The sequence below is a fragment of the Chitinivibrionales bacterium genome (genome assembly GCA_035516255.1).
Lineage (GTDB): Bacteria > Fibrobacterota > Chitinivibrionia > Chitinivibrionales > FEN-1185 > FEN-1185.
This window is the reverse complement of the sequence record DATJAL010000019.1, coordinates 1-107,064: the sequence shown is the minus strand read 5'-3', so window position 1 is coordinate 107,064 and position 107,064 is coordinate 1. Positions and strand designations below refer to the sequence as shown.

The following is a 107,064-nucleotide window of genomic DNA, read 5'->3' as shown; positions in this document are numbered from 1 at the left end:
TCCATACAGAACTGAATCCATTTTCTCTCAAAGATGCAATAGAACGAAAACTCAAAGCCATTTTCAAACAAGTCTTGGTTACCTCATTTGTGAGACGACGACTTTGAGCCTTCGGTTACCTTTTTAAATGAGCCGATACGTTGGGCATTGGTTTTTCTATACCCGAAGTATATCTTGTAATTTGTCGTTTAAAAGGTTTTAAATAAATCTGCTCCCGCTGGCGAATATCCATGATGGAAGAAAGGGGAATATGATGAATAAAACTGCATCAATAATAATTGCCGATGGATTTGAAGAGGTGGAGGCCATAACGCCCATAGACCTTCTCAGGCGGGCTGGTATTGCCGTAACGATCTACGGGCTTGCTAGCCAGGAGGTACGCGGATCCCATAACATTTTCATAAAAACGGACATGTTGTTCCCTTCAAATCCAGCTATAGCGGATGCGGTGATACTTCCTGGAGGGCCGGGCCATAAAAATTTATTAAATTCAGGGGCGATAATCGATTATATCCGGAAATCTTTCAAAGCAGGAATATTGTGCGCCGCCATATGCGCGGCTCCGGTCGTATTCGGAAAGGCCGGAATTCTTGCAAGGAAAATGTTCACGTGTTTTCCTGGATGTGAAGACAAATTGGCGGGCGGGACGTTCCTTGACAAGCCGGTGGTCGTTGACGGCAATATCATCACCAGCAGGGGCGCGGGCACCGCCGTGCCGTTTGCCCTTGAAATAATTGCCTACCTTGCCGGCAGGGACGCGGCCGAAAAAGTCGCTGCGGCCATCGTTTACCGTTGACAAGGCAGCGGCCATGGACTCGTCGGCCTATCGGTATTTCATCAGGGAACTTCAAGCGCAGCCTGTCACGAATTTCTCTTTTCTGCCCCTGCGTTTTATGCAATCATCGCCGATTCTGGATCAAAGTTCCTTTTCTTGCCTGACGCAGTTTTTGAAATCAGTAATATTTTTATCCGGAACGGATGATACAAAAACGCTTCCGGAAATTCTTGCAACGCCGCATAATTTTTTCGGCAAACTTTTTATCGACGCGCATCGGGCATTGCTGGAGGTGTTGAACGGTGTTAATCCCAAATCGCATTCATTCCTTCCCAACGGGATAAATCTCGAAAAATTCTTTTCATTGTATGGAAATAGTAACCGGAAAGGAATTACATCGTCCCTCGATATGACAAGCGAGGCTATGATTTGTTTTTTAACGGAAGGCCTTCTTCATGCTGGGTGGTGTCCCGATGCAATGAAAGGAAATGCAAAGCGTGCGGCGCACGCCTGTTTTAATGTGCTTAAAAAAAATCTTCATCACGCAAAGACCGGACACAGTGGAATGCTCCTCGGTTACCTGTGGGGTGCCTGGCTCATGGCCCAGCAAACCGAAAATATTCATGACGACTTCACCGCCGGTTTTTCACCAACAGAAACGTTTGAATGGAATTACGGCGGTGAAAAGCATGCTTATCTTGGCAGGATTTTCGGTAAACCGTACCAGATTTCCCTGATACCTCAAATCCAATATGAAATTCCCCACCCTATATTCAAAGTCTGGCGCAAGAACAAAACTGGTCTTTTGCTTTACGCTTCCGGCGAATTGATCAGGCCGGAAGCACTACTTGAACATTCTGAAATTGTTCGCCCAAAAATAACAGGCAATAAATTTGTTTATCAATGCAGGACAGTTGACATCCCCGGAATCCGTTGGACAGTTGTTTTTCTTTTTTACGAAAAAACAATATTCCGGATTGACATGCTGAAACTTCCGCTGAAAAATGGACCGGTCACCGTCCATGCGGAACTACGTTTGGATAACGAGGCGAAGCTGGAAGAAATAAAGCAGGGATATTTTACGGGATATGGTCCTGAAAACAGTATTATCCGGTTTCTGCGGGACCCGTTCGGATTCCGACTCGTGCCTGAAAAAGAAAACGGCGTAAGCATGTTCAAGTCAATTGAGAGCGAATTTACCGGCGTTGAAACCATTCAATCGGTTTGCGCCTGGGCCAAAGGAAAAGGCATCACGGAGCTCAACGAGACCAAACTGCTCGGAATTTACGAATAAAAACGCGGGTGAGCGCCCTGATTGTTACCGTTCCGATAGGGTTTGAAAAGAACGGCGCCGTCGGGGTGGCCAGTAACCCCTGCGGCATATTCAATGAAGCGCCCACCCGCTTCGTAAAAAACAATTTCCTCGCCTTATTAAATATGGTGTCTTTTACGCAACGAAGCAAGCGCGCGGATAATTAAGTGTTTTCTGCCAGAAAACCATGGTATAGAGGGTACGTTTAATTTATTTTTTTAATACCCGCGGCGCCCCATTCATTGCTGAAGCTGCGCAAGACCTCATGAAAAAAACCTTTCTTTACAATGCCCACCTTTCCCTCAACGCGAAAATTGCGCCTTTTGGTGGCTATGAAATGCCGATCCAGTACGATGGCATTCTTGCGGAACATTTTGCCACCAGGAACAGGGCGACCGTTTTTGACACGTGCCACATGGGCGAATTCATGATTACCGGCGCAAACGCGGCCGTGGATCTGGAAAGAATTCTGTCCTGTCCCATTGCCTCAATGAAAATCGGACAATGCAGATATGGTTTTATCTGCAACCGTAACGGCGGCGTGATTGATGATCAAATTGTGTACAGGCTCAATGAAAAAGAATTTTTCATTGTTGTTAATGCATCAACACAAGATACTGATTTTGAATGGATCAAATCTAACATATCACCTAACACATCAATAGAAAATCTTTCACCAAAAACGGGAAAGATTGATTTTCAAGGACCTTTGTCTCCAAAAATAATCAAACGACTTCTCGACAAACCGATAGATGAATTGAAATATTACCACTGGATGCATAATTCTTACCATGGCCAAAAAGCCATAGTGAGCCGGACCGGATATACCGGCGAAATAGGATTTGAAATCTACCTTGATGAAAACCATACCAAGAAATTCTGGGACGATTGCCTGTCGCTGGGTGCATCGCCCGCCGGACTCGGCGCCCGCGATACTTTGCGGCTTGAAATGGGCTATCCCCTTTACGGCCATGAATTGTGTGACAGCCGCAATGCAGCCGAATCCGGTTTCACCCGTGCCATCGCTATGGACAAAGAGTTCATCGGTTCGCAGGTTGTGCTTGATCCAAATTGTCTTCATGATGTGCTTTGTGGTATTAAAATTGAAGGAAGGCGTTCCACCCGAAACGGTGATTCGATAAGCGATATGAAAGGTGATTTGGTCGGCACAGTGACAAGCGGCAGCTTCTCTCCTTCGCTCGGTTGCGCAGTTGCCATCGGATATGTAAAAAAAGAGCTTGGCGCCGTCGGGACCAAGCTCGTCATCAGCGCCGGAAAAACCATGTTAACGGGCACAGTCACCGAGATGCCGTTTTACAAACAAGGAACCGCAAGAGGGAAATTGGCGGATTTCTTGTCGTAATATCGAACCATTATTTTCCAAGGAGTGGCATATATGCCTAAATCTTCATCACCCAATGACAGAAAATTCACCAAAACCCACGAATGGGTGAAAATCGAAGGCGAAAAAGCCCTGGTCGGCATTTCGGGCCATGCGCAGGAATCGCTCGGCGACATTACCTTTGTCGAGCTGCCGGCCATAGGAAAAAAAGTCTTCAAAGCCCAAAGCTGCTCGGTGATCGAGTCGGTGAAGGCCGCAAGCGACATTTATGCCCCGGTTTCAGGCGAAATCGCGGAAGTAAACACTTCCCTGGAAACGGCTCCCGAGGCGATCAACAAAGACCCGTATCAGGCAGGATGGCTTTTCTCGATCAAAAACTTTAACGCGGCCGATACCGCCGATCTCATGGATGCCGCGGCCTATGACGCCTTTGCGGAGTCGGAAAAATGAGTTATGTCGCGGCCACCAGCGCGCAGCAGGCTGAAATGCTCAAAGCATGCGGCATTTCTTCAATTGAAGAGCTTTTCAGCGATATTCCGAAAAGCCTTGCGCCCACGTCGTTTTCTCTTCCCGCGGGAAAATCGGAACTGGAGGTTTATAACCTGCTCAGCGGGCTTGCCGGCCAGAACTATTCTCACCTCATCAATTTCATGGGCGGCGGGTTTTATGAGCATTTTATTCCCGCCGCCGTGGACGCCCTGGCCGGCCGCAGCGAATTTTACACCGCTTACACCCCCTATCAACCCGAACTTTCGCAGGGCACGCTCCAGGGGATTTACGAATACCAGACCGATGTCTGCCGGCTTACCGGCATGGAAGTCTCGAATGCCTCCCTCTACGACGGCGGCACAGCGCTTTACGAGGCCTGCCAGATGGCCATCCACGCCACGCAACGGCCCAAGGTGATTGTTGACGGCGGGGTCAACCCCATCTACCGTAAAATGCTGTACTGCTACACCGCCAACCTGTCAATTGACTTCAACGAAATCCCGGTGTCCCACGGCCAGAGCGACCGAGAAAAGGTATGCGCCGCCCTCGACGACAAAACCGCCGCGGTCATCCTTCAGAACCCTAATTTTTTCGGCGTGATCGACGACCATGGCGACATTGTTGCCACCTGTCACGCCAAGGGCATCCTCGTCATCCAATCGGTGTATCCGATCGCCATGGCGCTTCTCAAGCCGCCCGGCGAGATCGGCGCCGACATCGCCACCGGTGAGGGGCAATCGCTGGGCCTTCCCCTGTCGTTCGGCGGGCCGTATCTCGGCTTCATGGCGACCTCTAAAAAGCTCGTGCGCAAAATGCCCGGCAGGCTCGTCGGAAGAACCACCGACGCCAAAGGCAGGCAGGGGTTTGTGCTCACGCTGCAGGCGCGCGAGCAGCATATTCGGCGCGAGAAGGCCACTTCTAACATTTGCACCAATGAAGCGCTTTGCGCACTTCGCGCCCATGCGTACCTGAGCCTGCTCGGCAAGGAAGGTCTCAAACAAGTGGCGAGACTCTGCCTCGACAAAGCGCATTATGCAAAAGAACGTGTCAAGGCAATTCCCAGGGTAAAAGTGATGGAGTCGAGCCCCACGTTCAACGAATTCACGGTACTGCTCCCTGTTGACGCAGCGGAAGTGGCGGGAAAAATGATCGAGCAGGGTTTCGCGCCGGGATTTCCGCTGGGAAGGTATTATCCGGGAATGGAAAATTACTTGCTCGTTGCGGTAACGGAAAAACGCACGAAATACGAAATCGGTTCGTTTGCCGAAACACTGGAGCATGTTCTGAAATCAATGTGACAACCGACCATGATGAACCTCAATGCCGTTTTTCACGACTATAAAGGTGAGGCTTCAAGGAACAATGGATGTAATCTTCAAGAAATCCGTTAAGGAAAGAAAAGGCGTTTCCCTTCCCTGCCTCGATGTTCCCGGTTCAATGGAAATCGGGTCAAAATACCGCAGGGAAAAAGACGCTGAATTATGCGAGCTTTCCGAACTTGACGTGGTGCGCCATTTTACCGCGCTATCACGCATGAATTTCGGGGTTGACACGAATTTTTACCCGCTCGGCTCCTGCACCATGAAATACAATCCGAAAATCTGCGAAAAAATAAGCCAGCTTGAAGGATTTGCCGGGCTCCATCCGCTGCTCCCCCAGCTGCGGCGCGGCGGCATGCTCACCCAGGGCGCGCTTGCCGTGCTCTATGAACTTGAACGGCTCCTGTGCGAAATTACCGGCATGGACGCCTTTACCCTGCAGCCCATGGCAGGGGCGCACGGCGAACTGACCGGCATGATGCTTGTCGCGGCGTATCACAAAAACAAGGGGAATAAAAAGAACGAAGTACTGATCCCCGATGAGGCGCACGGCACCAATCCCTCGAGCGCCGCAATCGCGGGTTATGAGGTGAAACCAGTGCCCACGAATCCTGAAACGGGGATGATCGACGTTGCCACTCTCGAGGCGATGATCGGCCCGAACACCGCGGCCGTCATGATGACCAACCCGAACACGCTCGGCATTTTCAATTCCCAGATCGACAAGATCGCGCAATGCGCGCACAAACACGACGCGCTGCTTTATTACGACGGCGCGAATCTCAATGCCATTCTCGGCAAATGCAGGCCCGGCGACGCGCAGTTCGACGTCGTCCACCTCAACCTGCACAAGACCTTCGCCACCCCGCACGGCGGCGGAGGCCCCGGCGCAGGTCCGGTAGGAGTCAAAAAACACCTTGAGGATTTTTTACCAATTTCTCGCATTGTCAAGCGTCCGGACAACACCTATTCGCTCAGTTACAATTACCCGAAATCAATCGGGTATATCGCGCCGTTTTACGGCAACTTCGGCGTTTGTCTCAAGGCATACGCCTATATCCTCCTGCTCGGCGGCGAGGGGCTGGTTGAAGTGAGCAATAATGCCGTTCTTAACGCGAATTACCTACTGTGCTCGTTGAAAGATTCGTATGACGTTCCCTATGCAAAGAAATGCATGCACGAATGCGTGCTTTCGGCAGGCAGGCAAAAAGCGCTGGGAGTCGCCGCGATCGACATAGCTAAGCGGCTCATCGACATGGGCTTTCACCCGCCAACCGTATATTTCCCGCTCATTGTCAAGGAGAGCATGATGATCGAGCCGACCGAAACGGAAAGCAAGGAAACCATTGATTCGTTTATTGCGGCCATGAAGACGATTGCGCAGGAGGTAAAGACAAATCCCTCCCTGCTTCACGACGCTCCGGTCACCACACCGGTGGGCCGGCTTGACGAGGTGAAGGCAGCACGCGATATGGATTTCTCGTATCGCGGCTCATGACAAGAAGGAGGTGAATGAAGCTTGTTTACTGTTTTCCCGCTTGCTTTTGCGGCCTGAATCATTTATAATTACGGATGACAGCAAGTCTCCAATCGTATTAAAAAAGGAGTGTGGCTTATGCGGTTAAAAATATTGACATTCTTCATGGTGACAGTAATGGCAAGCCTTGCGTTTTCCCAAAAAGGCGGCAATGAGAAGTATGTTACCCCTACCGGCAACGATGTGGGCGTTTTCAAGAATGAGACTCGCGAACTTTATGAGAAGCCCCTTTTTACCGTGGGCACGAACGACCGCCTTCTTATTGTCTCGACCGGAAGGAATCATTATAAAATCCAGAAGGCGGACGGTGAGACCGGATGGGTGGAAAAGCGCCTCGTGGTGACCACCGGCAAGAGCAAGACCTTCGTGTTTGACGACGCGGAAGTTATCGGGTATCTCGACAACCCGACTCCGGTGTACATCATCGACGCCGACAACCCCAACGCGGACCCGATCAAGCTCGACCGGTCCTTTGCCGACGCGCTCCGGGAAAACGTCGACCGGGAAACCGTGGAACGCCAGACAAAGTAACGGATCATTTCCTGGAATAAATAAAAAAGGAATGGGAGCCTCCATTCCTTTTTTATTTACAAAGCGCAACCTCAGTCCTGTTTGAAGTTCTGCAACTCCTTTTTCTTCATGAGCAGTCTCCAGATCTTTTCAACGAGCTCTTTTCCCGAAAACGGTTTCACGATGAAATCATCGCCGCCGGAGGCAAAGCATTTCTGTATTTCATTGCTTTGCGATCCCGCCGAGAAAAAAGCCAGCGGAATGTTTTTCGTTTCCTCCTGGCTGCGCAGGATCCTGCAGATACGGTAGCCGTCGAGGCCCGGCAGGTATGAATCGACCAGGATGAGGGACGGATGGTGCTCAAAGGCCATGGTGAGGCCGATTTCCCCTGTCTCGGCGACCAGGATCTCAAACGCGTTTTCAAGGACCATCTTGGCTATCTCGATCGCCTCCCGGTCGCTGTCGATGAACAGGATGACGGGCTTTTCCTCAACGTTTTCCGCCGCGGCGTCACGCTCCTTGGTCTGCTCCTCGCGGAGCTCGGCAAGCTTGATGGTGCGCGTTTCGTCGTCGTCCCATTCTATTTTCGCCTCCACGGGAACGACGATGTGGAATTCGCTGCCGGGAAACTTGTTCTCCTCCGACGGGCCTTCGCTTTCGACCCATATCCTGCCGCCGTGGCGTTCCACGATGCCCTTGACAATAGACAAGCCTAGCCCGGTGCCGCCGCCCATGAACTTTGAATAGTCGGTGCTGTGCCGGGTGGCGCTGGCGACCTCGTAAAACGGGTCGAAGATCTTCTTCTGCTCGGCCCGGTCGACCCCGATACCCTGGTCCTTGACCACAATATGGAATTCGGACGGCGTGAGCAGGCCGATGCTCACCCGCACCGCGGAATTGTCAGGCGAGAACTTGAGCGCGTTGGTGAAAAGGTTGGTGAACACCTGCTGCATCCGCATGGTGTCGCCAAGGAACTTCGGCATGTTTTCCTGGGCGCTGCATTCGAACCTGACGTTCCGCTTCACGGAAAACTGTGAGAGCTCCTCGATGCAGTCGCGCGCCAGCGTGGCCAGGTCGAACCGTTCTGGTTTGAGGCGCAGCCGCTTCTGCTCGATGCGGGTGACGTCGAGGATGTTGTTGACCACCCGGTGAAGGCGGTCGGCGGCCCGGTTGATGCTCTCGATCATCCGGTACACGCCCGAATCGAGCTTCCCCTTCATGGTGTCGATCATGATGTCGGAATACCCCTTGATCGACGTGAGCGGCGTCTTGAGCTCGTGTGAGGCGATGCTCAGGAAATTCGATTTGAGCTCGCTCACCCGTTTGAGCTCGGCGTTGGAGCGGATGAGCTCGGTGTTGATTTTGGCCATTTCGAGGTTCTTGCGCTCGATCTGGTCGATGCCCTTCATCTCGCCGGTCACGTCCTTGAACTGCAGCACGAAGAGGTTCCCGTTCCGGGAGGTTTCGGCGATGGAGAACGCGTACAGCGCGCAGAGGATCTCGCTGCCGCCCTTGCCAATGAGCGTGGCCTTGCCCTCGCACGAGCGGTCATGCTCGAGCCGCCGGCGCAGTTCATTCCATGAAATGCCGTCGCCCGTGTCGGAAATGATGGTCTCGACCGAAACGCCGCCCAGCGTGTCGCGCGGAAATTTCAGCTCTCGCTCGGCGCAGCCGTTGACATACAGGATGCCGCCGTCGGGCCGGGTGACGACGATGTTGGTGGGCGTGTGCTCCACGATGCGCGCCATCAGGAACAGATCGTCCTGCACTTCGCCGGATTTTTTCCATTTTCCGAAAAACATGGTCCCAGTCCTGTTTTCCGCTGAACCGTGCATTTTATTTCAGAGCGTTTCCGCAGGGCCGTAGCCATCCCCGGCCGCCCGCTCACTCGCGCTTGAGCGCCGTGATGTCGTTCTGGAGTTTTTCCGCCTCGCCGAAATTTTCCTCCATGACCCGCGCTATTTTTTTTGCGTAGAGCTCGAGGAGCTTGAAATGCTTCGAGGTGAGCTCGTGATCGTCGGCGATGATGGAGACGATCGCGTCGACGTCCTCGGCGTTGCGGTACGACTTGAGAAATCCCCTGAACTGTTTCTCCGCCGCGCCGAACACCTTTTTCTCCTTGCGGCAGTAGAGCATGTTGGGAATGAACTCCTTCATGATCTTCTCCTCCACCTTCACGTCGGAGGACATCGCCTGCTCCCGCAGCGGCGCGTTTTTTTCTATCTGCGCGATGAGCTGCTCGATTTCGTTGCGCACCTTGTGGATCTCCTGTTCCCTGAACCGCGCCTGGTACATGATGGGAAGGGAATTCACGCTCAAGATGGCGTTGCCGATGTTCTTGAAGGTGCCGGCGAAAAACACGTCTCCTTCCTGGGCTAACACGTCCGCTTCGGACGGAAACGGGACTATTTTCGCGGGTGTGGGAATGAAATCCTCCATCTCGTCGATGTTCTCGATCCGCTCGCGCAGTTTGTCCGGGTCCAGCGCCGATTCGAGGCCGCCGAGCTTGTCGAGAAAATCCTCAAGTCCCTCTTCAAGCGACAGCCCCATTTCAGACTTGAGAAAATCCCTCAGATTATTCTGCTCCCGGTAATTTCCCTGCGCGACAAGCAGGCCGTTGTGCGCCATCGACGCGACGGGGTGTTTCATGGAAACGAGGTCGGCCGGATCAATGTCGAGCACGGCATACACCGTGAGCCTGCCGTCAAGCCTTCCGGGGTCGCCTTTTTTCTGCTGTACGCCGAGGAGCATGAAGCGCTGTCTCAATCGTTGTTGATGGGCCGGTCCGTGTCCCTGCGTGATGCCATCACGCCGCGGAACATGACGAACGTGGCGAAGAGGATCATCACGTGCCACGTCCAGAAAAACGTCGTTCCCGAAAGCGCGACGAGGTTGGTGCCCACATAGACCGGCGAGGCGGCAAAGCACGCCAACGCAAGAAATTCGCCGAACTTTCTTTCTCGTTCGAGTCTAAAAATATATGCCGCAAAAGTGAGAAACGCAATACTCAGGAGAAAAACAAGCGTGTTGACGAGCCCGGTTTCCACGATGAAATTTATCGCCACCTCCGTGATGTGCCCCATCAGCCAGGATCGTACCGACTCCTCGGTCACGACAAGCGTCCCCTCTTTTGCGACGAAGGAATACGGGATGGTGAAACTCACCGGCGTGCCGGGATTGACATAGAGGGAACGCTTTCCAAGCAGGATCTGGGTGCGGGGGCTTTTCCGCGACAGCGCGCTTGCCGCCGTGTCGATGATGAAAATCGAATCGGGCAGGTCGGAAAAAAAACGGGGCACGCCAAGCAGCGTGTTCAGCAGTTTTTCCACGGATTCCACGGCGGGGAAACGCGGCACGACGGCATGCGGATCAAGGGAGCCGTCTTTGAATTCCATGCCGCCGATCAGACCCGCCACCTGGGCGGCAATGCCTGTTTTTCGGTCAAAAGAATAATACGTGTGTGCGGCGCCGGAAACCAGCGCGGTAAGCAGGCAGACAAGCGCCACGAAACGCAGGATTTCCCCGGCAGACCGCTCCAAAACCGTGGTGTAGAATCTGCCGGAGATGATGCTGTAATGCAGATCGCTGAAAATGCTCAACGAGGCCTTTCCGCCAGATAAAGATACCGGTGCATCATGCCAGCAGTTTGCTCACCTGCGGCGCCGAGATCCGTTCGTATTCGGGCATGGGCCCGATGAGCGGCCGTGCGTAATCCTTGAACGCCTCGGTGACCGTGCTGTTCGCCGCGTCGATGTATTCGTCGGGCATGTGCTTGGTGTCTTTTGCCACGGTCTCGAGCGGGGTGAGGAAATATTCCACCGAGTAATCGCCGGTCCTGCGGATGGCTACGCTGCCGTCGATGTCGGCCCACACCGAGAACTGCACCGCCTTCTCGCCCACCTCGCGCGCTTCCTGCGCGTCAACGCCGGAAACCACGCTGAGAAAACTTCGTTGGAGATAGCCGAAGGTATCGCAGCGCACGCGCTTGATTTTAAGCTTGTCCTTCACGAGCCCTGCCAGGGCATCGCCGAGCGCGCCGGTTCCGGAGAGCTGGACATTGCCATGCGCGTCTTTCTCGCTCGAATTATTGAGGGAGGCGATGATCGGTGTGCCGTCCTTGTCGCCGATGCCTTCCGATACCGCAATGATGCACCTGCCATATTTCTTGTAGTACCTGTCAACGTCGGCAAGAAACTTATCCTTGTCGAACGCTTTTTCCGGCAGATAGATGCAATGCGGGCCGTCGTCGGGATATTTTTTCGCGAAGACCGACGCCGCGGTCAGGAATCCCGCATGGCGCCCCATGATCACCGCGATATAGACGCCGGGAAGACTGCGGTTGTCGAGGTTGAGCCCGGCAAAGGCCAGGCTCACGAACCTGCCGGCCGACCCGAAGCCGGGGCAGTGGTCGGTGACGCGGAGGTCGTTGTCGATGGTTTTCGGAATATGCACCACGCGCAGCTCATAGCCGGCCTTTCGCGCGTTTTCGTTCACGATCCTGCAGGTGTCGGCCGAATCGTTCCCGCCGATGTAGTAGAAATACCGCACGTCGTGCGCCTTGAGCACCTTGAAGATCTTGGCACAGTATTCGGCGTCGGGCTTATCGCGCGTGGAGCACATGGCCGACGATGGCGAGCAGGCGACCTTTTCGAGGTTGTGCGTCGTGGCCTGGGTGAGGTCGAGAAAATCCTCCTTGACAATGCCGGAAACGCCGTGGAGCGCGCCGTAGATGTTGTCGATGCATGCGTATTTTCTCGCCTGTAAAACGGCGCCCACGAGACTCTGGTTGATGACAGCGGTGGGTCCGCCGCCCTGTGCGATGACTGCTTTTCCTGATAATTTGGCCACGGTGCGTGCTCCTTTAATGATGGAATGGTTAGAAAAATTTCATGTCAGGGAGAAAGAAAAATAGCAGATTGATGGGAAAATTACAAGTGCCGCCAACTTCAGACGACAGACACGCGGCAAGAAGCTCTAGGGTGGCCGAAATTCAGTATTTGCCGAAGGTTTGATTCTTTAAAAATCTTATGCTGATGGGCGGCGATCCGTTTAACTTCAATATGGCGGAATGAATAAAGGATAAACAGGCCGGAATGGCGGTTGAGACTTCGTGGTCAAATACATTTGGTACCCTTATCGAGCAAGGATACCCAACGTGGAGATCCGGCAACCATCAATCCTAATACGATAAACGTATGGACCTGATGGAACCAACCGGCCAGAAACATCCTTTCCATCCCATACGAACGCTATAGTGCCTCCCCCATGGTTCCCACAGGAAATGCTTCGAATTGCTTTGCCAGAGCAATTATATATGTCAAGGAAAACGGGGCCGTTTGTTTCAATTTTGGGGACATACAGTATCTGTGAACCTTTTACCACAATAAGCCCTCGTGCAGCCGATTCTGATTTTGGATTTTTTATATTAGTTGGAACATCCCCATATCTGGCAATATCAGAGATACGAACCTCGTCAATCAGGCCATTGAAAAAATATCCGGTGGCACCCTGCCGTAGTGAAAGCAAGTTGCCCGCGCCTATCACCAGATCGCTTAGCGGATACCCATCCAGATGCGCTATTGTTCCTGTAGCGGCGATTCTTGCCACAAGGGAATCATCAACATAGATATGGCGTTCGCATCCGTCAAACTGGACGGCGACATGGATCCATTTTTCAATTGGTGCCATGAAGTTTCCTGGCATCCACCAACATTCGGTACCTACCCCGCACGCTGCGAAGGCTGGAGTGCCGTTGTTAAAGCTCATGGCGTAGGTATGAGGTTTGTCAAGCACATGAGACCATTCACTCAACTGATTGAATCCGAATATTTTCACAAAAGCCTCTAGTGTTATAGCCTTTGTCGCCGACACGAGGGAGGCGGAATGCGGAACGGAAACATAGGTGTTTACACCGTTAAAGGAAAGCGCTTTGCAGAAACGTCCGTCTACCCATTGCGCACCAATGATGGTTCCGTCATTTGAATTGCCGGAAGCATCGTGAACAATGCTTCCCTCCCCCTCATCAAAATGATATAACGCTATGGTGTGCGCATCGGGAGTGAAATATCCGCACCTTTTGCCGTAGCGCGCTATGTTGGATATGCGCACTTCGTCGATCTTGCCATGGAAGAAATATCCTGTTGCCCCAACGCGCAACGAAAGCAGGTTGCCCGCGCCGATCACAAGGTCGCTCACCGGATAATCCGAGAGGTGTTCAATACTCCCGGTCGCGAGGCTTTCGGCAACAAGGGAATCATTTACGAAAATCTGCCTTTTTTGGCCGTCAAACTGGGCAGCCACATGCAGCCATTTTCCGGTGGGAGCGCTATACGATTCGGGGGTCCACCAGCATTCATTGCCGACTCCGCACGCAGCAAATGCAGGCGTCCCATCATCAAAGCTCAAGGCATAGGTATGAGGCTTGTCCAGTACATGGGACCAAGAGCTTAACGCATTGTAGGAATCCACGAATACAAAGGCCTCAAGCGTGATCGCTCCGGAAGGTGACACGAGCGAAGCCGAGTGAGGAACCGAAACGTAATTGTCAATCCCGTTAAAAGCCAAAGCGATTCCGTACAGGCCGTCGCACCATTGGGCGCCGTAAATAATGCCGTCATTGTGGTTGGCGGAACAGTCATGGACGATAGTGCCTTGCCCTTCATCAAACCTCCATAATGCGACTGTATTGCCGTCCGCTTCAAGAAACCCGGCTGATGCGGTATAAAGCATCCCCGACAACAGGAATAATGCCGCCAGCTTTCTTCTCAGCATAAGCACTCCTTGCAAAATGAGGTTTTTGCCGATTAAAACTGACCCGGAAGATCTGGTCTTTCATCTCCACCCACTGACAACCTGATTATACATAATTACCAGTGAGTTGGCAATCAAATTCCGGAGTAATGCAGAAAAACTGTTTTCTGCAGGGAAACACTCCCCTCTGCGCATTTTTACTTGCTTGCGCAGACGCCAATCCTTCTTCTGGCGAGCCCGCCAACCAGGGGAATTCTCATAACGGCCGATTCAAGAGTATTGAATACGGGGATATCGGTGGAAAAAAACATGGATTTGACAATAACGAAGCCGCACTTTAAAAGCAGTTGACGGTATTCTTCCATGGTACGAAGACCTATGTGAGACTCGTCCTTCTTCAGGATGATATTATGACGTTTGAGGCGCTCAAAAACATGCGTTTTACTTGGGGTGTATAGGACAAAACGGCCGTCTTTTTTCAGGACGCGGAAAACCTCTTCAAGCGTGGCCAGCAGGGTCGTGTCATTAAGGTGCTCGGTAAAATCCACGGCGGCGACGGCGTCAAGCGATCCGTCCCTAAGGGAAAAAAACCTTCCGTCGCAGCATACCCCCATAAAATTAGAATCGGGCCTGCTTTTTTTATAATTCTCCTGAGCCAGCTGCAGCGACCTGAATGAATAATCAAGGCCGACAGGCGTTGCGCCCGCGTCGGAAATCGCTATCATGATGGTGCCCACGCCCGAACCCAGGTCAAGAATCAGTTCGCTGGGCCGCGGTTTAAGAAGCTGGAATACGCGCCGTACTTTGACCCTGGTGAATCGGTCGTTCTGAGCAAGCCTAAGCATGTGGCTTCGGTAATACGATGCATCGTAATACTCACGGGTGATCGCAGATGAATCGCCGTCGTTTTTGGTCAATCCTGTTTGGCCTCTGTAAAATTAATTGGTTTCTGGAAAACCACGTATACCGCCCTGGCAAACATGTATTCCAATTTGAAAATGCCCTTATATTCGAACATGGTATTTTCCTTGAATGGCCGCAGAATATAAAAAAAGAGTTTCACCAGCAAATTGCAAATAATACCCGGGAAAACGGGCAATGCACCGTACAGAAACCTTTTTTTTATAACAATAAGGCTGGCGTCCTTTGCAAGCTGGACAAGCCTATTCGGTGTGGTGGCAAAGGAATGAGAATAATCAACATCAAAAAAAAGCTTCCCCATGTCGTTGAAATCCGGCGACACTATGATGAGCACCCCTCCGGGGACAAGAACGCGCGCGGCTTCCGTGAAAAGCAGCCGCGCTTCGAAGTGGCCCGCCATGTGTTCGAGAACATGGGTGGCCAGTACCACGTTTTGCGTGGCGGTCTCTTCGGTAAAGGGCGGCGCAAAGGCCTCGCGCACCTCGATTCCTTTTTCGCGGAGACCGGAGGCAAGAACCGGGCTTGCCTCGTAAACGCAATACCTAAGCGATGGAACAAGCCGGTCCGCGATGCCACCCTCGCCAGGTCCCACCTCAAGTACAGCATCGCCGTCTCTTGAGTTGCGTTTAACTTCGGCAGCAACGGCAGCCGCGAATACCTCGTTCAGCCTCCTGCCGATTCCGCTTACTTTCCTGGTCTTATAGTAACTCGAAAATGCCATGAAACTTCCTTGAAGGATGGATTTATTAACCCGCCTACTGAATAGCTTGCCCCGGATGCATGGGCGGGTTGGCGTTGGTTTTGTCAATGGTGTATATTGATAACGAACATAATCGGACATTCATCATTCAAAAAATACATATTTTGAGCGCCCAAAGCTTTTTTAAAAATTTCCTTCTGCTGCCGCTCCGCTTTCTAGTGGCGATTGTGCCCATTGCATGGATTTTTTTAAGTATCAAATGGAACCAAATGGCACATACGGTGGCAAGCATTGCATGGTGGACCGTTCCGCTCCTTTTCGTCGTCATCGTCTCGAGTATGTTTCTCCAGGGCATCCGATGGTGGATACTGCTCCGCACATTTGATCGCGGCCTGACCATTGCCAAAACGCTCAGGGCGCACTTTGTCGGCCTCTACTTCTCAATTGTGCTGCCATCTTCAGGGGCGCAGAATGTCGTACGCGCAATGCTCCTTTCTAAAGAAGCTGGGTACTCACTCAGCTGGGGATCTTCATGGGTGGCGAGCATTATCGGCCTGTTTGCATTGGCCTTTATGTCGGTATTCGGACTGGTTTGCATTGACCGATCAACGCTTCCGAAAGGTTTCTTCGAATCAATCGTATCCGCATTCTGCGTCCTGATTGTCCTCTTCTACCTTTCGTTCTCAAAACGCGCCACCGGACCGATGCGCAAGCTGCTTTACAAAATTATACCGCTGCGCTTTCTCAAAGCGCTGGAGAATATACGTGAAGCGATTTACAGGTACCGAGCGGCCCGGGGTTATCTTCTTGTGGTAGTACTCGTCACACTTTTCATGCAAGTTACTATAACCGCTGGAGCATGTTTTGTCATCTACGGCATTTCAAGAAAATTCATCCTTTTTGAATGCCTGTTGTATCTCCCAATTATCGAAATCCTCTGTATCTCCATTCCACTCACGCCGAATGGCCTCGGCATAAGGGAAGGACTGCTTGCCCTGATGTTTTCACAAGTGGGTCTGACAAAAGAGCAGCTCGGTATCTACATTGTCCTTGGTTTTTTTTCCATATCCTTGAAACTGCTCGGCGGAATCCCGCTGCTGTTGGGCGGCGGTAAAGAAGTAAAAGATATAAAAAACAGGCTCCTTTTTCAGGCGGAATTGCCGAAAACAGGAAATACGAAGTGCTAATTGACGTGTATTGCTACGACGATATTGACAACCCGCGCTGCGGCGGCGGCGGCGCCATGCGCGAAATAAAAGTCCATCAGCTTATTTCGGCGCGCCATTACGTGAGATTTTTCACCGGAAATTTCCCTGGAGCGAAGAACAGCGGCGAGCCTCATTTTGCCCTTCGCCATCTTGGACTCCCGGCGAGTTATTTATTAAGCAGAATTTCTTTTTCTCTGATCGCAACGTTAAAAAGCTTATTTTCAGACGCAGACATAATCGCCATTCCTTATTCAATTTATTCACCCGTACTCACTTTTCTGTTAAAGCCCAAAAAAACCGTGGTCTTATTCTTCCATATCACCGGAAATGAAGTCTTCAAAAAATATAACGTCTTGGGAATATTCCCCTGGATTGCCGAGAAGGCCGCGCTTGCATTCGGAAAGAACTACATCACCCTTACGGACAGCATGGCCAGCCATCTTTTATCCAAGAGAAAAAACATACGGGCAAAGGCCGGGTATGTCAGTTTTGAAAGCTCCCTCTTTTCAGCCTCCGCCGCATTTGATGAATTTGTTCTTTGCTTCGGCCGCATCGACGTTCACATGAAGGGGCTTGACATTCTGATCCCTGCATTTGAAAAAATCGCAAGCAGGTTTCCAAAATACAAACTCATCATTGCGGGCCGCGGCCAGGAAACCAATGTCAACTGGGTATTGAAAAGGATTAAGGATTCGCCCTATCGGGATCGAATCCAATGTCTTGTCAACATCAATGACGACAAAAGAAAGGAACTGCTGCAGTCCGCAGCATTTGTCTGCATGCCTTCTCGCTTCGAGGGTTGGAACATAGCGGCCGTTGAGGCGGCGGCGTGTTCCCGGGCAACGCTCGGCACCAGGGTCCAAGGCTTGACTGATGCAATAAAGGAAAATGTGACAGGGCTTCTCGTACCGCCGGAAGACGTTGACGCGCTTGCGGAAAAGATGGCGTTGCTGCTCGCCGATCCCGGTTTACGGGAAAGGCTGGGAAAAAACGGCTATAAATGGGCGCAGAATTTTACGTGGGAAGAAGTGGCGAAAATCCAAGAAGATTTTTATCGGGAAGTATTCCAATCCAATAAGTAATTTGTCTGATCACATTCGATTGAAAGACATTGAAGCAAAGTGCGCGGTAAAATTCATTTTTTTCTCTTTGCAAACCTCACCACGCCCAATCCAATCCAATACATCCCCAGCAATATCATCATCGGATACGACACCATCTCCGCTTTCCCAAGATACAGCGATTGCGGGATCATTTCCACGGTGTGACTTCCCTTCGGGAAATTCACCGCCATCCACGCCAGGTCGGACCGGTAAATTTTCACCGGCGTTCCGTCTATGCGGATCTTCCAGCCCGGATAATACACCTCAGAAATGCGGAGGAACCCGTCAACGCCGGCGGCGACCTCCGCCTTGCGATAATTCGGGGTGTAGGCAACCCATTTTACCGACGCGGGAGTTGACGCAAGGGAATCAGCGGAAGGCGCCGGTTTTACCTCGGGTTCCTGAAGCAGGCATACCTTGTGCCGGTAGTCGTAGGCGCCGGTCTTGAGAGCACCCACAACGGCCGCGCTGTCCATAACAACATATCCCGGCGCAAACGAAATACGGGGCAGCGCACCCTCGTTCGGAATCTTGAACAATTCATCGTTCTGCCGGACCAGATAATACTTTGCATTTGCGATGTTGAGGAACGCGTTGCCGTCTTTCAAGTTATCGGGCTTCAAATAGGGCCTTCCGTCCTGCATGACGCCGATCAGGTTGGTGAAGTAGTTCCGGTCCTGCTGGTCGCCGCGAAATTGCCGGTACCAACACAGCTCGTTGTCGTGGAACCCGCCAACGCCTTCCAACCCGTGAATCCCCTCGCCGCCCTGCGGCAGCGCGCCGGGCAGAGTAAAACACCTGAAAGGTTCACGCGCCATCTCCGCCTGCAGATCGGTGATGGCCTGCTCCGCGTAAAAATACGGCTTGGGATTTATCGTTTTAATGAATTTCGCGTCAACGCGCGTGATGTCAATGAGGCCGAATGCCAGCACCGCGGTGAGAAAGGCGTACTTGCCGACCTTATTGCTTACGACGCCCATGAGCAGCAGCAGGGACGCGCCGGCGAAAAACCACCACAGCCATAAAAACGGGACAAAATTCTTTGAAAAATTCGCGTCAAACACGCGGATCTTTTGCGTGTCGGCAAGCGCCGTGGTAAGCGGCTGCATGACCGCGGTAACGAATCCTTTAATGGAAAACAACAGAGTGAGCACGGTGATCGAGCCGAGTGCGATGAGCAATCCCTTCACCCACTTTTTTTTCCGCTCCTCGGAAAATCCGTTGAACCATCCCGCGGCAACGTCCTTGAAAAACAGGCTCGCGAGCAGGATCGCGGAGAACGAAAACCAGAACATGAACATGCTGCTGGCGCGGAATTTCTTTACGCCGGGGACAAGGTAGTACATGAGATAAAACACCGGCGTGTGCACGCCCATCGCGTACAGCAGGGCGAACAGTGCAAACGCTGCCCAGAAAATCCTCCACAGGTTTTTTGGCTTCTGGACGACGGCGATGACGCCAAACAACAGCGCCATTGCGCCTGCGTATTCACTGTTCAGCTTGAACGCGTTTTCGCTCCAGTAGAAATCGAGGGTGTTTCCGAAATCAGGCACCCACATCGAAAACGCCTCGGGCCAGTGCAGCGACCATGACGCGGCATATTCGAACCCCCGGTCGACGCCGCGCACGGAAAAAGCCTCACGAACGTACATGAACGGCGGGAGGAGTTGTATGAACGCGAGGCCCATCCCTATCGCGACGGCCATCCAGAAATAGCAGCCGATTTTTACAAGGGGCAACACCTTCTTTTCCCTGCGCCATGCGACAATCATCGCTATCACCCAGTAAAAGAAACAACCCCACAGCATGAGGTAGGACATCTGGAGATGCGAGGTGAACAAACACGCGGCAATGCCGAGGGCCATGAGGGTCGAGTTTAAAAACGACGGCCTGTCCATGAGCGCCTTCATGCGCCAGATGAGAAACGGCAGCCACGCGATCACGAACATCTTTCCGTCGTGCCCCGGATACACGTGGGAGAAAAATTCCGGGTTGAGCATGTAAAACGCGGCGCCGATGCCCGCGATGTACGCGGGCATGTTGAAGCCTTTCCGTAAGAGTAAAAAGAAAAACAACCCGGCGAGAAACACGTGAAACACGAGGCGCAGGCCCAGCGCCCTCGGAATCGGCTGCACGGCGTTGATCGCCAGCGTAGGCGGATACATGGCGTCGCCGAACATGGCGTCGATTGAAGGCATGCCGCCGAGCCTCGAGTTGAACCACATCGGAAACTGGTGGTATTTACCCAGCGAATTCTTGAGAAACACGTGCGAGTCAAGCCCGTTCATGGTGTCGGAGCCGAACAGCATCTTGTCGGAAAACAGAAACGGCGTGAACACGATGACGACCAAAAGGGCAATTCCGCAGATGATGACATAGCTGTTTGAGAATACCGGACTCCATTTGAACTTCTGCGGCGCAGTGACCGCAGCGGCGCTGTTTTTCTTGTCCACAATCACTCCTCGATGTTTTGGCGTGTTGACATCAGGTAATCCGGATTCATTTTATTTTACAGAACATCTTTCACCTTGTCGATATCGCCAAAGTCGTAATTATCGCCTGAATACCGGCTTTTAATGACAAAACATTTCAATTCAGGAAGCTCGATGCGGTCCGACTGCTTGTCACCCACCATGATTGACTTTGACAAATCGATATCAAGGTCCTCCGCGGCCTTTAAAAACATTCCCGGCTTGGGTTTGCGGCAGTCGGAGTCTTTTTTATATTCTTCGATGGTCCCGTTTTTATGAAAAGGGCAATAGTAGAACCCCGCGATGGTGATCCCCTTTTCAAGGAAACGCTGCGCCATCCATCGGTGAAGCGCCTGAACATCGGCCTCGGTGAAACGGCCCTTTGCGACGCCCGCCTGATTCGTGACAACGACGATGCTATAGCCTTTTTCCTGCGCCTGGAGGCACAGGTCAAACACGCCCGGATTGAACACGATTTGCCCGGGTTTGTGGGGATAGTCGCTGTCTTCGTTGATGACGCCGTCCCGGTCAAGGAAAAGGGCTTTTTTCTTTTGGCTCATGAAGACTTTAGTTTGTCACTGCGATTATTGATGATAATTATTTTCTAGTATGTATCTTTATCATGCACAAATCAGCAAGGATTAAAATACCATGAAACATTTCACCGCCGCAATCACCGCATTCCTGTTTTTTTATTTGTCCATTGCCTCGTGCAAGCTGCAGCCGTCGGAGTACCAGGGAACATCGCCATCATCCGCGGTCCCCGCCCGCCCGCCGTCAAACGCCGTGCCGTTTGACTCTGCAAAATACGATTCCCTTTTATCGCTTCTGATAAAGCTTGAAAATGCGGTGTATGCCAATACCCGCTCGCAGAGCAATGCTTCCCTCGGTGATTTGAAAAAGGTTTCTTTTGATTCGGCGGACGGCTGCTTCCTGGTTGCGGGAAAAGGCGCTTACAACAAATCGCAGCCCGAGGCGGTGCAGGCGCAGGGCCGGGCAATGGCGGCGTCGGCGGACGGAAAGCGCTGGGCATTATACCTGAAGGCATGGCATGACGGCGGTTCGCTTGCTTTTGGACAAAAGATTTCAGGGGAAGTGACGTACAGCAAAATTCTTCTTGAACAACCGCGCGGCGACACGCTGTACCAGCTCATCCAAATACCTTTTGGAAGCCTTGTACTGAAGTAATGCGGGTTTTTTCCACTGCCAGGGCGTGGAAAAAAGTCTTCGTTCACCCTTCGACAGGCTCAGGGCGAACGGAAAAGTGCCGGAATCCGCGCACAAACACCGTTCGTGGTGAGCTTTTCGAACCAGGAAAAGCGACTTTTTCAACAGCCTGCTAAATCCGTCATCGCAGAAAGACGATTATATCGGCGGGTTTCAGCATGATATGGTGCGAAACCGGCGTTTCTTTGAATGCATCTGCGGTAAGCCGAACCATTTTTTTATAATGCCTGATTTCCTCGGGCAGGTCCGCGGCGGCGATCTCAAGCTCCCCTTCGGAATTTTTATTGACACACACAAGCACGGGTTTCTGTTCGTTGTCCGATTGCTTTTCGAGAAACATAAATTCAGCATCATATTCGGTAAGGGGCCTCCACGTGCCTTCCTCGCACAGCACCGGCTGGCTTAACTTGAACTCATTCATCTGCTTTATCCAGCCGGCCAATTCCCACTGGGGCTGCTCAACGTCCTTGGGCGAACCCTTTACCACGTCCATCCTGTTTTTAGCGCCGTATTCATATCCTGCGGGCATGAGCAGTCCCGAGGAAAATATCGCGGCAAAGGCATACCGCATCTTTTGGACCTGTATGGTGCCCGGTTTTTCGGCGGCAAGCCGCGGTGTATCGTGCGATTCGGGAAAGCTGATCGACGGCGCGATCTTTTTGTTTTCCTCATGCTGTTCGAGGCACCAGGGCTTATCGAACTCCCAGTATTTCGACGAATTGTACAGGAAATCAAAACCCGTGCCTTTCATTTCGGCCATCTGCTCCAGCGTGCATCCGAGCGTTTCCGCGAGAAAAACGGAGCGCGGGTAGCGTTTCTTTGCCGCGTTGATCAGATATGACCACAGCTCCGCGGGCACCTGATACGCCGCGTCGCAGCGGAAACCCGCGATGCCCATTTCCTGAAAATACTGTACCAGCTTGTTCCAGTAGTCCCACAGCCCTTTCTTGTCCTTGCTTTCGTAATTGTCAATCTCCGCAAGGTCGCCCCACACCGTCACGTTGTCGGCGTTTGCCGGGTCAATGGCATGCGGGCTCACCAGCTTCCCCCCGGCGTCCCGCTTGTACCACACCGGGTTGGACTTGACGAGAAACGAATCAAACGCGGTATGGTTGATCACGAGGTCCATCATGACGTCCATCGAGGCGCCTTTGCAGGCCGCGACGAATTTCTTGAGCGGCCGCCAGTCCGCGGTGTCGCCGTCCTTTTTCAGGAACAGCGGATTGAGCTCGTAATAATTTTTGATCGCATACAGGCTGCCCGAAAACCCGGTGGCATGGAAAGGATTGACAAATATCCAATTGAAACCCATTGACGCGACATGCGGGATCGCCTTGATCCAATCGTCCATCGTGGCATAATGGCGCGGAAAAAGATTAAAGATGATGGGAACCTTTTGCCCCTGGGCGTTCATCAAAGCGATCCTCCTACGACGATGTTGTCAATCAGCCGCGTCTTGCTTTCACGAGTCCTCACCGCAACGGCCAGAAGCGCCGGTCCGGAAACGGCGGAAACCGGATGCGCGGTCACGGCGTCGACCAACTCGATGTATTCAACCGAAAAAGTCGCCGAATCCTTGCAGGCGTCCCTGACCGCCGAACAAAGGACGGCGGCTGTGCGTTCTCCTGATTCGTAAAGTGCAAGCGCGTCGGCAAGGCCTTTATGAATCTGCGCCGCTTCGCTCCGTTCATCCTGAGTAAGATAGGTGTTTCTCGAGCTCATGGCAAGGCCGTCGGTTTCCCGCACCGTTGGCGCGATCACGAGTTTTACCGGCACGTTGAGGTCTGCGACCATTCTCCTTATGACAATGCACTGCTGGCCGTCTTTCTGGCCGAACACCGCGACCTGCGGCATGACGATGTTGATGAGCTTCAGCACCACGGTCGCGACGCCCCTGAAATGCCCGGGCCTGTTTGCGCCGCACAGCCGGTCGGTCACTTTTTCCACATTCACGTGCGTTGAATAGCCGGCGGGATACATGCCCGCTTCGGAAGGAGCGAACACGACGTCGCACCAGTTTTCTTCCGCCTTTCTGCAGTCTTCGGCAAACGGCCGCGGGTATTTTGCCAGGTCTTCCGAAGGGCCGAACTGCGCGGGATTGACAAAAATGCTCATGACGGAAACGTCGCAGAGTTGCTGGGCGGTCTTGAGCAGCGACAGGTGGCCGGCGTGGAGCGCACCCATGGTGGGGACGAGCCCCACTCGCTTCCCCGCCTTCTGAAAGGTCAGGGAAAGGGTCTTCATCTCCGAAGGGCTGGTGACGATCTTCATGGCGCGCTACAGTCCTTTCGGGATTTTTCTTTCCTTCAGCCGGTCCTTGGTCGCGGTATCGGGCGGCTGGAAAAAATTGGTGCCCGGAAGCGCCTTGCAGATTTCGCGCAACATCTCGTCGAGATCGGCGTCGTTCTCCACAAAGTCAATGTCGTTGGTGTTGATGATGAGCAGCGGCGAGTCGGTGTAATGGAAGAAATAATGGTTGTACGCCTGGTTGAGCTGTTCGACGTAGTCGGCGTCGATGTCCGTTTCAAAGGGCCTGCCGCGCTTTTCGATGCGCCGGCACAGCACCTCGGTGGACGCCTGCAGGTACACCACGTAATCGGGCATGGGCACCCGCTCCTCGAGCGCCGAAACGATGCTGTTGTACAGGGCGAGTTCATTTTCGTCAAGATTGACCGCCGCGAATATCCGGTCCTTCGCGAACATGTAGTCGAGCACCGTGACGTCGTGAAACAGGTCGAGCTGCACAAAGGTCTCGGAAAGCTGGCGGTACCGCGACAGGAGGAACCAGAGCTGGGTCTGGAACGCGAATGATTTCCGGTTCCTGTAGAATTTCTGGAGAAAGGGATTTTCCTCGCCCTCTTCGAGTACGAGACGCGCGTCGCACCGCGCGGCCAGAATGCGGCACAGGGCGGTTTTTCCCACGCCGAGCACCCCCTCGACGCTGACGTGTTTTATATGCCGCGGAAGACGGAGGCTGCGGGAGCTCATTTCGCGCCCCTCGCCGAATGCGCCTGCGTAGTCATAAAAGCAACCTTCTGTCTGCGCACAGCACTTGTCATGTTGCTGTACAGCTGCGAAACCGTGAGGCGCATGCCCGGCACTTTGTAATTCGGCGCAAGTTCTGCCAGGCCTTCCAAGCAAAATCGCCTTTTACGGATGCGTGGGTGCGGCACGACAAGATCTTTTTCGGTTATTATTGAATTCCCAAAAAAAAGAATATCAACATCCGCAGTCCTGGACGCCAACTTTTTCTTGTGCGTGCGTCCCAGCGCGGTTTCAATTTCCTTGCATTGGGAAAGCAGCCCGCGCACCGAATTCCGGTATCCTCCGCATATAACCCGATTATAAAACCAGCGCTGCTTTCCCTCAACCCCCACTGGTTCCGTTTTCATAAGTCGCGACCGTTTAACCGGAGGAAGCAAAACGGACTTAAGCCGTCTTTCCATTGCCGCAATATAATGCGCCCTGTCGCCCTTGTTGCTCCCCAGACTTAAGAAAACCTTGGCCATTTTGTGCCATGCCTTAAACAACAGCACTTTCATTTTGAAAACAAAGACTGATAAGTTCAAATCAAGGTCATCATTTCATTATTTCATTGAAGAATCCCGCCCTAAGTGTCGGGGATTTTTCCTTGGCCATGGAAATAGAATATTTTATCGTCGCCCGCTAACCCCGCGCCAAGTCACGGGGAAAGCGCGGGCTGCGCCTTTCAACATAATCAGAGTTACTAATCAGTTCATAAGTAAGTATGCATAATATATATTACTACCATGGAGACAAAGAAGCTCGATGGTAGGAAGTTGGATCATAAGACGCTTGAAGCGATCCGTATTCGTGCAGTTCAGTCGGTTCAAGGCGGACAAAGCCCCGAGCAAGTGATAGCTGCCCTGGGGATGACACGTGCTATCATTTACCGGTGGCTTGCAGCATACAATGCGGGAGGATGGCAAGCTCTTCAAGCAAAGAAGCTGTTTGGCCGTCCACCGAAATTGGCAACGACACAGATACGATGGATTTATCGTACCGTTGTTGGGAAGAACCCTTTGCAATTGAAATTCGAGTTTGCTCTGTGGACACGGGAAATGATCCGTGATTTGATTAGGCGAAAACATGGTGTTTCCATGAGTGTGGTTTCTGTAGGTCGGCTGTTGGCGAAGTTGGGATTGACTTGTCAGAGGCCGTTGTTTAGAGCCTACCAGCAGGACCCGAATGCGGTCGATCAATGGATGAATCATGAGTTTCCACGAATCGCGGCGCGTGCAAAGGCAGAGCATGCATCGGTATTTTTTGCTGACGAAGCGGGAATTCGTTCTGACTACCATGCGGGAACCACGTGGGCGCCTCGCGGGAAGACGCCAAAAGTCCCGGCCACTGGTGCTCGATTTGGTTTGAATATGGTTTCGGCGATAACCCGAAAAGGAGAGATGCGCTTCATGGTGACGGAGAAAACGGTGAGCGCCGACATTTTTTGCGAATTTGTAGATCGTTTGATTCACAATCGACGTAATAGGGTTTACCTGATAGTTGACGGTCATCCGGTTCATAGAAGCACCAAGGTTAGAAAGCATATCGAATCGTATAATGGCAGAATCCGTCTCATCCGTTTCCCGTCGTATTCACCTGAAACAAACCCGGATGAATTGGTTTGGAACACTGTGAAACCGAAAGTCGGACGCTCCTTCATTCCCGGGCCAGAAATGCTAAAAAGTAAAGTCGTTGGTACATTGCGTTGGCTGCAGAACTCGCCCGACATCATCAAGTCATTCTTTGATCATCCAGAATTATCATACGTAGCGTGTTAATGTCAACATACTAATGAACTGCTTAGTAAAAATAGGTTTAAATGAAAAATCCCGCAACGGATATATCATCTCATGGTTCGGTTGCCAACCGTCAGGGATTCTTCCGGAAATCCACGGTCTCGACGGCACCGTACGCGGCAAGAATGTTCTGGATTTCCTCCTTCTTCCCCACCGCCGTGATTGCATAATGGGAGGACGACAGGTATTTGCGAATCGCATCGTTGACGCCTTGCAGCGTGATTCCCTCAATCCGTTCGTTAAACCGTTCGATGTATGAAACGTCCCTTCCGAATTCCCTGAGCCACAGGAGTTTTTCAGCGACATTAACGATTCCCTCGAGCTGGAACGCCATGCTTCCGAGCGCGAATTTTTTGGCCTTGTCAAGTTCCTCACCGGTAACGCCGTTTTCCGCAAAGGTGCGGCAGACGTCCATTATAGACGTGAGCATCTCTGCGGCCTTTGCGGTCTGCGTCGACGTTGCAATGGAAAAAATGCCGAAGCCTCGGTTGCAGGAGAACTGCGACGAAATGCCGTAGGTTTTTCCCTCCTGCGAGCGGATGTGCGCCATGAGACGCGATGAAAAATTCCCCCCGCCGAGGATGTAATTCGCCAGGGCCAGCTCGTTGCGCATCGGGTCGAGCTCGCCGCACACGGGATACCCGATGATGAAGGACACCTGGGATAAATCCTTCTTGTCAATAAGGCGTATCCTGTTTGAAGAAAGCGGCGGCAGCGTGCCGGCCGCTTCAACCGGTATTTTCCGCTTTTTTTTCCATGATTCAATGAACGGCCGGAATTTCTGCATGACTTCGCGTGAGTCAAAATCGCCGGCGATCACAAGGGAGCCGTTTTCCGGCGACACAAGGGAATCGTAATATTCCCTGATCTGTCGCATGGTTATCTTCTTGACCGATTGTATCGTCTGCACTCTTCCCACCGGATGCGCCGCGCCGCAGAGCACGCTGCCGAAATGGCGGTTTGCAATGGACATGGGGTCCGCAAGTTCGGCTTGCAGGCCGGTGATCATTTCCCGCTTCAGCCGTGCGAGCTCTTTGGGGCTGAGTCCGGGGTTGCCTAGCATGTTCCAGAACAGCGGCATGATAAGATCAAACGGGCGTGCAAGCATTTTGCAGCCGATGATGGTGTGCTCGTCCCCGACGTCGGTGAACAGGCCGGCGCCGGCGTGCTCCAGTTGATCGGAGAATTCCTCGGGCGTGAGCGACGACGGCCCCTTCAGCAGCAGGCCGATCACCAGCTCGGTGGCGCCTTCAAAGGAAACGGGATCGCAGAATTCGCCGGCGGGCATCTGGAAGGCCAGCGTGATGCCTTCCTGCTCGTGGTCTTCAACGAGCATCAGATGAAGGCCGTTTGCCAGCGTTTCCTGGATTATGGGGGGAAAGGTGTAAATGTTTTTTTCCGACATATCGGAATCCTGTTAGATTCGAGCCGGCGTAAATTAATTCTGCCACAGGGGCACGGAGACACTGAGAAAACAATTAGAGTTGTATGCAAGTATTCTTTTTAATTATCATTTTCTTCTCTGTGTCTCCGTGGCTCTGTGGCTATTTTTTCCTATTGCGGAATAAGCTTCCTGAATATCCCCGCCGCATAGAGAAGCGGGTTGATTTTTTTCGGCTTAAGATACAGCGTGTGCCGGCCAGCCTCGACCCAGTAGCGCCGGGCGGCCTGCATGAGCGTTTCCACGCTCATGGCCTCGAGCGCTGAAAGCCGCTCCACCCACAACCGGTAATTTCCCTCAATGGCCTCGGAATATGCCAGTTTCTGACAAACATGGTCGCAGGAATACAGTTCATAGACCCGGTTCGTGAGCACCGAGTTTTTCACTTTTTCCATTTCATGTTCCGATATTCCCTGCGTTCGCACCGCGTCAATCTGCTTAAGGATCGCCTCTTCAACGCGGCGCTGCGAAACGTTGGGCGTGAACACGGCGAAAAACAGGGACATTCCCGAGCGCTTGAGGCTCTGGTTCATGCCGCCCGCCATCACGGCGAGCGAGCGTTTCCGCACGATCTCCCGGTGCATCCTGCTTGATTCGCCCTGCGAAAGGATGAGCTGCAGAATCTCGAGCGGCAGCGCGTCCCTGTCCGACGCGGGCGGCGCAGGATACCCTATCACGCACACGGGCACGTCAAAATCAACGGCGCGTTTCATCCACAGGTTCCGGTAGGCTGGCTGGCCGACGGCATTGCTCGCCCTGACGGCGGTCTGCTTCCCGTGCCGCTTGAAATTTGTTTCCACCTTGTCAAACACCACTTCGCTGCTGTCGAAATCCCCCACGACGACAAGAAGGGCGTTGTTCGGAGCGTACCATTCCCGGTAGTAGGACATGCAGTCCGCCACCGACACGGTGCGGATGTCCTCGATCCGGCCGAGCGCGCTGTATTCGTAGGGATGGCCCTTGAAAAATTCCTTCCGGAACTCGAGAAACGCCTTGGTGAGCGGATTGTTCATGTACGTCTGGAATTCCTCGACAATAACGTTGCGCTCGGTCTCGAGCACCTTTTCATTGATGATGAGATCGTTCATCCGGTCGGACTCGAGCGAAAGCACCATGTCGAGGCATTCCTTGGGAACGCTGTTGTGGTACGCGGTGACATCCTCGGCCGTGAAAGCGTTGTAGTGTCCACCCACGTCGTTGATGCGGCGCGCGTGCTCCTCGGGCCCCACGTTTTTCGAGCCTCGGAACATCATGTGCTCGAAAAAATGAGAGATCCCGCGTATGCCGTCGCGCTCGTTGGCGCTGCCCGTTCGGTACCACAGCTGGACCGACACGACCGGCGCGCCGGTTTTCTTGAGACAGATCACCTTGAGCCCGTTGTCGAGGGTCCTGTCGCAGATGTCCTTGAAGAAACGTTGTTTTTCCATTATCGCTACTTAAAAATGAATTTGCCACAAGAGACACAGAGTACACAAAGTAAAGAAACAGTTAAAAGTTGAAAGTTAAATGCGTTTTGGTTTGAATTATCACTTTCAACTTTCAACCTTCAACTCTATCCTATTTTTTTCTGCGCGCTCAGCGTCTCTGCGGTGAATTTCTTGTCAAGCATGAAACAACCGGGCGGCAGTACCCGGCACCGCACCTGCCGCATCATTGCGCCCATGCTCTTTAGCGGGGAAAGGACCGGGGGAAAAAAGAAAATCGGAGTGAGAGGATTTGAACCTCCGACGACTTGGTCCCGAACCAAGTGCCCTAACCAGGCTGGGCCACACTCCGGTTTTAAGTGATATAAAATATCTTAAGCCTGTGGCGGGGGGCAAGGAGTAATAAGGGTAAGAAAAAAAGTTGGGCGTTCCCCTCCCCTTTGCTAACGCAAAGGCTCGGGTCGGTCTCCCTACGGGCTCGGCCTTTCGGCCTCGTTGCCGGACCGCCCAAAGTCGCCTTCGGCGAAGGGTCGGCCGGCAATTCGCTCTTGCTCACCCTCCGGTCCACCTAACGCGGCGGCGGATTTCCGTTTAGTCAATGATCATTAGTGGCGCCGATCGGGCAGATTGGTTGGGAAAGAAATGTTACTTGATGAGGATTTGTTTGATTCCGCTGCCGTAGTTCAGGAAGTAGGTTCCTTTTGAGAGTCCAGTTATTTTGCATTTGATTAGATAACATGCCAAATGTTGCATCTCAGAACCTTTGATACAACCGCAGCGAATATTTAATGTATCGCCATTATTATCAAGCCTGCAATTATAATTACAGCCGCTACCCCCTTTTACAAATTGGATCCTTAAAGTTTTATTTATTATTGAGGAGGTATCTTTATGATGCTTTACCTTTGGACCGCCACAATCGATACCAACTACATGAAAATCAAATTTTAAGCTGTCATTGCTGGAAGTATTGACGGCTTGCTTCTGAATTTTGACTGTATCTTTAATTTGAGATGAGGCATTCCCGGCCAAACAAGACATCACAAAAAGCATCAGTGCGATTGTTATGGAATGACATTTCATCCAACATCCCATCAATCAAGCATATATTTAATTCCAGGATCACTTACCCCTTTTTCCCCGTCCGCATATTCGATCACCTCGCTCATCTTCATCTCCCTCGTCCCCCTCAAATACCCGTACCACTTGTAAAGCATATCCCCAAGAGAAATCACCGCAAGCGCCGCCATGACCGCCACCAGGGTCGCGTCGAGGCTGAAGTTGAACTTGTCGGCCGCGACGGTTGCGGCCGCAGCTTTCACGCGGAACATGGAGAAAAGCTGCCAGGCCGCGGTCAGCGTGGTCACGAACATGAACGCCATGGGAACGATGGTGATCCACGAATATTTGGCCTTGCCGTACTTGATGATCACCGTGGTCCCCACGCCGAGCGCGATGGCGGCCAGGAGCTGGTTCGAGACGCCGAACATGGGCCAGATGGTGGAGATGCTCCCGTTGTAAATGAGGTATCCCCACGCGCCCACCACGAGCAGGCTCGTGCCGATCATGCCCGGCGCCCAGCGCAGCTTCGCCATGGGTTTGTAAACGTACCCTCCCATTTCCTGGAGCAAAAAGCGCGCGACGCGCGTTCCCGCGTCGACCGTGGTGAGAATGAAAAGCGCCTCGAACATGAGGGCGAACGTGAACCAGTACGGCATCACGCCTTTCATGCCGGGAATGTGCGAGAGAATCGTGGTCATGCCCACGGCCAGCGACACGGCGCCGCCCGGCCTGCCCACCACATTGAGCCCTACCATGGCCGAGAGGTCGTTGATCTGCGAGACGGGAAACCCGAGCGCAGCTATCTTGTCAAACGCCAGTTTCGTGTTGATGGCGAAATAATCGCCGGGGATGAGGATGGTGGCCGCGATGAGCGCCATGATCGAGACAAATCCCTCGGTGACCATGGCGCCGTAGCCGATCATGCGGATGTCCTTTTCGGTCATGATCATCTTGGGCGTGGTGCCCGACGCGATGAGCGCGTGAAACCCCGAAATGGCGCCGCACGCGATGGTGATGAACATGAACGGAAACAGCTTTCCGGGGATGACGGGCCCGCCGCCCGCAATGAACCTGGTCACCGGCGGCATCTGGAGCACCGGCGCCATGAACACCACCCCGATCGCGAGCATGGAGATGGTACCGATTTTCATATAGGTTGACAAATAATCACGCGGGCACAAAAGCATCCACACGGGGAGCACCGACGCCACGAACCCGTACACGACCAGAGCGACCACCAGCTGTTTGTCGGTGAGCATGAAGAAATGCGCGATTGACGAATGCGGAATCCTGCCGCCGACGATGACGGCGAAGATAAGAAGGCTCACGCCGATGAGGCTCACCTCGCCCACCTTGCCGGGCCGCAGGTACCGCAGATAGAATCCCATGACCAGGGCTATCGGGATGGTAAGGCCGATCGTGAACGTCCCCCACGAATTCTGCTTGAGCGCATTGACAACGGCGAGCCCGAGCCCTGCGAGCGCCACGACGATGATGAACAGGATCGCCAGCGAGGCGGCAAAGCCGCCCACCGGTCCGATTTCGTTCTTCGCGATCTGCGCGAGCGATTGGCCGTTGCGCCGCACCGACGCCGTGAGAAGAACGAAGTCATGCACGCCACCCGCAAGGGCCGAGCCGATGAGTATCCATAGAAAGCCGGGAAGATACCCGAATTGCGCGGCCAGCATGGGGCCGATGAGCGGCCCGGCGCCGGCGATCGCCGCAAAATGGTGGCCGAACAGCACCCACCGGTTGGTGGGATCGTAATCGAGTCCGTCGTTGAGGCGGATGGCGGGTGTTTTTCTGCGTTCGTCAATCGACAGCACCTTTGCGGCGATAAAACTGGAATAAAACCGGTAGGTGACCGCGAAGAAACACGCCGCGGCGGTCACGATCCACAGGGCATTCACCTTTTCGGCCGGGTTCACCAGGCCGACCACCACGGCAAAAGAAACCGCGGCAATCAGCGAAACCACGGTCCAAAGAACGATTTTCACACTACGCATGACAGCGCTCCTGGTCACTTTTTTTTTCATCCTTGGTTGAAGAAGCGGCAATCGTCTTTTGTATTACGCTGAGGAACTCATCAATGTTGAACGGTTTGGCAATGACGCCGCAAAATCCATAGTCCCTGAAATTCGCCATGATCGGATCGTTTGAATACCCGCTGGAAACAATTACCTTGGCCTTGGGATCCAGCTCCAGGATTTTTTGCACCGTCTCTTTGCCGCCCATGCCGCCGGGAACGGTCAGGTCCATGACCACGACGTCAAACGGGTCGCCGGACCGCATTGCCTCACCGTATGCCGTTATGCTCTCCTCGCCGGAAGAAGTGCAAACAACTTTGTACCCGGAGTTTTTCAACAGCTGGGTGACGACGACCCGCACCGCGCTGTCGTCGTCCATGACGAGCACCCGCATGGTCCCGGGCGGTCCCGCTGCGTGCGCACCCGGACCCCAAGGAGCGGGCGCTGGCTGCGCGACGGGGAGAAAAAATGAAAAAACGGTCCCTTTTCCCACCTGTGAATCGACGGCGATGAACCCCTTGTGGCTTTTGATGATTGAATAGGCGATGGTGAGTCCCAAGCCGTTTCCGTTGGGCTTGGTGGTGAAATACGGATCGAATATCTTCTCCAGATCCTCCTTGGGGATCCCGACGCCCTGGTCCGCCACCGTGACCTTTACATATGCGCCTGAGGGCAGCGCGGGTTCCGGGGACTCCGCGCCCTGGCCCGCCGCGGGAAGCGTTATGTTTTCGGCCTTGACGGTGATGTGACCGCCGCTGGGCATCGCCTGGTCCGCGTTGATGATGAGGTTGTTCAGCACCTGGTCGATCTGCCCGCGGTCGGCCTCCACCAGGGAAAGATCGGGCGCGATCTCGAGCTTGTAACTGACGTTTGAGCCCGAAAGGCAGAACCCGACGCTGTCCTCGATGATGTCCTTGACGGAAACCGCTTCCTTGACAGGTGCGCCACCTTTTGAAAAGGTGAGCAATTGTTTCACGAGCTTGCTCGCCCTGAACGACGCTTTTTCCGCTTCGGCAATGAGCTGTTGCGTTTCTTTATCGGATTTAATCCTTACCTTGGCCATGAAAAGGTTGGTGATCACGCCGGTGAGAATGTTGTTGAAATCGTGGGCGATCCCGCCCGCAAGCACGCCCAAGGACTCGAGCTTTCTGGCCTTGAAAAGCTCCTCCTCGAGTTTTTGCCGCTCGGTGACGTCCCTGAACACCAGCACCATGCCTATGGTCGCACCCTTGTCGGTGGTGATGGGCGCGACCGAAAGATCGACCAGGCGCTCCGCACCTTTCGCGTTTCGCAGCATGACGCGCCGTTCGTGCCGCTGGATTCCATAGCGCTTTACCATCGTGCAGATGATATTCGGAAAAGGCTCCTTTGTCTTTTCGTCAATAAAGCACATCACCTCATCGATATGCCTGCCCGCCGGCCCGCCGGAAAGGTCGCCCGCGATTTCCATCGCGTTTTTATTGATGGTGAGAACGACGCCGTTGTTGTCGGTGGACACGACGCCGTCGCCGATGCTCGCCATGGTGACCGAAAGCAGTTCCTTTTCTTCGGCGAGCGCCTGTTCGGCCTTTTTGCGTTCGGTGGTGATAAACAGGGTCCCGATGACCGCGGGCCCGCCCTCATATTCGATCAATCCGACAAAATGGCTGACCCATCCATCGGTGCCGTCTTTTCTTAAAAATTTAAATTCATATTCCGGATTTAACTGTTCCCCGCGCATTCGGGCCGCATAGCGTTGCTTGATTTCTTCTCTGAAATCCGGGTGGACAATGTCCCAGAAATTCATTCCAAGCAATTCTTCTTTTGTATAACCGGTCGCAATCGTCAAACGTGTGTTGACATAGCATATCTTCATGTTTTTAACGATGAAAATTCCCGCGCCCGCGGTTTCGGCGAGCGTGCGGAACAACGCCTCGCTCTGTTTGAGTTTTTCCTCCGCCTGGCGCCGGACCGTGATGTCACGCACCTGCTCGATGACGCCTTTTACCTTGCCGCTTCCTTCATCGAACATGGGGAATGCGTAGAGGTCCTGCCAGCCGAGCACCTGGCCATTTTCCCCGTGAAGAGGAACTACCTCATAGGCCGCTTTTTTCGTGCGGATGGCAGCGATGCTGGGACACGCGTGGCAAGGCTCGGTACGTGAATGATATACCGCGTAGCACTTTTTTCCCACTATCGGCATAGCATGGGCATACCATTGCTCCATTTTGGCGTTGACGCGCAGGATGGTGAGATCGCTGTCGAGCACGCTGATGCCGTCCTGGAAACTGGAAAAAATATCAGCCAGGAATTTTTCCCGTTCAGCAAGGGCATCGGCGGCTTGCTTCTGCTGGGTGATGTCACGCGATATTCCCATCATAGAGGTGACGTCGCCTTTTGGGTCGGCTATCGGCACGAGCACCGTATCAATCCAAATTTCTCCCGAGGGAAAACGCATCTTCATCTGCCGCGACAAGGATACCTTGTCATTAACTGCCTTCAACAGCTCGTCCATGGAACGAAGTCTGATCCCGGGGACTGGGAGCAGGTCTTGCACATTTCTTCCTACGATCTCCTCTTTAGGCCTGCCAACCAGCCGGGTCACGGCATTATTCGCATAGGTAATGTTCATGCCTCTGTCAAAGATGTAGATGAAATCATCGGCCGATTCCGCGAGCAGCCGGTAATGTTCTTCGCTTTCACGGAGGCTGGCCTCTATCTTTTTCCGTTCTTCTATTTCGCAATTGAGCTGTTTGTTGGCAGCGGTAAGCTGGGAGGTCCGCTCAGAAACCTGCTGTTCGAGTTTCTGATGTATCTCCGCAAGCTCCTTCTGCGCATCGATGAGGTCGTCCATCATCATGTCGAGGCCGCAGAGCGTCGTGGTAAAATCGTCGTCCGGCGGAAGTTGAGAAAGGTCGATGCGTTTAGAAAAATCTCCGACCGCGACGCGCGCAAACGCCTCGAGTATGAGGTCGAGATTCTTCTTAACCGACTTTTTATATTCTTCGGACGATGAGGACATTGTTGTGGTTCCCCGATTGAAGAACACCGCTCCAATTGGCGGGAATTTTTCTATGGTGCCGTGCTATTCAAACAGCCAGCGTACCGCTTCCCGTTCATTGCTGAACATTTTCATCTTGTTAAGGCCGGTGGCCAAGGAAAGAAAAAAAAGTATCGCCTTTATACCGGGACTCTGTCCCACGACGGCAATTCTGTAAAGATTGCTTCGCTTCAGATCGTTCATGAATATTTTCCGCGCCTTCGACGGCGTCCTGATGAAATTTGCATGTTTGATGAGAATCCGCACCTTGCCCGGATCTTTCGAGGCGTCGACAAGCGCCGAACTCGCCGCCGATAGGGCACGGGCGTCTTCCTCGGTCAGTTCACCTTCGATTTCCTGCCGAATGATCTGGAGCTTTTCGTCGAACTGCACGGTGTAACGGGCTTTCCCCGGTGCATCTTTTTCCTTCGGCATCTCACTCATGGAGCCACTGCAATGCTTCCTGTTCGGCGGTAAACAATCTCACCTTTTTCGAGTTGCTGATGATGAGTACAAACGTAATGAACGCTTTTACAAGTGCGCTGGTCCCGATGACTGCGACCTTTTGCAATGCCGGTCTTTTTACGTTTTCATAAAAAATTCTTCTGGCCTTCGGCGTTGTTTTTCCCAGGGTCGTAGTGAAAATAAGCAACTTGACCTGATCGGGATTTTTGAGCAACGGGATCGCCTCCCCGGTTTTGGTCTGTATATCCATGGCCTCGGCTTCGTCAACCGCGCCCTCGATATATTGCCGGATGACTTGCTCTTTTTCATCGAGAAGCACCCTGTAATTGTTAGTACCGGACAAGAAGCCCCCCCGTCACTCATTCAGCCATTGTATTGCATCCCTCTCGTTTGAAAAAAGCTTCAGCTTGTTTATTCCCATGGCAACAAGAATAAAGGCACCCAATGCCCTCATATAAGGGTTGCTGCCGACAATTGCCATTCTGTAAAAGCGCGGACGTTTTATGTTTTCCACGAGTATCTTACGGCCACTGGACGTCCCCTTGCCGCCTATATTCAAGAAAACAAGGATCCTCACCTTGTCCGGATTTTTAAGCCTGGGCTCTATTTTAGCTACCGCATCGGTAAGCATCCGCGCAAGGTTTTCGTCAAGCTCGCCAAAAACATGATTCCGGATTATTTGGAGCTTTTCGTCCAATTCCATGGTGAATTTCTGTTGGCCTGCCATACGGGTTCCTTAAAGGCCGCTTTACTTCCGCTCAGACTGTTTCAGCGCCTCGTTCATCGCGCCTGTCCTGTATCCTTTTGTGTCAATCGCCACATAGGTAAAACCGTTCTGCTTCAGTTTTTCCTCAATCTGCGCACGCATGGACCAGCCACGGTCCATTTCGTTTTGGATGAATTCGATGCGGGCAAGGTCGCCATGGCTGCGGACCCTGAATTGCGTGAACCCCATTTCCCGCAAAATACACTCGGACTCCCCGACTCTGGAAAGTTTCTGTTCCGTTATTTTTTCGCCGTAGGGAAATCGCGAGGCGAAACAGGCAAACGATGGCTTGGCGGCGGTGGGGAGGCCTGCGCTTTTCGAATATGAACGGATTACATCCTTGGTGAGGCCGGCCTCGACCATGGGCGAAATGATGCCGAGCTCACTGAGTGCTTTTCTGCCGGGCCGGTAGTCCTTCAAATCATCGCTGTTGCTGCCATCGAACACGGCGTCATAGCCCTCCTTTGCCGCGATCGCTTTAATTTTGGAAAACAGCTCGCTTTTGCAATAATAGCACCGGTTCGGCGGATTGTCCGAAAATCCCGGAATGTCTATTTCCTCCGATACGATGACGCGGTGATTCAAACCCAGCAGTTTTGCCGTTTTTTTTGTACCCTCGAGTTCGGATTCGGGATAGGTCTTTGAATGTGCGGTAACGAGCATTACCTTGTCGCCGAGCACTGTTTTGCACGCCCATGCGAGAAACGTGCTGTCGGCGCCGCCCGAAAATGCGACCACGGCCGATTTATATTTGCCGATGATCCGTTTAAGATGTTCGAGTTTATCCATAATTGCCTTTTACGCGCGACGGAGAGCGCATTAAAATAAGTCCAATGACGCCCGTTACCATTGAACCCCGTCAATAGGCAAATGAAAACGTCACCTTTACCGGCTTATTCTGGCTTTTGCATACCGGAAACACCCAGGTGAGCAACTCCTTTTTAAGCGCGGCGTTGAGCTTCATGTTCAAGGGCTTAGACTTGGTGATGTTGGGTTCAATCACCTTGCCCTCCGGCGTCACGGCAAGGGATAGGTCAACGGTGCCTTTGCTGAAAAAGGTCACCTGCCGCGCCAGGTTCTGCGCAAACAACACCTTGTAGTATTTGTCAATGATCGCAAGAATATCCTGCGGCGAGCGTTCCGCCGCCGATACTTTCGCGAGATCCGACGCAAGCGCGCGCTTTATTATCGTTTCGGGTGACAGGTCACCGCGGCATTCTCTCAGCGAAATTTTATTCACCATTTCGGTGCTGCCCTTGGGAAAAAAGGAGAAGAGCGCGGGCCCGGCCGTATCATACGGTGAATATTTTTTATTGTCAATCTCGAAACGCCTGCCGTTCGCCGCCAGGTACCAGATCGTGTCCACCACCACCCCCTCGCCCGGCTTGGGCATTCCGCCCTGCAGTTGCGGAACGATTGAATGCGAAAGATCAGGCCGGGAATATTGGGTGTAACAACTGTCGCCGCCGAACGCGACCGCCTGTCCAATATAATGCACTTGGCACGATATGCTGTCCGGGGATGTTGCGGAATGGCAATACGGGCTCATGAACCCGGTGGAAGCCACGAGGTACGAAGCGCTGTCGCCCGACGGCAGCAGGAGCACGGTGTATTTCACGCGCCAGTAGATGCCGTTCGGCTTGACCTCGAATTTGTCGGTCACCCGCAAAAACGGCACGGCCGAATCAACGGCCGCAACGCTCTGCCAGAACCCGGCTATTTTTTTCTTCACCGAATCTTTTTCCGCCTCGCCAAACGGCACGCCGTCCGGCACTTCCTGGCCGAAAAGCGCCCGCATCGGCCGCGACGACATTTGCGAGATTTTGAGAAGGTTGTTGCCGATGATTAGGACAATAATAAGGATGGCCAGAAGCAAGAGCGCTTTCCGGTACGATTTATATGAATCACCAGAGGCCATTCTTTCTCCGGGCCCGTTCGGCCGAATTGAGGATTAATCGAGGGTGTCTTCAAAATATATATTATGAAATAACAATATTTGATATTCACCGCCATACTTTTCGAGGGAAATCAATGGAAGATGCCATTAAAAAAATCATCGTCGCCATCGGAGAAGATCCGAGGCGCGAAGGGCTCCGCAACACGCCCCGTCGTGTAAGATTATCTCTGGAATACCTGATGCAGGGATACCGGGAAAACCCCTGCGACATCCTCAAAAAAGCGATATTCACGGAATCATGCGACCACATGATCATCGTGCGCGACATTGAAGTGTACAGTATGTGCGAACACCACATGCTCCCCTTTTTCGGAAAATGTCACATCGGCTACATCGCAAGGAACAAGGTGTACGGCGTGAGCAAGCTCGCGCGGTTGGTCGACTGTTATGCTCGAAGGCTGCAAGTGCAGGAGCGGCTCACCCAGCAGATCGCGTCGTGCCTCATGAAGCCCATCAAAGCCGAAGGCGTGGGCGTGGTGATAGAAGCACAGCACCTTTGCATGATGATGCGGGGGGTCACCAAGCAGAATTCAAAGATGATCACCTCGGCCATGCTCGGCAGCTTCAGGAGCCAGAACGCGACGAGAAATGAGTTTTTGAAGCTGATCGGAATGGAAAGAAGTTGACCGTTGACGGTCAACAGATGACATTTGATGCTTTTTTTGCTGGCCGTTGAATTCTAGCCGCTGGCCGCAGTTTTCTCAGGAGGCATTTTGTTCCGCTTCGTCGTCCCAATAATTTTTTTCTGCTTTCTTCTCTCTTTTTCTGCGGACAAAGCCGTCGTTTCCATTCCCAGCGCAAGCATGAATAAAAGCTTCAAGGCAGTCATCGTAACTCCCGGAGAATACAGGGCCGGCGTCAATAAGTTTTCGGTGATCTACCTTCTTCATGGATACAGCAACGATTATTCATCGTGGTCAAAAATCTCCCCGCTTGAGGAATATGCGGATAGTTTTCATTTGATTTTTGTCTGTCCAGACGGCAATTACAATTCCTGGTATATTGACAGCCGGGTAAAAACAGGGTCGAAATTCGACACTTACATATCAAAAGAGGTCATTGCGTTTATTGACAGCGCTTATCGCACTTGGTCACTTGAAAAAGGACGGGTCATTATCGGCTCGAGCATGGGCGGCCACGGCGCGACAACACTGCTTGCAAAACACCCTGATCTCTATTGCGGCGCGGGAAGCATCAGCGGAATCATGGACCTCTCGGAATTTCCAGGCGAGTGGGATTTGGCTGAAGTTTTGGGCGGTTATGCCGCTAACGCCTCTTCATGGACGAGCAATTCCTTCTTTTCGCTCTGCGAAAAATTGGCGGGCAAAAACAAAACGCTCATCCTTGACTGCGGGACATCCGATTTTGCGCTGCCGTGCAATCGCAAGACGCATCAAAAGATGCTCGCGCTCAACATCGCCCACGAATATTTTGAACGGCCCGGAGGCCATACGCCGTTTTATGCGCGAAAGGCACTCGGCATCCATGTCAAATATTTCAGCGGGATATTGTTGAAGCCGGGGAAATAATAATTCTTGGTTACACTTCCGCGGTCACGGGCAGTCGCTCCATCACATCGCCCAGCAGCCGCTTGTTCAGATTCTTGAGCCACTTCGCGACATCTTCCGTTGAATCAAACGAATCGACGTGGGACACGCTTTCCGCCGCCTCGGCAAAACTGATGCGGGAAATAAGTTCTTTCAAAATGGGAATCGTCCTTGGAATCACGCTGAATCTTTTTAATCCGAGTCCGACCAGCAGGGTCGTGTGAAACGCGTTTCCCGCCATCTCGCCGCAAATCGAAAGCGGTTTGCCGTTGTCTTTTGACACGTTGATGGCGTTTTTAATGATGCGCAGAAACGCAGGCTCGATGGGATTATACAGATAGTTCACTTTGGAATTGTTACGGTCGGCGGCGCTCAGATACTGGATGAGGTCGTTGGTGCCAATCGATGCAAAATCAATCTCTTTCATGAACATATTCATCTCGAGTATTGCCAATGGGACCTCGAACAGAACTCCGCATTGCGGCATCTTCACGTTGAGTTTTTCCGCCATCTGGACGATGATGCTTTTTGCTTCAAGCCATTCCTGCAGCGTGGTGACCATGGGGATCATGATGGAATAATTCCGCTTCTTTCCCGCCTTCATGATCGCGGCCAATTGCGATTCGAAAAGCTCCCTGCGTTCGAGCAGGATACGGATGGCACGCCACCCCATGAACGGATTGAACTCCGGCGGCATGTCGAAAAATTCCGGCACCTTGTCCCCGCCGATGTCCATCACCCGCACGACGCAGTGTTTGCTTCCCGCCTTCGAGAAAATTTTTTCATAATATTCAAGCTGCGACTGCTCGTCCGGAAAGCTTTTCCGGTTCGAGAGCAGGTATTCGGTGCGTACCAGCCCGATGCCGTCGGCGCCGTAGCGGGCCGCCTCGTCCGCGTCTTCGGGAAGGGAGACGTTGGCCAGCACCTCGATGTGTATGCCGTCCCTCGTGTACACCGGCCGCTGCCACTTTGCTTGCAGTTTGTCAAGCTCCTCCTGGTGCTCCCGCTGCTTGGGCGCCCTGCTCACCACGGTCGGGCTCGGCCGGACGTAAACGACGCCCTTGTCCGCGTCAACATAGAGCTGGTCACCGGGATAGACGCAATTCTGCAGGTCCCTGATGCCCGAAACGACCGGGATCGAATAGGCGCGCGCGATGATCGCCGCGTGCGAGGTTTTACCGCCGCTGGCGCTTATCACCGCCCGGATCTTGCTCTTGTCATATGACAGGATGTCCGACGGGGTGAAGGTCCGCAACACCACGAGCACCACGGGCTCCATGAACCCCTTTGTCCTGCCATCGTCCTCGTAGAGGTATGAAATGAGCTTTTCGCACACCTCGACAATGTCCCCGCTCCGTTCCTTCAGATACGGGGTATCCGCCGCGTTGAACCGTTTGACAAGGTCGTTCAGCACCACCTGTATCGAAGTCTCGAGATCATACAGCTTGGTGGAAATGGTTTCGACCACCTGGCCTATGAAAGAGGGATCGTCAATGATCTGGCCGTAAATGGGCAGAATTGATGGCGGGACTGACGAATCAGCCCTTGATGCGAGCTTGGTGTAATCTTTTTTTGCCTTTTCGCGGACCTCGTTGAACCGCATGATCTGGTCGCCGATTTCCTGGCGGGAGATGGAAACCTTTGACGGCTGCTCAACGCCCCGTCCAACAAAATAGGCGATGCCCAACCCTTTTCCCGGAACGATGGTGATGCCGGTGAGCTTTTCTTCTTTTTTGACCATTACGGATTTACTCTCCAGATATCGCGCGCATATTCCTTGGTTGTCCTGTCGATTGAAAAATAACCACAGCGCGCGATATTGACAAGCCCTCTCTTGGTCCATTCTTTTTTATTGGTGTAGAGGGTGTCGGCATCGTTCTGCCTCCTGACATAATCGTCGAAGTCCAGAAGCACGAAATACCGGTCGGAGTCCATGAGGGTGGACAGCAGGGGCCGGATGGAGAGCGTGTTCTGGGGCAGGTGCTCCAACAGTGACTGCAGCAGCCTGAAAACGCCGGAAAGGACGGGGCTGGCGGACAGAATGTCGTACGGCTGGTAACGGTTGACAGAAGGGAGTTCCTGGGCGCTCCTGCCGAACACGAAGACATTCTCGGCGCCCGTTCGTTCGATGATCTCGATATTGGAGCCGCTCTTGCTGGCCATGAGCAGCCCGCCGTTGATCGCGAACTTCGTATTGCCGGTGCCGCTCGCCTCCTGCCCCGGCGTGGCGATCTGCTCGGACAGGTCCGCGGCAGGGACTATTCTTTCGGCGAGTGAAACGCCGTAATCGGGCAGGAACACGACCTTGATCGCGTTGCCGATCTGCGCGTCGCCGTTGATGACATCGGCCGCGATGGTGATGAGGCGTATCACCTGCTTCGCGAGCTGGTCGGCCGGCGCCGCCTTGCCGGAAAAAACGTGGACCCTGCGCACCGGCAGGGCCTCCCCGCCCTTGATCCTGAGGTACCGCGACAGGATGTTGAGCACGTGCAGCACTTGGCGTTTGTAAAGATGGATTTTCTTGCATTGGACATCGAACATCGCCTCGGGATCGACTTCGACGCCCGTTTCCGCCAGAATGTACGCGGCAAGGATCTTTTTCGCCTTGAGCCTGATGGTCGCCGCCGCTTCCAGCAACGGCGCATCGCCGGCATGCGGTTCGAGGTTCGAGAGCTCTTCCGGATTCTTTATCCATCCGTCGCCGATGGTTTTTGAAATAAGATCGCCGAGGGGCCGGTTGGAACACAGGAGCCAGCGGCGGTGCGAAACACCGTTGGTTTTCGCGAGGAACTTGTCCGGCGCAATGGCCATGAATTCCGGAAACACGGCCGTTTTGAGAATTCCCGTCTGCGCGACCGACACGCCGTTGACAACATACGACGTCAGGGCGGCAAGGTGCCCCAGCTTCACCCGTTTCACCTCGCCTTCCGCGATGAGCGACAGGTCGCGGATCAAATCGTTATTAAAGGGGATCTTTTCCCGAACCTTGTCAAGGTGCAGCTGGTTTATCTCGTAAATGATCTGCATGTGCCGCGGGAACACCTGGTTCATGAGGTACACCGGCCATGCCTCAAGGTGGTCACGCGACACCGCGTTGCTGGTATAGGCGAACACCTTGGTCGTAATGTCCCAGGCCCGCCGGAACGGGATATTTTCGAGATCCACGAGGCATCGCATCAGTTCCGGCACGGCAAGCGCGCAGTTACTCCCATTCAGTTGGATTGCGACCTTTTCGCCGAGCTGGGCAAGGCTCTCGTTGGTCTGTTTGAACCGCCGCAGGATGTCGTGCAGAGACGCGCTCACCAGGAAGAACTGCTGCTTGAGACGGAGCTCGGTGGCACGCAGCACGTCCTCATCGGGAAACAGCACCTTGGTGATGGTGCCGGTGCGCGATTTGTCCTCGCAGGCGCGCAGGTAGTCCTGATGGTTGGCGTAATCAGGAAGAAATTCCTCGGCCGCCTCGGCCGACCACAGCCGCAGCGTGTTGACCGTGCAGTTCTTGAAGCCGGCAACGGGAAAATCGAACGGCACGGCCACCACCCGCTCCGCGTCCTTCCATTCCCCGGCCAGGGGATTATCGGGACGACGGGCGTTTTCGGCGCGGCCGTAGTAGTTGACAACGCAGGAATACTGAGGCCGCACTATCTCCCACGGGTGCCCTTTGTGGAGCCAGTCGTAGGGCCGTTCCACCTGCGCGCCGTTTTCGATGCACTGGCGGAACTGGCCGTAATCGTACCGCAGGCCGTACGCCATTGCCGGAAGTCCCGCGGCAGCCATGGCGTCCTGCAGGCAGGCCGCGAGCCGCGCCTTGCCGCCGTTTCCGAGGTCGAACGAATCCTCCTCCTCGTACAGCTCATCGGTGCTGAATCCGAACTCCTTTGCCATGGCGGCGACGTCTTCCTCTATGTCAAGACTCAGCACGTTCTGCCTGAGGCTCCGGCCGAAGATGTATTCCATGGAAAAAAAGTAAATGCGCCGGAGTTCACTGCCGTGGTAACGGCGCTGGGTCTCGATCCACCGGTCCACCAACTCGCTCCGCACCGCATAGGACAATGCCAAAAATTTGTCGTAGGGCGTGGCTGTGGTATCGTCCTTTGCCAGGAAATACCTGAGGTAGCGGTGGTATGAAAGTTTCAGCGATTCCATTGTGCGTTCATTCCGGCGTTATTCATGGCTAAAATATAAAAATCAATCAGCCAGTCATAAACGAAAAGAAACAAGGAAATGCCCCCCTGTTTTTTAAACGATCATATAAAAAACTTGAATAAATAAGCACGTATCTCATTATAAATAGTACCGTTAAAGAAGGATTAATTCAAGAATTTTCTAAAGATGCTTTGTGCTTTGCAGATGAGAATTATAAACGGACAAGCCGCATTCCATTGACGGACCGCCTCACGGGCAGTTACTTTATCATAAATGAATATCGATCAAATCAATTGCCGTCGGCTACGATATCCGCCTGAGCCTTATTTCACGGACACCAATTTCGCGACCATGCATTTGCCGTTTATCGTAACATTGACAAAATATAAAGCGCCGCTTACATTCCCCGGATTCCATTCAGCGTCTCCTATATTTTTCAACGTCGCCACACGTGATCCGTTTAGCTTTACTATTTCAACGTCTCCCCTCGCCGCCAGTTTTATGTTCATCGTTTCGGTGCGCCGGTTCAACTTCACGGACATGAGCGGTGACGCCGACGATGCCGGAACGTGAGCAGGCCTTACCACCCCGGAACCTGATCCGTACTCATAGGCGCCTATGTCAATTCCCGCTCCCGCGGGCCGCGCATTTCCGTCAAAGTCGACGGAAGGCGCATTTGCGGAAGTGCCTGAATCTATGGCAGGGCTTCCGGCCTGCAGGTGAAAATTCGCGGTCACCGGATCAAGAGAAGGGTTTGCAAACCGCGGATCAGCTTTCTTGTCATGCGATCCGGTTTTTCCTATCAGTGAAGACGAGGGGGTTCCGGACGCGCTCCAGAAAATATTGTAATCAACCGTCAGATTGGCGTTCGGGCAGCAGTCCTGCATTACGTTTCTTCCCGGGGGCGCGACCATGATGTTGTTGATGATCCTGGTGTTCCTGCCCTGGTTCGGGAAGATCTGGCCGCGGTTTATCGCGGCGGTCTGATCGTTCATGTAGGCCGTGTTGTTGATAACGTCCACGTGATTCGTCTTGAAAAGCGTTATGCCGTCTCCGCCGTTGTTGAACACGACATTGTTCTCAAGCAGCATCCGGCCGTTGTACGCGGGCACATTGCCCGCGGTCCCGTCCTGTATGTCAATGATGATGCCTTCCCCGTCGGTGGGAACGCTCCCGCCCTGAATCGCGGGCATGCAGTTCTTGTTCGCATAGCAGCGGTTGCGGCGGACGAATACCTTGTAGTCCGTCGTGTCATCGTCAAAGCTGTAATTCCAGCCGAGCGATATGCCGCTGCAATCGTACGGAGAATACCATGCGTTGTTGTATACGGTGTTTTCCTCGATGGTGATGTAATCGGTGGTCTGCGTGGAGATCCCGCCGCCGCCGCAGTCGTGGACGACGCATTTACGGATGGCAATGTGGTGCGGATACGGAGACGAACCGGTCTGATACGACATGATGCCGTTGCCTGATGTCAAACAATTGTTGCCATCGGCACGCACCGCGTAGGCGGTGGCGGAATCCATGCTGGCGTTGTTCCCGGCTATTTCGAGCCCGTTTATTTCGATGTAGCTCGCACCGGTGATGTAAATCCCGCCCCAGCCGTTGAATTGCAGTTTCGGCTTATGGCCCGGATACGCCGCATACACGATCCACGCCGCAGCCGAGCCCGAACGCGTAATGTTGACCACTTCGCCGGTGGGCCAGCTGTTGGTATAGGTGCCGTTCATGATGTAAACGGTGTCGCCGGGAACCGTGCTATCGGCCGCGGCCTGTATGGTCGAAAACGGGTGCGCGTATGAGCCGTCCTGGGCGCCGCTTGCGGAAGAGGAAACGTAGCGTGCCGAGGCGTTTGAAAAGGAAAAAAGCGAGAGAAGAACCAGCAGGCAACGGCCCGTAAGGTTTTTTTGGATCTGCATACCTCAACGCCCTCTTTTTAAAAAGCCTCCTGATTTTTGACAAAAAGGAATTCAACGCGGGATTGACTCTCAGCGATGCGCGATCACTTTGCAACACTGTTTGGCCGCGGGCACGAGCAAAGCGCTTATCCGCCATTCATCAGCCCGAATGATCTTTTCTGCCATCACCTCGCCTCATCGCGAGGCGGCTTTGAATCAGTCCTGTTGTCGGGATGCTTCTGCTTGTTCTTGCGGGGTGGCTTTGGTTTTGCAATCTTGGCTTTTGCAGGGACCGGGGCCAGCCTTTTGGCAAGCAGGTCTGGGCGAGGCTGTCCCTGGTTTTTTGAAGCCAAAAGCTCCGGTGTCCTGCCGGCGGCCCGGACATGCTGCCTCTGCAGGGGGGTCGCGGCAATGTGCTGTTCCCGTGCGGCAGCGAATTCCTCGTTTGTCGGCGATGAGACGACGCCGCCCTTTCCGCCGTTATAACTCACAACGGCGACAGGAGCCCTGTTCTCCACAACGGAAGTAGAATACGTGTTGCTTACCACGGTCACGTTTACCCTTGTTACCGCGCTGTTATAGTAGAATTCATTGTCTCTCCAGTATCCGCCAACGTATCCCACCCCCGAATAACCATAGCCATAATTTATTCCGCCGTAATATCCGATATGTCTTCCCCAATACCCGGAATGCCAGATATATACGCCGTCAGACCACCCCCAGTAGCCCGGTGTCCATAACCAACCGACCCTGGGGGAAATTTCCCACATGCCGGGAACCCAGTAATAACCGTCCGGGCCATATGCCCAATATCCCGGAACCCAAAGATACCCCGGGCCAGGACAATACGGCTGTTCATAATAAGGAATCGGCGGCGGCGGCGTTCGGATGTAAACCGTTTCAACGCACCCGCAAAAGATCGCGCAGGTTGCGGCAAACAGCGCCCATGAAAGTACAACAGAACAAACAGGTTTTTTAAAGCCCATTTTCCACGCCTTTTATTGAATAATTTTGCCCACCGGAGCCGAGCCTGTTCTTGAATAGGTTCACAATAGAAAAAAATACATTGATTCGGCAGCAAACAATTAGACAATTGAATAAAAAAAAGGTTTCTGCAAGTTTACAAAAACAGATTTATATTTATCTTCTCCGAAAATAATTTTCAATTCTCACAGGAGGGAAAACAATGGACGTTCTGAAAGGATCATGTCTGTGCGGCTCTATAAGATATTCCTGCACCTCGTCGCCGGTGTTTGTTGCAGCCTGTCATTGCGCCGCCTGCCAAAAAGCAACGGGTTCCGCCTTTGCAGTGGTGGCAGGGCTTAACAAGGCTGATTTCACCGTTTCGGGCGGCAAAATGTCAACCTACGAGCATGTCGGCGACTCCAGCACCACATCGCGCCGATATTTTTGCCCCAAATGCGGGTCGGGCGTCTATTCCGAGAATCCCTTGAGGCCGGGCATGGTCACCATCAGGGCCGGAACGTTGGAAGATGCGGCCGGCCTAAAACCCTCGGTGAATGTTTACTGGCGCGACCACCAGAAATGGGTTGAAGAGATCGCCGCCATGCCAAGACATGATACCTCGATGAAACGATGATGCGGACGGATTTAGCGACCAATTAAATCAGTAAATAAACGACATTAGGGCCCATGCCGGTATGGTCGGCTTGATGATCTGCGTCCCCTGTTTGATTTTGAACGCTACCGGGTTTGCCGTCCTGTTCAGAACGGTGACGGCTATAAACCCATCGGTGTTCTTGAAAGCGCACGGCTCCAGGCTCGATCCGCCGGTGAGCGCGCACCCGATGCGCACCGCCCCCGGCCGCAGGTAGCGGCTGAACTGGGTCATGTAGTATTGCTGGCGCAGGTATTTGACGCCGTCGGTGGCGGAGTCGACCACGATTGGACCCGGTGAGCCTCCGGTGCGGTGCTGATAGGGGCCGCCGTCGTAGTTGGTGCACAGGTTCCAGACGAGGTATCCAACCGACCAGTGGTTCAGGTTTCCTATCACCTCATGCGCCATGCGCTCAGCATCGGTGCCGGTGTCCCGTATGCTGTTTTCGGTCCCCAGCATCCAGGCGTTGGGGAAATTGGTGTGCACCACGTCCATGCTGTCGAAATAATCCCCCGCGTATTTATGATAGGCCACGCCCCAAACGTATTTCGCGGCATTGGGGTCGCTCATCACGCCGGTCACCCGCTCGACGATGATGTCTTTGTTATGGTCCCAGATCATCAAGTTTACATTTGCATTGTTTTGCGCGAGCGTGGGGCCAAGGTAATTCTTGACAAAATCACGCTCCTGGTCCGTGGAATAAATGCAGCTTTCCCACGTCTGGACCGCCTGCGGCTCGTTCTGGACGGTGAGCCCCCACATCGGCACGCCGTTGTCCCGCATACTCTGGATATACTTGACATAGTAGAGCGCCCACGCGGAAAAACAGGTTGACAAAAGCTCGCCGCCGTTGAACATGGAGTTATTGGTCTTCATCCATGCGGGCGGCGACCAGGGCGATCCGAAGATCTTGATGCCGGCGCCCGGGATGCGGAGGGCCTGCCTGATCACCGGCACGGTCCACTTCAGATCGTGGCTGAAATCGAAATTGTTCAAGTTGTAATCACCCGGCGTGACATCGTACGCGTAATTGGCCACGCTGAAATCGCAGCTGTTGATCGGCGTCCGGCATACGGTGTAACCGGCGCCCGTGAACGGGTTGAAAAATGCGTTGAGCACCTCGGCGCGCCTGGCGGCCGAGATATTGGACAGGTTGTAGGTTGCGGTCTCGGTGAAAGCGCCGCCGAATCCGGTGATGCTCTGATAGGTGGATGCCGGCGTGATGGTGATCGTCGGCAGCGCCGAGCCGTCGTCGGCGCCGAAAGTCATTGCCGGGTCGGTCACCAGATTGTCACCCGCCATCGAGGAGTGGATAACCTGGACCTGGCCGGCCGGCACACTGCTCTGCAGGTCGATATCATACGTTCCCGGGGAAGTCCCGGCAGTCACCCGGCTCACTTCGTAGCCCACCGCCCAGGCAAGGAGTGTATCGGGAAACGTACCGGTTTTGGAAAGCCCTGCCGTTGCCGCGGCGCCGCCCGAGCGAGGCTTTAAATCAGCAACAATCGCTCGGCCTGCAACGATTGAGGCCTTAAGGATGGTGACCCCTGAGCCGATTTTTACTTTCACGAGATACGGCTGCGCCGCTTCCTGCGTCCCGAACGGATCAAGCCGGTGAATGCCTTTTGTCAATTGCCGGTCAAGGATGCGGGTAACATGCCTGCCGGAAAGGGTATAGAGGTCCACCTGCACCTGCGCGGGCTCATTCCCGACCTCGAGCACGAGCCGGTTACCGGTAAAGTACGGCCGCACTGCGGAAAGCCCTGCCGAAACAGCCGGCAAAACCGCCAAGGCATCGCCGAATGCGTATTTGCCGTTCTGGTCGGTAAGACAGGTGAGGCCGGTATCGGCAAGGCTCACGATTGCGCCCTGGACGGGCAGCTGGGTGGTCTTGTCGCGCACCGTGCCGCTTATCGAGATTGCGGATTCGATTGGATACAGAAGGCCGGCAAATAAAACGGCGGAAAAAATAGAGCGGGAAAGGATCATACGATTTCTCCTTTTGCCCCTCCCTCGTCAAATAATATAGCACGTTGGGGTAATTATGTCAAAAAAAAACATCATAAAAAATCATCGATCTTTCCGTAAATCATCTTCGTGGAGCACCGAGTGGCATTACAAGGAATTTTACGAGAATGTAAGCGACGCAATTGTCAATGGCCCACCCCATGCGTGCGACTTGAACCGGCGCAGAATGTCATACGGATTATCGAGCCTGCAATTAAAAGTGGCCGCGAGGGGGAAACCATGGAAACGCAAATCAATCCCCGCGGCCTTCAGCCAGATTATCCAGCAACAGAATAGAGTTCGGTGCGGATTAGCGCTTGTCGTCGGATCAGCGCATTACAACAATCCGCTTCTCCCCTTGGCTCATCCCGTCTACTTCACAACGAACGAAATATACGCCCTTGCCCAGGAAGGCGGCCGACCCGAACAAGGTAAAATCGTGCCAGCCTGCCGAATTTTGCATCGCCGGAACATGTTTCATTACCCTTCCGGTCGCGGTAATGACGTCAAATGCAACTCTTCCTGGTCTGCTGATGTAATACCGGAGGTTCTTTCCAAGAATCTCCATTTTGAAAGCGAGGACGGCAGACGAATACGCTGAGGCCGGCTTCCTGTATTCAACCGGATCGTTTACATCGCTCACCATGAATGTGGTCGTGCCCGTTCCCAGCCCGGGGGAAGTCGCCGATACCGTTACCTGGCCCGCAGTCCACCGTGATCTCACGGCTATCTTACACATGCCGGCTTCGGCCTGAAGCTGGGAGTCAAGCGGCGCGTGATAACCATAACCCTGTCCGGTGGTGACCAGCTGATCGGTGCCGCCGCGATACTCACAGGGACCGGAGGTGTGGAAATTGATATTCATGTTTGCCGTGGGAACCCAATTGCCCTGCGCGTCAACCACCGTTGCCACGATGAACGCCGCATCGGATCCGTTGGCCCTGATTTTGAAAACTTCACCATCGGGTTTTACAACGGCCGGATCCACGGTGAGCGTGATGTGGTCGGCCGCTCCAGCGGTGACTTGCTTGTCGGTACACACCACGTTTCCGTTTGCGTCAAGCCCCTGCGCGATAAGCGTTCCCGCAGCCCATGCGACGTTGTCCCACCAGCATTGAAACGGCATCTGCGTGGTGGTTTGATTAGTTGTCTCATTCCCTGTCCCGGTCCAGGGATTCGGCGTTTTGTTGCCCAGGTCGGTGCCATTAAGGAGAAGTTTCACCTGCGGGCAGTTGCTGAACGCATTGACCCGCACGGTGCCGGAACGGTTCCAGTGATACGCCAGGAAAACCACAGGCTTGGTGGCGTAGGGCACCCAGCAGGTGTTGTATATTTTGTAAAGCAACTTGGGAATGCGGTTAAAATCCATCATTGAAGACCCGAACGAGCGGACTCCCGGCCCCGTGGGGCCTCCCTCAAAATCCCCGGCCTCGCCGGGCGTCTCCGCCAGATACCACTGGCACAGTCCGAAACAGTTGGCTTGTATGTTCTTTCTCCAGTTTTGCACGAACTCTTCCGCAAACAGGAGCTCATAATCAAAGGCAAACCTTGCGGCCTGATGGCCCCAGGCTTCGGCGCCCCAGCTCGGGCACAGCGGGTGCTGCTGATGGAGTCCTATTTCGCAACCGGTCACCGTACATGCAATAAGGTCACCTGCCTGGAATTGCGGTCCACCGCGAACGGATATCACGCGCGGTGTAACGGGATCCCATGTTTGACAGACGGTCCTAAATGCGTTGGCAAGGTTTGGATCGATATCTCCGTTGCTTACTTCCCATGCGAGGATCGAGGGGTGGTTCCTGTCTCGAACGCACACGTCCCGTTGGATTTCCTCCTTGAGCGTGACGCGGTCGGCCGGCGGATTTGCTCCGGTGGAAAATGCCCCCTCGCCTTCGCCGCTGGGCTGCATAAGCATGATTCCCTCGTCGTCGCACGCCTGAACGAACCCGGGACTGCACGACGAATGTCCGGGTCTCCACAGGCTGCCGCCGATTTTTGCAAGAATCTGTGCGTCCCGGTACTCCTGTTCCGGAGGCATTGCCGTGCCTAGGGCGGGATAGTCGTAGCGCGCAGAAGCGCCGTATAAACAATGTTTATGCCCATTGATATATGGGAAATTTGCGTCCCAGGTGATGGTGCGTATGCCCAAAGGACTTTCAAAAACGTCCACGGTGGTCCCGCCTATTTTTACAATATGGTACACCTTGTGCATATACGGCGTGCCGTAGGCGCTGTTGTTCGGATACCACAGGTGAGGATTGGCTATCGTGGCGGTCTGATCGAACATGTATGTTTGGCCCGCCGCCACGGTCTGGGAGTTGTCGATGCTTGATACCACGGTGTTCGTCATATCCACGATCTTGGTCGTAAGGGTCACACTCTGGTCAGTCGCGCCTTCGTTCTGAACGTTGGTCTGGATCCGTACCGTGGCGGAAGCGTCCGACGCGGCGGTGGTCGCCACGCAGGTTCCCCACTTGTTAAGCACCGAATACACATTCAACGGCACATGGACCGGATCGGTGATATGCAGCCAAACCGGCCGGAAAACACCGACGTCGGCCTGCCCGAATCTGAAGACTTCCGAAAAACCGGGATCTGCGTAAAAACCCTGTGAAAAACCGGTTCGTATTGCAAGCAGATTGTCCGCACCGCCGAACGTAACGTTACTCGTAATGTCCACAACAAAACCGATGAAACCTATAACGTGGGTCGCGTTCGCATCCGCGGTAACCGCGCTGTTGCCCTTTATAAGGGTGCCGTTGATATACAACTGGCAGCCCATATGGGCTCCTTCAACTTCAATGAATATCTTCCTGCCCGCATATGCATTGTCAAGGGTAAAATGCTTTCTGTACCAGCAGTTGCCCCCGAACATCGGCCCGCCACCGCTTTCGCCGTTTACATATGTGTCGTCGTCATTCGGGGTATACGGGACTCCCACGTCTTTCCATGCGGCATCGCTTACCGTCGCGCTCTGGGCATTGACGGGGTCCGATTTGATGAACTTCCAAGGGGTGTCGCCCAAGTTGATCTTTATTCTGTGGCTTGGTTCCGGCGTATAGGTTTCAGCGTAACTAACGAAAGCCGAAACCAGAAAGCCACATGCGGCCAACGCCAACAATTTTTTAATCATTATTTCTCCTCCTTTTAAAGTTTATTTCGGAAATCAGGTTTTTTAATGGGTGTCGGCGGCTGTAAACAAAACTGAATGGCACATCGCCAGCGCAGCTTAAGCGCTACAATAGACACCCGATATTCACTATGGTAATATAGCCCTTCGCGGTATTATTTCCATGAATAATTGTTAATCCGTTTTTTTTCTGTTCACTCTGGTGAACATCATTATTTAAACACGACAAAACGCCGCAGTTATAGGTTTTTTTTCTTAATAATCTATATGATTGGCTTCTGCAACTCGGCGGTCGCTAACTTTGCATATTCCAGAGAGTCAACCTTGAAGGCAACGGTTCACTAAACGTCCACTAATTATGAAATTCTCCAAATTTCAAGGGTGATAGCCGGATATCGTCAGTAATTTCTGATGGTGTTCCTACCCCTTCCCTAACACCTTTTCCGCGATTTGCTGTCAGAGTACTGTTAAGATTGACATGTGAGAGCAACCCCGCTGGCTTCGCCTCTTCTGCGCTTCGCTCCGAGGTTACGGGATTGAAGAATCCCCGCCCCAAGTGGCGGGGATTCTTCCTTGGCTATGGAATCAGAATATTTGTAGTCGCCCGCTAACCCCGCGCCAAGTCGCGGGGAATGCGCGGGCTGTGCCATTCAATTAAATCGTCAAATAGACAAATAAATCATGGATTCCTGACGCATCGCACGCTGAAACCGACACACAATGCACCATACTTATTTCTTTTGTAATTGAATTGCAGAAAGAAATCTCGTTGCCCTATTTATACGTTGTCCACGTGGTGCCGTCGAACTTGGATACGCAACCCGCCCCGATAATGTTCGTTCCAAACCATTTGTTCCCCTGCTTGTCAATGGCGATTGCCGAAACACTATTGCTTGCCAAACCATTTGTCGTTGTATAGGTCGACCATGTGGTGCCGTCGAATCTTGACACGCCACCGCTTGTTGCAAACCATACTATTCCCTGCCCTTCAACGGCTATGGCAAAAACATCGTTGCTTACAAGGCCGTTTGCCGTTGTGTAGGTCGCCCAGGCGGTGCCGTCAAATTTTTGCACTCCGAAGCCGTATGTCCCAAACCCAAACCATTTGTTGCCCTGCCCATCCACGGCCATGTTGTTGACGTGATTGTTTGCCAGACCATCATCGGTTGAGTACGTTGTCCAGGCGGTGCCGTCATACATTGAAACGCCGGAGCCGTCGGTACCAAACCATTTATTGCCCAGGCTGTCAATAGCTACGGCCAAAACAGAATTGGAAGCCAGGCCGTTCGCGGTCGTATAGGTTGTCCAGGCGGTGCCGTCGAACATTGATACTCCGCCGCCTGGTGTTCCAAACCATTTATTACCCTGTCTATCAACGGCCACGGCCTGGACATAATCCCGCGCCAGGCCATTTGCCGTTCTGTACGTTGTCCAAGTGGAACCATCATATTTTGTCACGCCGCCTGCAATGGGATCTCCTGTTGCAAACCATTTGTTGTCCTGCTTATCAACGGCAATGCCCCAAATATTATTAGATGCCAGGCCGTTCGCCGTTGTGTACGCCGACCAGGTGGAGCCGTTGAATTTCGATACCCCGGCTGGACTTGTTCCAAACCATTCATTGCCCTCCGCATCAATGGCAATGGCATTAATGCCATCATTAGGAGGGATTACATTTTTAAGGAAAAAAGACCTCTCGCCTGACCAGGCGCTGCTGTCCCCGCCGTCGTCATAGGCAATCACTTTGAACTTATACCCCAGCCCGTCGTATCCCTCTAGGAAAGCGAACGTGTCCGACACATCGGTGGCGAATTGAACATATCCGGAATTGTTGTGGTTGATAAGGAACATGTATTTCACGCCCTGGCCGTTGGGGTCCGCGCATTTCGTCCATCGCATCGGGGAGGAAGCCGCTATACTGTCGCCGTCATGGACGGGGAATTTTATCACCGGCGCCGGCGGCGGACTGTTGATAATATTGCCATATACAACGTTGCTCCCTGCACTCCAGACGCCTTCGCTGTCCTTCTGATAAACCCTATAATACCGCGGCTGCCAGACATATCCCGGCGAAGGCGTTGAGCAGCTCACCGTGCCTGCGGTGGTAACAGTGGCCCATAGTTCGCTGGCGGTATCAACGGAATTTGTCGCGTTTCTGAATATCCCGTATTCCGCAAAATCCGTCTCCTGTGTTTGGCTGTAGTGGACGGTTATGGTATTTACCGTGCTGTCAATTGAAGTAATTGCTAACGGCCTAGGCCTGACACGGACCCTTAGTCCCTTTACCACCACATTTCCGTCATCATCAGTAACCCGGAACTTGACGCTGTCCCATGAGCAGGCGTTGCCGGTTGTGAAAGAATATGCTTCACTTCCGGACAAACCGAGGCTTCCGAGGCTTTTATAATTGCCGCTGTTTGCAGTATCTATTCCAACTGTCATTGTCCCGAACTGTTGCTGAACATAAACCGAGCACCGTACGGTGCCGCCATTATCAACCACAGTGTCCGCCGAAAGAAAGGTGATTGCCGGCACATCCTGCACTACCGCCACAACCGCCCTTGCCATCCCCTGTTTTCCAAAGCTGTCCGCCACGGCCACGCTTACCGAGCACGCCTTTGCATTGGAGGGGAACTTATGCCCAATCGTATTCACCTTTGTCGTGTCATACTGTTTGCCGCTCCCATCCCCGAAATTCCAGTAATATTTCTGGAGTATCCCGTTGCTGTCGGTGGCATTTATGGTAAATGCGACGCTGTCGTTTATGCTGATGATCGTGTCCTTTAGCCCGGTGATCAACGGTTTGTCGTTTGTGATTGTAATTGTTTTTGTCGCCGCGGTTGTATTGCTGTCATCATCCATTACCTCCACTTTAACGGTAAATGTTCCTTCTGCCTGGTATTTGAAAGTATACGTAGAGCCGGTTGAATCATCATAGCCTGGTGCTATGCCATTGTCCCAACGGTACCTTATGATACGGCCGAATTTCTGGGATGTCTGGGCTGTAAAGGTAACGGGAGTATTAATGGCCGCCGTGTCTTTGCCCGAAATGCCGGCTGTCGGGACATCTTGAATGATGCTTATGTCCACGCCGTCGGTCCAAACAGTACCCGCCCCGTCAGTCACTTTTACGAATATCCTCTTGTTTCCAGCCTGTTTCCACGAATAGGCCAATGTGTCCTTTCCTGCCAGCGAAGAATCCGATTTTTGCCTGACAGCAGGCGAATTCAGGCTGTCAGCATACCAGACTATTTTTTCTATTTCTCTAGTTGGATTCGAATAAGTAAGGCAAACTTTTATGGTATCGTTGATGCTGGCCGTATCACCGATGGTGTTATTCAAATTCCAGGTGAATGTGGTTGTCACAAGGGATGAAGAAACCACTTTTGCCGTGTCTCCCGGAACAGCCACTTTCGGGCTTTCTTGTCCGGCCCTCCACGAAACGACCGTGTATGCGTAGGTGTTCCCGACCGAAACGGTTGAATCGCTATACGTCGTCACCGTGCCCGGCAGCGGCGATTGCGTAATGAGGCTGAAATTCTGTCCCTTGATTGCCCGGTACACGTTGTATCCCGAAATCAACGACGTATCTGCGCCGGTCCAGGCCAGGATCACCATCTGCCTCAGCGTGTCATACGAAACTTTTAAACCCGCGGGTCCCGGAATCCCCGTGTATTGCAGAACGATATCATGCGGCAGGGAATCAACTATTCCCGCAGCAACGCTCAACACCGTATCTTTCGGTACATAGGCATCCAGCGTCGTCAACACCCTCACCCTGTACGTTCCTTGCGCCATGTTCGCAACGATGAACTTTCCAGAGGTGTCATCCGGCGTACCCCAGGTGTTTGTTCCCATGAATAGAATAAACACGGTCCTCGCATCATCTCCGGGCTGCAAACGCACTCTTCCCCGCAGCCCTCCCGGAGTCTTGAGCGTATCCGCGGGCGGATGAATGGCAGAGTCCTTAGTAACAGTCAGCGAGTCCTGGTACATCATGCCGCTGTCGCCCGAGGCGAGCACGTTGTAGGTTCCGGTGTCGAGATTTACAGAATAATTGCCGGTGGAGTCAGTGGTGGCGGAGTCCATAGCTGCCAGCTTTTTTGCCAGGCCACCGGTACGTGGATTGTAGTTGATAGGAAAGAACCGGACCTTGGCATTCACGGCCGGCGACCCGCCGGGATTACGAAGCATTGCGGAGGCTGTGGGGTTTCCTTTTTTAATGCTGTTGCCTGCAACGTTGTTGGTACATGTGACAAACAGGAACAGGCAGACGGCCAGGGATGCGAGCGAAGCGTACTTCATATTTTTCTCCAATGGTGGGATGAACCGATGTCATGACTTAAGAACGTTTTTCTCTGGAGCCAAGATGTAGGATTAGAATAGAATATCATTATACCACTATTATTGACTCAAGAACAAGGTATTATATCCTTATAAATTAAGAGCGCACGGCAGTTGCGTAAGTTGCCTTGGACAATATTTTCAGATTTTTAATAATTTTTAAGGGGGAGTTTTCACCTATTGAGAAACTACTCTAATAAACTACCCAAAAAGTGGAACACTTTTTCTTCCCATAGCCATCCCCTTTATATATTTTTTACGAATGAAAAATATCGTCTGTATTTACCGACGATATCTATAGAAAAAGCATTTAAAAAGCCTGACAAATAAGCTTAATAAAAATTTGCAACTGAATTAACTCCAATAAGTTAACAAGATTGTTGGAGGGGTAGCCGAGTGGCTGAAGGCAACGGTTTGCTAAACATTGTCAAATGCGTTATTTGAATAACAAGCAAAACCTTTTTCACTCATATCGTCAAAATATCGTCACGCATTTTTCCGCCTTGTTACCTCATTCCGTCATGCGAAATCGAAATTCACGTGAAGACGTTTTCAGTAGATAAACGCCCGTTTTGTCATATATGTGCCTCTTTTCTCCAAATAGCAACCACAAGGAACATGCCCGTGCGTTCCGTCACAGATGAACGAAACGGCGCGTCCCTGCAAGTCAAAGAGTTGAAAGGAAGAATAGGTTTTAGCCATGAGATATTTTGTTCCCCTTTCCCGATTGGAAGGAAACAGTGTTGAGGTTATCTGTGCGCCGCTGAAATCAGTGGAACCATTAGGTTGCACATAGATGTCGACGACAAGCATGTTCTTGCATGTCTCCACAGGATATCCGAGCTGCCCGCCGAAGGTTTGAGTCGGTTTCGCGGGGTCTAGATAAAGAGTATCTACTCGAACGAGCACGTAGGTGGTAAAGACAAATATCGAGGTAGTGCCGAAAATAAAAATATTGTCAGCGTCAGAATTCGGTATCGCTTCAGGCAAAGTGCAATAGCGGCTGTTGGGGCTGGAAGTGTCGCATATCCTGAATTGCAAAGAATCGGTAAGACTAAGCGGCGACGACCAATTGATCTGTTTCGAGGCCGAGCGAAAAAACGGCCGGGCTGAACCGATCGACCAGGTCGGGCAACATGGGCATGCATACATGCCACCAAGAACCGCAAAAAATATTTCCTTGTACGAGAGGGAACAGGGCATAGCGCCCATATTGGAAGCGACACTGTCAACCATGAGTTGCCCACCCATGGTGTTGGAGAAGTACACTCCCCGGCCGTAGGCGTTAAGGATATGCAATGTGTCTCGTTGGTGTACAAGCGCGGACTGGGAAAATGAAATGAGGCCTACAACGAATAACAAAGCGTATATCAATTTACTATCACGCATAATGGACCTTCCTCCTTTTTTTTCGGTTTTTTGCCGCGTCCTTAATGATAATTATATTAGGAATTGTCTAATAAATCAAGTGAAATAACCTGCACGACCTCGGGAGCTTTTCCTCTTCTCCCTCTCTTCCCCGCATTATTTCTCATTTAAACAATCCGCGTTTGAATTATATCCGCGAAATACCCCGCGTCACCAGTCCTTTACAATTGGAAATCTTCTACTACTACCCTTCCAGTGATGCTGGGCAATGAAGCTCAGGTACAATACACAGGGGGCAATTGCATGGAAACGGCACTGGCGACGGTAAAGCTTTCGTTGGGGCTCGATATCATGGGGCGTGAAATCGGCGGGTGTTGTGGAAAATTATCAGGCGCAGGCGCGGTCAAAAAATATGAAATCAAGATACACGCAGGATGAAAGCCTTTTCAACCCCCAACATTAACAATTATATTTATCTGACTTTTCATCGAGGCATCGTCTACCTATGGAGGGGTGGCCGAGTGGCTGAAGGCAACGGTTTGCTAAACCGTCGTAGTGGGTAAAACTGCTACCGGAGGTTCAAATCCTCTCCCCTCCGTTCTTTTTCATCCTTATTTTTCCACACTTATCATTGGAGACAGGACTAAGTCTAACAGCATTGTCATGTCTTCGCCGTTGCTCGAACCTGTTCTTCCTTTTTCTTATGCCCCGCAAGCGCGAGCTCGAGAAAGGAGCGGTAGCCGGTCATTGTCTTCTTGTCAAACGACGCGAACGTGACGGCGAATGCGGCGCGCAGGCGCTCGGTCCCGCAGTCGAACATCATGGCATTAAGACCTTTTTCCATACGGAGCGTGACCGTATTTGCGCCGGGGCCTTCGGTCATGGGAAGCACCACGAAGGGCACGTCGCGCGAAACGAGTCCAAGCGATCCCACCATGTCGAGGTCGCGCAGCGCCTTGCGCAGGAAAGCGAGAATGTGCGGCATGAGTGCCTTTTGATCCGCATCGTTTGCGGTACGGGAAGGGCCGCTTTCCGGCCGCACTACCTCAGGCGTGACGATGAGGCACGAAAACGGCGTGTTGTACCGCTGATGACGCTTGATTTCCAGTTCCAGGAAGTACATGGTCGCATTGACATTCAAAACACCCTTGGGGAGCTCCGGCTGCGCCTTGGCGGGGGTCGCTTTCGCCTTTTCGAAGAACTCGGCGATGCGCGTGTCGCTGAAGCCCTTTGCCTTGAGCATCTCGGTGAACGGCTTCTGCAAAAACTGCGCGTCGTTTTCGTTGCGCACCATGTCCTTGAGGGTCTGCACGAGGTGCGTTTCGCCGCTGTCCTTGAGCGTACCCACGAACTTCGACGCCCACTCCTGCTTGAAATCCGATGCTGTCTTGTCAAGCCTTTCCGCGAGCTGCTGCGAAGCCTCGTCGAGCACCGGCTCCGGGATCCCGTGGCGCTTGAGCTTCTCCACGAGGTCTTTTTCAATCCTGCCGATGGTGGCCTTTACAAGATGGATTCCTTCCCTGCTTGCCATTTCCTTTGATTCGAGGGCGAGCGAGCGGCTCACCTGCTCCACGTAGTCGGTGAGCATGGCCGAGAGCTGCGCCGAGTCCTGGCGCGTGGTCTTGCGGATCTCCGAGGCGAGGATGATGAGGCGCGCGGCGTCGGCCGGGTCCTCCTTGATCGAATCCACGAGCTCGTTCATGGTAATGCCGATGTCCTGCACCGCGTTTTCAAAAACGCCGGCGATACCTTCCGAATCGATGTCCTTGAGGATCTCGGTCACGAGCTGGAGGTATTCGGCCTGCGGCATGCCCTCCGAAAGCAGCGTTTCTTTGAGCCGGGGCAGCATGCGCTTGAGCTCCTTGATGTCGGGCATCATGCGTCGGATGATCTGCGCGAGCCTGCGCAACGAAACGCCGCCGGCCTTGTATTCCTCCTTGATGAGGCGCAGCATCACCTCGTGGCTCATGGCGTCCACCTCGCTCGCCACCAGGTTTTCCGATTCGTTAAGGTCGTGCGTTTTGCGGATCAGGTCGAGGTTTTCCGCCACCTGGTTCCTGAGCTTGGCCACAGCGTCCACCATCTGCTGGCCGGTCATGGCGCCCGCCTGGCCCGGTGCGCTCATCTGCGTATTCACGGCCCTGAGGTGTGCCAGCATGGTTTCAAGGCCCGCGCCCTGCGAAATGCCCGTGTCCTGCCCCGCCGCTGCGGCGCCCGCCCTGGCGCCCCCCATCAGCTGTTGCGCTGAAATAAGGCCGGTGAGGCCGTCGAGCACCTGTTTCGTGACGGAGGTGTCCTGCGGCGAAGCGGACGACGCCTGCAGCCCCGCCGACGCGGCGTCCTTGTTGACGATCGCCTCGTCGGCGGTCATCTTACGGTACACAACGTAGTTGAGGCGTATTCCCTTGACATTCTGCAAGGCAAGGCCCTGCTTCATCAGGTCGGCCGTGGGGTAGGCCAGCATGTCGCTGAGCACATGGAACAGCACCTTGACGCCTTCGATGGTGGCCTCCGACGAGAACGTGACCGATTGTAAACCGGCCTTTTTAAAATGCGCTACAAGCCGGCGGGCGTTGATGATTTTATCGATGCAGTGGTTTTCAATATACACCGAGTCACGTTCCGCCAGCAGGGACACGAGCGTGTTCCCCTTGGCGACCCTGCCAAGGAAATTGGCAAACGGGATTGCGGCATCCGTGGTTTTCTGGTGGTTGCCGCCGTACAGCATCGCGCTGTTATACACGAGGTTGAAAAGCCTGGCGAGGGTCTCGGCATGCTTCTGGTCAACGGGCCCCTGGCCGCCTGGCGCGTTCACAGGGACGCTCCGGCGCGGCCCGGCAAGGGCCTGCCGCTCTGCAGATCGCGGACCTTTTTAAGGTCATCGATGAAGGCGCGGCAGTCGCGGTAACGCCACTCCAGATTAGGCGCGACCGCCTTGAGGATCACCCGCTCGAGTTCGGCGCTGATCGCAGGAGACATCTCGCGCGGTTTTGCCGTGAAAAAGGTGTCGGGCGCGTTTTTCTTTCGCAGCAGGATCTGCGTTGTCTTTTCCTCAGGCCTCACCGGAAGGCTGCCGACCACCATCTCGAACAGGATGACGCCCGCCGAATATATGTCTGTCCTTCCGTCGGTCACCTTGCCGTTGACCTGCTCGGGAGACATGTACAGCGGCGTGCCCACCACGAGTCCTTCCGATTTATATTCACCCGATAGCGCGCGTGCAATGCCGAAGTCCGCCACCAGCGGCCGCTTGCTCCGGTTTTCGATGAGAATGTTCGCGGGCTTTATATCCTGGTGGATAACGCCCTCCTCATGCGCGTATCCGAGGGCATCGAGCACCTGCATCATGAAGTCAATGGTTTCGGAAAGCGGAATGAGACGTTTTGAGGGGATGGGGTGTTTGGAGAGCCGCCGCATGGTGCTCCGCAAATCTATGCCGTCCACCAGCTGCATAACTTGGTAAAAGCAGTCGTCTGCCTCGCCCATCTCGAAAATCGGGATGATGTTTGGATGGGAAAGCACGGCCACCATTTCGCCCTCGTCACGAAACAGGTCGCTGGCAAGCTCGCCTGACGCCTGGGCCTTGGCCTTTACCAGCACCTTGACCGCCACCTGCCGCCGCAGGGTCTTTTGGTAGCCGACGAACACCACGCCCATCACGCCGCGGCCGAGCTCGCTTATCAGGGTCACATTTCCCAGGTCCCTGCCGATAAAACCAGCCCACTCGACGCCCGAGCTTCTAACGATTGAGGCCATGCGCACTCCGTTTTTATTGTAATAAACAGGAGTTTGATTTGCCGGGATTCGTCCCATTTACCCTGCAAAGCAGAAAATAATTCATTGCTTGCTTGATTTTGAATAAATAGAAGGCCGGGTACGTCGGCGCGGCGCGATGAGAAGTGCCGAAGGAGAGAGTCGAACTCTCATGGGGTTGCCCCCGGTGGATTTTGAGTCCACTGCGTCTACCAGTTCCGCCACCTCGGCATTGCAACGGGATAATAAATTAATTAATGTGAGGGGAAAATAGTAACAATGTGACAGAGATACTCGGTAACAAAGTGAAAAATGAGAGCATGCCCTTTTATGTACGTGTCTTTTTGTAACTCTTTGACTTTGCAACTTGCTTTAAAGGGAAAGATTTTCGTCGTCTGCCTGCCCGTCTTCGGGCGCCCGCGGGCCATCGGGATGATCGTGGTTCATATCTTCTATGGTGTTTTCGATGATATTGTCGGCGTTCTGTTCAATGAAGTCGCAGATGTCAATCGCATCCGCGCTTTTGCACTGTTTGATGTATTCGATGATGGAGAGCCCGGTGGAAATCATGATGTTGCGTACGAGGTTCTCATCATAGAGCTTGCAGTATTTTCCTTTCATGGCCGCTTCCCCCGCTTTCGGCATTCCAAAATGCACCGAGGCCTCTTTCCCTCTGATTATACCGTTAAATTGGGCCAGGGTCAACATCAAACAGGGTGCCTCAGCGGCGTTTTTCCCTGTTTTTCACGAATGACGTTTCACCAGTTTCGTTGATTTCACGTTTCCCTGATGTTAATTTTACACCATGCTGAGCATGCCTTCTATCCGATTTTCAATGCCCTATCAAAGCGGGCATCTTGAATTCGTGCGTCCTGCCGACCCCGACGCAATCCTCGATTCGATGACCGATGAAGAATATGACAAGGACAAGATGCTCCCCTACTGGCCGGAGCAGTGGCCCGCCTCGTTCGCCATGTTCAATTTCATGGCAGGCCGGGGAGCAGACGCAATTCCGGTAGACGCCTGGGTGGTGGAGCTCGGCAGCGGCCTTGGCATTGTCGCATCGGTGTGTGCCAGAAAAGGCATCCGATGCGTTGCAACGGACATATCCATCGACGCATGCAGGTTTTCCCGGCATAATATTCTGCTGCACGAGCAAAAGGCGTTTGTCATATGCGCGGACTGGCGCCATGCCTGCCTCAGACCCGCAATCGAGTGTGTAATCGCGTCGGACATCATTTACGAGCGGCGCTGGATCGCTCCCGTGCTTCGGTTCCTTAACAGCACGTTATCACCCGGTGGAACCGCCTTTATCGCCGACCCCTGCCGTCAGTGGTGGGAGGAATTCAAAACATGTGCCTACCAGGCCGGTTTCGCGTCGTCGCTTGCGTGGGAGGAATACGTCAATGAGGGAAAAACACGGGTAGAGATCCTGCGCTTTGCGCGCCGCAGGGACTAACCGGAAGATGCATTAATTCGCGAATCGCACAAAAGTGCTGCCCGGCCTCTGGTTTTCGTAATTAAGCTTGATCCAATCAGCGCTTGCCGCCAGTTTCATGATGCGCACTTCGTCAATTTTACCGTGGAGCTTTTGGGAAATCTTGTCGAAATACGCGATAGTAGTGTTGCTGCCGCTGGTGTCTATGGCGCCCGAAACGTTTTTACTGGCGACCAGCGCGCCGTTGATGTACACATCGATTGCGTTGCCGTCATAGATGCCGGCGATAAAATACCAATTGTTAAGCGTCAGCGAACCGCCACCCACCGAATCCGGTTTGCCGTTGGTAGTGACGGTCATGTCTAGCTGCCGGTTTTCGTTGATCATGAGTGAATACAGCGGCGGTTTCCCCGTTGCAGAACCTGCCTTGGCAATGCAGAATTCGCGGTTCGAGGAAGGGTTCCATTCGTAGGAATTCACCCACATTGAAAGCGTAAGCGCCGATGCCGCGTTGATGCTGGGCGCCATGAGATGGTCGTCGTTGTCGTCAACACTGTCGCATCCGCCGATGAGGCCGTAGGTCCATTCGTCCCCTTCATAGCCCTCGGGCTGCGCATTGTACCCGTTATCGGTGGCATCCAGGCGCTCGTTGAGCGCCCGCTGATTAAGGTGCCAGACCGCCTGATAACCCAACGCGGTGTCGAAGACGACGGAGGCCAGCGACTGCGCGGCCGCATTCAGGTTTCCCCAGTAAACGGTGATGGCGGTGGAATCGTTGCCCTTCACGGTGTCGACGAGCACCCACACGTCCGCGATGCCCGCATACGGGTCGAAACGTTCGATTTCATAGGGCAGGTGCCGGCCCTTGCTGTTTGCAAAGCGGATATCGTGCCCGTCGGAAAGGAATTGATTGAAGGTAAACGTGGGCGCGGTCATATGCACCATCACGGGAAAGTTCGTTACCGTGCCCGCGACATTGGCGCCCGCCGCGGTCGTGTTGAGCGTGATAACTTTTGCGTTGGGCCACAAGCCGTAATTTTCAGACGAGAACGGAGCGATCGCAATGGTGTCGACCAGCGTGTTTTGACCCTGCTGGCAGTTTACATCCGGGACAACGAGGGGTACAAAATCGCTCGACGAGGCCACCACCTGCAGCCGGTAATCGCCGGCGGGAACAAGCGGAATCTGGTACGCGCCGCTCGCGCTGTCGACCTTGGCGATCCTGTCGAGTCCCACCACCTGCACGTAGATCGGCACGCTCAGCGCGGATTGGTTGACAACGATGCCGCTGATTTGTGCCGCCCTGCCTAGCACGAGAGTATCCCTGAACGTGTCGGCGGGCGGAACGCCGAACCGCGCCATTACCGCCAGCGACTCGCCTTTCGTCGCCGAAAGGCAGTAATCGCCGGCCTCTATTGAATCGATGCGGAAACGGCCGTTGCTTTCCGTCACGACGTCCACGGCGACGCTGCGTTGTAAAACAGCGATGCCCGTGTCCTTGACATAATTGCGAGGACGCACCGACACGAGCGCCCCGGCCGCGGGGTTTCCCAGGGAATCCACGATCAGACCCGCAATTTCAACATTGCCGCCCTCGGTGACGCTGCCGGCCAAGTTTACCGCGCAATGCAAAAAAAAGCATGCGCCCGCGCCCGTGAGCAGGGCGAGCACGGAAGAAAACGCTTTGCAGAGTGCCCTATCCATTGCCAGCTTGCCCTTCCGGCTTTTTTGTCACCGGGAAAAATTGAATGTTGAGCTGATACACCCTGTCGGGTTTGTCTTCGTCAACCGCGATTTTGGCGATTCGCTTCCTGATGTGCTGTAATTCCGATTTCACCATTTGAAAAGTGTCGGGCGACAAGGTCATGGTGAGCACCGAAACGTCGCGCTCCGCAGCCGGGATCTTCTGGATCGCCCTTTTCGCAAGCTCCATGGTGGCAAGTTGGAAATTCGTGAGGTGCAGTGATTTCACCTCGTCGCCCGAAGTAACGGCGTTTTCCACCTGCCGGAAATTCCCGTCCTTGTCCTTTTGGATGAGCCCCAGCTCCTCCAAATATTTGATCGCTTGGTTCGCCTCGGTGTGCCGTATGGTCGGTTCCACCTTGTGGCCGAGCGCCGAAGGATTGCCTCCTGAATAGTTGTAAAAATACAGCAGTTCCCTGATTACCACATAATACCATTTGGAGAAAACGGACATTTTCTTCTTGTCGAGGACCTTGAGGTTTACTTTCTGCAACGTGACGAGGCGGTTGAAATATTCGTTCTTCTCGTCGATGACCTTCGCCTGCGTGAAATATACCATGGCCTCGAAATAGGCCGCCTCGGCCTTGTTCATCTTGAGGATCTTGGCGAGCTTGATGATCTGGATCGGCGTGAGGTTCTTCCGGCCGGCCATGACGTTGGAGAGGAATCCGGTCGAGGAGATTCCCATTTTCGCAAGGATCACCTTGTGGGAGAAATCGGGCCCGGTGTCTTTCTTGTGCTCGGCGAGAAAGTCCTGGAGATACAGCCGGTAGTTGACATATTCGTAGAGATTGGGCATAATAAAACCTTGTTTGACGGTGAAAAAACAATTGGGCGCCTCACGTCAACACGCTGGATTCCACCCAAGTTCTCACGCCAAATCTTTCTATAATATTACGATATTTCAAGTAATTTACCAATGATTTTTTCTTACTGGCGGTAAGAGAAACTTTGAATAGTAAACTGGCATAACATCTTGAAGTTTGATTAATTGGAATATTTAACGGTGTGATCGAAAGCAGGCTTTTTTATTTCTTAGCGGTAATAAATTAAACCCGTTTTATGCATTAGAAACTGAACAAGGTGGCGAAGAAGAGCGAGCGATATCGAACAATCCATCCAGCCAAGCTCGTTTTTCCCTTGCCAAAGAAATTTTCAGCGCCCTTTGATGTGCATGTTTGCTTATCCACGCTCCTAATGCAAAGCATTTGAAACGTAATGCGCTCAATGTTGTCTGGTTTTTCTGACGCAGGACAAATTGCCTGAACAGACTTATCAGATTATACGCCACCATGATCGACCGAAAAGCCGCTTCCGTTGCAAAAAATTTGCTGAGACAAAAACTAGCTATTCCAAAGTCGTACTTCAATTCACGAATCCGGTTCTCGGCATCCGCCCGGTCTCGGTACATGCTCCATACTTGGAGCATCGGTAAATCGAGATTCGTGACAAACACACTGCAGCGATAGGTACGGCATTCTGCGTCATCGAACAATAACTGTTTCCCGCTGGCTTTCGGACGTCTCTCGATAGGCAACGAAACTCACCGCAGCTGTTCGCGAATCCCCGTGCGGTCAAGAAAATCCTTCATCAACTTCATCCCGCCCCACGCACTTACATCCCGGTCACTGTATTCGATTATCATCTCATTGGTATCCATTTTTCACGCAACCCGTTGGGTGTTTATTCCGTTAATGATTATATCATCAAAATACAATGATATCTCTCTCAATAAAACGGGCTATTTCATTATTTGGGTTTAATTGTTTGGAAGGCGGCTGTCTGACCATTGCAAAATGTCTGATCAGCAGACAAAGGTCCGGCATATATTTCACTTATCAGTTTGTCCAAGAGGAATTTTAAAATCGTTAAAGCTGATCATTGCGTCGTAATTTCCAGTCCCCCGAACACCACCGTGGCGTCAATCTTGAGCGCCGGGGACTTTTCTGAATATGCCTTGGTCTTGTAGGTATATTCGCCGAACGAAACAATGTTCCCATCGGGCATCCTGGCCCCGGAAAAAGCCGAATTGACGCGCACAATTGCCGGCAGTTCCGGGTTGATCCTGATCTCCCCTGCTCCGAAAATGGCATTCACTCTGACCCTGCGATTCTGCGCGGCCAGCGCGCTGTCGGTGAAGCTCACGCTCCCCTTTCCGAAAATGATGTTGTAGTCGTTAGAGTCCTTTGACATTTCGGTTTTCACTTCGGAAAACACAACGGTGTTCGTTCCGCAGCACGGCCTGAACCATGAGCCTCCTACAAGAACGCGTACGCCGAAATAGATGAGAATCAATGCAACAATGATCCTGAACAAGGGAACGTGGATATTGAACATAATCCTGATGATGAGGGAAACGCCGAGGAGAATAAGGATGCTGCCCCAGAAAATGCCGCTGAATAAAAAGCCCATTTTCACATTCGCCTCCTGTTAAGTGAACTGCCGATGCATTTTTAAAATACTACTTTTCGGAAGTTATCGCATCCACGGATGCGAATTTGTCACGCCAACCGGGAACGTCGGGGAGCAACTGCCGCGTGAGCCTGTTCATTCCCTCGACGGTCATGAGGAAAAACACCACTTTTTCGGGCGTCACGCGGCGCTTCCGTATGAGCCTGAAAAGCGAAAGGAAAACGCGGCGCTTGGCGGGACCGCCCGCTATCAAGAACAGCCAGACGATCTTAAAGGTCATGAGTATCTTGTCAAGCAGGGAAATATCGGGATTATGTTCCGGCCTGTTGAACCATCCGGTGGAAAACAGCGCCGTGATCCGGTCATGCAGGTCGTCCCACGAATAGAGCCGCCGCATGGTGTGCATGAACCCGTCGAAAAGTTCAACCTGCGTCATTTGTTTGTATCTGATTGTGGGAAACATGCCGCCGGTCAGGTTGTTGGGCCGGTTGACCCAGCGGCCCTCGGCCGCGATGCGGCGGTGCAGCGACGTTCCCGGGATCGCGTCGAGGAGGTTGAGGTTGACATACCATAAATTTTCCGCGTGTATGAAATCGTAGATCTTCTTGAACTCATCAGGCGTGTCGTTGTCGAACCCCACGATCATGGAGGCGTTGACGTGGATGCCGTGTTCGTTGATGGCGCGAACTGCGCCAGCGTACGCGCGGATGTCGTTATGGCGCTTGTGAGCCTCGCCGAGGCTTGCTTCGTTCATTGATTCAAAGCCGACAAGAATGTGCATGCAACCGGCCCTGGCCATGTCCTCGAGCAGATCCGGGTGTTTGGCGATCTCCATGCTCGCCTGGGACATCCATTTCACCCCGAGCGGCATGATGCGCTTCATGAGCCGTGCGGCGTATTCCTTGTTTGCGGTAAGGTTGTCATCCACGAAAAATATTGTCTTCATGGGAAGCGATTTTATTTCATCGACGACGTCGTCAACATCGCGGTAGCGCATGGCAATGCCGAAGAGCTCGGACACAAGGCAGAAATCGCAGTGGTGCGGGCACCCGCGCGACACCTGCACCGGCATTGCGGCCAGGTTCTTGGTGTCAATCAGGTCCCAGCGCGGACGCGGCGATGTTTTATACGGCGCCGGTTTATCCGCCTTGTAGGTCTTTGCAAGCCGCCCTGCTTCGCAATCGTCAAGACAGGACTTCCACACCTCCTCGGCCTCGCCGATCACCACGCCGTCCGCGTGCAAAAGCGCCTCGTGCACGTTGCAGCTCGCGCTGGGCCCGCCCATCACCACCTTCATCCCCCTTTTGCGCAGGGAGTCGGCAATGACGTAGGCCCGGTCAACGGTGTTTGAAAGCGCGGTGATGCCGACAAGGTCGGCGGTGATATCCTGCGGCAGCGGCTCGAGCTCCTCATCGATGATCCTCACCTCCCAGCGGGAAGGTGTGAGTGCGGCGAGCAGAGGCAATGCAAGCGGGGTCGTTGTGACTTTTTTTCCTATCAACCTTGCAAATCCAACGTTGGAAACATACTGCTTTATTTCCGCGTACGGATTGATGAGGAGAAGCCGGGGGCGTTGCGCTTTGGAAGTTGCCGGTGAGCTATTGGATTCCATGAATTTGATAAAATATACTTCCTGAATTACATTTGCAGGAACCGTAAAATCCGTTCACTAAAAAGAATTATCCACAAATTTTCTTTTATCAAAATTCCCTCCTGTCCAAACACCTCAAGTCGCTTGTCAATTCTTTAACCATGTAGTATAATCAATAGCTGAAACTAAGACAACGTAATGTCCTGTTCCTCAGTCAGTTATACTCAACGCAGGTATCCCCTATGCAAAAAACTATCGCCATGATTTTCGCAGCCGGCAGGGTTGAGGAACTTGCGGTCCTCACCGAACGCCGCGCAAAGGCCGCGGTTATCTTTGCCGGCTCCTACCGCACCATCGATTTCGCGCTCACCAACCTTGCCAACGCGGGCATCGGCCGCGTGGGCATCCTCGCCCAGTACCGGCCCGCCTCGCTTGTCAACCACGTGGGCATCGGCATGGCGTGGGACCTTGTGGGCACCGACAGGGCGGTGCGGTTCCTTTCCCCCTACATCGGCCCCGATCGCGGCGAATTCTACCGCGGTCCTGCCGATGCGCTGTACCAGAACATCGATTTCATAGAGAAAAACCAGCCCGAGGACGTGCTCATCGTGTCCGGCGACCACGTTTGCAACATGGACTACACCACGTTTCTCAGCTTCCACAAGGAGCGCGCAGCGGACGTTTCCATGGCGTTCAAACCCGTCAGCGAGCAGCCCTCACGCTTCGGGATCGGCGAGCTCAATTCAGTCGGGCAGATCGTGAATTTCACGGAAAAACCGGAGTATCCGCGCACCAACCTTGCTTCCATCGGCGTGTATCTGTTCAAGCGCCAGGTGCTTGTTGACGAACTGCTGCGCGCCGCTTCGGGGAAAGACGAAGTGAGCACGGTTCAATTCCACGAGATAATCAGGCGTCTCATCCCGCGGCGCTCCGCCTACGGATACACCTTCAACGGTGAATGGTATTACACCCGCACGCTTGACGAATACTACGAGTTTCACCAGAACCTTCTGGGCCCTTCGCCGAAAGTCAATCTGAACGAATGGAAGATCCGCTCCAACACCCTGCTCAAGCTTCCCGCGCCCACGCGCTGCCTGCCGCAGGCGTCGGTAAAAAACTCGCTCGTATCCGAAGGCTGCGAGATCGCCGGCACCGTGCGCAACAGCGTGCTTTCTCCCGGCGTCAAGGTCGAGAAGGGCGCGGTGGTTTCCAACTCCGTTCTTTGGGACGATGTGATCGTCAAGGAAGGCGCGGTCCTTGACAAAGTAATCTCAGACAAACGCGCCGTGTTCGGAGCGGCGTCGGTGGTCGGTGACGGAAAAACGTCGCCGTGCAAGGAAATGCCGCGGTCGCTCACCTGCGGCGCAACGGTCGTGGGCATGGAAGTGCGCATACCGGCAAAGGCAACCATCGGCCGCAACTGCATCATCCATCCCGAGGCGGGTGAAGAATGCTTTAAAAAACCCGTTGGACCGGGAGAAAGCATCTTTCCGCGCAAGGCGGGAAAGTAAAGGCGCATCGTGAAGGTCGTTTACTTTACAAGAGAATATCCTCCCTACGTTTACGGCGGGGCCGGCGTACACATCAAGAACCTCGCCGCGTCCGTGGCCAAGTACATTGACGTGGAAGTGCGCTGCGTGGGCGACCAGGCCGCAGAAAACGGCAGGCTCAGGGTGAAGGGTTATCAGGCGTGGCCCCGCATGTGGGAGGGCGACAATCCGCTGTTCAACAGCGCGCTCGGCACGTTTTCAACCAACCTTTCCATGGTACGTGACCCCATCGACGCTGACATCGTGCATTCACACACGTGGTACGGCGCGCTGGCTGGCTTCATGGCAAAGGTGCTGTACAACGTTCCCTACGTTGCAACGGTGCACAGCCTGGAGCCGCTGCGTCCGTGGAAGGAGGAGCAGCTCGGCAGATCCTACCATCTCACCACCTGGGTCGAGAAGGTCGCGCTCGAAAATGCCAACCGCATCGTCGCCGTGTCGAAACACGCGCGGCGCGAGATCCTCGAGCATTTCAACGTTGACGAAAAGAACATCGCGGTGATCCACAACGGCATCGACCTTGACACATGGCGACCCGCAACGGGCACGGACACGCTGCGCGCCTACGAAATCGCCGGGGACTATATCCTGTTCCTCGGGCGCACGAGCCGCCAGAAAGGCATGATGCACCTTCTTGACGCAATGGAATACGTCGATCCCGGCGTGCGCCTCGTGTGCTGCACCTCGGCGCCCGACACGCCAGAGGTTGAGAAGGAAATCGCCGCAAAAGTCGCCAGGCAGAAACGCGTGACATGGATCAACACCATGCTGCGCGAGGACCAGGCCATGGAGCTCTACACCAACGCCTGCCTCTTCGTATGTCCTTCGGTGTACGAGCCGTTTGGCATCATCAACCTCGAGGCCATGGCCTGCGAAACACCCGTGGTGGCAAGCGCCGTGGGCGGCATCCAGGAAGTGGTGGTGCCGGACGAAACAGGGCTCCTCGTGCCGCCTGCCGACCCGAAGGCGCTCGCTGACGCCATCAACAGGCTCCTGCGCGACCGCAAGCTCGCGAAAAAAATGGGGAAAGCTGGAAGGCTCCGTGTGGAGAAGATATTTTCCTGGGCCTCAATTGCGAAAAAGACAAAAGACATGTATGCCGAAGTCATCAAAGAACACTCGTGAGGTAAAACCATCCATGGCCATTGACCAGTGCCGCATCATCATCGAAGGAGTGAGCCCGGCGGTTGACAACGGGCGTTTTGCCGCAAAGGCGGTTGTCAACGAAGCGATCGGTGTCTCCGCCGACATTTTCAAGGACGGCCATGATAAACTGCGCGCCGCCGTCCTGTATAAACCGGTAAAGAGGATGCAGCCGGTTTCCAAAACCTATTGCCGCGAAGCGCCAATGCTTGACGATACGGAATGGCGCGAGTCCCCCCTTTCCGAAGAGGTGAATGACCGGTGGCTGGGGACAATCACCTGCGACAGCATTGGCGACTGGGTGTTTACCATCTGCGCATGGACCGATGTGTTCGGGTCATGGCGCGACGGGTTGAAGAAAAAAGCCGAGGCCATGGATGACGTTTCCAGCGAGCTGCTCGAGGGAGCGCGGATCATCGAGCATGTTCTTGGCACACTAAAATCAGGGGCTGCCGATGCCGGCACGCTGCGGAAGTCCTGCAACCTCATCAAAGACAATGGCGAAGTATCCGAGAAAGTCGCCGCAGCGCTTGACGAAAAACTCGCTGACCTCATGCTGCGCAGCGACCCGCGCCGGGACGCCGTGCTGTACCATTTGCAAATGCCTCTGTGGGTCGACCGCGACAAGGCCCGGTTCGGTTCATGGTATGAAATTTTCGTGCGGTCCCAGGGAACCGATCCAAACAGAAGCGCAACATTCAAGGAGGCGGAGAAACGTCTCCCCTACATTGCATCCCTTGGATTCGACGTTCTGTACCTGACGCCGATCCACCCTATCGGCAAGGCGTTCCGGAGAGGACCCAACAACACGGGTGATGCAAAGCCGAATGATCCGGGAAGCTGCTGGGCAATCGGCAGCAGTGCGGGCGGCCACACCGCGATCAATCCCGAATTGGGCACGCTCGCCGATTTCGACCATTATCTCGCTGCAGCAAAACGCCTGGGGATTGAGCTCGCGCTAGACTTCGCCATCCAATGCTCGCCCGATCACCCGTGGGCAAAGGAGCATCCCGAATGGTTCTGGCAGCGGCCGGACGGCACCATTAAATATGCCGAGAATCCGCCGAAAAAATACAAGGACATCTACCCCATCGATTTTGACACCAAGAACCGCGACGGACTTTATTGGGAGCTGTTCGGCGTTGTGCAGTTCTGGATCAAACGAGGGGTGAAGATTTTCCGGGTTGACAATCCGCACACCAAGCCCGCAAGCTTCTGGGAATGGCTTATCTTCACCATCCACAAGGACTACCCGGACGTGCTGTTCCTCGCCGAGGCGTTCACGCGGCCCAAGCGCATGGCAAGGCTTGCGAAAATCGGATTCACGCAATCGTACACATACTTTACATGGAGGAATTCCAAGGAAGAATTGGAATCCTACGGCCGCGAGCTGTTCTGCACCGATGTCCGCAATTATTTAAGGCCGAATTTCTTTGCCAATACGCCCGACATCCTGCATGCTTTCCTGCAGGACGGCGGCAGGCCCGCGTTCGTTATCCGGCTCGTGCTCGCCGCAACCATGTCGCCGTCCTACGGCATCTACAGCGGGTTTGAGTTCTGCGAAAACAAGGCTTTAAAACCCGGCAGCGAGGAATACATTGACTCCGAGAAATATCAAATCAAAGTGCGCGACTTGGACGCGCCGGGAAACATCAAGAATGTCATTTCAAGGATCAACACCGTAAGAAAAGAAAATCCCGCGCTACAGTCATCAGTGAATTTTTCCGTGCTGGAATCCACCTGTCCATATATCATCGCCTATGCAAAAATCTGTCCGGAAAAGAACAACCGCATCATCGTTGTTGTCAATCTTGATCCGCACAACACCCATGAAGGAACCGTCGGCGTTCCGGAGTCAATGCTGGGGAATGTCAATTATTCGGCTTATACGGTGAAGGACCTGCTCAATGACGAGCAATATCTGTGGCATGGGTATTGGAATTACGTGAGGCTGGAGCCCGGGGTGAAGCCGGCGCATGTTTTGAGGGTTGAAGGTTGAGCGTTGAAAGTTGGAAGTCAATCGTTAAAGCGTAATATACCATGCCTTGCCTGTCGTTCCCGCGAAACCGGGATTCCATGCAGTTTTATTATTCGTCTTTAACAATCCGGAATATTTTTTCCTTAGGAATTACTCCTTCCCTCACTATTTCAACTTCACCATCTTCATTGACTTTGACTACACTTGACGGCTTTGACTCCGGCAATTTCCCTGCGTCAACCATGAAATCAATCTTCCCGTCAAACAACTTGTAAATAGTATCCGGATCATTTACGTACGGCTGATCGCTGAGATTCACGCTCGTGGAGAATATCGGCACATCTATGTGGGTGTACAGCGTGGTGATGAAAGGATAATCCGAGATCCTGACTCCTATCCCATCCGGTCTGTTTTTTGCAGGGAGAACGAGTGTGATATTGCCCGGCCAGAATTTATCGGCAAGGAGTTTTGCGTTCGGGGGAAAATTGAGATGAAAGGATTTGAATTGCTTGATGTCATCCGCTATCAAAATTAATGGCGAGACTTTCTGCCGTTCTTTGATTGACCTGATGCGATTCTCAACTTCCTTGCTGTCCGCACGGCCGCCAATGCCGTAGATTGTCTCTGTAGGATAAATAAAAACCGCGCCATTCATCACGCGGTTTGCGAGCGCCGTCATCCTTGTTCCGGCATCGGCACCGGACAGAAGCGCATCAAGAGGTATCCGCTCAGTCAAGATCGTCCCCGAACTGCTTCCGGTATTCCTTCATTTTATCGCGGAGCTTCATGTTGTGGACCGACAGCACCTGCGCGGCAAGAAGCGCGGCGTTCTTTGCGTTGCCGATGCCCACCGACGCCACCGGGATTCCCGGCGGCATCTGCACGATCGAGAACAGCGCGTCTTCTCCATGGAGCGGGCCCGCGTCGATGGGCACGCCGATGACGGGCAAGACCGTGAGGCTCGCCACAACACCCGGCAGGTGCGCGGCAAGGCCGGCCATGGCGATGATCACCCCAAACCCGTTTTCCTCCGCGCTTTTCGCGAATTTCTTTATCTTGTTCGGGTTGCGGTGCGCTGAAATGACAAAGGTCTCAAAGTCGATGCCGAATTCCTTGAGAACCGCCTCGGCCTTTTCGGCATGCTCCTTATCCGATTTCGACCCCATGACGATTGCGACTTTTATCCCGGCCATGGAAACTCCTTAAAAAGATGCAATGCGACAGAGATACACGGCTACAAAGTCAAAAACAATAAACGACGCCTGATTGAAAGCTTTTTCACCTTGTCACCTTGTTTCTTTGCGTCTTTGTCGCCCTTTATCTGGCAGCCACCGCTTGCATCGCCTTATTCTTCAGCCTCGCCATTCCTTTTGCCGCGATGTCCTTCCGGAAGGTCTTTCCCTCGAAATTGATTTTTCCCACCGCCTCGTACGCTTCCGCGATCGCATCCGAAAAGCTTTCGGCCCACGCGCTCACCGAGAGCACACGGCCGCCGTTGGTTTCAAACTTTCCCTCTTTGTTAAGAGCGGTGCCGGCGTGGTACACGTCAACGTTGCTCTTATGGTTTTCGGCCTTTTCGATGCCTTCGATCACTTTCCCTTTCTCGTACTTGCCGGGATAGCCCTTTGACGCCAGTACCACCGACACGCAGTATTCGGGCCTCACCGCCAACTCAACCGACGCGAGGCTGCCGGTCGCGCACGCGTAGAACACCTCGAACCAGTCGCAATTGACAAGAGGCAGCACCGCCTGCGTTTCCGGGTCGCCGAAGCGGCAGTTGTACTCCACGACCTTGGGGCCGTCCAGGGTCGCCATGATGCCCACGTACAGCAGGCCCTGGTACGGCGCGCCCTCTTTTTTCATGCCGTCGAGCGTGGGCGCGACGATCTCTTCCTCGATCCGGGCGAGCATCTTTTTGTCGACCAGCGGGCACGGCGCGTAGGCGCCCATGCCGCCGGTGTTGGGACCCGTGTCGTTGTCGCCGATGCGCTTGTGGTCCTGCGACACGGGCAGGATTTTGTACGTTTTCCCGTCTGACAAGACGAACACCGAGGCCTCTTCGCCGGTCATTTTCTCCTCGACCACCACGGTCTCGCCCGCCTCGCCGAATGCCTTGTCGTCGAACATGGAGGCAAGGGCGTCGTTTGCCTCCTTGAGGGTCTCGCACACGATGGCGCCCTTGCCCGCGGCAAGGCCGCTCGCCTTTATCACGATGGGCGCGCCCTGCTTTTTGACGTATGCGGCGGCGTCATGCTTATTGGTGAACACCGAGAATGCGGCCGTGGGAATATCATATTTTTTCATGAACTTCTTGGCGAACGACTTGTTTCCTTCGATCTGCGCGGCCTTCTTGGTGGGGCCGAATATCGCGCGGCCTTTTTTCCTGAACACATCCACGATGCCTTCAACGAGGGGTGCCTCGGGCCCGACCACGGTGAGGTCAATTCCATTCTTGTCAACCCACTCGGCAAGATCGCCCCAGTTGCCGATCTTCTGGTCGACGATGGTGCAGCCGTCGTTTTCCATGCCGGGGTTGCCCGGATAGGCGTGGATGAACAGCGGACGGTCAGACCGAAGCAGCGCCTTCAACATCGCGTGCTCCCGGCCGCCGCCGCCGATGATGAGAACGGAATCCATGAAGTCCATTGTCCCCTCCTCCAATCCCCAGGGCACAGGGTTCAATGAGGCAGTATCAGGTAAAAATTTATATCAGGACAGGACGGGATTTCCAGTAGAGGAAAAATAATTGAAACAACCACCGGCCTATGATTTCCCCTTTTTCTTTTTACCGAAGCCGAAGGCCTGCTTGCCGAGCTGGGCGTTCTTGTCGGTTCGGATTTTCTTTCTGGTCCAATTGTCAAGCGCATAGCGGATTCTGGGGGGACGGTAACGGTTGTCGGTTGATTTCATGTTAACTATTCTTTCTAGATGTTTTTACATTGAATCTGGGCCTTCCCCCGCTTCGCGGGGAGCACCCCAGGGGGAGACCTCCCCGGTCAAAAGGCACAACTATTTATTTGTCTATTTTTTCTTTTTCGCCAACTCCTTCACCTTCACCTCAAGATCCTTGAGGATCTGGCTGTCGGGATTGTGGCCCCTGCCCTTGACGATCCACCTTTGCGCTTCCTTGAAATTCTCCATTGCCACGTAGACATTCACCAGGTTGGCGTACGCCTCGGGAATGTCGTGCTGCTTCTCGATTGACTTGAGGTAACAATCCACGGCCTGCTGCAGCTCCCCCCTTCCCGAATAGATCGCGCCCAGGTTGTTCCAGGCATGATAATACGCCGGATTCTTATCTAGAATTTTTTTATACGCGGCCTCTGCGGCGGTGTCCTTTCCGCTGTCCTGCAGCGTTATCGCGGCGTTGTACCAGAGGTCTGTTGAATCCATCACCTGCGCGGCGGCGCCGCTTTCCGGATGGATGCTCTGGTACCGCTTTTCGATGTCCTTGTTCTCGAGTTTCGGGTCGAGTTGCCGCGCCTTCTGGTAATACGTCCACGATTCCTCCATGCTGCCGAGATTGTAGCTGATGACGGCAAGGTTGTATTCGACAAGAGGATCTCCCCGCTTGACGTCTTCAAGCTGCTGGTACCACTGCAGTGCCTTTTTCCACTGCTTGAGGCCCATGGCAGCGTTGCCCACGAGCCTGCACACGTCGGCCCGGTCGTCGCCGCGCGCCTTTGCCACGATTTTTTCCCCTATGACAATTGCCTCGTTGTATTCCTTTGCGTTGAACGCCGCGACCGCCATGTTGTACTGCACGGGGAAGCCCGAATCGCCGAGGCTTTTCCAGCCCAGGAGCGCGCCCGCGTAATTGCCGGAAAAGAAATCCATCTGCGCCTTGACGCCGGTGCGCGCCTTTTCCCAGTACGGGTCCTGCGGCAGCTTGTCAAGGCATTGCGACGCCTTTGCGAAGTTTTTTCTGGCGGTGTACACCTTGGCGAGCGTGATCCAGTCGCCCGGATCTTTCGACGGCAGCGCCTCCAATTTGGCAAGCGCCTGCACCGTGTCCTTTTTCCATAACAGCATCTCTGCCTGGGCGCGTTTTGTGTAATCCGAGCCTGAGAATTCGTTATTAAGGATGGCCAGCATTTCCTGCATCTGTGTCTCGCTCGCCGTCTTCTGCGCAAGAAGAAAAAGATCGTACGCGGCCAGGTTGCGCTTGGACGAATTCAACGCAATGGCATACGCCTGTGACGCTTCGTGGTTTTTCTCCATGCCGCTGTACACGTTGCCAATATTGATCTGCAGCGCATTATCGCCGGTTTTAAGCATCTGTGCCTTCTGATAATATTGAAGCGCTTCGTCATACTTCCCGTCTTTTTCCAAAGAAAGGCCCATGTTGATCATCAAGGTAAAATTATTCGGGTCTTCTTTTAAGGTTTTCTCCCATAAACTCCTTGCCTGCGCTACGTCGCCTTCGGCATTAAGAATGTAAGCCATAAGTCCCTGTGCGGCAAGGTTGTCCGGTTTCTTCTTTAAGCTTTGCTGCAGGTAATTTTTTGCCTTCTCGAATTCCTTTAATTCCATGTATGCATAGCCCAATTGGTAAAAGATGCGCCAGGGGTTCTGGTCCCATTTTGCAATAAGGTTGGTAAGCGCCTCAATCGCTTTCTGGTTGTTGCCTGAAAAAAGATAATCCTCGGCGAGTTCGTATTCGGTCTGCGCGTCGAGTACGAAAAACGTTTTCGCCTTTTCAAGCGTTTTTATCGCCTTGTCCCATTCATGAAGGTCCCGGTAAAACAGGGCGAGATGACGGAAGATGCGCTCGCTCTTCTCGCCGTCGGGCAAGGTTTCGAGCAGGTTGGCGGCCTTGTCGAGCAGTCCCTGATGATAATACAGGATCGCAAGCTCGAGCGAGATGTCCTGGCATTTGCTGCGGCACTCGGCGCGTTTTTTCTCGGTTTCGATCGCCGCCTTTTCGAGCTCGTCCTTGCTCTGGGTGATGAGCGCGAGGTTGAGCTGCGCCGACCGCAGTTCGGGATCAAGCCTGAGCGCCTTCTTGAAGCTCTCGGCAGCCTCGTCCTTCTTCCCCTTTGTGTAAAGGATAATGCCGAGCAGATCAAGGTATTCGGCGCGCTCGTCGCGCCGCAGCGCGTTGCGCACGTATGTCTCGGCAAGGTCGAGGTTGCCCCTGCGCCGCGCGTTGAGGGCGCGCAAGTAATACAGCGACGGGTCGTTGAGTGAATCGCTCACCGCGTTCCACATCGCTTCCGCCTGGTCGAACTGCTTCAGGTGGAAATAGATCTGGCCGAGGTTATAGCGTAAAATCGCGTCGTTCGGATACTGGGCGATCCCCTTTTCGAAATAGGCCTTTGCGCCGGTGATGTCGCCGCAGTCTTTTGCCGCGATCCCCGAAAACAGGTACGCATCGGCCGCTTGGACCGACACCTTTGAGGCGTACAGCTTAAGCGTGGCGAGCGCCTCCTTGCAGTTGCCGCCGTCAATCTGCGACGAGGCAAGGTCAAGGAGCTGGTCCGCGTTCCCGCCCTTGGAAACAGCATCTGAAAAATAACCGGAAGCCGCTTTGTAATTCTTGCGTGACGCCTCTATTTCGCCCAGCATCTTGAGCGCGGCCGCGTTGTCCTGGTGCTTGGTGAGAAATGAAAGCGCCGCCGCCGTGTCGCCCGCGTGAACATAGGCGTACGATAGAAACTGCCACGTCTCGGACCTCTCGGGTGCGGCGCGGTTCGCTGCCTTGAAATGCTCCAGCGCGTCCTTGGGTTTGTCAAGCATGAGCTCGGCCCGGCCGAGCATGAGAAAAGCCTCGACGAATTTTTTGTTGAGCGAAACCGCCTTCTGCATCTCCAGACAACAGGCCTGGTAGTTCTTTTTATGGAACTCAATGACGCCGAGGTTGTAATAGGCTATCGAATACGTCGGATCGCTTTCGGTGATCGCCTTCCACAGCATGCCCGCCTGGGTGATGTTGCCCCTTCTGAAATGAACCACGCCCATGTTGTTCCGCGCGTCGGTGTAGTTGGGGAGCAGCGACATTGCCTTGGAGAAACACAGGGCGGCGCTGTCGAGATTGTCCCGTTCAAGCGCGTCAAGGCCTTTCATGTTGACCGTATAGGCCTCCTGCGCGCCCCGCAGCAGCGCTGCCGGAAGCGCGTCAATCGCGCCGAGGGAATCGGTAAAGGAGAATATCTCCGGCTGTCCGCCGGCCGCCGCAACAGCCATGCACCACAATGCCGCAACCGCCATCCGTGCCTTTGCCATTATGCCAGTCCTTTCGTTGCCCCGTTTTCGGCTTTTGAATAAAACGTGACCCGACGGCTCACATCGTTCCATGAAGTAAACGAAATATCAGGGATAATTGTCCAATCGCTCCCGTGCGTAAACACGCACCTGTTGTCTCCGGTGAAAAACGCGGTTTTCATGCCCGCCTCCTGCGCCGGCTTGATATCAGACACCAAATCATTGCCTACCAGCAGCGCCTGGGACGGCAGGATCTGATGTTGGTACAGGGCGTCGAACAGTTTTCGAAAAAGCAGGCTGTTGGGCTTTGAAACACCATACTCGAATGAGAAAAAGACAAAATCATGTTCAAACAGCCGCGAATAGTCGTCGATATCGCCGTTGCTCTGATCACGAAGAAAAAGCGAAAGATCAATGGGCGTGTAAAACTGTGCGTTTGACAAGATGCCAAGAAGGATGTTCTCTTCCTTCAGCCGCTGCAGCGCGTCCGCGACCCCGGGATACAACCCGCGGTTGAACGCGAAGAAATTATAGCAGTAGGCCATGCACCGTAGAAAATCAGACCCTTTGCCGAGCGCCAGGCCCGACGGATCATAGCCGTGGCGCTCGAGCATGAGGAGAATGGCCTCCCAAATATCCTCGATCCTGACTTCAGGAAACTCGATGTTCTTTTCCGCGGCAAGGCCGTGCTTGAGCGAGATGAGTCCGTGGTACAGGTCGCTCAGCGTCTTTTCCGGCGGTTCGTCCGGGTTCATCTCGACAAGATATTTTTTGATCCCGAAACGGTCTATCACCTTGTCAAATGCGGCGAGCACGGCATGCTGCCTGCCTGCCTCGGTTGCGAAGACCCTTTTCCAGTAATTGACCAGCGTGCCGTACACGTCAAACAGCGCCACCCTGATGTCCGCGAGGCTCCCGCCTTTTGAAGGATAGTCAAGCGGCGTGAGCTCCATGCCTTTTTCGCACGGAAACGATTCATGCAGCTGGCGGGCGAATTCAGCGACGATACTCAAGAAAGCGCTCCTCTTATCTTTTCCGCGTCCTCTTTTATTTTTTCCAGCTGTTCCTTGGTCACGCACTGTTCGCCGTCGCATAGGGCATGGGCCGGATCATTATGTGTCTCGATGATGAGCCCGTCCGCGCCGGCCGCAATTGCCGCCATGCTCAGCGCGTAGACATTTGCCTTGAAGCCGGTTGCGTGCGACGGATCGAACATGACCGGCAGGTTCGATTCCTTCTTGAGCACCGGTATCGCGCCGATGTCCGCGGTGTAGCGCTGGAATTTCTCCTCTTCAAACGTCCGGATGCCGCGCAGGCACATGATCACGTTCGGGTTACCATTGGCCACGAGATACTCGGCGGCGAGAAGGAAGTCCTTGAGCGTGGACGATTCGCCGCGCTTGAGCAGGATGGGCTTCTTGTTGTCTTTTGTCAATATCGCGAGCTCCTGCAAAAAGCCGTACGCCTTCATGTTGCGCGCGCCCACCTGTATGATGTCCGCGTATTCTATCACGTTCTCAAGCACGTTCTTTTCTTCCCTGCTGCCGTCGGGCCGCAGGTGGCGGTGCAGGCCGGTCGCCTCGGTCACGATCTTAAGCCCGTATTTTTTCCGCATCTGCGCAAGCAGCTTGAGCCCCCCCACGCCCATTCCCTGAAAGGCGTACGGAGACGTGCGCGGCTTGTACGCGCCACCGCGCATGATCGGAATTTTTTGGTCAGCAATGTACTTCGCAATCGTCTCGACCTGCTGCTCATTTTCCAGCGCGCACGGTCCGGCCATGAGCACCGGTTTATCGCCGCCGACTTTTACGTCGCCAACGGAAATAATTTTAGATTCGCTCGAAAATTCGCGCGACACGAGCTTGTACGGCCGCGATATGCGTATCACCTTTTCCACGCCGCTCAATTCGAGGAAATAACTTTCCTCGATTCCGCTCGTGTCGCCGAGGACTCCGATGAGCGTGGTGCGAGTGGTCGGGTGCAGGTTTTCGTGCTTGAGCCCGGCGGCGTGGATTCGGTTGACGACTTCCTGAACGTCCTGCGGCGTGGCGTCTTTGGAAAGATGGATGATCATTCCGGGGCTCCTGAAGGTTGCTGCAAATTATAACGTTTGAGGGGCGAGAGACATTACATTGGTAGTAAAAATATATTGCTGCTTGAAAGGCCGGTATCTTGATGGAATTCAATAAAGGAAGATTTTCACTTCATCTTGTCATCATCTGATAAGGAAGCCCTGCGCCAGATACTTTTTAAAAATTCCCGTGGATCATAATACACTTTATCCAATTCCTTCTTCGTATAGCACGTCAGCGCATAGGTATTAAACCTCCTGAACGGATTCCGTCGTTCAGGCTTCAAAACCACCGGAGACTTCTTCATCACCTCAAAATGCAGATGATCAAACTGCCAGCCGTATTTGTCCAGTTCCTTCTTTGTCATGAATCGACCCATGGGCTTATCCGGCGAAACAGTATCTCCTAAAGTTGCCATAATTCCGGCAATGTGTTCATACACGGTCCATACTTTCACGCTGTCGTTCAACCGATGCTCGACGATGATCTGGGCGAACGGACCGTCGCTCCTGAGGCTGATCACCACGCCGCGGCTGGCCGGGTATTCTGGTTCGTCGTCGTAATTGTCTGAAGGCCGCCTAAAGTCTATTCCGGTGTGTAAATGCGACGGCACGCCGGGCCGGGCCTTTCTCACCAGCCCGAACGGGCCGATCTGCGTCAGTTTGACGTTTTCAAGGGACTGGCGGTCGTGAAGTTTTATCGGAAGATACCATGAAGAATCAGCGGCGGAAATATATTGAAAAATGGCAATTATACTGATAAAAATTATTTGACATTTCAAATGCTTGCAGACCACACTGCTACTCTTTTCCAATCACTTCGAGCCTTTGTGAAATGGATATTCCGTCAGAAAAAGAGCTATTTACAAAATAGACTCCACCGGGAAGTATCTGGCCAATGTTTGCTTGATACGTTGATTTACCGTCATCCATTTTCCAAATGATATCACCCAGCTTCCTGCCCCGCACATCAAAGATTGAACTATGGAGAATTTTCGATTCATGACCCATCAAAAATGCCGTCAAAACGTTTTTCTTTATCGTAACCCTTGCTCCGGAATATCCTGACATACCTTTAAAAATGGAGTTATTCACGCTCAGGCTCTCCGGCGGAATAAAATCTCTTGTACATGTCCCCTCTCCCCGCGTCACCAGATATCCGGTCTCAGGATACCGCCACACCGTGCCCCTCGAATCAGTGAAGGAAAAATAATAATATCTGCAGTCAGCGCCTTTTATCAATGCCACGCCGTAGGTCCCGGCGGAATCCGCTCCCATGAGCAGCGTCAATGCGGTTTTCTGATTGTCAATGTAGACCGCAGCGTCCTGCGGCTTGCCAAGTGAATCAAAAAAGTTTGCCATAAATGTTGTTTTTCCTGTTTCGAGAAACAGATGCACGCCGGAAATTATTGGATTGTCGAACTCGGGTTTTCCCCCGCCGAAATCCTGGCACCAGAAATATTTGTATTGCATCGCGCCCGAGTCGTAGCCTGTTCCCATTTCCCGGTAACCATTGTTCATTATGTTCCACCGGTGACCGTCGCAGCGCGACGTGCCGCAGGTGGAATTGTCGACCGCGGGCACATTGTTTGTTGCGTCCATGAGCCATTGCTGCATGGTGGCCTGCGGCGTTGCGTTTCCCGTTGCGATGTCCTCGCCGACCGTGGAACTTTTGGTGTAATATTTCTGGATGCGGGTTAAAAAAGATTCGCCGTTGCAGGAATTGTGGGTCATGCCGCAGGTATCGGCCATTTCTATGGCGTGAAACCGGGCCGACTCGTTCAAGGCCATGTTCCAATATACCGGCTTGACTGCGGGATAATTTTCAGGGAGAAGAATAGAATATGCGCCGACATAGGCGTCACGGTATTGGGTGGGGGCCATCCTGCAGGCGTTGGTGAGCACGAGTATGGCGCGCTCCTGCCAGTTTGGAAGACCGTTGGTTTTGTCGCCGTATCCGGCGAAGGAAATGTCTATTGAAGTTATAAGGATGAGCAATATGAATGACGCGATAATCCGCACAGGACTCCTTTTTCCAGCCTCATGATAAAACTACCAACAGGGCGCCGGGATGGTCAATGACTATTCGTAAATTATCAATATCTTTCTTGTCTTCTTCCACCGTGTACAGCACGCGCTGCCACCGCAGCATCGCCAGCCACTAACAACGTTTGCAAACCATGGGAGTATCGGCGCCAAAGAGGTGGTGCGCCCCCGGATCGCCGCCGCATCCCGTCGCAGTGTTTGTCTTGACATATGGGATGCGGCGGAAGCCGGGGGCCAGGGGGAGACTTCCCCCATCAAAATCAAAAATCTATTTTTATTTCACGCCAAGCTTCTCTTTCAGCATTTTTATATTCGTAATCGCATTCACCACGGCCCCGCCCTTGTAGTGGTTGTTGTACGCCACGGCCACAATGTTCGTTTTCTGCCCGAGCTTGAGTTGGTCCGCTACGTTTTTTCGTATCTCGTCGTCGCTGTAGCGGTAATCGTAGCGGCTGTTGCGCTGTGCGATGCGCTCCTTCGCGGTGGTGGCTTTTGCCTTGGGATACCAATTGTCAATGTTCCTGCCCGAATAGCGCAAATACCCTTTAGGAGTCGTGGCGTATGCCTTGAGGGGAAAAATGTGCGGAAAAGGCGGAAGATCGGTGTTGCAGATGCCGATGCCGAAATCCTTGAGCTTTTGCAGCACCGCCTCCCTGTGCCAGGTGCGGTGCCTGAATTCGATGTGTACGTCTATTTTCCTGCACAATGCCGGTTCGCAGACCGCAAGCAGGTAGTCGAGCTTTTTGAGGCTGTGCTGGTTGTGGTCTTCGAGCTGGATGAGAAAGCTGTAGAACCTGCCGGTTTCAACCAGCGGCCCGACCGCCTCGATGTGGCGTTCCATCATTTGCCTTGACTTCTGCGCGTCCCATTCCTTGGTGTGCGACACGCTCTGGTGCGCCTTTACCCCATACATGGAATTAACAAGGCTGCGGCGCTCGATATCGATGTAGGTCTGCTGCGCCGGTTCCATGTAAAAGCTTGAATTTATCTCGACAAAGCGGAAATACTTCTGGTAAAACCTCAAGCGGTCGAAATCGCCGGCAGGGGCGATGTCCTCTGTTTTTCGCGAACGCTTGGGCTTTGGAGGATTGAAGATTCCCACCCAGTCGTCGAAATAATAGCCGGAGGTGCCGATGTAAAACCCCTGCGCCGTGATGTCGGGCGGAATTTCAAACGGTTTCCATGCCGGCGACGTTTGGTTTTGCTGGCCGGAGAAGTCGAGAGATTGATTTGACATAATTTTAAAATATAATCTGGCGGTTTTTCCCTTAAAAAGGGGGAATCATTAAAGGTTCTTTGTTTGCTGGCAGCATCCGCTCGATCGGCGCCACGGACGGCCTTTACCAAATGGAACTGCAACGCCGCGCCAGGCCGGACTGGAGGCCGCGCTGGAGCGCGGTGCTGCCCGGACCCCGGCGGTCCTCCGCCATCGGGGCCGTGGCAGCCCGAGGCGAAGCCGAGACCGGAAGGAGGGCCGCCGCCGCTTCGGCGGGACGCCCAGACTCATTGATTAATACATTTCCATTTCTCACCACCTCAAACCCCATCCGCATCCTGATCTCGCCTATGCTCCTGCCCATGTTCTCCTGCTTTACCTGCACCGCGCTGTCGAACAGGTCGAGCTGGCTTTCGCGCTCGAGAAACGGCTGTGCCGTTACCCTGAGTTTGCGCACCGCGATCCTGCGGGAATACGCCTGCGAAAACAGCAGACAGCAGCAGTTGTACAGCAGGGTGAAGTCGGCAGTGGGAGACAAAAGCCGCATGGAACGCTGCGTCGTCTTATTGTCGGAGTAGCGGACGCTGAACGCAACGCTGCCTGCTTGAACTCGGGCAACGCGCAGCTTGAACACCAGCTTATCGACGATGTAGCGGATGTGGCTCTTGAGCGCTCCGGCGTCGTTCTCGTCGCGCACGAGCGTGCGGCCCGATTCTATGTCGTCAAGACCTGACGCGGGTCGAGCCTCCAGAAGTACGCCCTGCGCCATGGCGTGCAGCCGGCAGCCCTCCTCGCCGAACCTGCTCTTGAGGAACGCTTCGGACAACCGCTGGATGTCGGCCACCGTGCGGATGTTGTAATCGGAGAGCCGCTGTTTTACCGAATCGGAAAAGCCGGGCAGGGCGGATGCAGCGACCGGGCCGAGCATGGCGGCCTCGCTTCCCCTTTCGCACACGGTAATGCCGTCGGGCGCGGCGGCCTTGGCCGCCATGGAGGCAACGAACGGCGAAGCGCCAGCGCCGCAGGCGCATTGCCGCAGGGCAAGCGCGGACTTCACGGTTTTCCTTATTTCATCCGGCAGGGTGAAAAAACGCGCCTTGAGTAGACGCTGCATGCCGCTCACGTTTACAATCGCGCTGCCGCGGCTCGACACGCGCACGTCGGGCGAAAACGCGGGCAGCACCGTGGCAAGATCGTCGGTCACCGCGGCCGCAAGCGCGGGCTCCTCCCGCACGACGTGGATGTCCCTGAACCGCTCGGTCAGCCGCGCCACCGGGAACCCGTGATAGATCCCTCTGCCTTGCGCCTCGGGCGACAGCGACACCACCAAGCTTTTGTGGCTGTCGGCGCGCTGGCGGACAATGACAAAGGGTAAGCCGTTCATTTCAGGATGATAGGCGGCGTAGGATTGGGCCGGAAAATCTGGCAAGAATATGCTGATATACCAATTCATATTTTTTGTTCCCTTGATTAATTAATCTGGTGGGGGCACCGCTTCGCGTTTCCCCCTGGCCCCCGGCTTCCGCCGCCATGCGGCGGTGATCCGGGGACACACCCCCTCCTGCAAAGGGGCGCGCGAATTCGCTCGCATTAAAGCTCGCAAGGCGTCGCCCCTTCGCAACGCAACCACTGCGGAGTATCCCCCTCCGCCTTCGGCGGTATCCCCCTTGATAAGGGGGAAAAACAAACGCAGCAGGATTCCATATGCCCGCGCGTTAGGTGGACCGGAGGGTGAGCAAGAGCGAATTGCCGGCCGACCCCTCGCCGAAGGCGACTCGGGCGGTCCGGCAACGAGGCGAACAGCCGAGCCCGGAGGGAGACCGACCCGGCCGCAGGCCGGGAAACGCCCAATTTCTTCTTTATCCTCTCCTGGAAAGAATATTCACGCTGCCTTGACCGCATCCCCATACACAAACTCCTCATTATACGACCTCATCAGCCGCTTGCTCGCCAGTTCAAAATCCACGATGGACGGCGACCATTCCACGCTGCGTATCGATTTCGCGAACACGGCGCACACGCCGAACTGCTCCTTCACGCAGCCGCTGATGGCGAACGGGCCGGGCCGCACTGTGACGTCGGCGTACCGCGCGTACACGTCGGGCCACATGACGATGTCGGCGCAGCCCGATTTGTCCTCGATGGTGATGAACTTCATGTCTCCCCTGCCCGGCACCGGGTGCACGCGCGACGTGATGGGCCATCCGAACACCTTGATCGAGCTTCCGGCGTACCGGCCGACGTCGCCGCACAGCACCGCGCCGCGCGACTCGGGGTGAAGGTCGAGAATGTCAAGGATGTTGCCGGACAGCATGAACCCGAGATGCTCGAGCTCGTGCATGCATTTCTGCGTGAGGCAATACTCGCTGAGGCCCGGGTGAAGCTCCGCGTTTGTAAAGCGCAGGCCGCCGAACAGGTCGCCGTCGGCCTCGCGCACCCGGCCGTACGCGGCGTCAAGGAGCGCCAAAAGCTCGGGCCGGCTCATGTTGAACCCGTCGAAGCACCCCACCTTGATGAGCTTCTCCATGTCGCTTTTGCCCGCGCCGACCCGGCGGATGAAATCGGCGAGGTTCTTGTACGGCCCGTGTGCGTCGCGCTCGTCGACAATGGCCTGGATGGTGCGGGAGAACACCCCCTTCACGTGCATGAGCCCCACGGACAAAAACCTTCCCTTGCCGACGCACTTCACGCGGCTCGTGTTGACGTGAATGGGGTTTATCTTGATGCCGAGCCGCCGCGCCTCGTTGATGTAGGTGTCCTGCGAGTAGAAGCCGTGCAGGTTCGAGATCACCGACGCCATGAACTGCGCCGGATAATGCGCCTTGAGATACGTGCACTTGAAGGAGAGCATGGCGTAGCTCAGGCTGTGCGACTTGCAGAACGAGAACCCGGTGAACGAGTTCACCCGCTCCCACAGCTCGATCGCCTGCTCGCCGGTAAGGCCGCTGGTGTGCTTGCATCCGTCAACGAATTCCATGGCGACCGTCTCGTAATCGTCGGGAACGCCGTCGTGCTGGCTGTTCATCATCTTGCGCACGCGGTCGGCGCGCTTATAGCTCATGCCCGCGATGTCGTGGCAGATCTTCACCACGTCCTCCTGGTACACGATGCAGTCGTGCGTCTCGTCGAGGATGGACGTAAGCGACGGGTGCACGAATTTCCAATCGACAATCCCCTGCTTCATCTTGCGGTGGCGCTCCACGAACAGCTTGGTGTAGCGCGCGCCGGCCGGCCGCACCGCGCTCGACGTGATGCCGATCTCCTCGAAGCTGCGCGCCAGCGCCTGGCGGTTGAGCTTCATCTGCGCCGGTGACTCGATGTAGAAAATGCCGCGCGTGCGCCCTTTTTCTATCATGTCAAGCACCGTGGGGTCGTTCTGCACAACATCGGCGTTCCACACGCGCGGGTCGTCGTGGCCCTGTTCTTCTATTTGACAAAGTGTGTCGCGCAGTACCGACAGGCTGCCGTTGCCCAGGATGTCGAACTTGATGAGGCCGAGCTCGTCGATGCCCGAATGCATGTCGATCTGCGTGATGACGCGGTTCTTGACGCCGCCGGAATATTCACACGCCACGTGGCGCCACACTGGATCGTTGGTGACGATGATGCCGCCGGGGTGCTGGCCCAGAAAGCGCGGTTTGCCGCGCACCTTGTTTGCATACGCGAGCACGCGTTGGATGTCCGGGTCTTCCTGCGGCAGGCTGTAGCGGTCGAGTAGGCCGGTCACCTGTTCTTCGCTGTAGCCGAACACCTTTGCCACTTCGCGGAACGCCGCGCGGCGCCTCATGTGGTTCACCGTGGCCAGCACCGCTACGCGGTCGCGCCCCCAGGTGTTGACAAAATAGTCGAACGCGGCGTCGCGCTCGTCCCAGCCGAAATCGAGGTCCGCGTCGGGAGGGCTTGCCCGGTCTTCGTTGAGAAACCGCTCGAAATACAGGTTATATCGTACCGGATCCAAATCACTTGCGCCGATGTTGTAAAACGTTATGCTGTTTGCGGCAGAGCCGCGCATGAGCGTGCAGTCGGTGGGCCTTCTGAGACCGCCGGCATAGCGGCCGTTCGCCCAGTCGCGCACCTGCTTTACCATGAGGAAATAAGAAGCAAAGCCCAGCTTGTTGATGACAGCCAATTCCTTTTCCTGAATTTCTTTTGCCTTTCCGTACGACGGCGTGCTGCCGTATCGGCGTTCAAGCCCTTCACGCGCGATTTTTTCAAGATACTGTTCCGGCGTGAACCCGTCGGGAACGGAAATTTTCGGGAAGATCCAGTTGCCCAGTTCGAGGTCCGCGCTGCACTGGCCCGCTATCCTCGCGGCGTTGACAAGCGCCTCGCCCAGGCCGGAGAACCGTTCGGCCATTTCTTCCCCATTGCAAAAATATGCCGTGTCCGGAACCGTTTCTTCGGGCCGCAGGCGCGACAGCGTTGAGCAATGGCCGATCGCGCTCAGGATGCGGTGCGTTTCCCAGTCCTGCCTTGCCAGAAAATGCACGTTGTTCGCGGCCACGAGAGGAACGCCGAGCTGCTGCGCAATCAGGCGCAGCTTTTTCGCCGCATCGCGCGACGCAGGGTCGAGATGCAGAAGCTCGGCATACAGGTTGGCCGCATTGGGCGTTGCGGCCAGCTCGCGCAGCACGCGCGGCGAAGCGGTAATAAGGAAAAGATCGGAATATTCCTTTGCAAAAAGCTTGTCAAACGCGAACGTCTCCGGATGCAGCTGACGCTCCGTGATGATCTCGCAAAGGTCCGCGTACCCGTTTTTGTTTTTGGCAAGTGCGACAACATACTCGTGCGAATGTTTGGGATCGGTGAGCTCAACGCCGAGAACGGGCTTCATGCCGGCCTCCATGCACTGCAGGTGGAAATCGACGAGCCCGCTCATGCGGTTTGTGTCGGTGAGCGCCAGGGCCGGCATGCCGCAGGCCTTTGCCGCCGCCACGAGTTCCTTTACTTTAGGCACGCCGGCATGGAAAGAGTATTCGGAGTGGGTGTGGAGGTGGATAAATTGCATTATTTTTTGATCTATGAGATAATCTGGAGGGGACACCACTGCGTGGTTTCCCCTGGCCCCCGGCTTCCGCCGCACTATCACTGGGCTGCAGAATGTGCCAGAGTGCGGCGGTGGTCCGGGGGCACACCCTTTCCTGCAAAGGGACGCGCGAGGTCGCTCGACCTACGCTCGCGAGGCGTCGTCCCTTCGCAACGCAACCATTGCGGAATGCCGCTTCGCGGCGATGACGCAACAGGTATCTTGGTTGATTTCATCAAAACGCCTTCACTCCCCTTTCCCTGATTCGAAGAAAGGGGCTGGGGGATAGAGGTTATGGCAGACTTATTTCTTCTTTATCGTCTGCGCCTTCATTTCCGCCATCTTCTTCGCATGGCCTTCCCTGCCAACCTGTTTGATCTGCCGTATGCAGGCGCCGCGGTCCGATTTGAAAAGCATGCCAAAAACCTTCGACATGAAATTGTTGAACTTCCTGCAATCCATGGCGTCGGGGAATTCCGTGCAATCGGCGCATGACGTGATGTTTTTTCCCTTGCAGCAAACCCGTATCCGGCACCACGTCGCCTTGCTGTTACCGGCGCATCCGGGACAACGTTCCCTAAGATACGAACCGCACGCCCCGCAAAACAGCCCGCAATAGGCGACGAGTGCCGGGTCGGGATTGATTTGACGCATGAACCCTCCTTTGTTTTTCGCTGTGTTCTCTGTGTCTCCGTGGTGATTTTTTTTCTTCTCCGCGCTCTCCGCGTCTCTGCGGTGATTTTTTATTCTTTTCTGTGCCCTCCGTGTCTCTGTGGCAATTTTTTTATATATCCTCCCTGAACAACCGCACCACCTTGCCCATAACCTGGAAATCGTCCTGCGGGCGCACCGTGATCGGTCCCATGAAGTCGTTGTCGGGCATGAGCTTTATGCTGTTTGTCTCCTGCTTTACATATTTGAGCGTGACATCGCTTCCCACGCGCACGGCCGCAACGTCGTTGCGCGTGACAAACGCCTGGCGCTGCACCACCACGATGTCGCCGTCGCGGATGCCGCGGTTGACCATGGAATTCCCCTTCACGCGCAGCGCGAACTTGTCGCCCCGCTCGTTGGACACGCCGAGCGCGTCCCACTCGAACCAAGTCTCCACGTTTTCTATGGCCTCTATGGGCGCGCCCGCCGCGATGCTGCCGAGCAGTGGAATGCGCGTGGACTTTCGCAGATGGCTGCGCACGATGCGTGTGGGCGTCACATGCCGGTTGCGGCCCCCTGTTTCGGCGATATAGCCCTTTTCACGCAAGGCGGCGACATGGTTGGTGACGGAATTCGCCGAGCTCCATTTGAATTTCTTCGCGATTTCCCCGTAGGTGGGCGACCTTCCGGTTTCAACATACCGCGACTCGATGAAGTCGAGGACCATTTTCTGCTTTTTGGTAAGCCCGGTTTCATCCACGGCCTTATCGTTTGCCCCCGCGTCAGCGATACCTGTTATCATGCTTGCATCCCCTTTGGTGGGTATTGAACACGTTGTATGTGTATAATATACACATATCAGGGTAAAATGTCAATGGCTTTTTATATGTTTCCGCTGATCACTATCGCCGGATTTTGAACTACTACTTCTTTTCGGGACCCTGATTCGCCCCGCCTACTCCCTGCTTCCGTGATTGCTTCTGCCGTGCCAGGAATTTCTCGTATTGCTCCGGGTACATCTTCTTCATGCAGTCGGGGCATATGCCGTGAGAAAAACCCGCCTCGGTGTGCTCGGAGATGTACTCCTCCACCTGCTGCCAGTAGCCCCGGTCGTCCCTCACCTTTTTGCAGGAGGCGCAGATGGGTATGAGGCCGGAAAGCGTTTTGATGTGCGCGAGGGAATCCTCAAGATCCCTTGTCCGCTCCTTTACCTTGAGCTCAAGCTCCTGAGCATACTCCTTTTCCTTATTATAAAGAAAGACGTAATCGCGCTGCATGAAATAATCCATTACCAAAATGACCGCGAGAAACGAATATTCCACCAGATATATCGATTTCAGGACCCTCCCGCCCAGCAGTATGTCGTTGACAACCGCCAAAAAGAACACGGTAAGGCTCGCCTGGACAAGGAGGAATCTCCAGTCGCGATACTGACGGTAGCCTCGCATGAAATAGGCGTATGAGACAACAATGCCCAAGAAAACAAATCCGAAAAGGGCCAGGATCATGGGGCCGGTCCTGAGCTCCAGATAGGTGACCGCCAGCGGGCCCGCCATGAAACTTGTCGGCGTACGCACGCCCAGGCTCAGATGCAAAAGCAGCGGCGAATTGATCCAGGCGATGAAGATGTACGTCACATAAATGCCGAGAAGGACGGCCATGAAAGGCGTAAGCTTTTGCCTGAACGATTTCAACACAAAAAATACCGTCCAGACCGAGGTGCAGGCGATGGCCGAATACTGTCCCCGCTGGAACCACATGCTTGTTTCCAAATGTTGCGAGCCGTACAGCAATGCGCTGAAAACGTCATACACCGCGACTGAGGCGCAAAGCCCGGAAAAAAGAAATTGTTCCACCTTTTCCCGCATGCGGAACCAGAAAAGAAAATTGTTGATTCCCACATACAGGGTGATGCCGGCCATGATGAAAACCGGTATGGAAAGAAAACTCATAATCCGCCTTTTTATTCTTCAGCGACAGTTTCATTATCTTTGAACAAATCCTGTATCACCTCTTTCGCCTCCTCGGCCCTCCCTCTTTCCACTTCTATTTTCACGGTCCCCGTCACCGGGTTGAACCCGCCGAGCAGGCCAGCGCCGAACAGGCTCTGCAGTTCCTCGCCTTTTGCGAGGAACGGTATGCGCGCCGCCTTGAGAGCGCCCTTGATCAGCACGAGCTCCGGCATGTGCGACGTCTCATACACGACAACGGACTCTCCTTCAAGATATTTCGACTTGCCTTGGCGGAAATCCTCAACGCTCGCATAGGACACCAGGTCCTTTTTGCAGTCCGGGCAGCGCTTCGTGCCTTTGGGAAACGTGGCGCCGCATGAGGCGCAATGCGGAGGGAGGTCATGGAATGGCACGAGTTTGACGTTGCAGTCGGGGCACGTGTCGATGTCTTCGCGGTATTCGGAAAAGCATTCGGGGCAGAAGAGAGACATGAAGTTTATTCTTTCCTTTTATTTTTAGTAATTAAAATCGGGCGTTCCCCCGCCTCGCACGTTCACGCGATCGCATTTGTCGCTTATGTTCACCTGGAAATCATCGATACGTTCCGCTTCAAAACAGATTATTAAGGACCTTATTGAATCTTGCATGTTATTGCAAAGGTAGATTTTTTAGTTGAATCGGTTATAGAAATGCTTGAGTTCCCAATGTTTGTTCCAACGAAGAAATATTTTAAAGTCGGGCCACCAGGAAGATCGCCTACGGTTGAATCGCCAATAAACATTATTGCGTCACCAATAACTCCTGGTAACCCATATCCCGGGCCAACACCGCCAAGTGTTATGTCTAGTGTGTCCCCCATTTTCAATGAAACTGTTTGGCCATTGTTCGCTATTGACAAATGATGATCAGTTGTCAGTGATTCACTATTTGCCGAACTGTTGTTCGTGCATAAAGGAAAACATGCGAAAACAATAACCAATGAAACCAGTAGCGTGTTATTACGGATAGCGTTTTTGCCGCGCATAAAATTAAAATCCTCCAAGTGTTTTAAATCCTCGGAACGCAGGCGCCGTTATACATGCCTATCAAAAGACAATGATTATTGACTTTCGACTTTATAAACTTTCAGATCTTCTGACTGATTTTTCTTAACGCACCACGGCCACGGTCCCCGCAACTGCCAGATTTTCCATTTTCATCTTGAATAAATACATTCCCGCAGCAATGGCATGCCCATTATCATCCGTCAAATCCCAAATCCGGCCTGAACTGATCACGCGAATGAGCCTTCCTGATCTGTCAAACAACCGTATGTCACCCCCGCCGTCGAACTTTACCGGCGATCCATTTGAAAAAAACGCCTTTTGAACCACCCTGCCGCCCTTTGCCTTGACACCTGCGACGACGGCCGCCCCTACCGCGCCTTCATACGCGCCGATGTCAAACGCCGGGCCCACGGGCCTGGCCACGCCGTCGAAATCCACGGCGACAACGGAACTCACGTCCCTGCCCGCGTTGAGCGCGGGCGAGCCCTGCGTCAAATGCATGTCCGCCTTTGCGGTGTCGGCGAATTTCGGGTCGCTGTTGACAGGCGCAGCGTCCCACGACGGGGCCGCGCCCTTGCCGAACCAGAGATTGTTGCCGCCGGCAACGGCGGTCAGATCATTGTCCGACCATCCGGCCACGTACGGCTCGCCGGTCGAGCAGATGATGTTGTTGTTGAAATGCAGGGTGTAGCGGCTGAGATCGGTGATGCACACGTTGCCGCTTGCGCCGGGGCCGTTGCTCGTGCCCGACCATCCGCACCCGTAAATGGTGTTGTTGTAAAAGTAAATTACCGTCGACGTGTCTTCGTGGCCCGCGTCGATCTGCACGCCGTAATGCGTTGACGCGCTGCTTTCGCCGGGATCCGGGTCGGGCCCCAGCCCGGCCTTCACGATGATGTTGTTGTAGATCCAGTTCTCGCCCACCGTGTAATAGCCGATGAGCATGGCGTCGCTCACCTGGTCCATGATGAAGTTGTCGTGCACCCTGTGGTGGGTCATGAACGCGGTATATGCCTGCTCGCTGTAGATGTTGATGCCGCGGATTGCATTGTTGTCGTGGAAGTAATTATAGGCGATCTCGCGGTTCTGCTGCGTGGTGTAACGGGGACCGGAACCGGTGCGCGGGCTTGACACATACAAGGGATGATACAGCTTGCTGCAGCCGTATTTGCCCGCCTTGGTGATCTCGTTTCCAAGGATGAAAACGTTGTCGCCGTCGGCCTCCACCGTTCCCTCGGCCGCGCTCGCGGTCGGCGCCGTGATGTAATTGCCCGCGAGCCTTGACCCGGTGCTCACGGGGATGCTTATCTCGCCCGACGTGATGTGGAATTTTGCCACGTTCCAGTGGTCGGTGTAGCCGTAGCCCGACTCCCAGTGGCCGAAGCCGAAACGCAGCGAGCTGTCGCCGACAAACACCTGCGCCCCGGGATACGCGATGATGGAAAACGGCTGTGCGTCCGAGCCGTGCCGGTCGAGGTTGACCGCGCCGCCGTAACTGTCTTCTGTTGTGGCGCTCTCGCCGTCGCAAACGTAAACAATGCCGCCCGTGTCCATGCCGGCGACGCCCTTGGGCATGGTCTTCCACGGTCTTGACCAGGTCCCGTCGCCGGTCGTGTCGTTTCCCGTTGTTTTCACAAAGAAAATATGCGCGGGCCTTATCGCAAACGGCAGCGCATTCGAGGTTACGCCGTTTACCGCGACCGTGATGCCGGCGCCGTTGTCCGGCGTTGATCCGCTCACCTGGAACTCAATCATCTGCATGTTGTGGCGCGTGTAAAGATCTGCCGGCCCCGTGGCGTTTTTCCATGAGTAAACGCGGGCCTCAATTCCGTTCACGAAGATTTTCGAGGTTCCCTGCGACGCGCCGAGGTTTTTGCCCCAAACCGTCACGACGGCGCCGTCAGCGCTGGATGTCTGGCCGAGCGACACATCGGTGTTGCCGGTTTTGGGACCGCCGGCAAGATCGGAAAAGCAGAGGATGGGCGCGCTGAAGAGGCTTTGGCAGAGAAGCAAAATCATAACAACCAGATTTTTTGGATGTGGATTCATGACAGCCTCCACCTTATTTGAATTATCGAAAGACCGTTCGCACCGAGCTGAGCTCACAAATCGCCCTTCGCGAACCTTTACAAAATACATTCCATTCGCAACCCCTTCTTTATACCTTATTATCCTATTATACCGTCCTGAATTCATTATTTTTGTCTCGTCTGATTTGCTTTGCAAGTCGGTTGCCGTCTATAGGCTGAGAGTTATTCCGCGGTTTTATGTTGCCATGAACGGTTAAAATAAACAATATTTTCCATTTAAAAAATACCGCCTATAAAAAGGAACAATCCTTGAAATCCATCTTCTCCGTCTGGTCAAGCACAAAGCAGATCGTCATCGTCGCCGTCACGGCGGCGGTGTACGCGGGCACGCTCATCCCCTTCAAGCCCATTCAGATCGTGCCCGGGCTCACGGAACTCAGGCCCGCGAGCGTTATACCCGTGCTGTTCGGCATCCTGTTCGGACCCGCCGCGGCCTGGGGCTCGGCCGTCGGCAACCTTATCGCGGATTTCTTCGGCATGCTCACGCCGGCGAGCGGCTTCGGGGTCGTTGCGAACTTCCTTTTCTCCTACATCGCGTTCCTCATCTGGGGCTTGCTCGTAAAAAAACAAACCGTCATGGACTGGCGGCAGACCGCCGTTTTCATCATCGCGGCGGTGTGCGCCAGCCTCGCATGCGCCCTTACCGTGGCAACGGGAGTATGGGTATTCAAACTCGCGCCTTTTGCCGTGGTCTTTCTTGTCGTTTTGATCAATAATTCCATAATGAGCGGCATTCTGGGCCCGATACTGATGAAACTGCTTTATAAAAGAATAGACAAGATGGGGCTGCTTTACAAAAGAAAAGACGCTTCCCCGGTATGATCAGCCTTCAGGGCCTTGGTTTTAGGTATCATGCCGCCGGTCCCCGCGTGCTGCATGACATAAGCCTCACCATCAATGCCGGCGAAAAGGTCCTCATCGCCGGAAGAAACGGCGCAGGCAAAACCACGCTCTCTAAAATCCTCAGCGGCCTTCTGCCTTCCGCGGAGCGAAGTCTTCTCGAAGGCGGATATTTCTTTCAGGGAAAAAAGATCGGTTCTTATTCCCGCAGGGAAATCGCGTCGCGGATCGCCGTCCTGTTCCAGGATTTTGAGGCGCAGATCGTGTCCTCGTCGGTCGCCGAAGAAATGCTTTTCTACCCCATGAACATCGGCATGGGGTATCGGGCCGCGCGGCAAAAAATGATAAGTATCGCGGAACAGTTCGGCATTGCCGGCCTGCTTTCACGCGACATGCACGAGTTGTCGGGCGGCGAAAAACAGAAGACGGCCTTTTTCAGCCTGCTGGCCGTTGATCCCGACCTCCTTATCCTCGACGAGCCGTTCACCGACATCGAGCCGTCGTCGCAGGAATACGTCCTTGACTTTCTCGGCGGCACGTCGTTCAAAGGGAGCTTGATCCTTTTCGAGCAGTCGCTCGATTACGGCAGGCACTTCGACAGGATCGTCATCCTGCACGCCGGTGCGATACTCTATGACGGTGACGAGTCCGGCGCGTATGGCAGGGCCTTGCTTGACAAAGCAGGACTCGACATGCCGGGCCTGCGCAAGCTTTTTCCCGGCGCGGCCGTCGCGACCGTCAAGGATGCGGCAGGCATTGCCGCGCGGCAGTACGCATTTGACAATGAAGCGTATGCCGCGCTTTTGCGGGAGCCGGCCCGCGGCACGGCAACACCGATCATCCGGGTCCGCGGTCTTTCATTCACCTACAAGGGAATGCCCGGAAACGTTTTGGAAAACATCAACCTCGACATCCAACAAGGCGATTTCGTCGCGATCCTCGGGTCAAACGGCTCCGGCAAGACCACGCTCGCCAAATGCATCGCGGGGATACTGCGGCCGCGCGCAGGAGAGGTTATCTACAAAGGGGCAAAGGTGAAGGCCGGCGACATCGGCTACGTGTACCAGAACCCGGACAACCAGATTTTCGCAGAAACCGTGTTCGACGAAATCGCGTTCGCGCTCCGGATGAAAAAACTGCCGGCAGGCGAAATAAAAAAAAGAGTCGATGCCATGCTGGAAACCATGGGTCTTGCCGCTGTCGCGTTCCAAGACCCTTTCACGCTGCCCAAAGGCGACCGGCAGAAGGTCGCGTGCGCCTCTATCCTCGCGGCCGAGCCCGACGTCATCATACTCGACGAGCCCACCACGGGCCTGGATTTTCCCTCTCTTAGCGAGATGATGCGCATCATAAAAGGCCTTAACGACAAGGGCAAGACGGTCCTCATGATAACCCACTCCATGGAAGCAGCCGCTTCGTTTGGCCGGACCGTGCTTGCCGTGAAAAACGGGCACATATTGTTTTACGGCCCGTGCAGGGATTTTTTTAATGACGCGGACTTGTTGTCCGAATCAAGGGCAAGCAGGACGGACATCATGAAGCTTTCCCTGGAGCTGAACAACAGGCCGCTGCTTAACGCCGGGGAATTCCTGCAATGCTGGAAAAAACAACTGGAGCGTGCGGAATGAGCGTCTTCTTATACATAAAAAAGAACACGTTCCTCCACCGGCTCGATCCCAGGACTAAAATCCTGATGCTCGCCGTTCTTTTTCTGACCGCGGCCTTGATTGCCGATATTGTTTGGCTGCTTGCGCTTCTCGCCTGCATGGCGGCGCTTTTTATCGCGGCGAAAAGCCTCGGGAACATCGCTCGGATGGGCGTTTTGTTCATGATGATTGCAGCCGCCACGTTTGTGCTCTGGGCGCTTTTCTACCGCATCAGCGGCGCCAACGCCTACGCGTATGCGGCGGCGATGAGCATTCGGTTCGTCGATCTGCTCTGCGCGGGGCTGCTGTATCTTTCAATCACCTCGCTCGAAGAAGTCTCGGCAGGGCTCATGCTGCTCGGCGTTCCCTATCCCATCGCGTTTGCCCTTTCTCTTTCGTTCAGGCTCGTCATCGTCTTTATCGACACCGGGTTCACCATCGTGGAGGCGCAGAAGGTCCGCGGCAACAACGCGGCTGAGGGTTCCCTTGTCAAAAGGATAAAAGCCTATGCTCCCCTCCTGGTCCCGCTGATACTCACGGGCATCAAGAAGGCCGAGACGCTCACGGCTGCGCTGGAATCAAAGGGGTTCTCCCCGAAGAATAAGATCGACATGAGGGAACGGTACGGGATGAAGGCCGCGGATTGGATCGTCGCCGTAGCCTGCGCGGCGCTGGCAGGCGCGGTGACGGTGATGAAAGTAAAGGGAATGATTTGACAACATTGGCTGTCAAAGACAGTTATGGATTGACATTTTCACTAGTAAGTAGTAATTTTTAATACGAAAATAGCGTTTTGTGGGGCTGTAGCTCAGTTGGGAGAGCATCAGGCTGGCAGTCTGGGGGTCGTCGGTTCGAACCCGTCCAGCTCCACCATAAAAACCCTTCGGGACAAACGTCCTGAGGGGTTTTTTGTTTTGGGGAAGAAAAAAAATAAGATGATCACAGAGACACGGAGGCACAGAGAAAAATATAGTGATTAAATGCAGGCTGCGGGGTTCTTTCGTGAGCGCTCTCGGAGGCATCGTATTCGGATTCGGTTGCGTACGTAAATACTTTATCCGAGGAATTGCTGCAAGCTTATTTGGGATCGCTCCTATTTTGTGGGTGGGGCATTGCATCAACATTAAAGATCTAACTTTTTATTTTTTCGCCACCTATTCCTACCATTTCCAGGTTGCACTCTCTTTACTTCTTCTCCGCGCCCTCCGTGTCTCTGTGGCTATCTTCTCTTCCCCTATTTCATCTTTTTCTGCACCTTCGCCCACGTATCCTTCAACCCCACCGTCCTGTTGAACACCGGCCTCCCCGGCTTGCTGTCCACCGAATCCGCGCAGAAATATCCCACCCGCTCGAACTGGCATTTGTCGCCTGGCTTGACATTCGCAAGTCCGGGCTCCAGCATCGCGTCCTTCACCACCTTGAGCGAATTCGGGTTGATGAGCGCCTTGAAGTCGCTGCCCTCCGGAACATCTGCCGGATCTTCTTTTGTCAGCAAATATTCATACAGCCTCAATTCACCTGAAATTGCGTGCTGTTCCGATACCCAGTGCATGGTTGACTTTGGCGACCTTCCGTCGGGCGCCGCGCCGCCGCGCGTTGCCGGGTCGTAGGTGCAGTGCAATGCGGTCACCTCGCCCGCCGCGTTTTTCTCCACGCTCGTGCACGTGATGAAATAGGCATAACGGAGCCGTACTTCCCTGCCCGGCGAGAGCCGGTAGAACTTTTTTGGCGGATTTTCCATGAAATCTTCTTTTTCGATGCACAGCACTTTTGAGAAGGGCACCTTGCGGCTGCCCATGGACGGGTCTTCCGGGTTGTTCACGGCGTCGATTTCCTCGGTCTTTCCGTCGGGATAGTTGTCGATGATGACCTTGAGCGGGTTGACCACCGCCATGGCGCGCGGTGCGCGCTTGTTGAGGTCTTCGCGCACGCAGTGCTCGAGCAGGGCAACGTCCACCATGCTGTCGCGTTTGGCAACGCCGATCCGCTCGCAGAAATTGCGGATGGCTTCGGGCGTGTAGCCGCGCCGTCGCATGCCGGAGATCGTGGGCATGCGCGGATCGTCCCAGCCCGACACGAAGCCTTCCTGCACGAGCTGGAGCAGCTTGCGCTTGCTCATGACCGTGTAGGTGAGGTTGAGACGCGCAAACTCGATCTGCCGCGGATGGCACGGCACCGGCGCCTGGTCAAGGAACCAATTGTACAGCGGCCGGTGGTCTTCGAATTCGAGCGAGCACAGCGAATGCGTGATGCCTTCGATTGAATCCTCGAGGCCGTGCGCCCAGTCGTACATGGGATAGATGTTCCATTTGTCGCCCTGGCGGTGGTGCGGGACTTTGAGAATTCGGTACATGGCGGGATCGCGCATGTTCACGTTCGGCGACGCCATGTCTATTTTCGCGCGCAGCGTGCGCGAACCGTCGGGAAACTCGCCTTTACGCATGCGCTCGAACAGGTCGAGGTTTTCGGCAATGGTGCGGTTGCGGTATGGGCTTTCTTTTCCCGGCTGCGTGAGCGTGCCGCGGTACTCCCTGAGCTGGTCGGCCGTCAAATCGCACACATATGCCTTTCCGGTCTTGATCATGTGCACGGCCCATTCGTGCATCTTGTCAAAGTAGTCAGAGGCGTAGTACAGGTGTTTTCCCCAGTCGTAGCCAAGCCATTTCACGTCGCGCTGGATAGACTCGATGTATTCCTGCTCCTCCCTACTCGGGTTGGTGTCGTCGTAGCGCAGGTGGCATTCGCCGCCGAACTCCATTGCCATGCCGAAATCGATGCTGATGGCCTTTGCGTGTCCGATGTGTAAATAGCCGTTCGGTTCCGGCGGGAACCGCGTCACGACCTTCTTGACCTTGCCCGAAGCGAGGTCTTCCTTGACGATTTCGCGGATGAAGTTTGACGGTTTTTCGGATTCGGGGTTCGGTGAATTTGATTCTGGATTTGTTTTGTTTGCTTCTAACATTATTTATCCTTCTGATTGAATTTCCAAATTTTGTTGGGCGTTTCCCTCACCTTCGGTAAACCTCAGTCTCGGGTCGGCCCTCACTTCGGTCTCGCCTCCGGCTCCGGCTGCCACGGCCCCTATATGCCTGACAGCGAGGGCCGGGCAGCACCGTGCTCCAGCGCGGCCTCCGCTCCTGCCTAACGCGGCGGCGGAGTTTTTATTCGCCAAATACTTTTAGTGGCGCCAATCGAAAATTCGTGATATAATATTTTTCTTCCACTCAAACTTATAATATTTGTCTTCTTCCACAAAATAATAGCTTGCGCTACAGCCTCTGTCTCGCCAGCCACAAACACCATCCGCGAATTACGGGAGTATCGGCGCCAAAGAGGGGGTGTGCCCCCGGATCACCGGCGCATCCCGGAATACTTTTTTTAATTGACATTGAGGATGCGGCGGAAGCCGGGGGCCCGGGGGAGACTTCCCCCTTATTAAGATTTACTTTTTTATTTTATTTTTTCTATCGCCCTTTTCATCCTTCTTAAAACTACATCCTTGCCCAGAGTCTCCATCATCTCAAACAACCCAGGCCCGAAACTTGCTCCGCTGATCGCCAGTCTTGACGGATGCACCAGCTCCCCTATTTGCGTGCCCGAGTCAGCCGCGAATTTGTGATACAAGGCATCGAGAGCATCTTTTGAAAAAGGTTCTGCCGGCACAAGCTTGTCAACCAATGATGTTAACACGGCCGCGGATTGCGGAGTAAAATACTTTTTCGCAGCCTTTTCTTCGTAAGTTTCCGGATCTTTAAAAAAGTAGGTGGAATTGTCCACAAGCTCGGTCAGCCGTTTCGATCTGACCTTGAGGAGGTTTATCACCGAAAGTAAATAGGGATCGGTTGCGGGTTTGTCAGCGGGCACCATTCCTTTTTCCTTCCACAACCTGAAAGCCTCCGGAGCAAGCGATTCCGCGCTCGATTCGGCAAGATACTGGCCGTTCATCCAATCCAATTTCTTTTCATCAAGTACGGCGCCTTTTGGAGATATCTTTTCAAGGGAAAACGCCTGAATGATCTCTTCCCGCGTCATTTTTTCCCGCTCATCGCCCCCGCCCGGCGCCCAGCCCAGCAGCGCGAGGAAATTGAAGAGCGCGTCGGGAAGGATTCCGGCATTCTTGTAATCCATGACCGAGGCAGCGCCTTTGCGCTTCGACAGCTTGCCGCCCGACGGATCGAGGATCACGGGCATGTGTGCGAACAGCGGCGGCGTCCACCCCAACGCTTCGTACAGAAGAATATGGCGCGGGGTTGACGCTATCCAATCGTCGCCGCGCAGCACATGCGAGATTTCCATTTCATGGTCGTCAACGACGTTGGCCAGATGGTATGTGGGATAGCCGTCTGACTTGAGCAGGACAAAGTCATCAAGAACCTCGCTTTTATACTCAATGGAACCCCTTATCATATCTGTAAATACAATATTTCTATCATGTGGTATCTTAAGCCTGACAACAAACGGCTTATTCTCATCAAGGTTCTTTTGTATTTCCTCTTTGGAAAGATCCCTGCAATGCCTGTCGTAGCTTGTGAGCATCTTGGCTTTTTCCCGCTCCTTGCGGACTTCTTCGAGTCTCTGTGGCGTGCAAAAACACGGGTAAGCGAGACTTTTGTCCAACAGGGCCTGAGCGTTTTTTTTATATAAATCCAGACGCTCCGATTGAACGTAGGGTCCAAAATTCCCGCCGGCCTCTGGCCCTTCATCCCAAGTAAGACCGAGCCATTTTAAACTGCCATAAATTTCCCTGAGGGCGCCTTCAACGAAGCGGTTTCTGTCGGTGTCTTCAATACGCAGGATAAAAGTCCCGTTGGTGTGTTTAGCAAAGAGATAATTGAACAACGCGGTTCTTGCGCCGCCGACGTGGAGATAGCCGGTGGGAGAAGGGGCGAATCTGACACGAACAGGGAATGACATTATTCTCCTTTTAAAAAGGTCTTTAAAGTCTTAAAGTCCAGAAGTCTCAAGATCTGCGGAAGGGCATCGATGTTAAGACTTTTGGAATTTAAGACTTTCAGACCTTCCGACTTCAAGACTTCATGGTCGATGTTTATCTGGCAATATTCGGATTGGTCACCACCAATATCCTTCCCAATCTCGTCACCGCCTTTTTTCCGAATATGTGCTCGAATTCGTCAAGCTTGCTCTTCATGTATTCGATTTTCCCGTGGCAATGCTGCTTGAACTCGACCAGTTCCCTGCGTTTCTTGGAATACTGGCGGAGTTCGCCGAGCGCGAACGCCTTAAGAAGGTGAAGGATGGTCATGCCGGGATTGTCCTTTATCTTTGTGTTGAGAAACTCAAGCGCTTCCGAGAACGACTGCAGCATGCACAGGTGGTACACACGGATTACCATTTCCAACTCGCTGAACACCTTGCCGATGGCGATCAGCCGCTTTCTGAGCAGTTTCACGTCGATATGGGGCTGCTGCCGTTCGTAGTGCGTGATGAGCTTGTGCAGGGCCTGGATGTTCTCCGGGTTCCGCGCAAGCACGTTTTCGAGGCACTCCTCCTCTTTTTTGAACTCGCCCTGCTGCTCGTACAAGTCCGCGAGTTTCAGGCTCGAGAAATAATTTCCCGGCTCGAGCAGAATTTCCTGCTCCAGGCTTCTTACGGCGTTCTTGTAATCCCCCAGTTCAATGTATGACGAGGCAAGGTTGTGGTACGGCACCGCGTAGCGGTCGAACACGACCGCCGCCTTTTTAAACCATTCGATGCTTTCCTGGAAACACCCGACATACTGGTTCACCTCGCCTATCAGGATGTAAATATCGGCAAGGTCCCGGCAGTTCTCCTCGTTTTTGGCCTCCATGGCCTCGAAAAACGAGGCGACGCGGTTGAGCTCGCCCACCGCATCACTGCATTTGCCGCCGGCGCAAAGCGCATAGGTCCTGTCTTCGACATATTCGGCGAGATCCTCAAACGGCACTGAAAGATCCATCACCAGCTTGCAGAGATCCGGAAGCTGAAGTGCTTCGTAGTCAGTCTTATCGACTCGCGGTTGTTTCCGTTTTGCCATGAGATGAATCCTACTGTTTTCGAAAGGGCATGACCTTGCCGAGTTGGTTTCTGTAGCTGGCGGGATCTCCCCTTACGGTGAGCGTCGCCATGTCCGCAAGGCGGTCGCATGCATCCAAAAGACCGCCTATGCCGTTTCTAGAAAATAATACCCAATTCCCTATCAGGTAATATCCTTTCGGCAAATCGCGGACCGTGAGCCGGAACCCGCAATGGCCGATGCCGAACCGCTCCGACGGCACGCTGACGCAATATCCGCTTCCGTCAAGGAACCGTTCCTCCATGCCCGCGTCGAGGAACCAGCCGTACCCCATGGTGCCGTTGTGGGCCGTCATGCACGAATGGTTCGGGTTCTTTTGTATGAGCGTGTCGGTCCTGTCCTGCGTACCGAGCGGAAACGATATGTTGCGCGACGGCACCTCGAAGGTAAAATCCTTTGCGTTGTCGGTGAACACCGGCGTCATTTCTATCCATGCCTCCTTGAACAGAACCCGAAAGCGAATGGGAAGATGGACATACACGGGAACCCTCACCATCTGGGGGTAGCAAATCTGGTTCACCGCCGCGTTGCTTCCCTGCAGGAAGAGACCGAGTTTCAAATAAAAATCTCCCCTTCTGATGAGCCGCACCGGGCCGGCCTTGTACCGCTTTACAAGGCAGACAATGCTCTGTTCGGTATAAGTGATGGGCAAAAGCCCCCACAGGGCCCTTAAAAATATTTTTATGCGCAGTTCGTTGGTAAGGTCGAGGTAGGCGTCCTTTGCATTGTACTTGATGCCGGCGCTTGTAAAATGGAACCGGTCGTGGCCGAAGCAGGCGTAATAATACGGGGTGCGTATCCGTTCGCTGCGCTCGTCATATTGGATGTACGAGACTTTTGAAAGCGGGATCGACGCGTCATGCAACAGGTAAACATACCGTTTTTCCCGGCCGTGGGCAAGGGTAATGACATTCTGATCCGTGCCGATGCTGTTTGCCGGTCCAACCGTGTCCGCGTCCTCCCATAAAAAAACGATCTCGTCCGCCGAGTCCAGAATGCCGTTGCCGATGTTCGGCTCTTTGCCCGAAGTGCAGACATAATCGTTGTCTTCAACTTCGTCTATCTGGAACGGGATGCAAACGCCTTTGTGGTCCGTTATCCGGATATTCTGAATGATGGAGCCGAGATGCGCCGGCAGCATTTTGCCCGTAATCACGATCGGCTCCGGGTACAACGATCCGGCAAGAAAAAGAACGGGAAATAGTGCAGAAGTGATTCTCATACCGCGTACGATAAAATAAGTTTGCCTATGGAAAAATGAAAGGCGGGGATGGCATTATTCGGCATCCTGAATAATTATAAACTGCGCGGTCACATCGCCTGGGTATTGAGGTCTTTGATGATGACGTTAAGCGGATTGCTGTCGTTGGAATCGAGCCGTATGAATTCAACGCCCCAGAAAAAATCCACGCCTTTGCGCTGGACCCACACGGTGCGCGCCTTGCATTGGGTGGGGCCCAGCGCGGTATGGAAGGTGTAGGTGAACTCGCCCTGCACCAGAAACGGGATATGGTCCCCTGCTTCCGAAATGCGCAGCTTTGCTCCTGACGCCGATATGTCCTCGACAAACGCCGACAGGTGGCCGCCGTTGCACCTGAACGACACGGGAAACGGGGGCCGTTCGATGGGAAGGCGCGCATGTTTACGGCGCTCGTACATTGATTCTTTGTGAGGCATAACAGGGTCCTTGGGGACTATTCTCTCAGACAATTTTATTATACCATGGACGGCGGGGGTTTGCAATACCGTTTTTATTTTTTTTGGCAGGCGCGTAGGCTCAAATTAAATGTAACCGAATACCTATCGGATACATACTGTTTTTAATTCGTAGGCTCATAATTAAGGTAACCCAAGCAGAAAGGGGTTATCTCCTATGGGCCACAAAGAAAAACATGCTTATCGACAGG

Annotated in this window: 85 protein-coding genes and 4 tRNA genes; 24 read left to right on the top strand and 65 right to left on the bottom strand. The window is 53.9% G+C overall.

Annotated elements, in window-relative coordinates; genetic code table 11:
- Window positions 1–250: 250 nt before the first annotated feature.
- The 7 genes from VLX68_06870 to VLX68_06840 all read left to right on the top strand — a co-directional run bounded on the left by VLX68_06870 (window position 251) and on the right by VLX68_06840 (window position 7,305).
- Window positions 251–796 (top strand): DJ-1 family glyoxalase III, encoded by a 546-nt coding sequence (locus VLX68_06870; protein HUI91954.1) that lies wholly within the window; start codon window positions 251–253, stop codon window positions 794–796.
- Between the two features lie 13 nt (window positions 797–809).
- Window positions 810–2,069: a hypothetical protein gene (locus tag VLX68_06865; protein HUI91953.1), complete on the top strand. Its 1,260-nt coding sequence runs from the start codon at window positions 810–812 to the stop codon at window positions 2,067–2,069.
- 283 nt (window positions 2,070–2,352) lie between these two features.
- Window positions 2,353–3,450 carry a glycine cleavage system aminomethyltransferase GcvT gene (gene gcvT, locus VLX68_06860; GenBank protein ID HUI91952.1) on the top strand — a complete coding sequence of 366 codons (1,098 nt, stop codon included), beginning with the start codon at window positions 2,353–2,355 and terminating at the stop codon, window positions 3,448–3,450.
- Window positions 3,451–3,483: 33 nt separating this feature from the next.
- Complete coding sequence (gene gcvH, locus VLX68_06855; GenBank protein HUI91951.1) at window positions 3,484–3,879, top strand: glycine cleavage system protein GcvH; 396 nt, start codon at window positions 3,484–3,486, stop codon at window positions 3,877–3,879.
- Window positions 3,876–5,216 carry an aminomethyl-transferring glycine dehydrogenase subunit GcvPA gene (gene gcvPA / locus VLX68_06850; GenBank protein ID HUI91950.1) on the top strand — a complete coding sequence of 447 codons (1,341 nt, stop codon included), beginning with the start codon at window positions 3,876–3,878 and terminating at the stop codon, window positions 5,214–5,216. Before gcvH ends, gcvPA begins: the two co-directional genes overlap by 4 nt.
- A 64-nt stretch (window positions 5,217–5,280) precedes the next feature.
- Window positions 5,281–6,735 carry an aminomethyl-transferring glycine dehydrogenase subunit GcvPB gene (gene gcvPB / locus VLX68_06845; protein HUI91949.1) on the top strand — a complete coding sequence of 485 codons (1,455 nt, stop codon included), beginning with the start codon at window positions 5,281–5,283 and terminating at the stop codon, window positions 6,733–6,735.
- 117 nt (window positions 6,736–6,852) lie between these two features.
- Window positions 6,853–7,305: a hypothetical protein gene (locus VLX68_06840; GenBank protein ID HUI91948.1), complete on the top strand. Its 453-nt coding sequence runs from the start codon at window positions 6,853–6,855 to the stop codon at window positions 7,303–7,305.
- Between the two features lie 71 nt (window positions 7,306–7,376).
- Here the strand turns inward: VLX68_06840 and VLX68_06835 are convergent, their stop codons facing one another.
- The 7 genes from VLX68_06835 to VLX68_06805 all read right to left on the bottom strand — a co-directional run bounded on the left by VLX68_06835 (window position 7,377) and on the right by VLX68_06805 (window position 15,676).
- Window positions 7,377–9,086 (bottom strand): ATP-binding protein, encoded by a 1,710-nt coding sequence (locus VLX68_06835; GenBank protein HUI91947.1) that lies wholly within the window; start codon window positions 9,084–9,086, stop codon window positions 7,377–7,379.
- 82 nt (window positions 9,087–9,168) lie between these two features.
- On the bottom strand, window positions 9,169–10,035 hold the full coding sequence (locus VLX68_06830; GenBank protein ID HUI91946.1) for a hypothetical protein: 867 nt from the start codon (window positions 10,033–10,035) through the stop codon (window positions 9,169–9,171).
- A gap of 11 nt (window positions 10,036–10,046) precedes the next feature.
- Window positions 10,047–10,883: a DUF1189 family protein gene (locus tag VLX68_06825; protein HUI91945.1), complete on the bottom strand. Its 837-nt coding sequence runs from the start codon at window positions 10,881–10,883 to the stop codon at window positions 10,047–10,049.
- Between the two features lie 34 nt (window positions 10,884–10,917).
- On the bottom strand, window positions 10,918–12,132 hold the full coding sequence (locus VLX68_06820; GenBank protein ID HUI91944.1) for a 6-phosphofructokinase: 1,215 nt from the start codon (window positions 12,130–12,132) through the stop codon (window positions 10,918–10,920).
- Between the two features lie 285 nt (window positions 12,133–12,417).
- Window positions 12,418–14,055 (bottom strand): LamG-like jellyroll fold domain-containing protein, encoded by a 1,638-nt coding sequence (locus tag VLX68_06815; protein ID HUI91943.1) that lies wholly within the window; start codon window positions 14,053–14,055, stop codon window positions 12,418–12,420.
- 176 nt (window positions 14,056–14,231) lie between these two features.
- The gene (locus VLX68_06810; GenBank protein ID HUI91942.1) at window positions 14,232–14,951 is read right to left on the bottom strand and encodes a class I SAM-dependent methyltransferase; all 720 of its coding nucleotides are present in this window, start codon (window positions 14,949–14,951) and stop codon (window positions 14,232–14,234) included.
- Complete coding sequence (locus tag VLX68_06805) at window positions 14,948–15,676, bottom strand: methyltransferase domain-containing protein (protein ID HUI91941.1); 729 nt, start codon at window positions 15,674–15,676, stop codon at window positions 14,948–14,950. The genes VLX68_06810 and VLX68_06805 overlap by 4 nt, the downstream gene beginning before the upstream one ends.
- 59 nt (window positions 15,677–15,735) lie before the next feature.
- On the opposite strand from VLX68_06805, the gene VLX68_06800 reads away from it, so the two are divergent.
- Complete coding sequence (locus VLX68_06800) at window positions 15,736–16,842, top strand: lysylphosphatidylglycerol synthase transmembrane domain-containing protein (protein ID HUI91940.1); 1,107 nt, start codon at window positions 15,736–15,738, stop codon at window positions 16,840–16,842.
- On the opposite strand, the gene VLX68_06795 is transcribed toward VLX68_06800, so the two are convergent.
- On the bottom strand, window positions 16,839–17,012 hold the full coding sequence (locus VLX68_06795) for a hypothetical protein (protein ID HUI91939.1): 174 nt from the start codon (window positions 17,010–17,012) through the stop codon (window positions 16,839–16,841). The two genes, VLX68_06800 and VLX68_06795, sit on opposite strands and share 4 nt — an antisense overlap.
- Before the next feature lie 204 nt (window positions 17,013–17,216).
- On the opposite strand from VLX68_06795, the gene VLX68_06790 reads away from it, so the two are divergent.
- Window positions 17,217–17,945 carry a glycosyltransferase family 4 protein gene (locus VLX68_06790; protein ID HUI91938.1) on the top strand — a complete coding sequence of 243 codons (729 nt, stop codon included), beginning with the start codon at window positions 17,217–17,219 and terminating at the stop codon, window positions 17,943–17,945.
- Between the two features lie 53 nt (window positions 17,946–17,998).
- On the opposite strand, the gene VLX68_06785 is transcribed toward VLX68_06790, so the two are convergent.
- Together VLX68_06785 and VLX68_06780 are read right to left on the bottom strand one after the other, a co-directional pair.
- Window positions 17,999–20,419, bottom strand: a complete 2,421-nt coding sequence (locus tag VLX68_06785; protein HUI91937.1) for a hypothetical protein — start codon at window positions 20,417–20,419, stop codon at window positions 17,999–18,001.
- A gap of 56 nt (window positions 20,420–20,475) precedes the next feature.
- Window positions 20,476–20,997: an HAD family hydrolase gene (locus VLX68_06780; protein ID HUI91936.1), complete on the bottom strand. Its 522-nt coding sequence runs from the start codon at window positions 20,995–20,997 to the stop codon at window positions 20,476–20,478.
- 91 nt (window positions 20,998–21,088) lie between these two features.
- Between VLX68_06780 and VLX68_06775 the strand changes: the two genes are divergently transcribed.
- A complete protein-coding gene (locus tag VLX68_06775) occupies window positions 21,089–21,625 on the top strand; it encodes a hypothetical protein (protein ID HUI91935.1) in 537 nt (178 codons plus the stop codon).
- A gap of 160 nt (window positions 21,626–21,785) precedes the next feature.
- Here VLX68_06775 and VLX68_06770 read toward each other — a convergent pair whose 3' ends face one another.
- The 4 genes from VLX68_06770 to folK are packed head-to-tail and all read right to left on the bottom strand — an operon-like array spanning window position 21,786 to window position 25,173.
- Window positions 21,786–23,078, bottom strand: a complete 1,293-nt coding sequence (locus tag VLX68_06770) for an alpha-amylase family glycosyl hydrolase (GenBank protein ID HUI91934.1) — start codon at window positions 23,076–23,078, stop codon at window positions 21,786–21,788.
- A complete protein-coding gene (gene panC / locus VLX68_06765) occupies window positions 23,078–23,935 on the bottom strand; it encodes a pantoate--beta-alanine ligase (GenBank protein HUI91933.1) in 858 nt (285 codons plus the stop codon). The genes VLX68_06770 and panC overlap by 1 nt, the downstream gene beginning before the upstream one ends.
- 6 nt (window positions 23,936–23,941) lie before the next feature.
- Entirely contained in the window at window positions 23,942–24,652 is a 711-nt protein-coding gene (locus VLX68_06760; protein HUI91932.1) for a deoxynucleoside kinase, read from the bottom strand.
- Window positions 24,649–25,173, bottom strand: a complete 525-nt coding sequence (gene folK / locus VLX68_06755) for a 2-amino-4-hydroxy-6-hydroxymethyldihydropteridine diphosphokinase (GenBank protein HUI91931.1) — start codon at window positions 25,171–25,173, stop codon at window positions 24,649–24,651. Before folK ends, VLX68_06760 begins: the two co-directional genes overlap by 4 nt.
- 261 nt (window positions 25,174–25,434) lie before the next feature.
- Between folK and VLX68_06750 the strand changes: the two genes are divergently transcribed.
- Window positions 25,435–26,466: an IS630 family transposase gene (locus tag VLX68_06750; protein ID HUI91930.1), complete on the top strand. Its 1,032-nt coding sequence runs from the start codon at window positions 25,435–25,437 to the stop codon at window positions 26,464–26,466.
- 91 nt (window positions 26,467–26,557) lie between these two features.
- On the opposite strand, the gene VLX68_06745 is transcribed toward VLX68_06750, so the two are convergent.
- From VLX68_06745 to VLX68_06695, 11 genes are all read right to left on the bottom strand, one after another.
- Complete coding sequence (locus VLX68_06745) at window positions 26,558–27,889, bottom strand: pitrilysin family protein (GenBank protein HUI91929.1); 1,332 nt, start codon at window positions 27,887–27,889, stop codon at window positions 26,558–26,560.
- Window positions 27,890–28,038: 149 nt separating this feature from the next.
- Window positions 28,039–29,352 carry a pitrilysin family protein gene (locus VLX68_06740; GenBank protein ID HUI91928.1) on the bottom strand — a complete coding sequence of 438 codons (1,314 nt, stop codon included), beginning with the start codon at window positions 29,350–29,352 and terminating at the stop codon, window positions 28,039–28,041.
- A 274-nt stretch (window positions 29,353–29,626) separates the two neighbouring features.
- Window positions 29,627–29,701 (bottom strand) — tRNA-Pro (locus VLX68_06735).
- Between the two features lie 293 nt (window positions 29,702–29,994).
- Entirely contained in the window at window positions 29,995–30,432 is a 438-nt protein-coding gene (locus tag VLX68_06730; protein HUI91927.1) for a hypothetical protein, read from the bottom strand.
- An 11-nt stretch (window positions 30,433–30,443) separates the two neighbouring features.
- On the bottom strand, window positions 30,444–32,417 hold the full coding sequence (locus VLX68_06725; protein ID HUI91926.1) for a carbon starvation CstA family protein: 1,974 nt from the start codon (window positions 32,415–32,417) through the stop codon (window positions 30,444–30,446).
- Entirely contained in the window at window positions 32,410–35,439 is a 3,030-nt protein-coding gene (locus tag VLX68_06720; protein ID HUI91925.1) for a PAS domain S-box protein, read from the bottom strand. Before VLX68_06720 ends, VLX68_06725 begins: the two co-directional genes overlap by 8 nt.
- A gap of 63 nt (window positions 35,440–35,502) precedes the next feature.
- On the bottom strand, window positions 35,503–35,892 hold the full coding sequence (locus tag VLX68_06715) for an STAS/SEC14 domain-containing protein (protein HUI91924.1): 390 nt from the start codon (window positions 35,890–35,892) through the stop codon (window positions 35,503–35,505).
- Between the two features lies 1 nt (window position 35,893).
- A complete protein-coding gene (locus VLX68_06710) occupies window positions 35,894–36,265 on the bottom strand; it encodes an STAS/SEC14 domain-containing protein (protein HUI91923.1) in 372 nt (123 codons plus the stop codon).
- A 12-nt stretch (window positions 36,266–36,277) separates the two neighbouring features.
- Window positions 36,278–36,649: an STAS/SEC14 domain-containing protein gene (locus tag VLX68_06705; protein HUI91922.1), complete on the bottom strand. Its 372-nt coding sequence runs from the start codon at window positions 36,647–36,649 to the stop codon at window positions 36,278–36,280.
- Window positions 36,650–36,670: 21 nt separating this feature from the next.
- Entirely contained in the window at window positions 36,671–37,477 is an 807-nt protein-coding gene (gene larE, locus VLX68_06700; GenBank protein ID HUI91921.1) for an ATP-dependent sacrificial sulfur transferase LarE, read from the bottom strand.
- A 70-nt stretch (window positions 37,478–37,547) separates the two neighbouring features.
- Window positions 37,548–38,606, bottom strand: a complete 1,059-nt coding sequence (locus VLX68_06695; protein ID HUI91920.1) for a hypothetical protein — start codon at window positions 38,604–38,606, stop codon at window positions 37,548–37,550.
- On the opposite strand from VLX68_06695, the gene folE reads away from it, so the two are divergent.
- Together folE and VLX68_06685 are read left to right on the top strand one after the other, a co-directional pair.
- Window positions 38,588–39,271 (top strand): GTP cyclohydrolase I FolE, encoded by a 684-nt coding sequence (folE, locus tag VLX68_06690; GenBank protein HUI91919.1) that lies wholly within the window; start codon window positions 38,588–38,590, stop codon window positions 39,269–39,271. The genes VLX68_06695 and folE overlap by 19 nt on opposite strands.
- Before the next feature lie 177 nt (window positions 39,272–39,448).
- Entirely contained in the window at window positions 39,449–40,174 is a 726-nt protein-coding gene (locus tag VLX68_06685; protein ID HUI91918.1) for an alpha/beta hydrolase family protein, read from the top strand.
- A gap of 10 nt (window positions 40,175–40,184) precedes the next feature.
- On the opposite strand, the gene ptsP is transcribed toward VLX68_06685, so the two are convergent.
- The 4 genes from ptsP to VLX68_06665 form a co-directional block, all read right to left on the bottom strand.
- Complete coding sequence (ptsP, locus tag VLX68_06680; GenBank protein ID HUI91917.1) at window positions 40,185–41,933, bottom strand: phosphoenolpyruvate--protein phosphotransferase; 1,749 nt, start codon at window positions 41,931–41,933, stop codon at window positions 40,185–40,187.
- Window positions 41,933–44,338: a glycogen/starch/alpha-glucan family phosphorylase gene (gene glgP, locus VLX68_06675; GenBank protein ID HUI91916.1), complete on the bottom strand. Its 2,406-nt coding sequence runs from the start codon at window positions 44,336–44,338 to the stop codon at window positions 41,933–41,935. Before glgP ends, ptsP begins: the two co-directional genes overlap by 1 nt.
- Window positions 44,339–44,661: 323 nt before the next feature.
- Window positions 44,662–46,257, bottom strand: coding sequence for a right-handed parallel beta-helix repeat-containing protein (locus VLX68_06670; protein ID HUI91915.1), 1,596 nt, complete (start codon window positions 46,255–46,257; stop codon window positions 44,662–44,664).
- Window positions 46,258–46,421: 164 nt separating this feature from the next.
- Window positions 46,422–47,222 (bottom strand): YXWGXW repeat-containing protein, encoded by an 801-nt coding sequence (locus VLX68_06665; GenBank protein ID HUI91914.1) that lies wholly within the window; start codon window positions 47,220–47,222, stop codon window positions 46,422–46,424.
- Window positions 47,223–47,422: 200 nt separating this feature from the next.
- Between VLX68_06665 and VLX68_06660 the strand changes: the two genes are divergently transcribed.
- Window positions 47,423–47,836 carry a GFA family protein gene (locus VLX68_06660; protein ID HUI91913.1) on the top strand — a complete coding sequence of 138 codons (414 nt, stop codon included), beginning with the start codon at window positions 47,423–47,425 and terminating at the stop codon, window positions 47,834–47,836.
- Between the two features lie 27 nt (window positions 47,837–47,863).
- On the opposite strand, the gene VLX68_06655 is transcribed toward VLX68_06660, so the two are convergent.
- From VLX68_06655 to VLX68_06640, 4 genes are all read right to left on the bottom strand, one after another.
- Window positions 47,864–49,843 (bottom strand): glycoside hydrolase family 30 beta sandwich domain-containing protein, encoded by a 1,980-nt coding sequence (locus tag VLX68_06655; protein ID HUI91912.1) that lies wholly within the window; start codon window positions 49,841–49,843, stop codon window positions 47,864–47,866.
- Between the two features lie 346 nt (window positions 49,844–50,189).
- Window positions 50,190–52,886 (bottom strand): DUF4982 domain-containing protein, encoded by a 2,697-nt coding sequence (locus VLX68_06650; GenBank protein ID HUI91911.1) that lies wholly within the window; start codon window positions 52,884–52,886, stop codon window positions 50,190–50,192.
- Between the two features lie 879 nt (window positions 52,887–53,765).
- Window positions 53,766–57,296, bottom strand: a complete 3,531-nt coding sequence (locus VLX68_06645) for a PKD domain-containing protein (protein ID HUI91910.1) — start codon at window positions 57,294–57,296, stop codon at window positions 53,766–53,768.
- A 591-nt stretch (window positions 57,297–57,887) separates the two neighbouring features.
- Complete coding sequence (locus VLX68_06640) at window positions 57,888–58,724, bottom strand: hypothetical protein (GenBank protein HUI91909.1); 837 nt, start codon at window positions 58,722–58,724, stop codon at window positions 57,888–57,890.
- A gap of 282 nt (window positions 58,725–59,006) precedes the next feature.
- Here VLX68_06640 and VLX68_06635 point away from each other — a divergent pair, with 282 nt between their 5' ends.
- Both VLX68_06635 and VLX68_06630 read left to right on the top strand, forming a co-directional pair.
- Window positions 59,007–59,141 carry a hypothetical protein gene (locus VLX68_06635; protein HUI91908.1) on the top strand — a complete coding sequence of 45 codons (135 nt, stop codon included), beginning with the start codon at window positions 59,007–59,009 and terminating at the stop codon, window positions 59,139–59,141.
- Window positions 59,142–59,210: 69 nt separating this feature from the next.
- A tRNA-Ser gene (locus VLX68_06630) sits at window positions 59,211–59,301 on the top strand.
- A gap of 63 nt (window positions 59,302–59,364) precedes the next feature.
- On the opposite strand, the gene VLX68_06625 is transcribed toward VLX68_06630, so the two are convergent.
- The 4 genes from VLX68_06625 to VLX68_06610 form a co-directional block, all read right to left on the bottom strand.
- Window positions 59,365–61,518: a hypothetical protein gene (locus VLX68_06625; protein HUI91907.1), complete on the bottom strand. Its 2,154-nt coding sequence runs from the start codon at window positions 61,516–61,518 to the stop codon at window positions 59,365–59,367.
- Window positions 61,515–62,459 (bottom strand): serine/threonine-protein kinase, encoded by a 945-nt coding sequence (locus tag VLX68_06620; protein ID HUI91906.1) that lies wholly within the window; start codon window positions 62,457–62,459, stop codon window positions 61,515–61,517. The genes VLX68_06625 and VLX68_06620 overlap by 4 nt, the downstream gene beginning before the upstream one ends.
- Before the next feature lie 144 nt (window positions 62,460–62,603).
- Window positions 62,604–62,687 (bottom strand) — tRNA-Leu (locus tag VLX68_06615).
- A 141-nt stretch (window positions 62,688–62,828) separates the two neighbouring features.
- On the bottom strand, window positions 62,829–63,077 hold the full coding sequence (locus VLX68_06610) for a hypothetical protein (GenBank protein HUI91905.1): 249 nt from the start codon (window positions 63,075–63,077) through the stop codon (window positions 62,829–62,831).
- Between the two features lie 214 nt (window positions 63,078–63,291).
- On the opposite strand from VLX68_06610, the gene VLX68_06605 reads away from it, so the two are divergent.
- A complete protein-coding gene (locus VLX68_06605) occupies window positions 63,292–63,915 on the top strand; it encodes a methyltransferase domain-containing protein (protein HUI91904.1) in 624 nt (207 codons plus the stop codon).
- A 12-nt stretch (window positions 63,916–63,927) separates the two neighbouring features.
- On the opposite strand, the gene VLX68_06600 is transcribed toward VLX68_06605, so the two are convergent.
- From VLX68_06600 to VLX68_06580, 5 genes are all read right to left on the bottom strand, one after another.
- Complete coding sequence (locus VLX68_06600; protein HUI91903.1) at window positions 63,928–65,598, bottom strand: DUF2341 domain-containing protein; 1,671 nt, start codon at window positions 65,596–65,598, stop codon at window positions 63,928–63,930.
- Window positions 65,591–66,436, bottom strand: a complete 846-nt coding sequence (locus VLX68_06595; protein HUI91902.1) for a TIGR02147 family protein — start codon at window positions 66,434–66,436, stop codon at window positions 65,591–65,593. Before VLX68_06595 ends, VLX68_06600 begins: the two co-directional genes overlap by 8 nt.
- A 261-nt stretch (window positions 66,437–66,697) precedes the next feature.
- Window positions 66,698–67,132, bottom strand: coding sequence for a transposase (locus tag VLX68_06590; GenBank protein ID HUI91901.1), 435 nt, complete (start codon window positions 67,130–67,132; stop codon window positions 66,698–66,700).
- A gap of 383 nt (window positions 67,133–67,515) precedes the next feature.
- Entirely contained in the window at window positions 67,516–68,049 is a 534-nt protein-coding gene (locus VLX68_06585) for a hypothetical protein (protein HUI91900.1), read from the bottom strand.
- A 49-nt stretch (window positions 68,050–68,098) separates the two neighbouring features.
- On the bottom strand, window positions 68,099–69,661 hold the full coding sequence (locus VLX68_06580) for a radical SAM protein (GenBank protein HUI91899.1): 1,563 nt from the start codon (window positions 69,659–69,661) through the stop codon (window positions 68,099–68,101).
- Between the two features lie 221 nt (window positions 69,662–69,882).
- Here VLX68_06580 and VLX68_06575 point away from each other — a divergent pair, with 221 nt between their 5' ends.
- From VLX68_06575 to VLX68_06565, 3 genes are read left to right on the top strand one after another with little or no spacing between them, the layout of a single operon-like run.
- The gene (locus VLX68_06575) at window positions 69,883–71,151 is read left to right on the top strand and encodes a sugar phosphate nucleotidyltransferase (protein ID HUI91898.1); all 1,269 of its coding nucleotides are present in this window, start codon (window positions 69,883–69,885) and stop codon (window positions 71,149–71,151) included.
- A 9-nt stretch (window positions 71,152–71,160) separates the two neighbouring features.
- Window positions 71,161–72,315 carry a glycogen synthase gene (gene glgA / locus VLX68_06570; protein ID HUI91897.1) on the top strand — a complete coding sequence of 385 codons (1,155 nt, stop codon included), beginning with the start codon at window positions 71,161–71,163 and terminating at the stop codon, window positions 72,313–72,315.
- Window positions 72,287–74,332, top strand: a complete 2,046-nt coding sequence (locus VLX68_06565; GenBank protein ID HUI91896.1) for an alpha-1,4-glucan--maltose-1-phosphate maltosyltransferase — start codon at window positions 72,287–72,289, stop codon at window positions 74,330–74,332. Before glgA ends, VLX68_06565 begins: the two co-directional genes overlap by 29 nt.
- Window positions 74,333–74,420: 88 nt before the next feature.
- Here VLX68_06565 and VLX68_06560 read toward each other — a convergent pair whose 3' ends face one another.
- The 18 genes from VLX68_06560 to VLX68_06475 form a co-directional block, all read right to left on the bottom strand.
- Window positions 74,421–75,047, bottom strand: a complete 627-nt coding sequence (locus VLX68_06560; protein ID HUI91895.1) for an L-threonylcarbamoyladenylate synthase — start codon at window positions 75,045–75,047, stop codon at window positions 74,421–74,423.
- Window positions 75,040–75,504 (bottom strand): 5-(carboxyamino)imidazole ribonucleotide mutase, encoded by a 465-nt coding sequence (gene purE / locus VLX68_06555; protein ID HUI91894.1) that lies wholly within the window; start codon window positions 75,502–75,504, stop codon window positions 75,040–75,042. The genes VLX68_06560 and purE overlap by 8 nt, the downstream gene beginning before the upstream one ends.
- Window positions 75,505–75,628: 124 nt before the next feature.
- Window positions 75,629–76,957, bottom strand: a complete 1,329-nt coding sequence (purD, locus tag VLX68_06550; GenBank protein ID HUI91893.1) for a phosphoribosylamine--glycine ligase — start codon at window positions 76,955–76,957, stop codon at window positions 75,629–75,631.
- Window positions 76,958–77,074: 117 nt separating this feature from the next.
- A complete protein-coding gene (locus tag VLX68_06545) occupies window positions 77,075–77,221 on the bottom strand; it encodes a hypothetical protein (protein HUI91892.1) in 147 nt (48 codons plus the stop codon).
- A gap of 111 nt (window positions 77,222–77,332) precedes the next feature.
- Entirely contained in the window at window positions 77,333–80,536 is a 3,204-nt protein-coding gene (locus VLX68_06540) for a tetratricopeptide repeat protein (GenBank protein HUI91891.1), read from the bottom strand.
- Window positions 80,536–81,528 (bottom strand): HAD family hydrolase, encoded by a 993-nt coding sequence (locus VLX68_06535; GenBank protein ID HUI91890.1) that lies wholly within the window; start codon window positions 81,526–81,528, stop codon window positions 80,536–80,538. The genes VLX68_06540 and VLX68_06535 overlap by 1 nt, the downstream gene beginning before the upstream one ends.
- Window positions 81,525–82,589, bottom strand: coding sequence for a 3-deoxy-7-phosphoheptulonate synthase (gene aroF / locus VLX68_06530; GenBank protein ID HUI91889.1), 1,065 nt, complete (start codon window positions 82,587–82,589; stop codon window positions 81,525–81,527). Before aroF ends, VLX68_06535 begins: the two co-directional genes overlap by 4 nt.
- 125 nt (window positions 82,590–82,714) lie before the next feature.
- Entirely contained in the window at window positions 82,715–83,383 is a 669-nt protein-coding gene (locus VLX68_06525) for a M23 family metallopeptidase (protein ID HUI91888.1), read from the bottom strand.
- Between the two features lie 4 nt (window positions 83,384–83,387).
- On the bottom strand, window positions 83,388–84,608 hold the full coding sequence (locus tag VLX68_06520) for a CAP domain-containing protein (protein HUI91887.1): 1,221 nt from the start codon (window positions 84,606–84,608) through the stop codon (window positions 83,388–83,390).
- 298 nt (window positions 84,609–84,906) lie between these two features.
- Window positions 84,907–85,869: a DUF72 domain-containing protein gene (locus tag VLX68_06515; GenBank protein ID HUI91886.1), complete on the bottom strand. Its 963-nt coding sequence runs from the start codon at window positions 85,867–85,869 to the stop codon at window positions 84,907–84,909.
- A gap of 103 nt (window positions 85,870–85,972) precedes the next feature.
- On the bottom strand, window positions 85,973–87,301 hold the full coding sequence (locus VLX68_06510) for a hypothetical protein (protein ID HUI91885.1): 1,329 nt from the start codon (window positions 87,299–87,301) through the stop codon (window positions 85,973–85,975).
- A 429-nt stretch (window positions 87,302–87,730) separates the two neighbouring features.
- Window positions 87,731–90,856: a DNA polymerase III subunit alpha gene (dnaE, locus tag VLX68_06505; GenBank protein HUI91884.1), complete on the bottom strand. Its 3,126-nt coding sequence runs from the start codon at window positions 90,854–90,856 to the stop codon at window positions 87,731–87,733.
- A 321-nt stretch (window positions 90,857–91,177) separates the two neighbouring features.
- Entirely contained in the window at window positions 91,178–91,528 is a 351-nt protein-coding gene (locus VLX68_06500; GenBank protein HUI91883.1) for a DUF3795 domain-containing protein, read from the bottom strand.
- 130 nt (window positions 91,529–91,658) lie between these two features.
- Entirely contained in the window at window positions 91,659–92,330 is a 672-nt protein-coding gene (gene lexA, locus VLX68_06495; protein ID HUI91882.1) for a transcriptional repressor LexA, read from the bottom strand.
- A 121-nt stretch (window positions 92,331–92,451) separates the two neighbouring features.
- Window positions 92,452–93,480 (bottom strand): hypothetical protein, encoded by a 1,029-nt coding sequence (locus tag VLX68_06490; protein HUI91881.1) that lies wholly within the window; start codon window positions 93,478–93,480, stop codon window positions 92,452–92,454.
- A gap of 11 nt (window positions 93,481–93,491) precedes the next feature.
- On the bottom strand, window positions 93,492–93,971 hold the full coding sequence (locus VLX68_06485) for a hypothetical protein (GenBank protein HUI91880.1): 480 nt from the start codon (window positions 93,969–93,971) through the stop codon (window positions 93,492–93,494).
- 140 nt (window positions 93,972–94,111) lie between these two features.
- Window positions 94,112–94,504: a hypothetical protein gene (locus tag VLX68_06480; GenBank protein ID HUI91879.1), complete on the bottom strand. Its 393-nt coding sequence runs from the start codon at window positions 94,502–94,504 to the stop codon at window positions 94,112–94,114.
- 124 nt (window positions 94,505–94,628) lie between these two features.
- Complete coding sequence (locus VLX68_06475; protein ID HUI91878.1) at window positions 94,629–96,545, bottom strand: choice-of-anchor Q domain-containing protein; 1,917 nt, start codon at window positions 96,543–96,545, stop codon at window positions 94,629–94,631.
- 320 nt (window positions 96,546–96,865) lie between these two features.
- Between VLX68_06475 and VLX68_06470 the strand changes: the two genes are divergently transcribed.
- The 4 genes from VLX68_06470 (at window position 96,866) to VLX68_06455 (ending at window position 99,975) form a co-directional block, all read left to right on the top strand.
- Window positions 96,866–97,438 (top strand): QueT transporter family protein, encoded by a 573-nt coding sequence (locus VLX68_06470; protein HUI91877.1) that lies wholly within the window; start codon window positions 96,866–96,868, stop codon window positions 97,436–97,438.
- Window positions 97,435–99,084 carry an ATP-binding cassette domain-containing protein gene (locus tag VLX68_06465; protein ID HUI91876.1) on the top strand — a complete coding sequence of 550 codons (1,650 nt, stop codon included), beginning with the start codon at window positions 97,435–97,437 and terminating at the stop codon, window positions 99,082–99,084. The genes VLX68_06470 and VLX68_06465 overlap by 4 nt, the downstream gene beginning before the upstream one ends.
- Window positions 99,081–99,818 (top strand): energy-coupling factor transporter transmembrane component T, encoded by a 738-nt coding sequence (locus VLX68_06460; GenBank protein HUI91875.1) that lies wholly within the window; start codon window positions 99,081–99,083, stop codon window positions 99,816–99,818. The genes VLX68_06465 and VLX68_06460 overlap by 4 nt, the downstream gene beginning before the upstream one ends.
- 81 nt (window positions 99,819–99,899) lie before the next feature.
- A tRNA-Ala gene (locus VLX68_06455) sits at window positions 99,900–99,975 on the top strand.
- A gap of 361 nt (window positions 99,976–100,336) precedes the next feature.
- Here VLX68_06455 and VLX68_06450 read toward each other — a convergent pair.
- The 5 genes from VLX68_06450 to VLX68_06430 form a co-directional block, all read right to left on the bottom strand.
- Window positions 100,337–102,064, bottom strand: coding sequence for a glutamine--tRNA ligase/YqeY domain fusion protein (locus VLX68_06450; GenBank protein ID HUI91874.1), 1,728 nt, complete (start codon window positions 102,062–102,064; stop codon window positions 100,337–100,339).
- A 488-nt stretch (window positions 102,065–102,552) separates the two neighbouring features.
- Window positions 102,553–104,016 carry a glutamate--tRNA ligase gene (gene gltX, locus VLX68_06445; protein ID HUI91873.1) on the bottom strand — a complete coding sequence of 488 codons (1,464 nt, stop codon included), beginning with the start codon at window positions 104,014–104,016 and terminating at the stop codon, window positions 102,553–102,555.
- Window positions 104,017–104,149: 133 nt separating this feature from the next.
- Window positions 104,150–105,118 carry a hypothetical protein gene (locus tag VLX68_06440; protein HUI91872.1) on the bottom strand — a complete coding sequence of 323 codons (969 nt, stop codon included), beginning with the start codon at window positions 105,116–105,118 and terminating at the stop codon, window positions 104,150–104,152.
- A gap of 10 nt (window positions 105,119–105,128) precedes the next feature.
- Complete coding sequence (locus VLX68_06435; protein ID HUI91871.1) at window positions 105,129–106,379, bottom strand: hypothetical protein; 1,251 nt, start codon at window positions 106,377–106,379, stop codon at window positions 105,129–105,131.
- An 89-nt stretch (window positions 106,380–106,468) separates the two neighbouring features.
- Window positions 106,469–106,834, bottom strand: a complete 366-nt coding sequence (locus VLX68_06430) for a PilZ domain-containing protein (GenBank protein HUI91870.1) — start codon at window positions 106,832–106,834, stop codon at window positions 106,469–106,471.
- Window positions 106,835–107,064: the final 230 nt, after the last annotated feature.

Bases quoted from the DNA above. Each gene is read 5' to 3' on its own strand.
- VLX68_06800 (HUI91940.1), top strand. From the start codon at position 15,736: ATGGGCGGGTTGGCGTTGGTTTTGTCAATGGTGTATATTGATAACGAA.
- aroF (HUI91889.1), bottom strand. From the start codon at position 82,589: ATGATCATCCATCTTTCCAAAGACGCCACGCCGCAGGACGTTCAGGAA.
- VLX68_06545 (HUI91892.1), bottom strand. From the start codon at position 77,221: ATGAAATCAACCGACAACCGTTACCGTCCCCCCAGAATCCGCTATGCG.
- purD (HUI91893.1), bottom strand. From the start codon at position 76,957: ATGGACTTCATGGATTCCGTTCTCATCATCGGCGGCGGCGGCCGGGAG.
- VLX68_06685 (HUI91918.1), top strand. From the start codon at position 39,449: ATGAATAAAAGCTTCAAGGCAGTCATCGTAACTCCCGGAGAATACAGG.
- folK (HUI91931.1), bottom strand. From the start codon at position 25,173: ATGGCCAAGGTTTTCTTAAGTCTGGGGAGCAACAAGGGCGACAGGGCG.
- VLX68_06440 (HUI91872.1), bottom strand. From the start codon at position 105,118: ATGGCAAAACGGAAACAACCGCGAGTCGATAAGACTGACTACGAAGCA.
- VLX68_06510 (HUI91885.1), bottom strand. From the start codon at position 87,301: ATGAATTGGTATATCAGCATATTCTTGCCAGATTTTCCGGCCCAATCC.
- VLX68_06610 (HUI91905.1), bottom strand. From the start codon at position 63,077: ATGAAAGGAAAATACTGCAAGCTCTATGATGAGAACCTCGTACGCAAC.
- VLX68_06460 (HUI91875.1), top strand. From the start codon at position 99,081: ATGAGCGTCTTCTTATACATAAAAAAGAACACGTTCCTCCACCGGCTC.
- VLX68_06465 (HUI91876.1), top strand. From the start codon at position 97,435: ATGATCAGCCTTCAGGGCCTTGGTTTTAGGTATCATGCCGCCGGTCCC.
- VLX68_06770 (HUI91934.1), bottom strand. From the start codon at position 23,078: ATGAACGCCCAGGGGCAAAAGGTTCCCATCATCTTTAATCTTTTTCCG.
- glgP (HUI91916.1), bottom strand. From the start codon at position 44,338: ATGGAATCGCTGAAACTTTCATACCACCGCTACCTCAGGTATTTCCTG.
- VLX68_06620 (HUI91906.1), bottom strand. From the start codon at position 62,459: ATGGCCTCAATCGTTAGAAGCTCGGGCGTCGAGTGGGCTGGTTTTATC.
- VLX68_06740 (HUI91928.1), bottom strand. From the start codon at position 29,352: ATGGAAAAACAACGTTTCTTCAAGGACATCTGCGACAGGACCCTCGAC.
- VLX68_06480 (HUI91879.1), bottom strand. From the start codon at position 94,504: ATGCGCGGCAAAAACGCTATCCGTAATAACACGCTACTGGTTTCATTG.
- VLX68_06695 (HUI91920.1), bottom strand. From the start codon at position 38,606: ATGGCCTCTGGTGATTCATATAAATCGTACCGGAAAGCGCTCTTGCTT.
- VLX68_06585 (HUI91900.1), bottom strand. From the start codon at position 68,049: ATGGGCTTTTTATTCAGCGGCATTTTCTGGGGCAGCATCCTTATTCTC.
- gcvT (HUI91952.1), top strand. From the start codon at position 2,353: ATGAAAAAAACCTTTCTTTACAATGCCCACCTTTCCCTCAACGCGAAA.
- gcvH (HUI91951.1), top strand. From the start codon at position 3,484: ATGCCTAAATCTTCATCACCCAATGACAGAAAATTCACCAAAACCCAC.
- VLX68_06805 (HUI91941.1), bottom strand. From the start codon at position 15,676: ATGGCATTTTCGAGTTACTATAAGACCAGGAAAGTAAGCGGAATCGGC.
- VLX68_06485 (HUI91880.1), bottom strand. From the start codon at position 93,971: ATGTCTCTCTTCTGCCCCGAATGCTTTTCCGAATACCGCGAAGACATC.
- VLX68_06450 (HUI91874.1), bottom strand. From the start codon at position 102,064: ATGTTAGAAGCAAACAAAACAAATCCAGAATCAAATTCACCGAACCCC.
- VLX68_06645 (HUI91910.1), bottom strand. From the start codon at position 57,296: ATGAAGTACGCTTCGCTCGCATCCCTGGCCGTCTGCCTGTTCCTGTTT.
- VLX68_06430 (HUI91870.1), bottom strand. From the start codon at position 106,834: ATGCCTCACAAAGAATCAATGTACGAGCGCCGTAAACATGCGCGCCTT.
- VLX68_06580 (HUI91899.1), bottom strand. From the start codon at position 69,661: ATGGAATCCAATAGCTCACCGGCAACTTCCAAAGCGCAACGCCCCCGG.
- VLX68_06815 (HUI91943.1), bottom strand. From the start codon at position 14,055: ATGCTGAGAAGAAAGCTGGCGGCATTATTCCTGTTGTCGGGGATGCTT.
- lexA (HUI91882.1), bottom strand. From the start codon at position 92,330: ATGATAACAGGTATCGCTGACGCGGGGGCAAACGATAAGGCCGTGGAT.
- VLX68_06715 (HUI91924.1), bottom strand. From the start codon at position 35,892: ATGCCGAAGGAAAAAGATGCACCGGGGAAAGCCCGTTACACCGTGCAG.
- VLX68_06600 (HUI91903.1), bottom strand. From the start codon at position 65,598: ATGGATAGGGCACTCTGCAAAGCGTTTTCTTCCGTGCTCGCCCTGCTC.
- VLX68_06605 (HUI91904.1), top strand. From the start codon at position 63,292: ATGCCCTATCAAAGCGGGCATCTTGAATTCGTGCGTCCTGCCGACCCC.
- purE (HUI91894.1), bottom strand. From the start codon at position 75,504: ATGGCCGGGATAAAAGTCGCAATCGTCATGGGGTCGAAATCGGATAAG.
- panC (HUI91933.1), bottom strand. From the start codon at position 23,935: ATGAAGATCGTCACCAGCCCTTCGGAGATGAAGACCCTTTCCCTGACC.
- VLX68_06575 (HUI91898.1), top strand. From the start codon at position 69,883: ATGCAAAAAACTATCGCCATGATTTTCGCAGCCGGCAGGGTTGAGGAA.
- VLX68_06670 (HUI91915.1), bottom strand. From the start codon at position 46,257: ATGCAGATCCAAAAAAACCTTACGGGCCGTTGCCTGCTGGTTCTTCTC.
- gltX (HUI91873.1), bottom strand. From the start codon at position 104,016: ATGTCATTCCCTGTTCGTGTCAGATTCGCCCCTTCTCCCACCGGCTAT.
- VLX68_06760 (HUI91932.1), bottom strand. From the start codon at position 24,652: ATGAGCTCCCGCAGCCTCCGTCTTCCGCGGCATATAAAACACGTCAGC.
- VLX68_06655 (HUI91912.1), bottom strand. From the start codon at position 49,843: ATGATCCTTTCCCGCTCTATTTTTTCCGCCGTTTTATTTGCCGGCCTT.
- VLX68_06515 (HUI91886.1), bottom strand. From the start codon at position 85,869: ATGTCAAATCAATCTCTCGACTTCTCCGGCCAGCAAAACCAAACGTCG.
- VLX68_06595 (HUI91902.1), bottom strand. From the start codon at position 66,436: ATGCCCAATCTCTACGAATATGTCAACTACCGGCTGTATCTCCAGGAC.
- larE (HUI91921.1), bottom strand. From the start codon at position 37,477: ATGGATAAACTCGAACATCTTAAACGGATCATCGGCAAATATAAATCG.
- VLX68_06635 (HUI91908.1), top strand. From the start codon at position 59,007: ATGGAAACGGCACTGGCGACGGTAAAGCTTTCGTTGGGGCTCGATATC.
- VLX68_06795 (HUI91939.1), bottom strand. From the start codon at position 17,012: ATGGCGAAGGGCAAAATGAGGCTCGCCGCTGTTCTTCGCTCCAGGGAA.
- VLX68_06780 (HUI91936.1), bottom strand. From the start codon at position 20,997: ATGAGCCAAAAGAAAAAAGCCCTTTTCCTTGACCGGGACGGCGTCATC.
- VLX68_06660 (HUI91913.1), top strand. From the start codon at position 47,423: ATGGACGTTCTGAAAGGATCATGTCTGTGCGGCTCTATAAGATATTCC.
- VLX68_06730 (HUI91927.1), bottom strand. From the start codon at position 30,432: ATGAAATGTCATTCCATAACAATCGCACTGATGCTTTTTGTGATGTCT.
- VLX68_06540 (HUI91891.1), bottom strand. From the start codon at position 80,536: ATGGCAAAGGCACGGATGGCGGTTGCGGCATTGTGGTGCATGGCTGTT.
- VLX68_06835 (HUI91947.1), bottom strand. From the start codon at position 9,086: ATGTTTTTCGGAAAATGGAAAAAATCCGGCGAAGTGCAGGACGATCTG.
- VLX68_06565 (HUI91896.1), top strand. From the start codon at position 72,287: ATGCCGAAGTCATCAAAGAACACTCGTGAGGTAAAACCATCCATGGCC.
- VLX68_06640 (HUI91909.1), bottom strand. From the start codon at position 58,724: ATGCGTGATAGTAAATTGATATACGCTTTGTTATTCGTTGTAGGCCTC.
- VLX68_06750 (HUI91930.1), top strand. From the start codon at position 25,435: ATGGAGACAAAGAAGCTCGATGGTAGGAAGTTGGATCATAAGACGCTT.
- VLX68_06490 (HUI91881.1), bottom strand. From the start codon at position 93,480: ATGAGTTTTCTTTCCATACCGGTTTTCATCATGGCCGGCATCACCCTG.
- VLX68_06775 (HUI91935.1), top strand. From the start codon at position 21,089: ATGAAACATTTCACCGCCGCAATCACCGCATTCCTGTTTTTTTATTTG.
- VLX68_06720 (HUI91925.1), bottom strand. From the start codon at position 35,439: ATGTCCTCATCGTCCGAAGAATATAAAAAGTCGGTTAAGAAGAATCTC.
- gcvPB (HUI91949.1), top strand. From the start codon at position 5,281: ATGGATGTAATCTTCAAGAAATCCGTTAAGGAAAGAAAAGGCGTTTCC.
- folE (HUI91919.1), top strand. From the start codon at position 38,588: ATGAATCACCAGAGGCCATTCTTTCTCCGGGCCCGTTCGGCCGAATTG.
- VLX68_06665 (HUI91914.1), bottom strand. From the start codon at position 47,222: ATGGGCTTTAAAAAACCTGTTTGTTCTGTTGTACTTTCATGGGCGCTG.
- VLX68_06500 (HUI91883.1), bottom strand. From the start codon at position 91,528: ATGCGTCAAATCAATCCCGACCCGGCACTCGTCGCCTATTGCGGGCTG.
- dnaE (HUI91884.1), bottom strand. From the start codon at position 90,856: ATGCAATTTATCCACCTCCACACCCACTCCGAATACTCTTTCCATGCC.
- VLX68_06870 (HUI91954.1), top strand. From the start codon at position 251: ATGATGAATAAAACTGCATCAATAATAATTGCCGATGGATTTGAAGAG.
- VLX68_06830 (HUI91946.1), bottom strand. From the start codon at position 10,035: ATGCTCCTCGGCGTACAGCAGAAAAAAGGCGACCCCGGAAGGCTTGAC.
- VLX68_06745 (HUI91929.1), bottom strand. From the start codon at position 27,889: ATGTCGGAAAAAAACATTTACACCTTTCCCCCCATAATCCAGGAAACG.
- ptsP (HUI91917.1), bottom strand. From the start codon at position 41,933: ATGGTCAAAAAAGAAGAAAAGCTCACCGGCATCACCATCGTTCCGGGA.
- VLX68_06840 (HUI91948.1), top strand. From the start codon at position 6,853: ATGCGGTTAAAAATATTGACATTCTTCATGGTGACAGTAATGGCAAGC.
- gcvPA (HUI91950.1), top strand. From the start codon at position 3,876: ATGAGTTATGTCGCGGCCACCAGCGCGCAGCAGGCTGAAATGCTCAAA.
- VLX68_06475 (HUI91878.1), bottom strand. From the start codon at position 96,545: ATGATTTTGCTTCTCTGCCAAAGCCTCTTCAGCGCGCCCATCCTCTGC.
- VLX68_06865 (HUI91953.1), top strand. From the start codon at position 810: ATGGACTCGTCGGCCTATCGGTATTTCATCAGGGAACTTCAAGCGCAG.
- VLX68_06435 (HUI91871.1), bottom strand. From the start codon at position 106,379: ATGAGAATCACTTCTGCACTATTTCCCGTTCTTTTTCTTGCCGGATCG.
- VLX68_06705 (HUI91922.1), bottom strand. From the start codon at position 36,649: ATGGCAGGCCAACAGAAATTCACCATGGAATTGGACGAAAAGCTCCAA.
- VLX68_06725 (HUI91926.1), bottom strand. From the start codon at position 32,417: ATGCGTAGTGTGAAAATCGTTCTTTGGACCGTGGTTTCGCTGATTGCC.